Origin of the sequence: Oryzomonas sagensis, from assembly GCF_008802355.1 — a bacterium.
Lineage (GTDB): Bacteria > Desulfobacterota > Desulfuromonadia > Geobacterales > Pseudopelobacteraceae > Oryzomonas > Oryzomonas sagensis.
This window is the reverse complement of the sequence record NZ_VZRA01000004.1, coordinates 112,219-207,780: the sequence shown is the minus strand read 5'-3', so window position 1 is coordinate 207,780 and position 95,562 is coordinate 112,219. Positions and strand designations below refer to the sequence as shown.

The window sequence follows — 95,562 nt, the reverse complement described above, 5'->3', positions numbered from 1 at the left end:
GGCATTGGCCACGACGTGCCGCACATCCGCCCGCAGCGCCAGCCGGTCGTACAGGAAGTATTTCACACCGCCGCCATAGTCGATAAAGCCCATCGTCTTTCTCGAAACAAGGGCCGAGGGGCCCGACATGTTGTACCCCCCGAGCCCGGCGGCCACGAACGGCACGAGCTTCTTGTCCGGCATGAAATGGTACAGCCCTTCGACGCCGTACTTGAAAATGGCGACATCCTTGTCCGTCTTCAGCCGGGAGGAGGTGATGGAGTAATCCAGTCCTGCTTCCACGCCGACGCGGTCCGTAAAGCTATAACCGCCCCTGAGGGAGTACACGGGGGCGGTGTCGAGATGCTGTCCCCCATCATAGGTGTAGCCGCCGATCATGGGGGAAACCGAGAACTGCCCCGCCGATACGGCCCCGAACGCCGCGCCCGAGAATGCCAGTACCAGGGATACGGCGGTATATGCACACACTCTTTTCAAAAGACACCTCCCCTTCCGTTGCCTATCATTGCAAAGTGAGTCCTATGCGAGATTATGTCCATCACGCTGCAAATATAGCCACAAACGCACAAAAAAACAAAATAAAAAGCGACCCTATTCCGGCACGTTCGGTTAGAGCTGTTTGCGCCGGGGCAGACGGCACAAGGGACGGCGACGAAATGTGATTTTAAATGCCATGATTGCCGGGCATTTTCAGAGAAGCCTTGTTGAGGAAAACCGCCGGGACTGCGTCAGGTGTTTGTGTTTTGCGTGAAGATGTGAGAAAAGGAGTGGATGTTTTAAGTTGCCTGCCATAGCGGTTTTGTAGTTGAATAATTGCATCCGCCGGCCCGTCTGCGGCCGGCGGAAATGGGGCACTCCCATGCCGGCACCCAGCACCGCATACCAAAAGATCTATTCTGTTGTGTCGCTCATCCCCGAGGGGCGTGTGGCGACCTACGGGCAAGTCGCCCGTCTGGCAGGTATGCCCGGCCGCGCCAGGCTCGTGGGTTACGCCCTGAGCTCCCTCCACGACCGGCCCTCCGTCCCGTGGCATCGGGTCGTGAATGCCAGGGGGCAGATCAGCCCGCGCTCCGGCGGCAGCCCGGCGGATATGGTGCAACGGCTTCGCCTTGAAAGCGAAGGGGTGAGCTTTGACGGACACGGCCGGATCCCGCTGGGCAGGTTCCAGTGGCAGCCTCACCATGGGGAGCGGGAATACGGGAAACCAGCCGGAGACGCCTCCGACAACGGGCGAGGAAAGGAGCGATGACGGGGATGGCAGAAATAGTACCGCTTGACGGCCAGCCAATGGTGCAGGCGGAGGGGGTCGGCCTGACGCGGGCCGACGGGCAGGGGCGGGAAGCCGTTATCCTGAGCGGAGTAACGTTCTCGGCCGCCAAGGGGCGGATAACCGCCATCGTGGGGCCTTCCGGGGGAGGCAAAAGTTCCCTGATCCGACTGATCAACCGCCTCGACGACCCGACCACAGGTCGCATCCTGCTGGGTGGCGAGGATATTGCCGGCATGGACCCGCTGCTGCTGCGGCGCAGGGTCGCCATGGTGCTGCAACGGCCGTTCATGTTTCCCGGCACGCTGCTTCATAATCTGCAACGCCCCCTGGCCTACCGTAGAGAACCCGTGCCGGACGCCGACAGCGTGGAGGTCAGACGCACCCTGGAACTGGCCCGTCTTGCTCCCGACCTGCTGGAGCGGGATGCCCGGAGCCTCTCCATCGGCCAGCAGCAGCGGGCCAGCCTGGCCCGTGCCGTGATCACCTCCCCCCGGGTCCTGTTGCTGGATGAGCCGACCAGCGCCCTGGACCGGCCGACCGGCGACCAGCTGGCTACGGCCCTTCAGGACATCTGCCGGCATCAGGGAATGGCGGCCATCCTGGTGACCCACGACCTGCGGCTGGCCGGCAAGGTTGCCGACGACCTGATCTACCTGGAGGCCGGGCGGATCAGGGAGGCGGGCCCGGCGGCACAGGTTCTGGCAAAGCCTGCAAGCGCCGAATTGATACGGTTTTTGGCAGAGCCGGTAAGGGAGGGGGAGCATGGATAACCGCGGACTCGTGAACCTGGAGCTTTCCAACCTCCTGCTGGCATTCGCCCTGATCCTGTTCGCCATGGCGCTCTCCCGTTTCCAGCGGTTGGGACAGGCGCGGAAAATCGGCTGGGCCGCCCTACGGATGGTCGTGCAGCTTCTGGCTATCGGCTATATCCTCCACCTGGTATTCTCAGTCAAGACCCCGCTCTTGGTGACGTCCATCCTGATCGTCATGGCCGGTTTTTCCCTGCAGGTGGCCGGTTCCCAGGCCAAACGGAAGATGCCCGGTTTCTACCGGGTGATGGGGAGTTCGATCCTGGCCGGATGCGGGGGGGTGACCTTTTTCTTCTGCGCCCTGGTGGTGGGGTACTCGCCCTGGTATGAGCCTCGCTACCTGATCCCCCTGTTCGGCATGATCCTCGGCAATTCCATGCAGGGAGCCAGCCTGGCGGCCGAGCGGCTGGAGGCCGAAATCGGGGAGCGTCGCGAGGAGATCGAGACGGCGCTCTGCCTGGGAGCAACGCCCCGCCAAGCGGTTGAGACGGCCCTGCGCAACGCCTTTTCCGCCGCCCTTATCCCGACCCTCAACACCATGGCGGCCATGGGGATCGTTTCCCTGCCCGGCATGATGACCGGACAGATCCTGTCCGGTACGGAACCGGCCGTTGCCGTCCGCTACCAGATCGCCATCATGTGCGCCGTATCCGGCGGGGTGGCGGCCACCGCCTTCCTGCTCCTGATGCAGGGGTACCGCCGCTATTTCACCCCGGCGCACCAGTTGCGCCGTTGATTGAACGACTCTGTAACCATATTACGATTGGAGCACCACCTTACACATGAAGATCATCGATACCATACTGCCGGGCAAACCGTTCCTCTCCCTGGAATTCTTCCCCCCAAAAGAGCGCTCGGAATGGCCTGCCTTTTTTCACACCGTCGACCGCCTGAAGGGGGTGAATCCGCTCTTTTGCTCGGTAACCTACGGCGCGGGGGGGAGCACCCATGGGGACAGCCTGGAGATCGTCAGCCGGCTCAAACAGAAGCATGGCATGGAAACCATGGCCCACCTGACCTGTATCGGGGCCCATGAGGACGACGTGCGCACGTTTCTGGACCAACTGACGCAGGCGGGGGTGAACAATGTCCTGGCACTGCGCGGCGACCCGCCCCAGGACAGCACGCCAGACTCATCTCCCAACCGCCTCCTGACGCACGCCTCGGACCTGGTGGCCCTCATCCGCGCCTCTCACCCCCATGTGGGGCTGGGAGTGGCCGCCTACCCGGAGGTGCACCCCGAGGCCGCCAGCGCCGCGGCAGACCTGGCCTACCTCAAGCTCAAGCTGGGCCGTGGCGCCGACTTCGCCATCACCCAACTCTTCTTCGACAACCGGATCTACTTCGATTTTGTCCGCAACGCCCGCGATCACGGCATCACCAAGCCGATCATTCCCGGCATCCTGCCGGTAGTCAGCCTGAAGGTGATCAAACGCATCGTGTCGTTGTGCGGCACCGTTATGCCGCCGGATTTTATGGCGCAGCTTGAAGAGGCGGACCGGCGCGGAGGCGCGGCAGAGGTGCAGAAGCTGGGGGTGGCCCATGCCCGCAGGCAGACGGAGGAGCTGCTGGCCGGCGGTGCTCCGGGTGTGCACCTGTACACCCTCAATCGGGCGGACGCCGTGCTGGAAGTAATATCCGGGCTGTCGCCATGACGCGCTGAAGCGAGGGCAAGGCAAAAGGTGATGGGGACACTAGACAGCTATCCTGAACTCGGCGCCGCCGTCGATGTTCCGTGCGGAGATGCTCCCTCCCATGCTGTTCTCGATGATCACCTTCGACATATATAATCCGATGCCGGTGCCTTTATTGGGCTCCTTGGTGGTGAAATACGGGTCGAATATCCTGGGGATGATCGCTTCGTCGATACCTCCCCCATTGTCGCGCACGGTAACCACACTCCGATCGCTTTCCCGGAAGATCCGTATGGCGATGAGCGGCGTCTCCACCTCCCGCTCCAGTAAGACATCCCTGGCGTTATTGACGATATTCAGCACGGCGCGGGCATATTCGTTCTTGTAGCCCACAAGCGTCACCCCCGTTTCAGCCCGCACATCCACACGGATACGGGCATGCCGGAGCGCGGCGTCCAGAAGCCCTATGGTCTGGGCGATCACCGTATCCACCTGAAATCCCCGCGGTACCGTATCCTTGAGGAAAAAATTGCGCAGGTCGTCTATCTTCTGCGACATGCCTGCAATCGTGGCCATCGCATTGTCCACATCTTCCCGAAACTGTTCCGGGGACAATGTACCGGACAGATAGCCAAGATTGAGGTTCTGGACAATGAGCCCGATATTGTTGAGCGGTTGGCGCCATTGATGGGCGATATTGGTAATCATTTCTCCCATGGCGGCAAAGCGGTTCTGCCGGATGAGCACCTCGTCCTTCCGGCGCAATTCGGCAACCGTAGCGGCAATCCGCTCCTCCTGATTTTTGTTCACACGTTCCAGCTCCGCCCGCTGCCGCCGCAATTCTTCCTGAGCCTGGTTATAACGCAGGAACAGCGGCTTGATGAGGATGATCCCGCAGGTCATCAGGATAGAGATGACAAGTCCCAGCATCTCCACGGTCACGTCCCACCGTGAAGAGCCGGCAAGGATATGGGCAAACATGACCGCACGGCGAACACCCATGATGATCAGCCCGCTCGCGACAAGCATCCAGGCGGCCTTTTCCCCGCTGACCCGTATCAGCCGGAACGCCATGAACGCCGCCAGAAACTGAAACACCACCGAGAGAGTCATGATAGCGACCATCATGACGCGGCTCCTCTGCTTAACGGCATGGAATGACTTGCAATAAAAACTGTAGTTTATATACGCCCAATGTCAATCATCCGTCTCAGACGGCATCGGCGTTATCGGTGCCAAAGCCTCCTTTTCCCTGGCCAGCATGGGACATTTTCCCGTTGTTCAGCTTATACCATCCGCTCTTCGGCGTTCCCCCCGATGATATCGTAATTGACAGCCGACGGCAGGAATGGATACTGTTACGGCATGACCCTATATTTTGTCAGGAGGAAGACCCCGTGACCGAATTGCATAACATGCAGCAAAGCCTCGACGCAGCAGAGACAAAGAATCGGCTCAACACTTGGGTGGCGGTGAGTGTGGCCCTGGTCTCCGTCTTCATGGGCATCACCAAGGTTAAAGACGACAACATCGTTCAGGCCATGCTCCAGGCCAAATCAAATGCCGTGGACACCTGGAACGAATACCAATCGAAGAAGATCAAGCATCACGTGGCCGAGCTGGGGTTGAGCCAGACCATAGCGCTTCAGGCCATGGCGGCGGGGAAGGGAAATGTGGTGCTGGTGGCGCAGCAGAAGCGCTATCAGGAGTCGATTGCACGCTACCAGACTGAGGAAGATGCCCTCATGAAAAAATCGAAGGCGTTCGAGAAGGAGTACGATGACCTGAACTTCAAGGACGACCAGTTCGACCTGTCCGACGCGGCCCTCTCCATCTCGCTGGCCATGCTGGCCATTACCGCTTTGACCGGAAAGCGTAAGTTGCTTTTCCTGTCGCTGCTCTTCGCCGGATTCGGAGGTGTCATGGGGCTGGCCGGGCTCTTGGGGCTTCATCTTCATCCTGATGCACTGACCCGGCTGCTCTCCTGAGGGGGGGGGCGGGGGCTTCGAACCGGTGCCCCCGGCCAGAGCTATTGAAAAAGAATGGCTGATTCTCCCTCGGTGTACACCTGGAGGGATATTCTGTCCTGCTGCATAATCACATCGCTGAACTTCAGGTCCTTTATATCGCCCGTCAAAAACACGTGATCCACCAACGGCACCCGGGCAAGCGCTTTTCCAGCCACTTGGCGCAATTGCTCCAACTGCCGGTTCAGATTCATATTGAGCTTGTCCTGAATCACACTCCTGATGGTCCCGTGCAGGAACCAGTCGGCCGACTGGAGCAGCAGGCTTTGGGTCTGCATGTCAAAGTCCACATCCTCCACGGAGAATACGTTGGTCTTTGGATCGTAGACCGGCTTTGCGGTCAGATAGAACACCCCGTCCAGCGACCCCTGGGTCTCCAGCTTGATGACGAGCTTGTCCCCGTTGCCATACAGGTCGAAATCCTTGATGACGATGCTTTTGCCGTCGGAATCGAATTGTTTGTTGCGCAGCAGCGGCGTGGCGATAGCACGCAGGTCCTTGTAGAAGAGATCGGCATTCAGGGCGATGCGGAACGTCCTGTCGAACGTGTTGACCAGCTTGAGGCTGGGCAGGGGCGACAGGGGCGGCGTCGCCGGTTCGGGGCCCACCACCAGTTCGGCAAACGTGCTGATGCCCACACTCAATCTGACCGTATTGTTCCGGGTGGACAACGGGCAGAAAACAACCTCACGGGGGGTCAGCTTCAGCCAGATACTGCGGCTTTTATCCAGTAGAACCGGCTGCCGGGCGCTGTTCCAGACCTTGGCAACCTGAGCCTTCAAGGGAATCAGCTCATTGATCTTTTTGTTGACCAGGTCGGACAATATCCGCTGCATCGGTTGGGTAATCCCCTCCACGATGCTGCGCGGCTTGAGCGACAGGGGGCCGATGCCGACCTCCTCGGCCATCAGATCGCTCAGCCCCTGGTAGTAGATCTCCGCATGCAGTCGCCAGTCGGGGGTGATGCCGGCAGTGGCCTTGAATTTCAAAGTGAGGGGAATGGCTGGGGTTCCGAACATGCCGTAGTTAAGCGACATGGCGATCGGCAGGGTGACATACAGGTAGTTATTGGCGGCGCTGACAGAGATCGGGCCGTTGCGCCTCACATCTGCAGTCAGCCCTCCCGTCCCGGTCGCCCCCCGGTACAGTTCCTTATGGACCGTCTGGTTCAGAACCCTGGCGAGTTCCTCCGCTGTCGCCGCTACCGATACGTTGAGCGTGGAGACATCCCTTCTCAGCACCGTGCGGAAGGCTTCATCCCGCGGCCGCTCAGCCGTGAGCGTCTTTACGCCGGCGCAGGAACTCAGGGAGAGTGCGAGCAGCAACAGCGCAACCGGTGATACGATCCATTTTTTCGAAATCATGTGTGACCCCGTCCTCTCTGTGGATGTAACTTTAAACCGCGATGTAGCCACACCTATAAATTCCTGCGGCTACAGGAACTCGTTGAAGCGGTTTGTTCTCTTGACTCTACGCCATACCTTTTTACCCGTCACTGACTGTCTCGACGTATCCTCTTAATTCCTTTTTCAATAAAGCCCAGGAATGATGTTGCCCTGTGATTGAGCACAGCTCGTTTGAAATCGGCAAGCGGTTTGCCGGTCTCCACTGTTAATGAATTACTTTTTTGCATGCCGAGCAACTGGCTTGGATAGATACTACGGTAGCCAACCATCAGGAAGCTTACCATACAGGCAACGGCAGCATGGGGGGCGATACCGGCGCCAAACAGCTCCATGGCCATGACGCATGCAGCAATCGGGGTGTTTGCCGCACCCGCCAGTAACGCCACCATACCGATGGAGGAAAACGTTGCGATCAACGGTTCGTGGAAAAGGTTCGCAAACAGATTACCTGCGGCAGTGCCGATGAAGAAGATTGGTGTAACAACCCCGCCGCTGCCACCACTGCCAAGGGTTATGGCCGTGGCAATGGCTTTCATAAATGATGCCGCAGCCGGCAACAGCGCCCCTCTCAGCCCGGCCTCAATTGTGTCGAGTCCAAGCCCTAGGTACCGTGTCGATATCCCCTTACCGATGAGTACCAGTAATCCGCCCCCCAGAAAGGCCTTCGCTGCGAGAGGCCAGTGTAGGCGTTCAAACAGGCGATTGCAGACTTTCATGAATTCGATAAAGACTAGTGCAATCAGCCCGCACCATATCCCCAGCATGACCATTTCAGCAAAACTCCAGCCGGTCACAGGGGGGATGACCCTTGCCGCTACGTGCGGATAGCTGACTCCAAGCAGGGACGCCACATGGAAACCGATAATACCGGCGACAAATGATGGGAACAGGACGTCATACATCATCTGCCCGAGCACCAGCACCTCAACGCCAAAAAGAGCACCCGCTATCGGTGTGCCGAAAACAGTGGCAAACCCTGCGCTGATACCACAGATTACCAGTTTGCGCCGGTCAACATCTTCGAGCCTCAGCAGTCCGCCGAATGCCGAGGCAAGTCCCGCACCAATCTGGGCGCATGGTCCCTCTTTCCCGGCAGAGCCGCCGCCGGCAAGGGTGATAACCGTCGCAATCAACTTCACAGGAACAACCATGAGAGGGATTTTACCCATCCTCTGATGGACAGCTTCGATAACCTTTTCGGTCCCGTGCCCGGCCGCTTCGGGAGCAAGCTTGGAGACCAGCGTACTGCACACGACCAGTGTTACCGGGAGCAGCAGGTAATAATTTGGATATCGGGCAAACTGACCGGATGTCCAAGCGAGTGTTCGCAGAAACACGCCGGTGCCGATTCCTACCAAAACCCCGACTATGGATGCATAACAGGTCCACTTGATGACACTGGCGAGCAGGGTGAGTTGTTCAATAGATTTTCTCAGCATAGAATCTTATGGTAAACATCAGGAATGAGAGAGGCCCCTCCTCCGGTTTACCTTCAAACCGGACAGAGGGGCTTACGTGCGGTTATTTCGACAAGACAGTGAAGTCGTCACGGCGGTTTTTTGCCCAAGCTGCTTCATCATGGCCCGGGTCCGCAGGTTTCTCCTTGCCATAGCTGATGGTTGCCAGACGATCTGCGGGTATCCCCATGGTAACGAGGTATTTCATGGCCGTCTTGGCCCGTTTTTCGCCGAGGGCAATATTATATTCGGCAGAACCGCGCTCGTCGCAATTGCCCTCAATGCGCAGTTTTGCGGCAGTGTTCCTGCGCAGGTAGTCGGCATTATTCGTCAACGCCTTACGCGCCTCACCGGAAAGGGTATAAGAATCGAAATCAAAATAAACCTTCTCGAGCTCTGTTGCCAATTGTTCCTTTGCTCGAGGCTCGGCTTTTGTAACCTCTTTCCCAGCGTTTTCCGAAACCGATTTCACTGGGACAATGGCAGCACTCTTCTCTGCTTTAATATCCGCTTGTTTTTTGGTGGTTGCGGAAGGAGCAATCGCTTCATCCTTTTTGACCACATTTTCCTTGGCGCAGCCACCTACGACCAATGTTCCTAAAGCCCAAACAACACAAAACGCAACAATCCTCTTCATACTTTTCTCCTTTGTTTATGGGATGTTACTACTGTGACACCTTTTGTTCCGCGCACCAAAGCAGCAAGTTTGCAAGACGCCCGTTTCCTTATCGTGGTAATCTTGCCGAGATTGGCTCGGACAAGGGATGCTAATAAATATGATTTTATTGTCCATTTTATTTGTGATACAATTTATTTGCTTGGTAAATTATTTGCATTACAAACTATTTTTGTCAATATTTTTTTTTGGTGAGGAGATAGCATGGGAAGCAAAGCCGATGAAATTTCCGAAGTAATCGACAATTTGAGGCGGTCCATAAAAGCAATAAACGAGTATTCAAAAAACGCGGAAAAGGAAACCGGGTTAACAGGACCTCAACTCTGGGCAATCAAAATAGCCGCCAAGAGCGCACCTATAAAGGTATCTGATCTGGCCCATCAGATGTACCTGCATCCGGCAACGGTTGTGGGAATCCTGGATCGTCTTGAAGCAAAAGGATTGGTACAACGGACGAGGTCACTGAAAGACAGACGAGTGGTAGAGATCAATCTGACTGCACAAGGGCGGATTGTTGTTGGTCAGGCACCTGAGGTTGCACAAGGGATGTTGGTTCAAGGGCTCGAAGCCCTTTCAAGGGAAACACTTTCCCATGTTTCCGAGGGCATGAGGGAAATTGTGAGGATACTTGGAGCCGAGGCTTTCCCGCCCCAGTTGTTATTCTCACAAGAAGTGAACCTGCCGTTGAATCCCACGGCAGAATCTTAGAATAACTTTCACTTTTCAGCCGCCTTGATCAAAACCCTACAAACATGACAGGTTTTCAGGATCGAGGACGTCAGCAGTTTATTGGAAAAATAAAATATATTTTCATGCTGTTTATACAACATCTGCTACACTTGAAAGCATGAAAAAGATATGTGCATGGTGTTATGGCGAGATTGGACTAACGGCCCCTTCCGATGAGCGGCGCCCTACGGTCAGCTATGGCATATGCCCGGAATGCGCCAACCTTTTTTTTGCAGACCAGGGAGTACATCTGACGGCCTTCCTTGACGCACTGAACATCCCCGTTTTGCTGGTCGATAACGATGTCAGGGTGATCGGCGCAAATGCCCTGGCGCTCTCCTTCGTCCAAAAGGAACTGCCCGAAATCGAGAACAGCCACGGTGGAGACGTTTTCGAATGCATCTATGCGGCGACGCCGGAAGGGTGTGGCAAGACGATACATTGCAGCGGGTGCGCCATCAGGATCGCGGTCAGGGACACCTTTCACTCCGGCAGCAGCCACCGGGAGATACCGGCCTACCTCAAGTGCGAGCATTCGGGGCAGCCGACGCGAATCGGGCTATTGATATCAACCGAAAAAATAAATGAAACCGTATTGTTGAAGATCGACAGCGTGACGTAGTCAAAACGATTCACAGAGGTGTTTGCGTGCCCCTTCCGGACAAAGGGCCACGAACATTCCCTGATTACCACCCCTCCCCCAGCACTACCTAATCGCCCCCTTACAGCATGAAATCCGTGGAGAGGAAGTGGGATTTCCGCCCCTTGACGATGTCGGTGATGATCTCCCGGTTGTCCTCGGACTCCCGTGCTGCAACCACGATCCTGATGGAAAAGATGCGCAGGGCGTCGGCCACGGACTGGGTCCCCTCGGCAGAGTTTTTCCGGCCGTTGAAGGGGAAACAGTCGGGACTCCGCTGGCATTGGCTGTTGATGTTGATACGGCAGACCTGGTTGACCAGGGCGTCCACCAGTTGAGCCAGCAGATCGCTATCACGCCCGAAGATACTGGCCTGCTGGCCGTAATTCGAGGCGACCACGTAATCGATCGGTTCCCGGATATCGTCGTAGGGAACGACCGGGATGACCGGGCCGAACTGTTCCTCGTCATAAACCCGCATGGCCGGGCCGACCGGATAGAGCAGCGCAGGGTAGAAGAACGAAGCGTCGTTGGTGCCGCCGTCGCTGTTCACGACCCGTGCGCCGAATCCCTGGGCGTCCCGCACCAGCCCTTCCAGGTAGCCCGGTTTTTCCGGTTCCGGAAGCGGCGTGATCGTTACCCCTTCATCCCACGGCATGCCGCATTTCAGGGCGTCAATCCCTGCGGCCAGACGTTCCACAAAGGCATCGGCAATGGAACGGTGCACAAACATGATCTTCAGCGCGGTACAGCGCTGGCCATTGTAGGTGAGACTCCCCCGCAGGCACTCGGCCACCGTAAGATCCAGATCGGCATCCGGCAGGACGATCGCCGGGTTCTTGGCGTCCAGGCCGAGCACGCAGCGCAGCCGATGGGGGCGGGGATGGATCGCGCGGAGCGCGTCGGCAACCCGGTGGGTGCCGATGAAACCGAGCACATCCACCTTGCCCGAGGCAAGCAGCGGGGGCACGACCACCTCGCCGTCCCCGTAGACCGTGTTGACGACCCCCGGCGGAAACGAGTCGCGAATGGCCTCCAGCAGCGGCTGAAAGAGCAGAATGCCGAAGCGGGGCGGTTTGAGCAGGATGGTATTGCCCATGATCAATGCGGGGATGAGGGTCGTAAAGGTCTCGTAGAGCGGAAAATTGTATGGCCCCATGCAGAGCACGACCCCCAGGGGGGCGCGGCGGATTTGACCGATGATCCCCTGCTGAATGATAAAGCGGGAGGAAACCCTGTCCAACTCCTTCAGGGCCTCGATGGTGTCGTGGATATAGGTAACGGCCCGTTCGAACTCGCGCTTCGCCTCCTGCAGGGACTTTCCGATCTCCCACATGAGGAGTTTGACGATCTCCTCCCGCTTTCCCAGCATGGCGTCCGTAAAACGCTGCACACACTGGATGCGCTCCCCCACCGACATGGTCGGCCAGGTTCCCCTCCCGTTGTCATAGGCCCGCACCGCCACCTGAAGAATCTCCAGGACCGCCCCCTCACTGAGCAGGGGAGACTCCCCTACCCGTTTCGGGACAACCCCTCCCTCTGCGGCAACCCGGACCGGCGAAAGGACCTCCTGCAAGGGGCCATCCCAACGGCGCAATTCGCCGTCGACCAGGTAATAATCCTGCCGGATCGGCGTTTCGATGCGGTAGGGGGCGGGAATGCGCTCTTCAGAGGGGAATAATGATGTAATGGTCTGTTTCATCGGGCTGTTTTCCTGATCATGTCGCTACCTCTTTGCCATGTCATAAGATAAAAAAAAGCCGGGGGCCGCCACCCCTGGCCTCGGTTTTCCGGCCAATACTCGTGCTGACTCCCGTTTTTAACTACTAAGTATATAGATTTTTATCCTCGCTGTTCGCCGCTGTCAAGGAAAAGATCGAAGCGTCAGGGGTGCACCGGCTCTCCAAGGTCCAGCAAGGCGTTGAGCATCCCGACCCGCACCATCGGCACCCCCTGTTGCGCCGCATAACGCAGGGGAATCCGATAAATCGCCTCCAGTTCCAGGGGGCGCCCCTCGAGCCGGTCGACCATCATGCTGGGGCGATAGTCGCTGGTATGCTGGACCGTGCTGGTCAGCATCTCATCCCGGTATTCCCGAGAGATCGGTTCGGACAGCCCCTGGGCGTTGCCTCCGGCGATGACCTCGTCCATGATTTCCGCGACCAGACAACGGGTGGCGGGGTTGGCCAACAACGTGCCGGGGGTCTGGTTGGTCAAGGCGCACAGGCCGTTGAAAGGGATATTCCACACCAGCTTTTCCCAGCGGATCTTCCGGAGGTCGGCTACCGCCTCGCAGGTGACGCCGGCATCGACGAACATGGCAGCCAATCGCTCACTCCGCGACGAACGTCCGCCGCTGAATTCCCCCAGCCGGATGGAGCCGAGCGCCATGTGGTTCACGACCCCCGGTTCGCCACGGGTAACACCGATCATGGCCACCCCGCCCAGCACACGGTCGCCGCCAAAAGCGTCTGCCAGCAGTTCTTCGTTGCCGAGACCGTTCTGAACGGTGAGCAGCGCCGTGGCGCTCCCCAGCAGCGGCCGCACCATCTCCACCAGATGCTGGTTGGCAAAGGCCTTGAGCGCAATCAGGACCAGATCGGCGGTTCCCATGTCGCAGGGATCGCGAAAGCCCTGGACCCCTTCAAGGTGAAAATCGCCGCGCGGGGACGTGACGGTCAGGCCGGACCTGGTAATGGCGTCATAATCCCGCCGCAGTAAAAAGCGCACCTCATGCCCGGCGCGTTGCAAGAGACTTCCGTAATAGAGGCCGACCGCCCCGGCCCCGACAACCGCAATTTTCATGGTTCGACGTTTCCTTTTGACTGTTTTGTTTTCGATGTGGCAGATACGAGCAGACGTTTATGGCTCTACTGCCTTGCTAGGCTTGGCACAAGGTGGTTTAAATGTCAAGACCGTTGTCCGCGTAACGTACGGTGAGGCACTCGTTGCCGATGCTCCATTCCGGGGGGATAACGATGATGCGGGAGGCACGTCATGAAGAGGATTCTGATTTCGCGCAAGAAATGGCGACACATTCCGGGCTCTGCTCAGGGCGGGGTTTGCGTGAAAAAACGCGGGCTACTTGTGGAGCCCGCGTCCACGGCGCCGCAGGAGGGAGATGCCGAAGATAAACCAGGCAATACGACGATCCCATTTATCCGTTTTTACCCATTTCATAGGCCTGTTTCATGGCTTGGCTTTCGGTAATGTCACCAATATTCCAGGCGCCAACGCCGTAAATAATCCCCTTTTCTTTTGCTCCGTTAAGGCACGAGGTAAATCCTCTGAATCCTTCCAGGGTTCTTTTCATTGCCTGCGTGCTGTCGTCGGCAGCTGCGACAATGAAATAAAAATCCTTGTTGTTGATCTCGGTATAACGGGAACAGGTCCTGTCAATCAGGGTTTTCATTTGTGCACACATCGTATAGAAGTAAACAGGGGTTGCCATCACGATCACATCGGCCGCAATCATTTTCTCCAGGAGCTCGGCCATATCATCTTTCTGGGGACAACTCTTCTTCCCATTGAGACAGGTGCCGCATCCCGTGCAGTAATTGATCTTTTTGTCTTTTACAAAAATCTTTTCGGCGTGATGCCCAGCCTCCTGCGCTCCCATCATAAATTGGTCGCACAGCAGATCGGAATTTCCCCCTCTCCGCGGGCTGGAGGAGAAGACTAAAACGTTCTTATTCATTTCGCAGAATCACCTTTCTTGTATCTATCAGTAAAATCAACGTAATTACTTCGTGTTGTCAATTATCCAACACCACTCGGACACGGCGCAGTCCGCGAGCATCAACCATCGTATCCCGAACCGCAGGCGAAGATTGCCCCATTGGGCGCGTTGGCAAAGACCCGCGTGCCATAGACCAGAGCCCGCTTCTCCACCCGCATGGCGGGCCACGGCCCGAAGGTCGCACCGAGGCAGCGGAGCAGGGCCACGGCCGTCGGCGTTATTGTTTCGCCGTCATCCGGGAAGGGACGGACGGGGATGCCCTCGAGGAGTTCCAGTACGGCAGGAGCCGGAACGGGGATGATGCCATGAGCGCAGGCGACGCCTCCATCCGCCAGCGGCAGCGGACTGACCACGAAGCGCGCAGGGGCAAGGCGGGTAAACAGTTCGCACGACATGCAGATGTCCAGAATGCTGTCCAAGGCGCCGACCTCGTGGAAATGGATATCTTCCGTTTTTTTCTCATGCACGGCAGCCTCAGCCGTTGCCAGCAGGGTGAAGGTATCCGTGGCGAGGCGTTTCGCCGCGTCGTCTATGCCACTCGCGGCAATGAGTGCGGCGATGTCTGCAAGTGTCCGGTGTTCGTGCTGATGCGGCAGTGCGACTTCCGCGAACCAGCCGCCGATATGGTTCACCTGCCGTTTGGTCAGCCGCACGGTCCCGGACAGTTCGGGAAGTATGGCGGAGAGCAGCCGGTCCGTTTCCGCCTCGCCGGTTTCCGTCATACGCAATAGTCCGGCGAGCAAGATATCTCCAGACAGGCCCGAATGCGCCCGTATGGTCAGAACCCGATCATTCTGTTTTACGTTTTCCCACGGCACGTGCTCATGGGGGTGTGCGTGACCATGATGATGGTCGTGCCCTTCAGGTATGCTTTCTTCTTTCGTGCCGTTCATAATCCGTTGACCACCCTCGCTGCGGCGCAAGCGGCACCGTAGCCATTGTCGATATTCATGATTGCGACGCCGGGAGCGCAACTGGAGAGCATGCTCGCCAACGCGGCCTTGCCGCCCTGGGCCACGCCGTACCCCGCGGAGGTCGGGACGCCGAAAATCGGCTTGGGCGTGAGCCCCCCCATCACGCTCGTCAGGGCGGCGTCCAGCCCGGCCACCACAATGAGCGCATCAAAGGTATTGATTTCTTCCAAACGCTCCGCAAGCCGCCATAGTCCCGCGACGCCGCAATCCTCGAAAATTTTGTGTTCAATGCCCAGATAGGCCAACGTGCGTGCCGCTTCCCAGGCCACAAAGCTGTCCGACGTTCCTGCGGAGACTACGGCAACCTTCCCCGTGGCCTTTGGCGGAAGCGTGTCCCCAAAAGCCGTGCGGGATAGAGGATGATAGTCATAGCCCGTACGGATCGCTTCGGGCGCTTGAGCGAAGACCTCCGGGGCAAGCCGCGTGAACAGGATCGGATGCCCGGAGCCGTTGCCGAAGCGGGAAAGAAGTTCTACTAACGCCTCAAAAGGCTTTCCTTCGCAGAAAACCGTTTCCGGCAGACCGATTCGCGCGGTGCGGGAATGGTCAAAAAGAATACCGTGGTCCATATCGCCTCTTGTCCTTACAGCGTAATCAACTCGTACCGATCATTGCCCATTTTCATCTCTTTCATGTACGACAGCTGGCGCAGGCCCTTGCGGGATTCAATGCGTTCCTTAAGGTCGTGAAGTTCCGCTTCGGGCAGCTTATACACCATGTCGATGGAAGCCTGGTCTACGGCCAAAAGATCGGTGGAAGCCAGGATGCCCAGATTGCGCGCCTTGACCGGAGCTGCCTTGGTGCCGGCGCAGTCGCAGTCTACGGACATATTGCGCAGCACATTTATGTAGACGATCCTCTTCCCGAAGTGGTCTATGGTGGCTTTGGCCGACTCCACCATATTTTCCTGGAAGGGTTCTCCTTGAAGCCAGGCCGCGTAATTTTCATTATCCGGGGCGGCATGGACCATTTTCTTTCCTATGGGCCCGTCCGCGCAACCTATGGCGATATTCTTCAGCGAACCGCCGAAGCCGCCCATGGCGTGCCCTTTGAAATGGGTCAGCACGACCATCGAGTCGTATGCAAGCATGTGCTTGCCTACCGACATTTCCTTGAAATGCTTCCCGCCTTTAACGGGGATCATCACTGCCCCATCCTCGTCCATGATGTCCACCGGGCAGAAATCCCAGCCATTGATCCTGATGGTTTCGCGATGATCCGCCGTAGTCTGCCTCTTGCCCTTGTACAGGGTGTTGGTTTCAACCAGGTTGCTGTTGGCAATACGCTGCTGCAGGGCCTTCACCATGTCCCGCGGCAGTATGTTGGGGCCGTGCGGCTCGCCGGTGTGTACCTTGATCCCGACTTTGCCGGTTATGCCCTGATTGATCTTGGAATAGATCTGCAGCAGCCCGGCGGCACTGATGTCTTTTGTGAAAAAGACTGGGGACTGTTCCTGCTGCGCGGCAAAAACGCTGCTTATGCCGCCAAATCGGCTTACGGCTACGGTTCCCAGTGCAACGGCGCCTGTCTGCAGGAAATTTCGACGTGAAATGTTGTTTGCCATGTAACGCCTCCTTGGGGATTGAATGCTTTCTTGATACCCGGTTTTCAATTTGCGCTGCCGACATATGTCGGATGTGACCCGACACTAACCGTAGCCGATACTACTCTTGAAAGAGCGAAGGCTGATAGCCTAACTCTCTTGATTTCTTGCCCGATCGTCCGGTTTTGAGGGGAAGGTCGCAGACAACCGGGCATGGGCTTGTCAGCTTGCCGTGTCCGGCCCCCGGTTCAGGCTTCCCCTGCGGTAGCCGGCCAGATCGACGGTCACATGGCGGTATCCCAGAGCTTTCAGCCTGTCGTCGACGCCGTGCTGCCGGGCGGCGGCAATCAGGGCGGTGATTTCTTCCAAGGGCACTTCGATCCGGGCGATCTCGCCATGACTCCGGAGCCGGACCGAAGGAAACCCGATCCGGGCCAGGAACTCTTCCCCCTCTTCGATGCGGCGCAACTCCGCGTCCTCCACCCGTGTGTCAACGGGAATTCTTGACAGAAGGCAAGCCTTGGCCGGTTTGTCCCATACCGAAAGTCCGAGACTTCTGGACAGGCGGCGGATATCGTCCTTGGCCAGGCCCGCCTTCAAAAGCGGGCTCTCGACCCCGAGCTCCCGAAGAGCCCGGAGACCAGGGCGAAAGTCCTGCAGGTCGTCGGAATTGGTCCCCTCCAGGACATGGTCGATCCTCTCCTCGGCCGCCATCGCCAGCAGAGCCGAAAAGAGGTGGTGCTTGCAGAGGTAACAGTGATCCGGCGGATTGTTCCGGATAGCCTCCGGGAAAGGTTCGACGACCACCCGGTGGCGAACCCCGAGGGAGTCCGCCAGGGCCTTGGCTTCTGCAAGCTCGCTCCGGGGGATGTACGGGGTCGCCAGGGTCACGGCCAAAACATTCGTTCCCAAAGCCTCGCGGGCGGCATGAAGCAGGAAGGTGCTGTCAACGCCGCCCGAGAAGGCCACAACGACTTTGCCCATCTGCTGTAGATCCCGGAGAAGGCTCCGGTATTTCTTATCCTCTGGCATGTGCAATCCTTTTTCAGTGTGTTTATATCCGGGAGTGCCGGCACGACTACTTGGTCGGCAGTCCCGGCCCGTTGTCGAATATCTCCGCTACAGCCTTCATGAGTTGTGCAATCTCGATATGCTGCGGACAGGCTTCTTCGCATTTCCGGCAGCCGATGCAGTCACCGGCCTTGCCGTGGTTCGATGCCAGATTCAGGTAATAGACGAACTGGCTTGAAATGTTGTCGGTCACGGCGCGTTTCGAGCTGTTGTAGAGCGCGAAATAATTCGGGATCGGTATGTTTTTCGGGCATTTGTCGACACAGTACTGGCAGGTTGTACAGGGAATGGCCGTGTCTGCGTTGATGATGCCGGTCACCTGGTCAATGATCCGGTACTCCTCTGCGCAAAGCGGCTTGAAGTCCGTCATGTACGACGTATTGTCGAGCAGTTGCTCCATGGTGCCCATGCCGCTGAGCACCATGATCACGCCTTCCAGGCTTGCCGCAAACCGCATGGCCCATGACGGGACGGATGCGTCCGGGTTGTACGATTTCATCAGCTCTTCCGCAGGTGCGGGAACCACGGCGAGGTTCCCGCCCTTGCAGGGCTCCATGACGATGATCGGCATACGGTGCTTGCGGGCGACCTCGTAGCACCTGCGGGACTGGATGCCGGGGTTCTCCCAGTCGATGTAGTTGATCTGCAGTTGGACGAAATCCAGTTCCGGGTGTGCCGTCAGTATTTCATCAAGCAACTCCGGCGTGTCATGGAAGGAGATGCCCACCTTCCCGATGCGCCCCTCCTCTTTTTTTCTCCGGACAAAACCGAAGGAGCCGTAGCGGCAGGCCTGCCGGTAGGCGCTGACGCCGATGTTGTGCAGCAGGTAGTAGTCGAAGAATTCGACGCCGCACTTTGCCAGTTGCTCGCTGAAAATCCGCTCGTGATCCTCCTTTTCCTGCAACATTCTGGGCGGCAGCTTCGTGGCCAGGAGGAACTCATCCCTCCGGTGCCGCTTGACCAGCGCCTCTCTGACGAATGCTTCGCTCTTGAAGCCGTGATAGGACAGCGCCGTATCGAAATAATTGAACCCCTTTTCCAGAAAGGTATCCACGAGCCTGTTGAATGCGTCCCCGTCGACAGCCGTTTGGTCATCCTTGTCCAGGAGCGGCAACCTCATGCAGCCAAAACCAAGTTTCTTCGTCATATGCTCCCACCTTCCCTTCTGCCGTGACCCGGCTGCGGCGCCAGCCGGATGGCGCTCCCGCATCGTCCGGCGGTCATTCCGATTTCAAAGACGCCATGTCGATGGAGAAGCGGTACTTCACATCGGACTTGAGCAGCCTTTCATACGCTTCGTTGATCCTCTGAATGGGAATGACTTCCACATCAGAGGTGATGTTGTGCGAGCCACAGAAGTCGAGCATCTCCTGGGTCTCGGCGATGCCGCCGATGATGGACCCGGAGAGGCTGCGGCGCCCGAACAGCAATGCAAAGGCGGAGACGGCGAGCGGCTTCTCCGGCGCGCCGACGAGGGTGATGTTGCCGTCGCGGCCAAGCATGGTGATATAGGCGTTGATGTCGTGATCGGCGGCGATGGTGTCGAGGATGAAGTTGAACGTGCCCGCGTGTTGCTTCATCTCTTCAGGGTTGGTGGAGATAATGACTTCATCCGCGCCCAAGCGGAGCGCATCCTCTTTCTTGCCGGGTGAGGTGGTGAAGACCACGACGTGGGCTCCGAAGGCATGGGCAAACTTGACACCCATGTGACCCAGCCCGCCCAGGCCGACCACGCCGACCTTCTTGCCTGCGAGGTTGCCCCAGCGGCGCATGGGCGAGTACGTCGTGATCCCGGCGCAGAGCAGCGGTGCGACCCCGGCAAGGTCGAGGTTGGCGGGAACGCGCAGAGCGAAGCGTTCATCGACGACGATGCTGTCGGAGTAGCCGCCATAGGTAACCCCGCCCAGGTGTTTGTCCGGGGAACCGTAGGTGAGGGTCTGGTTCGGGCACAATTGTTCCAGGCCATCCTGGCAATTGGGACAGGTGTGGTCTGAATCGACCAGGCAGCCGACGCCCGCAAGGTCGCCCGGTTTGAACTTCGTGACCGCGGAACCGACCTTGGTGATCCGGCCGACGATCTCGTGCCCCGGCACGCAGGGGTAGACCGTGGGCATGATGCTGTGCCACTCGTCGCGGGCGTGGTGAAGATCGGAGTGGCAGACGCCGCAGAAGAGGATTTCGATCTGCACGTCGCGTTCCGTCGTATCGCGTCGCGGGATTGTGCTGGCGGCCAGCGGCGATGTGGCACTGGCGGCGGAATATGCTTTTGCTTTGAACATGGGTTTTCTCCTTGTTTTGATGTTCGTGTTAAGCAGCCCTGGTCTGATGGCGCCCCCTACAGCCAGATGTTGCCCGGTGATGTGGCGGCCAAAGCCGCTGCTTGCCCGCGTTATCAGCTACAGTCGTTCAGGCACGCCGGATCTCCTGCCTGACTTTGTTCTTTCAAAGTGATCCATACGCCTCTGTTTTGTCTTCTTCATCGCAGATAAGGCGCGCCGGCATGTACCGTACCCCGGAAAGCCCGGGCACCGGGAAGAGCAGCCGCATGGAAAGCAAGCTGCCGATCCCGCAAAGCGCAATCACCCAACCCATCGGCCACGGCGTGCCGTTGGCGAAGATGCCGACCAAACCGGAGCCTATGATGCCGCTGCCGTACTGAATCGCACCGATCAGCGCGGACACGGCGCCGGCACGTTCCGGAAAGTTGTCCAATGCACCGGTGATCGAGTTGGCGACGATGAAACCGGTCGCGGAGACAAACACGAGCAGAGGAACGACCAACCCCCAGAGCCCGCCCCAGCCGGTGCGGGCAAACAGTGCCACCATGATGGCGGAGAACGCGGCGATGATGGTGCCGGCCAGAAGCATCCGGTCATAGACGAACCGTGAAACCAGGTAGGAATTCACAAGGTTGGAGGCCATGATGCCGAGGATGCCGAGACCGAACAGCAGGCCGTAAAGCTGTTCCGGCACATGGTAGCAGGTGATGTAGGCAAACGGCGTACCCGCGATATAAGCGAACATGCCGGCGTAGAAGAAACCACCCGTACCCGCATAGCCCAGCAGGCGGCGGTCACGCAAAAGCTCGCCGTAACGGGCCATGGCGCGGCCAAGCGATTCCTGGTTGCGCCGCGTAGCGGGCAACGTTTCGGGAATCGTGAACAACGCCACGAGTGTCGCGATACCGATGCCGACCAGCGTCCAGAAAATGGCGCGCCATCCGGCAAGAGCGACGACCTGCCCGCCCGCCAGCGGTCCGACGAGAGGAGCAATCCCCATCACCGTTATCAGTATCGACAACATCTGCGCCGCACGGGCCCCCTCATAGAGATCTCTCACCATGGCCCGTGACAATGCCACGCTGGCACAGGCGCCAAGGGCCTGCACAACACGCCAACCGATCATGGCCAGTGCGCTTCCCGAGAGAGCGCAACCGGCCGAGCCGATCACGAACAGAACCAGTCCGATCGCCACCGAGGACCGGCGCCCATATCTGTCGCTGATCGGTCCCCACAGAAGCTGCCCCAAACTGAAACCGATGAGATAGGCGGAGATCGTCAGGTCGACCAACCCCTCATTTGCGTGAAGAGAATGGCTCATCATGGGCATGGCGGGCAGATAAAGATCGGTCGAAATCGACGCAAAGCCCATCAGCATGCTGAGGACCGCCAGCACGCGCCAACCCGGGGTGTCCGGCGCCGAAGCGCCGTCACCCTCTTGTGTTTTTGGATGGTGCGGAGTAGGCATTGAAGCCCCTGATATGCCGGACGTATCAGAATCCCGTTGATGCCCGACATCTTCAGGCTGTTTTTTTGTTATGTTCTCGGTCACAATCTACGGCCCTATTATTTCAATGTGTTGTAATCGTCTTCCGACACCGGCTCCAGCCAGGTTGCCGGACCCTTTTCGGGATGGACTTCGATGGCAAGGTGGACAAACCAGCTATCCTTGGCAGCGCCATGCCAGTGCTTCACATCGGCAGGGATATTGACGACATCGCCGGGGTGGAGCTCCTGCGCCGGCTTGCCCCATTCCTGATAATAGCCCCTGCCGCCCGTCACCAGCAGAATCTGTCCCCCCGCGTGTGTGTGCCAACTGTTGCGGCATCCCGGCTCAAAGGTCACATTCCCGATGGGCAGGGCCGAGCCGAAAGGCGTCAGCATGTTGAGCCAGACCGTTCCGTCAAAATTACTGCTCTCTAGTTTTTCGCCAATGGGAAAAATCACACTCTTGCTCAGATCGTTTGTGCTCATAGTCACTCCTGTTGTTTTTCAGTTCTCTGCCGGTTTCATTTTGCCGTAATGAATGTTCGTTTGCACCGTTCTCCGGCTTCAGCTTCAGCGGCCAACCCGTTTCTGCAGGTTTTCCGGGTAGCGCGCGCCTTGCACCGTGATTTTTGATGCGGCGCTTTCGAGCTCACGCAGGTCTTCCGGCGCAAGTTGAACTGAAGCGCCTCCGATGTTCTCGCGCAAGCGATGCGGCTTCGTGGTGCCGGGAATCGGGACAATCCATGGTTTCTGGGCCAGGAGCCAGGCCAGCGCGACCTGGGCGGGGGTTATTTTTTTCTGTTCCGCAAATCTGCCGATCAGATCGACCAGTACCTGGTTTGCCTTGCGATTCTCCGCGCTAAAACGGGGAACCTGATTGCGGAAATCGGTGCTGTCGAATTTCGTTTCCTCGCTGATCTTTCCCGTGAGAAAGCCTTTACCCAAGGGACTGAAAGGAACGAATCCGATTCCGAGTTCTTCCAGGGTCGGCAACACTTCCGCTTCCGGCTCTCTCCACCAGAGCGAGTATTCGCTTTGGAGCGCAGTGACCGGCTGGACGGCGTGCGCGCGGCGGATGGTTTGCGCCCCGGCTTCGGACAGTCCGAAGTGTTTGACCTTGCCTTGCTGAATCAACTCTTTCACTGTCCCGGCCACGTCTTCAATGGGCACGTTCGGGTCGACGCGATGCTGATAGAGCAAGTCAATCGTGTCCGTCTTGAGCCGTTTAAGTGATGCCTCGACGACCTGTTTGATGTGCTCCGGCCGGCTGTTCAGGTCGCCCGGCTTGCCGCTGCCACAATCAAAGCCGAACTTGGTGGCGATGACGACCTGATCGCGGCACGGTGCGAGGGCTTCGCCCACGAGTTCCTCGTTCGTGAACGGACCATAGATTTCGGCAGTGTCGAAGAACGTGACTCCCTGTTCCACGGCCGAGCGAATCAGCGCGATCATATCCTGCTTATCTCCGGCCGGACCGTAGCCGAAACTCATGCTCATGCACCCCAGCCCGAGGGCCGAGACTTCCAGGCCGCTATTCCCTAATCTGCGTTTTTGCATTGCGTTCTCCTTTCACCTAGCCAAGACTCCCCCTCTTGATGATTCTACCGTACTCCAGGAGCAGCAACGACAGATAGACCAATCCTGTTCAATTATTGCCTAATGGTACGAAACACGGGATAATGATTGTAACGCAATGTGGGGGCAGGTACTATTAAGCAAGGATAAATTCATTCGAAACGAGGCAGTTATGCAGGAGATTGAGGATAACAGCACGGGAGTTGCCCTTGCGGCCCTGGGAACAAGTATTGCCCGATGGACCGAAAAAGGCGAACAGCACACAACCGCAGTCCCGGGCCTGTCGCTTTTCCGGAGGATTGAGCCGACCGAGCCGGTCACCGGCATGTACGAACCGAGCATTTGCCTGGTCACGCAAGGGGCAAAGCGCGTGCTGCTCGGCGACGACGCGTATGTGTATGACGCGCATCATTATTTGATCACGTCCGTACATCTCCCCACGGTCGTGCAGATTATCGAAGCGAGCCCGGAGAAGCCATACCTGGGGCTCAGACTGAAACTCGATCAGCGTGAAATCTCACAGCTGATGGTGGACAGCAATCTTCCCGCGCCCCGTGCGCAGCAATCAAGCCGCGGCATGGCGACCGGCGAGGTGACGCTGCCGCTGCTCACCGCCTTTCAACGGTTGATCGACTTGCTTTCTGAACAGCAGGATATACCGATCCTTGCGCCGATCATCCAGCGGGAAATCATCTACCGCTTGCTTGTGGGCGATCAAGGCGAGCGCCTGCGCCAGATAGCATCGGCGGGGAGCCAGAGCCATCAGATAGCGCGGGCAATCGATTGGTTGAAGGCTAATTTCACACAGCCGCTGAGTATCAATGATCTCGCGGCTCAAGTCCGCATGAGCATTTCGACGTTCCATCACCACTTCAGGTCGATGACCGCCTTAAGCCCTTTACAGTATCAGAAACAGTTACGCTTACAGGAAGCCAGGCGTTTAATGCTGGCAGAACATCTGGATGCCGCGACCGCAGCGTTTCAGGTAGGCTACGAGAGCCCATCCCAGTTCAGCCGTGAATACAACCGGTTGTTTGGCGCCCCGCCGTTACGGGACATCACGAACCTACGGCAATTGGCAGCCGGTTGATCAAGTTCGTTGTGTAATTTTAACCATTCCGGCATCCATCAGCCGATATCTTTCACCTTGCTGAACAGTTCATCCGCAGTGAGATCATTTGCCGAGAGCGTGCCGAGCCCGGCATCGGTACGCCGATAGATGTCGAAGCGCGGCGTGCGCTTGCCATCCTCGTCCTTGCGCAGTGCAGAGCAGACAATACCGACATCGGCCAACTGCGGCTGGCTGCAGGAGTTGGGGCAACCGGAAATGGCCCAACTTTGGGTTCGGCCCTGTTCTCCGATGAGTCCCAGCAGTTCAGTGGCCACGTCACGGGTTGACGCCAGGCCCATACGGCACTCGTGGCTGCCGGGGCAGACTCGCATGGCTGGTGCAGTTGCAGCAAAGTCCAAGCCGGTCGATTGCTGCAATGCATCCAGAATTGGGGCAGCTTCGACCCCGCGTGACAAGAGCAGAGCGATATCCTGGTTGGCGGTAATCATCAGCACACCATCGGCGTACCTGTCGGCGGTATCGGCGATCTGCTCGAGTTGCCCAGCGGTCAGCTTGCCGGCGAACAATTGCAGCTCCAGGCGCTGGCGCCCGTCGGAGGACGGCACCAACTGTTCCGGCAGCCCGCTGGTACGGGGAATTTCCTCTCGGTACACGATTTCTTCCTCAATCAGTCGGCACAATTTCGCTTCGCCGAACTCCCTGGCCAGGAACTTGAGGCGCTTGGGGGGCGGCGCATGGGTGGCGTAGACCTTGACGATTGCCTCTATAACCGGAATGATGCGTTCTTCGGGGAGCCGCTGCTTAAACAGGAAGCCGGGGCGCGGTTCGCGCCCCAGGCCGCCGGCGATCCATACGTCGTAGAGGTTGCGGCCATCTTCGCCCCCCGTCAGCACCAAGCCGACGTCCTGGATCAGGTGCCGGCCGCTGGCCACACTTGCTTCGATGCCGATCTTGAACTTCTTGGGTAAACGTTCGAAGCGGGGGTTACCGGTAAATTGTCGATGGAGACGTCGGGCAATGGATTCCAGTGCCGGAAACTCCTGGGCAGCCTGGCTGCCGCTGGTAATGCCGCGAACGGCACCACCGCAGGCACCGCGCGCGGTCAGGCCGACTTTGGCCAGGTCACGCTTGATAATGGGCAGATCGCTTTCCTTCAGCCAGTGAATCTCCATGCTGCCGCGGGTGGTAAGGTGGATGGTGCCCTGGCCGAAGCGTGAGGAAACGGCGGCGACGGTCCGGGCCTGACTGGAGGAGACGACCCCGGCCGGAAGTTTGACACGCTGCAGGTAAAAGCCTTCCTGGCGCTGTTTATAAATGCCGTCAAGACGATATTCGGAACCGGTTGTAGTCATGCGTTGCATCCCCCCAATGATGAAGTTGATGGGGGCAGCCTCACGAGTAGGCATATCCCCTCTGTGTATGTTTCAATCAGCACCTGATCGTACACGTTAACATCGGCGTTGGACTGCATTTCTGTTCATTGCGATTCCATTACTATTTCCGAACGTATGATGCCGGGAATAACGCTTTCCGCCATATGGCTAAATCAAAAAAGGCCGGGGGCTTAAGGAGGCGAATCACCCCCGGCCAAAGTTTATGCGCCGTAACGGCCCACATCAAAACCGGTAACCGATGCCGCCGAGGAAGATGTCCGTGTCGCGGTCGTATCTGGTAATAATCAGGTCCCGGGTCGCCCTTCCCTGTCCTTCAATCGTAAGCCCCTCGACGGAGCCCTGCTGGGCCTGCGGTTTTACTCAATCAGGCCAGAAAAAATCGCCCCAAATCCGGGCGCGAGACCTGAACATGGTTATTTACGAACAAGTTCTTATTTGAACTCCAGTTTGTAGAAGAGGTCGGCGCCGCTCTCAGTGCCGGTCTGGGTTTCAATCTGCCACTGTTTGAGAATATCGTACCGGAGCAGGAACAGGTTGCTCCCGGTAAACAGCGACTTACCGTAACTGATGTAGAGTTGCGGGGTCAGATACTTGCCCACGGTGAGCATCGTCTCGGTGACGCCGGGCTGCTGCGTCGCCGGTATGGCTCCGGGAGGGGTCACCTGGAGCGGTTTGTACCCCATGGGACTGGCGGTTCCCCCGACACCCCCCTGGATCTCCAGGGTGCTCAAACCGAGGTGATTCTTTATCTGCTCCTGGAGGGTCCCCGCCTGGCCGGACGTGAGCAGGGCGCCGGCAGCCTGGGCCACGAGACCGGCCTGTTGGCTGCTGCTGCCGAGCGGGTGGCCGAGGACGATATACGCCAGGACATCCACATCCGGCATGGCGGGCTCGGAGTAGAGCTTGGTGACCGGTTTCTGGAGGGTGCCGGCAACCGTTACGCCGACCCGCACGTCCCCAATGGTGCGCAGGGCCAGAAAATCAAGGGAGGGGCGATTAATCGGGCCGCCGGCAAAGAACAGACGCCCGCGGACGATTTCCAGGTTCACGCCGTAGGTCCGGTACCGCCCTTTGACCACCTTGATCTCGCCTCTGCTGGTAATGCTGTCGAGGCGGGTCAATGACAGGTCCAGGGCTCCGCCCAACTGGGCGTCGATGCCCGCGACCTTGACGAAGACCTTATCCCCAAGCAGCACCCGGACCTGGACGTCCAAAACCAGGGGTGAGGCCTTGGCGACCGGCACGCCCCTTCCCTCCACGATGACATCGCTGCTCGGCGCAATGGCCGTACGGGACGGCGCCCCGACGATACGCAGTTCAGGCAGGCGCAGTTCGCCACGCAGGGTGATTTTTTGCGGGGTTCCGGTAAAGGTGAGTTTCGGCGTGCTCAGGAGCTGGAGTTCGGGAAAATAGACCGTTTGAAAATTTTCGCCCGTTATGGTGCCCTGATAGCCGACAACCCGCCACCCGGCCAGGGTGAGAAGCACCGTCCCCTCCACGTGGCCGGGTCCGGAGACAGCCCGGAAGGAGTCGATCCGGATGAGATTCTTTTCCAGGCGCGCCGCGAACTGGACGTCCTTGAGGCGAACGCCGGCGGTGGGCAGATACGCACCGGCCTTGGCCAACTTCAACATGCCTCCGATTTGGGGAATTGCCCAGGTTCCGTTAATGGCAAGTTCGGCGGCAAGCTCACCGGAACTTTCCTGGACCAGCCCCGGAAACAGGGCGGTGATAATGCCTTTTTCCTGGAATTGCCCGGTGAGCGATGCCCGGAGAGGCCCTTTAGGATCGACGGCCACCGGGAAACGCGCCGGAACCGGCAGGTGGAAGTCTGCCCGCGCCTGGCCGTGGTCAGCCATGGTGAGGAAAAGGGTGCCGCCAAGTGTTGCCCCTCGCCAGTGCCATGAAGCCTCTGCGGATTTGCATATGAGGTTCAGCTCCCCGTCGGGCCGTGTCTGATGTAACGCCCCCCCGGAAAGCGCGGCAGTGCCGGTCAGCTCAAAGCGTTGTCCCGGCATCAGGCTCCCCTTTGCCCGTCCGGTGATGCGCCCTTCAAGTCCGGTGTCGCGGGGGAGCCATGGTTTGAGCAGCGCCAGGTCGATCCCGCTCAATTCCGCCGTCAGGTCCCCTTTCTCGGGCATGGCCAGACGGAGCGGGGCGGATGACATGAATGTCCCTTGCAACCTGCCACCGCTTGCCGTAGTGAGATCCATGCTACCGCGCATGCCCTGTTCGCTGCCGTCAAAGGTAACCTGGCTTCGCAGGATGGTCGCGCTTGTTCCGCGCCCGGCGAAGGTCCCGTTGCCGGAGGCGCTCCCTGCCAGGGTGAGCCGTTTCCCGGGCAGGAAGCCTAACCGGACCGTGCCGCTGCTGTTTCCCGTGAACTGCATATCCTTCAGATAGGGATTGACCCGGACCAGGTTCAGGCCGGCCCATTTGGCCCGGACGTGACCGTTTAGGGGATGAAAGGCCAGATCGGCGGCGACTTCGAGACGCTCCGCTGTCCCCGCCGTGAGGGACAAGGGAGACAGGGCGAATTTATCTGCGCTGACGGCAAATGCGGTAGGAGCCGTCAGGTTCCACGGGCCGGAGCGGTCCCTGCCCGCGAAGCGGGTGATCTCGCCCTTCCAGGTGCCGGCGCCGTACCCTGCCGCCAGATTAAGCCGCGCCTCGCTGCCGGCCGAGTGCAGTGTCGCGCTCACCGCGTGATGGGGCAACGTCCCGTCCGCCGCCAAGGTCACGTCACCCAGCGCATAGCCGTCATAGACCGCATCCCGCAGAGATGCGGCGACATGCAGGGGAGACCCCGCGCCTTCTTCAAGCCGGGCACTCAGATTGGCGGCTGCTGCCCGCGCTCCATGCCAGGCAAGTTTACTCCCCGTACCGGCGACGGCGCCGCTGAGATGCCTCTCGCGCCAGCGCACCCACCCATCGGCCCGGAGCGTTCCGGCAGCGCCCGGAACCAGCAGGGAAAGGTCGGTGATCCGTGCGGCTACGGCCAAGCGCCGGTTCAGTTCCCCCGAGGCGTGCAGGTCAAACCCTTTGCCCTGCAGCGCCAGCCGGGAGAGGTTAAGATTGTTCTCGGCAAAATCAGCCTGTACCCCGCCGGCCAGGCCCTGCCCGTGCAGGCGGCTTTCCAGGAGGACGCCGCTGACGCTCCCCGAGAGGGGCGCCTTCCAGGGCCAAGCCAGCGTCCCGGTGGCGTTGAAATTCGCCCTCCCCTTCCAGTCGGGGGCAATCCTGGCAGGGTTGAGATTTCTGCCGCTGATCACCCCCTGCATGGCAAAGCCGTCGCGCCAGTTCATATCCAGGTTGCCCGCCAGGGAACCATCGAGAAACCTGCCGTTCAGCGGAGCCAGCTTTATGCCGTCACGCGTGCCGCGATAGGACGCTGAAACAGAGGCCGCCCGCCAGCCTTGCCCCTTGTTGGTCAGGGTAACATCGCCCCGATACCTGTCCAGGGTCCCCGCGAACCTCAGGGTGCCGGAGAGGTTTGTCGGCACGTTCAGCTGTGGGGAGAGATCGAGGCCGGCCGCCATGACCTGCAACGACAGGGCCGATTCCCGGGCAGTGAACGTCAGCGACCCATCGGCGGTGAGCACCCCCTTTTGCCCCGGCTTGGTCAGGCGAAGACGGCGCAGATTGAAGGCATTGGGCGCCATCCCCACATCGCCGGTTAGTTCCAGCAATTTCCGGGCGCCCGCCGTGCCGGTGATGGCGACCGTCCCGGTAAACGGCTCAGGCCCTCTGCCGTTGCCGCGCCCCACCTTCAACCGGAACCGGTCCATCTCCGCCACGGGGTGTGCCGGGGCAATGACCAGGTCTGCCGTGAGAGACGGTTGCCTGAAACCTGCCGAGGCAGCGCCGCTTATCCGCCCGGAAGGTGCCACCGCCGTGAGATCGCTGATGGCCAGGAGGCTGTCGCGCCAGGTGACGGAAGCGGCGATCGACGTTACCCGTACGGGTTGTTCCTGGCGACGGCGATAGCTGAGATCGGTCACCTGCAATCGTGTGATGATCATATCAAGCTGCTGCGCCATCTGGGGCGCCCTTGGCCAGGCCAGAATCGGCGGTTTGCCGGCGGGAGGGGCATTGTCCTGAATCCGCACCCCGCTGGCGGCCAACTCCTGAATAGCGACGGTGCCCGACAGGAGCAGGAGCGGTTTCCAGCCTAGTTCCAGGCTGCCAAATTCCAGTTTTTGCTGTGGCAGAGCGATCCGCACCCCCGTGAGGAGCAGATGGTCGGCAACCCTTCCCTCGACCTTTTGAACGGAGAAGCTGCCCCCGCTCAGGGAGTCGATCGCCCCTAAGAGCCAGCGGGCGCCCTGGGTTGTGGAAACGATCCAGACAAGGGCCGCAAGCGCGGCCCCAGCCAGGGCAATCGCCACCGCCGCCACGAGACTCTTTGGGGGCGGCCGTTTCATAGTTCGAACCCCACGGTGAAGTGGAAATGGAGCGCCAGCTTGTCCACCCCCAGCGGCTGGGCCACGGAAAGGTTCAAGGCCCCGACCGAAGTGTAGTAGTGGAGACCGACGCCCGCTCCTTGGAACAGCTTGATGGCGGAGAAGTTATTAAAGGCGTTGCCGGCGTCGTAAAACAGGGAAACGCCCCAATCCTTGAAGAGCGCCCGTTCCAGCTCCATGCTTGAGGTCAGGAGCTGTTTGCCCCCCACGACCTTGCCCGTGGCGTCGCGCGGGCCGAGGGATTTGTAGGAATAGCCGCGCACGCTCTGGTCGCCGCCGGTAAAGAAGCGCAGCGAAGGTGGAATATCGGTCAAGGGATCGTTCAGCAAGGTTACCCCGGCATTGGCCCGCATATGCAGCGAAAGACGCCAGGGGAGCGGCAGAAGATAACTCCCCGCGGCCAGGATCTGGACCAGTTTCGTATCCGAGCCGAGCAGTTGATGGGTGCCGTGCAGATCAAGGGTGTAGCGAAAACCGCGGCGGGGACGTACGGGATTGTCGTATCGATCATCGGAAAAACGCAGACCGGGCAGCAGGAGTCGCGCGGAGGATTTCTGGGCGCCGACGGTATAGTCTTCGTACTGGGCCTTTATGTAGGCGGTGCCCAGCCTGCCTGGGCCGAAACTCCGGTTGCGGTCCGCCTCCAGCGCCACTATGCGGCTGAAATAGCTCGTGTTGTCCTCCTGCTGCAGGTTCAGCTGCAACGTCGTGGAGCTTCTGACATCCTTCGGGCTGGGCAGGACATAGCCGGTCACCAGCCCCTGAAGCCGCTCGGCAACATACAGTTGCGAATACAGCTCGTGCCCCTGGTGAAACATGTTCAGGTCGCGGTAACGGACGGTGAATCGCGCCCCCGTGTCCGTGCCGTAGCCTATGCCCGGCCGCACGTTTATGCGCGGCCCGGGTGTCAGCTGTATGGCTACCGGCACCCTGTGCGCCTCGGCATCCTGTTTTTCCGGCGTGATGACGACCTCTTTGAAACGCTCCGAGTTGGTGAAGTTACGTTGGGTTTCGCCGAGGCGGGGGTAGGAAAAGACCTCGCCGGGGGCATAGGTCAGATGGCGGCGCAGAAAACGGTCCGGGTAGTCGGGCGCACCCTGGATGCGCGTCGCGCCGAAATAGTATTTCTCGCCCGTATCCAGAACCAGTTCGATAGTGGCGCTTGTGGCGGACGGGGCGACGCGGATCTCGTGCCGGAAAAAATCGGCATCCAGGTAGCCCAGATCCCGGGCCCGTGCGGTGAGCGCCGTCTTGGCCTCCTCGTACTTCTGGTGCAGCAGCACATCTCCCTTGTGCAGGGGGAACGCCGCAACCAGCCTCGCCAAGCGTTTTTCCCCCTTGCCCGGCCCGATCACCGCCACGGCGACATCGGTCAGGCGTACCGGCTCGCCCGGCGCCACCTTGACCAGCAGACGGTAACGCTCTCCGTCCGGTTCGACCGTAACCGCGGCCAGCGCATGGTAATAGCCGAACGGTTCCAGGGCGGTCCTGACCTTATCGCCCGCCTGCCGGGCAAAACGGTCGAGCCAGAGGCGGTCCACCGTTCCTCCGCGTACCAATCCGGCCGGGAGAACGAGCGTTTCCTGCACGTTTTTCAGCGCTGCGCCCTCGACGCCGGCAACAACGATCTCCACCGGTTCGGCGGCATGCAGAGGCAGCGCGAGGCCGAGCCAGAGCAGCAGGAAGGCAAGGACGGTCTGGGCCGCACCGAGATGGGGTTCTGCATGGTCATGTGCGTATCGTGATGAGAAGTCAGGCATACGTTGCGGTCTTCGGAACGAGATGATTGAATTCAAGCCTGGCTCTGCAACGATCCGACACCCATGACATCCCGCCAAACGGTGATGAGGATCGCAAAGAGGACAGGACCCACGATAAGGCCGAGAATCCCCAGGGCAAACACCCCGCAGATCGCTCCGAGCACAACCGCCGGGATAGGTATGGGAACGGTGCTCTTTGCCCCAATGGCGAGGGGGCGTATCGCATTATCGGCAAGGCCCACGAAAAACACGCACCAGAGCGCCAGGAGGCCCGCCTTGAGATAGGCGCCGTTGATGGCGGCAAGGGCAACGAGCGGCACCCAGACAATACCGGTGCCGACAACCGGCACAAGCGCTGCCAGGGCCGTCAGAGCACCGCACAGAACCGGGGCCGGAATCCCGGCGACAACATACCCGAGGCCGGCGGTTACGCCCTGCACCAGGCAGGTAAAGATCGTTCCGACGGTCACGGCGGTAACGGTGGCGCGAATTTCGGAACAATAGCGGCGCATGTTGTCCTGATTCGCGGCCAAACGGGCGATGGCAACCGACACGATCCTGTCGCCGTCGCGGTAGATGAAGAAGAGCATGAACAGCGCCACCGCCAGGGTAAAGAGGAGCTCCCCAAGGTTTTTTGCGGTGTTGGTCGCCACATCAAGGAGATACCCCGAAGCGCCGGCAGCCAGTTTTGCGGCGAGACCGGAGAGATCGATGCCGAACCGCTCTCCCACGGCCCTGATCTCGCTTGCGAACGGAAAATGGCTGAGTGCGCCCGCCCCGGTCGTCGAAAATGCCAGGACGAGCCGCTCGCCTTCCGTGTACCAGTCGGCGGCGTTTTGCACGACCAAGACGATCAGGCCCGCAACCGGCAGGATAAAGCAGACGGTTATTGCCAAAACCATCAAGCCGGCAGAGCGTCCGGGGTGGCCGGGACACCTCCTGACCAGCCGCTCGTGGTGCGGAAGGGTCGCAATGCCGACGATGAGCGCCCACGTCAGCGGTTTGGCGATTGGGGCCGCCAGCTGGGCGAACAGCCAGATTGCTGCAGCCGTGGCAAAGGCGGCCATGATGCTCACGTATATCTTCTTGTCCATTACGTGCCACCTCTCGGGAGTGGGAAAGTATCCAAAATAAGTATCCCGCACAAAACCGGTTAATGCAATGGAGGCGAAGAACTCCTGACGAATGGATTCAGGTTTGCGCCCGGATCTCGACGACGTTGGTTTTGGGTTTCCTCCGCGAATCTCAGTGGTTGACGTTTTTGATTTTGCGTTTACAATCACCCGGTTGCCAGTTCTCTCAGAGGATACACCGTATGGACGCCCAGCCGATCTCGCTCACCTACCGCCGCTACGCCCTGGGGCTCCTTTTGGCGGTGAACCTGCTCAACTACATCGACCGGCAGGTGCTCTTCGCGGTCTTTCCCCTGATCAAGATCGATCTGCGTCTCTCCGATACGGCGCTGGGGTTTCTCGGGAGCGCCTTCATGCTCAGCTACCTGCTCTTCGCCCCGCTCTTCGGCTGGCTCGGCGACCATTGGAGCCGGACCAAACTTGCCGCCGGAGGCTTGGTTGTCTGGAGCATGGCCACGGTTCTGGCCGGTCTTGCCCCCGGCTACCGGACCCTGCTGGGTGCCCGCGCCACCGTCGGGATCGGTGAGGCGAGTTTCGGCACGGTATCACCCGGCCTCATCGCCGACTTCTTCTCCAGGGAACGCCGCGGACGGGTCCTGGCTTGGTTCTATGTCGCCATTCCGGTCGGCAGCGCGCTGGGCTATCTCCTCGGCGGGGTGCTGGGGCAGCGGTACGGCTGGCACACCGCATTTTTGCTGGTTGGTATACCGGGCCTGCTGTTGGCCATTCCCATCGCACGGTTGCGCCCCCCGTCCCGCGGCGGCGACGACGCATCCCTGCGGGCCGCGCACGGAAAAGTCTCCGGAGGCTACGCCGCCCTGTTCAAAAACCGCTCGTTCGTCTGCAACACCCTTGCCATGGCTGCCATGACCTTCGCCATCGGCGGACTCGCCCAGTGGATCCCCTCGTTCCTGTACCGCACCCATTCCCTCGACGTGGCAAGGGGAAATACCCTGTTCGGCGCGACCACGGTGCTGGCCGGAATACTGGGCACCATGGCCGGCGGCTGGCTCGGCGATTTCTGGCAAAAAAGAAGCGGCAAGGGCTATCTGCTCATCTCCGGCTGGGGCTTCCTGATCGGCACCCCGTTCGCCGCCTGGGCCATCCTCGCTCCCGGCCTGACCGGCTGCATGGCCGCGATCTTCATCGCCGAGTTTTTTCTCTTTTTCAATACCGGACCGCTCAATACCGTCATCATCAACGTCACCAACCCGGCTATCCGCGCCATGGCCTTTGCGGTCAATATCTTCTTCATCCACGCCTTGGGCGACGCGGTTTCGCCCTCCGTCCTCGGCTGGCTGTCCGACCAATGGGGGTTGCGCAGCGCCCTCCTGATCACCCCGGGCGTTATGGGCCTGGCCGGCCTCTTCTGTTTCATCTGCGGCAGGTTTGTGGTGCAGGATATGGCTCAAGCCGAGGAATGACGCCTACAGGAGCGGCAACAATCGGCATTCATACTTTAGATTTGCAGATCCGACATTCCGAGGTATGTCTTTAAAGGAGAGGGCAGAACCGCCGCAGCCGGGGTAAAAAGAAAGGAATCCCGAAGGATTCCTTGACGTTAAATGGAGCGTGAGACGGGATCAGAAAATTTCACTGCAATTTCAATAACATTGGGTAAGCTACCGCTAAAAAGGGCCAACTTTCCACGTATGAGGCGAAGAACGACTTCCTACTTGCAATTGGCGCTCCAACGTTTGGCTTCCGGTGCACCGGGACTGACTACATCTTTTTCATTGGCTGTTTCCTTGAACAAGAAATTCACTTCTTACTCTGTCCAAGAAAACCGGGGCCGCTATATCATCAGGGCCAAGGGAGGGATGATTGCCGGGGGCAATTCTGCATTATGATCGATTCAAGGAACAACTGCGCCCGTCGCAGGCATAATGAGCACTGCTACGCCATGGCGTAATGTCGGGTAGTCAGTAACGTGGCAGAGTGCCATTACAGCCGAAACCATCTGGCGGTGTCATTTAGATCAGAGGCTGTGGCGGCGAGATTTTCAGATGACTGCTTGACGTCAACAAAAGTACTTTTAATCTGTCTGGCGGCATCGGATATGGTATTCATCACCCTTGAAATATCATCTGATGTTGCGGACTGCTGTTGGGCAGCAACGGCAATCCTGCCGACCATACCGGTAATCTTATCCATATTTTCAACGATCTCGTCTATGGACTGTACCGATTCATTGACGATACTTACAACCTGGTCCACTGAAGAGCTCTCTTCCCGAATGAGTTTGACAGCCGTGTCGACGCCGGTGTTCATGGATGATACGTTTTCCACAATCTCGTCCGTCGCTTCAGAGGTCCTGGCTGCAAGTTTACGCACTTCGTCGGCAACGACGGCAAAACCGCGGCCTTGATCCCCGGCCCTGGCGGCCTCAATTGCAGCGTTCAGCGCCAGCAGATTGGTCTGGTCCGCAATGTCATTGATAAGCGCGACAATGCCGGTAATCTTCTCCGACCGGGTTCCGAGTGTCTCCACCTCTTTTGCCGAGGATTTGGTTGTCTCGGCAAACCGTTGGAGATGACTGACCGCAGTATGCATCCTGTCTCGGCCACGGTTGGCGGCTTCTCGCATCGATGCAGCAGTGCCTGCCGTTTCATTCGCATTGTTGGACACATCGTTGATGGTCTGGGACATCTGGGTCATGGCAACAGCAGACTGTTCGATACGCTCGGTTTGTTCCCCTGTGCTATTCTCAAGTGTACGCGCCGTGGATGAAAGCTCCTCAGAGCTACCCGCCAGGGCATCTGTCGCCACCCCGATCTTTTTGGCAATATTCTGGAGACTGCCGGCCATGGTGGCCATTTCTTTCTGGACCTGACCGATCTCGTCATCGTTTTCCGCCAATATGGTACAGTTCAGATTACCGGAAGCGATCTCGCGGGTAGTGGCAATAAGCCTGGAAAGAGGATGGGCGATTGCCCGGTACATCCATATTCCGAAAACGATGCCGGAAAAGACCGCAAGCACACCTATGGTAAGAATCAACCCGAGGCTCTTGCGGATCATGGAGTTGACGGCGGCGATCGATTTCTCCTGTTCTCCCTGCGCCACGCTCGATGTTTGTCTACTTTTCAGAGCTTGCTGCATGACAATATTTCGGAGTTTCGCCGATTCCCGGGACGCTACTTCCTGCATTGCCAGCCTGTTTTTCAACTTCGGGACGATACCGTCTTTGGTGGTGAGGCTCGCGTAGACGCCATCCAACGCAGACGTCGTTCTATTCAGAACCGCAAGTTCTTTCGCAGCGTTAAGCTTCTTTAAATGTTTTTGAAGCTCTGCCTCCGCCTTATGGATTTTGGCGTACTGCGCTGTTATGGTCGTTAAAGTCGAATCTATTTCTTTTCCCGTGGCAGCAGTAAACAGCCTTGTAACAAGTCCATCGACCGATGCCCCATATGCCAGCAACTCGGAATTACTGGCAAGTGCACTCACCGTAATGTTAGATTGCACAAACGAATTTCCGTTTTTGCCTGTTATATCTCCTACTTTTTCGCTGATATTGTCTATTTCATTATCAAGGGAACCGATTATTCCATCCATTTTGTCCAAAATGCCGTCAATTAACACGTCAGCTTTATTATTTCCCGCCAATCGCAATACAAAATATTCGTCCAACTTTGTGGACAGGTTTGCCAGTGCGGCCTTAAGTTTTGGATTTCCGCGCACATTGCCATTTTGTAGCAGACGGTCGATATGTCCTTTCACTTCTCCTTTGTAGCCCTTAGCGTTACCTCGTTGAGATTGAAAGCAGAGAACCATGGTATCTTTAAGCTGTGTCTTGGCCATTTCGAGGCTGGTGAGCTTGTCGGCCAAGGAGTTTCTGCCTTCGACGAATGTCACGTACGTGGCTGAACGCGAAACTTGCAACGACTTTACCAGGCCGTCAAGTTCCTTGAGTTTGGCGATGGTTTCATTCAGGTGCTGTGTCGTTGTCTTTGCTGCGTTGTTGGCGTCTTCCTGGGATGTGATGCTAGCCGTTACCGTTTCGACAAGCCGATTGAAAATACCTTCCAACTCCGAATACGTTCCAAACTTCTCACCGGACATCGACTCAATTGTCGTTTGAGAGTTTTTTACGGTTTCAAGTGATTTCGTTGCTTCCGTCCTGGCATCATCAAGTTCTTTTTTGCCCCTTGATGTACTTACTTTTACCAGGTCGGCGGTAGCTGCCTGGATAGATCGTTCATATTCCACTGTCCTGAGTTGGTAAGGTGTGCTTTTTTCCGTAAGATAAGCCAGCTTCCCCTTTATAAAGGTCATACTGACGTAGCAGGCTACCGATATCACAATTGAAATACCGGCAACAATCGCAACATTCAAAAAAAGCTTGGTTTTGATTTTCATGTATCCTCGCCAAAACAGCGTAATCAGGATGCGCCCTTATATACCAGAATGCGTTGCCACGTACCGCTTAATTATACTTAAATCATATTATCCAAATATGTTATTAAACCGTTTTTTAAATATTGTCAAACATTGGAAGTCCTCTATCAAACCATGCCGTCAATTTATATGCTCCGACTTGGTTGCGCGCACAGTACTCTGAATGTACTGTTTGACATTTTCCCCCAGCTGTTGAAATAAAATTTTGGCCGTTATACTCTGACATAATAGTGACTGCCATTATGGCAGCAGCACGTCAATTTTGGCGCTTCTACGTGCCCCGCCAACAAAATCTCCAATAGCCGCATTCGTTTTTTGAGTTCTGAGATAATCTTCGATCTTATCCCTGGCTTCAGACAGGGAGACAGTCTCTGCTTTCTTCAGGTTCAGCAACTTGATTATATGATAGCCAAATCGTGTCTCCACTACGTTGCTCAGACCTCCCCGTTCAAGAGCAAAAGCGGCCCGTTCGAATTGAGGGTCCATCTTGCCTCTACCGAAAAAGCCCAGATCGCCTCCTTGCTTAGCGCTGGGACAGGTTGAATTTGCCTTGGCCAGTGTGGCAAAATCAGCACCGTTTAACAGTTCATTGTGAAGTTTCTCGGCCTTTTCACGAGCCGCCTTCCTCGCTTCAATCCCTGCTTTGCTGTCAACACCTATCAATATATGGCTAGCCCTAATCTGTTCATCCTGACGGAACTTGTCAGGATTCTGGTCATAAAACTTTTTGATCTCTTCGTCGCTGACCGTAATTTTGGAAGAGATGTTCGTTTTGACAAAATTGCTGATGACCAGTTCTCGGCGAGTGTCGTCATAGAGCATCTTCTCATTCATTCCGATATTTTGGAGCGCCCTGTCATAATCCTTGGCATCGGAAAAGCCATTTTTGATTTTAGCCAGCTTTGCATCAGCCTGTTTGTCGAGATCTTTTATATCAAGCTTCTGGCCAGCCTGGAAAAGCAGTTCCGAACTGATCAATTGATTGAGAGCCTGCATTTCAAATTCCTTTTGCAGAGATGGTGGAATTTGTAAACCGGGTCGGTCCGCCATTAAAATTATTTGAGCCCGCTTGAGTTCGGCGACGGTAATATCTTTGTCATTCACTCTTGCTGCTGTTTTTTTGAGATCGGTTGCGGAGATTTCGGTAGTTGATAATGGCGGGGTTACATTCGATGATGTAACCGAACATGCTGAAATCAATAACGGCAACATCCACAATGAAATCATTGATTTTAGAAGCATGGCTGAGTGTTTCATTGATACATTCCTCCATAGTCATTTGTTTTATGCCACAAAACAACAACGTAGCTTATATACTAATCAGCTTCAGTACTTGAGAGAACATTATTGGTTTGTATAGCATGACAAACCAATGAATTTATAAGTTTTTTAGCCTGCAAATCAACAATAGCATAGTGCATTATAGAACTATTACGTTTACCTTCGATAATTCCATTTATTTTCAATAAGGCAACATGTTTGGATACTGTAGTCTGTTTCAGTCCAAGATGTTCCGATATGTTTTTAACTGTTTTTGATTCATTTGCCATACTCGATAAAATTTTAAGGCGTATGGGATTCCCAAGTATTTTTAGAAGATGAGCTATTGATTTGTGCGAGTCCATATTTGCCTCACTGCCACATAAAATATTTTAAACAGAGTATATTAATTTTTTTGTAAAGAGCCATACTACTAGCTATGCATGACTTGCAATTATTTACTTAATAATACATACAACTTGTCTAATACATTGGCAGCAAATACGCAATGCGGTATGGCTAAAACAATGCCCGGAGAGAGGGCCCTCCGGGCGATTGCATTATATGCCATTGTTTCAGGCTGGTTTAGTTCGTGCCGTCAACGGTGATGGTCTTCTTGAAGTATCCCTTTTGGATACCGTTTTTGTAGACGTAAATCTCGACCGTCTTGTTTCCGGCCACACTATAGGTGTGGGCCTTGGAAACGGATAGAGCATCGATGGTGGTGATATAATCGTATTTGCCGTCGCCCCAGATGACCTTGACCTTGTCGTTGGGGGTTGGCAAAGACGTGACGGTAAGCGTACCGCCGAGATTGCCGGGGTTGTCCGCCCAGGCTATGACGTCGGCAACCGGAACAACGGCCTCGACCTGCCGTGTTGCCGATGCGACATTCCCGCTTTCGTCGGTAACCTTCAGGGTGATGGTCTTCAGCCCGATGGTGGCAAAAGTCACGCTGGAGATTTTGCCGGGAGCGATGACGGTGCCGTCGCTGGAGGTCCAGGTGTAGGTAGAGATGCCTGCGTCACCCGGTTTTGCCGCATAGGCTGCCAGCGGTTGGGCGACACCTTTGGCGACCTGTATGCCAGGGGCCGCCGTGTCGATATCGGTGAAGTTGGATGAGAAGTTGGCGAACGGTTTTACGCCGATTCCGAACTTCGCCGCATTGATGGCGTTTTCATTGGCGAGGTAGTTGCTTACCCATGCCGTCCGATTGGCATAGGTGTTCCCTTTGACGTCAGTGAAGGTGCCGTCGATCGGATAAAGAGCTGCAGACCTGTCGAGAGGTTTTACCCTTTTGTAGGTTCCAGAGGCATCTGCGGTGAAAGTACTTCCGCTCCAGGTGCCAAGCTCGTCGAACTTGACTTCAAGGGCGCCGCCGGCCTTGGTCGACAACTCGGCGCCGGTCTCGATATCATCCTGCAAGCCCACAACTTCGAGTTGCGAAGCCGGGGATTGCATGAATTGCTGCCCCGCCACAGCTTTGACGGCTGTGCCGAGCATATCGAAATCACCTGCGAATAAGGAGGTTTTGGGTGCGGAAGAATGGCAGTCGGCGCAACTTGTGCCGAGGACATAGGTCTGTATCGGCCGTACGCCGTGGGTCAATTTGTAAGGGCCACCCAGGAAAGTAAGCTGGGTTTTTGTCCAATCCTTGTTGTCAACCGAGCCCTTGATGGCGTTGCGATACGCCTTGTAGCCCGATATCTCTTCCGGGGTCGAAAACAGGACGTTGCCGCCGTACACGCCGACGTACTTCCATGCCCCGGTGAAGGCGCCGGTTTGGTCATAGGCGCTCTGGTAGGAACCGTTGCCGAATCCGACCGGGATTGGAGCAAAACCGGAAGGACCGAAATTCATGCCGGCTTTCAGGTCACGGGCAATCCAGGGATCATAATTGGCGGTCAGGACGCCACTATAATCGCCGGCGTGGTGCGTCGGCGCGGAACCGGTAACGCCGTCGCCGTTGGCGTCAACGAGGGGATCCACGTTGTTCCAGATGGCAGCGGTGATGATGTTCACGGCGTAGATTTTCCGCCGCCAGTTCGTGTTGGTGCTGGTATTGTCGAAGGTTTTGTAGTAGTTGCCATTCTTCTGCCACGTGAAGAGAGGTTCCCACTTCTTCAGGTTGGTATTCGCCGGAATTCCCATGCCAGGGTCGGAAAACATACCCAACATGCCGCGTTCCGTAGCATATCCGAGCATATTGGGATAGCGGTTGCCGGAGGTGGAGTCCAGTTCGCGGACGACCATCTGCTCGCGAGCGATATGGCAGACCGTACAATCCATGACATCAAGATGGTTGCCGACAAACGGCACTTCGTTGCTGCCGGTTGTCGTCTTGACCGCCTGGGTGATATTGGCCAGCAGGCCTGCATTCTGATGAGCTGTCAACGGATTGGTCGCGCCGAAGGTATCGATGGCGACACCATCGCTGTTTTTGCCGGTAATGTGGCAATTCTCGCATTTCTTGACCGTATTCTGGCTATTGACGGTAGTTCTCTTGGCTGCATTGCCTTCTACACCTGCCGCGCTGTCATACCCCTTACCCGGGTCGCAGAGGCTCTTGCCGTCAAAAATAGTGTTTGGATTGCTGGAATCCAGGGGCGCTGCAAATACATCGACTTTTGTGGTGTTGGTATTCATGTGGCAGCCGGCACATTCAAGGGTAAGGTGTACGTCGTAGCCGGGAGCCCATAGGTCGCCTCGTTTGAACCATTCGGCACGCGGGAAAGGCACAACGCCTTTCTTAAGAGCATTCTGGTTCTGCATGCCATTGGGAAGGCTGGCCTGAAAATAAATCGGACCGCTGCCGGCAGGGTTGCCGCCGCCCAGGAAGTACTGCTTCATGCCGGGCATGGCCGTGGAGAAATTGGCAAATGCGGCCTTGTTGAATTCGGACATCCCCATGGCGGACGGCCATCCGGCCGGAATCGTAGTGACGAAACCGGGGGTCGTGCTGCTGATACCGGTCATGGTCATGTACAGAGTAGGGGATGTCGCGTATGGGCTCAGTGCCCAATCCCACGTGTTGCCAAACGGGGCGTTGAAGTCGAAGGCCGGCATAGAAAGGCCGGTAAACGATTGCGTGAAGCTGCCGGTGTAGGCCATCGGGGCGCTGGAGAGGAAGTCGCGCATCATGTCGGGAAGGTCTTTAAGGCCCGAAGGCATGTGGCAGTTACGGCAATTCTGGCTTGAAGGGTTGGCTTCCAACTTGGCCAACGCCGTCGGGGAGAGGGACACGGTGTTGTCGGCATTCTTTGTCAGTAAGCCGGTGGTGAAGTCGTAGGCCTGGGTAAACATGTTCATAAAGCCCGCACCGAATGAGGGGGTGGCGTTATGGGCGCCGCTGTAGGCCATCACCGACGACATCAGGTTGTTGAAACCGTCGAAATGGCACATCAGGCAGTCCATTTCCTTGACGTTAGGCATCATCACCTGGCCATTTTGAACCTGCATCTGGCTTCCGTCTGGCATGGTCATGGTCATGGCCTGTCCCCAACCGGAACCGGTAATAACGGGCGTACCGTTCATGTAGAGCGGGTAAGACCAAGGGGACGCCATGACCTGATGCTTCGGCAACCCCGTATTGGCGGAGTACTGATCGAAGACCGTCATGGTGTAGGGTGTATAGCCGTCAATTGCGGGGTTCATCATGCTGAAGCGTTTACCGTTTCGGTCCTTCTCCACAAAGCCGCCGCCCGGATGGCAACTGCCGCATGTCGTAGCCAGGTCCCAGGCCGAAAGATCGACCATGGTGTACTGGCTTCCGGTGTTCGGAGTGGTGCCGGGGGTGACAGTATTGGTGCTGCCGGATACGAAATTGCTCAAATTACTGACATAATTCAATGATGAAATATTCGTATTGCCTGGAGTTTGATTCATGAGGTTCGCCACCTGGCGAAGAGAGGGGCTTCACCACTTGCCAACCATGGCGGTCGACTGGGTCCATGGTTTGTTCTTGGTGGCATCAAATTTTCCGGTGGAAGAGTCGACGTACTCACTTCTGCCTTGGTTCGAGTGAAAAGCGTGGTCGGATATCTTGTCATAGGTGTAATCGACGCCGTTCTTCACGTGGCAGCCTGCAGTACCGCACGTCTGCTTCGGGCTGTAGGGCATGCCTTTCCCGTTCGCGTCCACCTGTACCGGGACTTTCGCTCCACCAGCCATTTGCATGCCGATCTCTTCGAATGTGTACAGCGTGACTGACGGATGGGCGGCAAACGAAGTGCCGGCCGTCAAGGCCAGACTGGCGGCAGCTGTTGCCGTCAGTAAGCCTGTCTTTATTCCGAATCGTTTCATGTAATTGGTTTTCCTTTCTGTACCGTTGATTTTGCAACAGAAATTCTCTCAGGCAGTAACTACCTTTGCGAGATGATGCCACCGCATATCTTGGTAACAATGCGGCTGATGCTGTTCAGCCCGTATGGGGGTACGAAGCCGGACGATAAAACGGGAGCCGATATTCTTTTAGCAATACCAGGACCAAATCATTTGTACGGGAGGAATATGCTGTATATATTTATTCAACTTAACGGATTAATTATTCGCACTATTTTACAACTTGCTGTTTTGACATATAATTATAATGATGAATGAACATCTGGATTTCAAATATGCCGCCATGCCTGAAGCCAATTGTTAGGGCGCAAGGCTTGGCATGTGAAAAGATTTGGGGGGGTATGGGGCATTCATTTCATAATGAAGGGTCATATAGCCCGCGCCGGGGGAAATAGCCAAAACGATCCGAATCCAGTTCAGGACCATGACATGCACTGAGGTACCTATCACTGCGATTGTTCTCCAGCGCGCCCCAGCCGCAACAGGGGACAAATCAATAGTATTTCGGATTGGTCGCATGGCAGCTTACCGTGCAGCTTCGTGCCGTGGAGTCGTATGTTCCTGATGTGACAAAACGGATGTCGAAATTGATGAGATGAGAGTTGGCCGCGGTGGTGGCTCCTCGGGCCTGCGGGACTCCATGGGGGGCATGGCAGACCGAGCAAGGTACTTTGTGGGTAACAAGATGCTGCTGGTGGCCCGAGAATGCAGATTTGCCGGGATCAAGCAGAATATTCTGATCATGGCAGCGATAGCAGAGTGCATAATTGGCATCACTGTAGACAAGCGGGTAGATTTCCGTTTCATAACGGGCAACCAAGATATGTTTAAAGTTTGAACCGTGCGGTCCTTTAGCCTGGCTGCTATCGTCGTTGGCGTGGCAGTCGCAGCAGTAAATCATGCTGCTGACACTGTACTGAGTTCGCAGGCTCGGCACGTTGCCCCCCTTACCGATGCCCACTACCGGGTGGAAAGACGGGTTTGAGATGTCAAACACCAGCCGCGTATTAAGCTCTTGTATCTGCCTGACGATCGTCTGTGTGCCGTAAAAACTGTTCTCTGCATGGCAGCGAAAACAGATCTCATACTCATTTGCAGCGTACGAGGGGAGCACCGCCCCGGCGCTCGAAACTCCCCTTACCCCCAGGAGCGGACCAGGCGCAGCCGGCGCCGACGCGGAAGCGCTCTTCGACTGATGAGGGTTGTGGCAATCTTCACATTCAACATGCTTCAGGGCGGTCAGCGGGTTTTCCGTGGGGTCGTGGATGCCGCTGGTGGCCCCCACGGGATGATTGTAGAACTTGGTAATGGCGGTCGCAACGTCTATGCTCCCCCCCGTTGCCGAATGACATTGCAAACAATTGGCGTCATCGATGGCGAATTTGAGCAGACGTGCATTTCTGCCGGCATTATGGCTGGCATGGCAGAGCGTACAGCCCGCGCCCTGGCCTGCGGCGGCATGGGTGGAGGTACGCCAGCCGGTTATGTTGTGACAGGCGGTGCAAAGGGCTGAGCCGGAGTTATCCATAACCAGGAATTTGCCGTAGTTGTTGCTGTGGGGGTTGTGGCAGGCTGTGCACTGCAGCATTCCGCCCTCTTCGAGCCGTATTGCATGGGGAAGAGAGCCGGGGGTGTTGAGCTGCCCGTTCTGCTGGGCCAATTCGTTTGTATAGGCAAGGGATACGGGGTGGTCGTCACGCAGGTCGGTTTTCAGGTTGGTTGGGTAGTTGGCTGGTATGGTAGTTATTCCTCCTGCCATCGCGATTGCTTCCGAAGAGCCGTAAAAGGTCCCCAGAGCAATGGTGCCGTCGTGGCAGCTGAGGCAGAGACGTGCGGAACCGCTCGGTTGCCCCGGCTTTGCCACCAGCGTGGATGACTGGTACAGATCGTAGATGGCCGTGCTTGTCGGGCGGCTCCAGAGCGGTGTGGAGGGATTCGCGTGATGGGGGGTGTGGCAGAAGATACAGACCCGCTCTTCGTTGAGCGCCTTGATGGAACCGGGGCCCGATACGGACAGATTATGCTTGCTGTTCAGTATCCCTGCCGCCCCTGCCGGAGCAGGCGTGGCGATGGTAATGATCAAAGATGCCATCAGCGTCAGTACAGGCCATACTATGTTCAACATCACGGTTCTCCTTTATCGAATGCCTGTTCTTCAACCGCCCCCAAAGCGGCCTCAGCCTGCGAATCTTCCTTTACCTCCCGGATGTACCGGAACACCTGGAGCCTGTTGTTGTACGTGTCGGCGACATATATGAAATCATTGTGGTCGATAAAAAGCCCCGACGGCATCCAGAGTTCTCCTTTGCCGCTCCCCCGGTTGCCATAGCTGAGCAGAAATTGCCCGTCTTCGTCGAATATCTGTACCGTATCGAAGAGGGCATCGCAGATATGCATATGCCCTTCGCTGTCAATGCCGATCCCTTTGGGTTTGGCAAAGAGTCCCGACGCGTCGCCTTGTTTGCCGAATCCTTTCAGATAGACCCCATTGGCGGCAAATATCTGCACCCGGCCATTGAGTGCATCGGTTACGAAGAGACGTCCCCCTCCATCGGTCGCCAGATCCGTGGGACGGTTGAATTGCCCCGGATTTTCACCCGGCATGCCGAAACGGAAGACTTCCCTGCCTTGGGTAGTGAACGCTACCACCTGGCCGGCCAGGGTATCGCTGACATAAAGCAGGTCGTTGTGCGGATTATAAACGATGCCGGTCGGGCGCTGCAGCCCCTGGGATATGAACGCCCCAATCTTTAAATCGTTAAGATTGAACCGATAGATTTTTCCCGCTGCCGAGTCGCTCACGTAGATAATTTCGCGCCTATCCTCCGCAACGCCGATCGGCGACAAGAGCCGGTTGGCTTCATCCCCCCTGACCAGTTCGTAACGTCCCGAAGCCCGATCGATGACATGAATGGCCTGCCCTCCCGTATCCGCGATAAAAATTCTCCTTTTGCCATCTACGTGGAGGCCGTAGGGGCGTGTGATGCGCATCGCCTCCTCACCAAAGACCGTGCCCCATAATCTGCCCCAGAACCCCTTGCGGATTCCGACATCATTGCCAGTGGCGATGGTTTGGACCCAGACGATGCGGGGCGCCATGGGCGGGGGCGGCCAGACGATCTTATCGATCATTGTCGCGGCGTGCGGCGCAGGGGCAATGGCGCACCCCGCCCCTCCCATTACGAGGGCAAGCATCAGAAGCCATGCCAGGGGAATTGCGGCCGATGATCCACCATGCTGTCCCCCTGAATGGCGCGGTGAGCGTTTCATCAAAATATCCTCCGTAATTTCAGGTTAACGGTTTGGCTATGACTATAACTCGAGGGGGAAAAACCCCAGTTTGCCGAAGAGTCGAGCGTGACGACCGTTCTGCCGAAGTTGCCTTCCAGGCCGAGCTCAATGCTGAATCTGTTGCTGACTACCGAACTGGTAATCATGTTGAAGTACCCCAGTGTCGCCTTGCCCCTCAAATTTGGGGTGATCACACGGCTGTAAGCGGTGGAGAGAAGAAAGGTGTTGTCCCATCCCTGCGTAGATGATGTACCGATAGAGGTGTTTTCGTACCAGGAATACCGATCGTTTGCCTTGGTCAGAAGCGACGCCTTCGCAGCTTGCAAGGTATGTATCCAGTTTGTCTCGACTTGTTGGAGCCTCTGAAAAACACTCTTATTGAGCGAATATTCGAGAGACAGGGTATGGCGGCCAAGTAGACCGTCGATGCCGGCATCGATATGGGTATTTGCCCCGATCGTCGAACTGGGGTCGCTTCCGGCGAGAATCCGGCTGTCGCTGTAGCTGTAATTGGCATGGAGAACACACTTTTTGTCGAGCAGGCTGAGCTTTCCACCGACGGTATGGCCCGCGGTTGCAAACGTGATGTTCGGGCTCTGGCGATACGAATAGCTGATGTAGACAAAAGGAACACCGGGGTCCGAGTTGATCAGCAACCTGGTCTGAAATCCGGAAAAGACGGTGCTGAAGTCGCTGAAGCGGATTGTCATTGCGGCGTCCTTGAATATGGCGATGGTGCCGCTGTCGATATTGTGGGCCGCCAAGTCGAGAAACAGGGGAAAGGGGCCGCTGAGAGTGGTTTTCTCGACGTTTGCCAGGTTGACGTCTGAGCGCTTGCGCTCCTGGATTACATATTGGTAGCCGTAGTCGAGCCTGACCGAGCTCTCCCGGGGCAGTTCATTGGTATAGGCTACTCGTCCATTCCACGAGGCGGTGCGGTCTGAACCGTCATTATAGCTCCCTTGCGCAAGAGAACCGCCAACGGTGGTCAGCAGGCACTTGAGATATTTTTGCGAGAGCGAACCGGATATGCTCTGCTGGTCGTTGTTATTGTGCACATCTGTGTTGCGGCTTTTCACATAAGCAAGTTTGCTGTCCAGCGCCTTTCCGATCTGCCAGTTGAGAGTTGAGGCGACACTTGACTGCAATTCGGGATAACTGCCGCTTTGCTCGTTGTAGACATACATTGAATCAATTTGACGTTGCAATCCTTGAATGTTTTTCCAGAACAGGGTGTTGGCAATGTTGACGACAATGGCGTTCCGGTTGTCGGTTCTCTCGCTGCCGAGCAGTGTCTGTCGATCGAAGGACTGAGTGAAGGAAAGTCTCGTCTTGCTTAGATCGTCCACACTATTGCGGAACGAAATAGATGCCGCCTGAGAGGTTTGATCGATGTCGTCGGCAAGCCCGTGGGTTGTCGACGCGTTTCTGCTGTAGGTTACGGTAATCGGTAATTGCCCGTTTGGGATGCTGAAGGAGACGTTCTGGCTCTCCATGTCGAGTGTGTAAGCCCGGCTGAAAGGCGGCCGGACAGTTCCAGTGGATGAAGAGACGGAGAAATTGAAGGGGTAATTCATACGGTCGAGTATGATGCCGTTGACATCGTAAGAGATACGCATGTTGGTGCCCGTAGAACCGCCTTCCGCGGTATTGTTCACCAACGTCTGATTGGAAGAGAGGGAAATATTCGCGTCGCCGCGGAGCAGGCGGGGGTGTAGAATCGAGTACCCGGCGCCAATGGTGTAGGTTTCGCTGAAATCGTTGTTGGTCGACCGGTTCGTTGTAGACTTGGTCTCACTCTGATTGTCGTTGAAGTTATAGCTGAGCTCCGCGGACTGGTGCAAACCGCTCAGGCCGAGCAAGGTGAAACGCGACGCTTGGGCTGAGACGGGAAACAGCACGGTTGCCGCGCCGAGCACCCAAATGCCCTGCGCCAGGAAACGGAGCATATCCCATCGTCCGAGAGGACTCCTCGGCTGAGTGTTGCCTCGTATCGAGGCGGGGTTCATGAAACCTTTGGCTCCGGCAGCAGTCTCCATTGCGGGGGCTATTTCAAGAAGTACATCGAATCCCCGGAATGGGGATCGTGACAGTTATCGCAGGTTATTCCCTTTTCGACGAACAGGTCGTGCATACGGACCGCTTTGCGGCGCTCGGTGTGGCACTTGACGCAGAGAGCCTCTTTCTTCGTGTTGAGCAGCGCCGGGTTGGCGGAGGTATGAGGGAGATGACAGGCCAAGCAATCGCCGACCGCCGCGGGACCGTGCTGAAACCGCTTTGTCAGCAGGTCCTTGTGGCAGGTAACACAAAGGTATTCCCGGGGCTTGATCAACAGTCCATCTTCGCCGCCGCTCCCGCCCCCCTTGTCCGCTTTATGGCAAGAATTGCAGAGTTTCTCCTTATAGGGGTTGTGCTCGGAACCCCGGGCCGCCGTTGGTGAGAGTGGAACAGAGGCTGTTTTCTGTTGTAAACAGACCGCCTTAGCCCGCTCTTCGTGCTCCCGGCAGATCTCCTCGACAGGCGGCAAGGTTGGGTAACCATCCAGGATAGAGGTCAAGGCCTTATGGCGGGTCACGGGATCGCAGCCAGTAACCAGCCAGATTAGGCACACCGACAGGGCGAGACACCTGAAGCGGCGCCCACTCATATGCGTTGTCTTCACAGGGAAATGGCCTCGCCGCTACTTTGCCGGTGGAGCGCTATCGCTACTCCCGGCGTCAGCTGGTTGTTCAGGGGTCTTCTCCTTTTCCTCCTGAGCCTTGCGGGCCTTTTCCAAAGCCTCCGCCGCCCGTTTTTCCTGATCGGCAAGCGCCTTTTTGTACTCGGCGTCGTAGTCGAGCCCCTGTTTCTTGCCCAGTCCGTAAATGCTGATCATATGATCACCGACCTGGCTCACCACGAAGAGCACCTTGTCAAGGATAAAGCCCGGTGCGGCCATCTTCTGGTAATAGTCGAGATTGTCGCCGGTGACGGCAATACCGGCCGGGATATTGAGCGAACCCGGCGTGCCCGGAGCGCCGAAGAACATCAGCAACTGCATCTGCGCATCAAATATCTGCACCTGTTGTGCGGCGGCGTCGACCACATAGACAAGGCCGTCATTATCCACAGCAACCCCGCGCGGACGGCCGAATTCACCGAAGTTGACGCCCAGGCGGCCATACCCCATGAGGAAGTTGCCGTCCCGGTCCAGCTTGATGATCTTACCGGTACCGAAGTTGGAGACGTAAAGCGCTCCTTTGCCGTCAACCGCCATGTTGGTGGGGCCGGAAAGACCTCTACGGGGATCCTCGTCACGGCCGATGGATTTTTGGTAATCGCCACTGATCCGATCGAAGATGTGGATCTGGCTGCTGGACTGATCCAGGAGGTAGACAAAATCCCCCTCTACCGCCACGGCAACCGGTTTCAGATCTTTGCCGCTGCCGAAGCTGCGCAGGAAAGAACCTTCCGGGTCGTACTGCAACACTTCAAGCCGCGACGTATCGGCGACATAGATGTTGCCCTGTTCGTCGACCGCCACGTTTACCGGTTTTTTCAGCCGCCCCGCATTGATATTGCCCGGCAGGCGGGTCATTTTTTTCTTGGGAAGGTCAATGATGAGGACCTCTGCCTGAACCGTATCGCAGATATATATCTTGCCGTGACCGGCGGCGATCCCGTAGGGTTTGACCACCGGTATGAAGTCATCGCCGTTGCTGCTGTTGAGAGCCAGAAGCGATAACGTCTTGCTCTCCATGACGTCGTTTGAGTCCTTTATGGACATCAAAAACTGAACGCGCGGCAAATCGGGAGGAGCGGGCCAGAAAACTCGCTTATTAGTGGATTGGCTGGCGCAGGCGGTCAAAGCGATCGACAAAAGCGTTAACGCGACCCACTTCACGCCCGTGCTCCACGCCTTTTCAGGAATTACACACCTTCTGTTCATGCCATCCCCCTTGTGTTTAACGGTAATAAACTGCTGTGTCGGATTGCGCGCTCCATAAATCCAGTATAAATATATATGCATAACCATATAAAATTCTTAGAAGAAAAGGGCTGCCGGATTCCGGCAGCCCCCAAAGAGCTGCGAATGCCAGACACAAATTCAATTATTTGTTCTTGTCATGGCATGAGAGGCACAACGCGGAGTCTTTCTGTGCCGCGAGCAGGAAGTAACCGCGTCCGGAAGCGGGTGCGGTGTTTTGCACCGCAGTGCCGTTGTGGACGTCGTGACAGGAGGCACAGGTCATGACAGCCCCAACCCCGTCGATGTTTGTGAGGACATCGGCAATTGTCTTGGTCCCGATGGGTGAAGCGGCAGCTTTCAACTCATATTTGGGGTTTGTCTGCATGTCGGCATAGACGAAGCCGACCGGGTGATCATTGGCAAGACCAAACGACTGACCGATGGCAAAGTGATTCTGGCCGAAGTAGTTCATCTGATCGTCTCCCAGTTGGGTTACGGTGCCGGTTTTCCCATAGTAGGAGTCAACGGCGGTGACACCATCGTGGCAGCTCATGCAAAGGCGTGATGGACCGGCCATGTTGTCGTAAAATTTGCCGTCAGCTGCGGGATTGAAGGTGGCGCTGACGTACTGGTCAAAGGTCGAGGTGAGAACGGCACGGCTCCAGAGAGGTACGTAGACGCTATACGTGATATCCGTTGAAAGACCTGTGGTTGGATTGGTCACCGTTTTCGTGACGGTTTGCGTCGGGTCGGCTGCGTGGTGCGGGGTATGGCAGTAGGCGCAGACACGCTGATCAAGGTCTTTCGTGCCGCCGTTGGTGGTGAGAAATACGTTCATATCGTGCTTGGAACCGACAATACCGCCGCCATTGGAACCGGCGGCGCCATAGGCGATGGTTGTACCCGCAACGATGCCTGCGAGGGCGACAAGGGTAATGATCTGTTTATTCATGAATGAAATTTCCTCCTGAAATGGGGCTAAATGGTTAGCTCTTGTGGATGATACGTAGGCTCCCTTTCGATACTCCCTGCAACCTTTCGGAAACAACCTCTTCCCCCAAAGAGACGGCTTCCTTACAAGAACCTTGTTGTTGCAAGTCGATTGATGATTTAGCAAGTTAAATGCCAGTATTTAAATATTTTTATAAATTACAACACATTGATTATATTAGATAAAATAGTTTGAAGTTGGGGATGCGGGATGTGCAGGCAGCGGCCGAGGGGGATATCACTCTGACCGCAAAAACAGGTGGGGCATATGCACCAGGCGGAAACCGTGTTATCGTGATCCTGGATGGAAAACGGCGCCCACAGGCGCCGTTTTTGAATGGCATGATTATGAAAGGATGCTATTTTTGAGTTGTGGCGTTCAGGTCGAACGGTGTTATCCGATCGTAACGAAAGCGGCGGTGACATCCCGGAGCGCAACTCCCGCCGGTCGGAGTAAGTTGAAAACGGCTCTTGATCCGCCATTGGCCAAACCTTGCGCCATCGGCACTGACCAGCTTTGGGCCGTTTGATGCGTGCGGCTCGTGGCAAGCCCGGCAGCTGCGCCCCTTACTGGAGTTAACATGCACATAGTGAAGGTTCCTGCTGCCATTACGGAATTTTGTATAGAGCGTCGTTTCGGCGAAACGGAAGAGATTTTTGTCATGGCACTTTGTGCATAAGCTGTAGCTGTCATCATTATAGGCGACATAAAAATCGCTGGGGTAGTTTCCAGCCAGAATATGAGGGAAGTCGGACCCGTGGGGAGAATGACAACCACTGCACCGCCCCTTCTGGATCGGGCCATGCAGGTGTTTGCTCACATCCAGTTCCTTTTTGATGTTGCTCAGGGCCGGGTCGCCAAGCTTGTCGGTGTTGTGGCAGCCGAGGCAGGCGCTTTTCTCGTCATCGGCCAGAAGCAGCCCCCGGGCCTTGGAGAAGTGGGCCGTATGGCAGTTGGCGCAGAGCTTGCCCTCAATGACAGGTTTGTGGGGGACTTGACTGTTCTTGATCTTTTTCCCGGTTTCCTTGTGGCAGCCTGTACAGAGGTCCGGCATCGCCCGTTTCAGGAGGTTGGGCCATGCCGAACTGTGCGGGTCGTGACAGGATGTGCACGGCTCTTTCTTCACGGGAGGGTGGATGATCGCCGCAGCCTGCATTTTCTTGGCAAAATGGGCATGACACGCCAGGCAGACTTCGCGGGAAGCGCCTTTTAAAAGGGACTTGGCGTCAGATTGATGCGGGTCATGGCACGTCGTGCAACTCCCGCTCGCCACCGGGCCGTGAACGTATTTCCGGCTGAAAGGTGCGCTATCATGGCAGCCCAGACAGAGCACTGTCTGGTCTTCGCTATCGCCGAGAAGAAAGCGGCCGTTTGCGCCGTGGGGTTTGTGACAGGAGAGGCAGTCACCGTCCTTGACCGGGGAATGTACTACTTTCTTTTTTCCCATCGCATCGTGGCACTGAGAGCACAGCGCACTCCCCTTGGCAGTCACGTCGAAGCTTTTACCTCCCTTGAACGGGTGTTCCTTGTTTTTTTGCAGATGACAGGAGAGGCAGTCGCACTCCTTGACCGGCTGATGCATATTTTTTATGGTATTAAAAGGAATATGGCAGGATGACGTTACGCATGTCTCGGCATATGTTACTGCTGTAGCAGGGGCAAGCATAACCGCCAGAAGGAGAAACGCCACCCGCATCTTTGACATGATGCATGGGAGCGTGTGGCTCTTCACAACGTTGCGGCGGTCACTTGTCGTCATTCAGGTAGTCATTCAGAAGTGAACGGAGGATTGTGGTGCCATCCGGCAGATGCTCGCTCTTCATGCACCGCTCGATTTCCCGAGCGTCGTCGGCGAGAAAGAAAAACGGCACTGCCGCCGCATTGACGCACCCACTATTATCTTTGTACGCACGGTACCTGGCACAGGAGCTATTATCTCCTAAACAATATTTGTTTTTTATGTAGTCTGCCGATTTGGGCATTTCCGGAATCACATCATTGAAAAATTTGCAGCATTTGAATATTTCACAAGTCATGACACCTCCCCTTTCCATGCTCCCATATAGTGCGCAACCAATTGCACAATTGCAGAGTCACGATACATTCATTATCAGGAAAGCGCCTGCGCGGCAGGCCGGAATCCGCCAACCAACGTATTATCAGAGGACGGTTCGGAAAAACTGACTGGCAGCCAGAGCCGAGCGGATGGTACCGGGCCGTATTTTGATAACGCTGATCATCTGCACAGGTAGAGACTATTGTTCGTCAACGCCCGAAATCAGGCTGTCCGGCACCTACTTCTGATCAAGTTCTTTCAGGATGTTATTAGCTTCCCGATATCCCTGTTCCGCGGCCATACGGAACCATTTTTCCGCTTCCTCCCGGTCCTCCTTGCCGCCAAGCCCTTGAAGAAGCATCATTCCCAAATCATATTCGGCGTTTGCGAATCCGCTTTCCGCGGACTTGCGGAAAAGTTTGCGTGCTTCAGTGAAGTCGGCTGCGGTCCCCTCTCCTCTCACGTACATGAATGCCAGATTCCACTGACCAACCGGGTAGCCTTGCTCGGCCGATTTCCGATACCATCTAACCGCTTCCTGCTTATCCATTTTTATGCCCACGCCGGAAGCATACAGCACACCAAGTTTCGATTGGGCATCCGCATTGCCTTCTTCCGCCATCTTCTTGATTTTGGGAATATCCATGCCATCGAATCCCCATGCAGGCATCGAGGCCACGATGAAAAAAATGACGTAGAAAAAGATTGCGGCAGGCGGTTTCATCGTTTTTCTACTCCCTTCGCCCTTGTTTTGCGCATTTGTTATCTGCCCTGACGCGCATATATTTTTTCGACATATTGACATGAAGTCCGCGGTACGTAAAAAAACACTCCATTGGGGAGGCCATTATCCTGATATCGCTAGCCCCGCAGGATGAAAGCCGGTGAAAGGTACTTCATGCCGACGTAACGAAATGACGCGGGAGTGGGCTGGTCATCTTCCAAGCACTTACGGTCCTCAGCAGTTGGCCCATTTGGGGTCATTGTATCTTTCACGTTTGAGGTCACTTGGAACATCATCTTTCAATACACTGCAGGAAGTTTGATCTGCATACTCCGAAATACCGAATTTTTTCAAGCGGTAACGCAGAGTATCACGACTCATCTTGAGTGATTTTGCCGCCTTTGATTGGTTGCCGTTGGCATTTTCCAGGGCAAGAGTAATCAACTGTTTTTCGACCTCCTCAAAGGAAATTCCCTCGGGGGGCAGTTGGAATCCTGCAAAACAATGTCTATCATCTACCGGAAATACCGTATAATTGCTCGGTGGCAGCTCAAGGCTCTGTTGATTCCGCGGAGTTTCCTTGCACAAATGAAAGTGCGTTAGTTCTTTGCCTTTCTCAAGCATCATTGCCCGTTCTATGACATTACGCAGTTCGCGTACGTTGCCTGGCCAGGAATAGGAACGTAAATCTTCCAATGCCTCGGATGAGACCAGTTCCACTCTCTTGCTATACTCAGCATTCAGACTCTGTATAAAATATTGTACCAAGGCAGGAATATCCTCGATCCGTTCACGCAGTGGCGGAATACAAATATTCAGCATGTTGAGCCGGTAATACAGGTCCCCTCTGAAACGCCCATCAGCAACCAGTTGTGGCAGGTCTTGGTTTGTCGCTGCAATGATGCGCACGTCCGTTTCCACCTCACCTTCACCTCCAAGACGGCGAAATCGCTTCGTTTCCATGACCTTCAGAAGCTTTGTCTGCATCGTGGTCGGCATGTCACCGATTTCATCCAGGAAAATGGTGCCGCCATTGGCAAGCTCAAAGATACCTTTCTGCATTTTAGATGCGTCGGTATATGCGCCGCGTTCATGGCCGAACAACTCGTTTTCAATAAGATTCTCCGGTATAGCCGCACAATTGACCTCAACGAAGGTTGCACCGGCTCGAGCGCTGTACTGGTGAACCGCCCGAGCTACCAATTCCTTGCCGGTACCGCTTTCCCCGGTGATCAGGACCGTTTTTGCGTCAGTCGAGGCACACACATTGACCAGCCGGAAAACGTCAACCATTTTGGGTGAGTTACCAATCATTTGGTCCGGCGTAGTTTTTTTCCGGCGTTCCATGGCAATTGATTCAACATCTTTTTTCTGTTTTTCCTTTAAGCTCTGGGTGACGCCTTGAACTACCTTCTCCACATTGAACGGCTTACCGAAAAAGTTGACTGCACCAAGCTTGAATGCTTTGACAGCTAAATCCGCAAAAGAGCTGGCAGTAATAACTATGAAGGGAAGATTAACATCATCCTCCCTCATTGTAGCAAGCAGGTCGAGTCCAAAAGCATCAGGAAGATAGAGGTCAAGTATCACGAGTTCCGGCTTGAAATCGTGAAATTTTTGGAGGGCCTCTCCCCCGGAAGCTGCCGTTTCAACAACATATCCGGCCTTTTCAAGCCTGAAACAAAGCATTGAGGAAATAAGGTGTTCATCGTCAGCAACGAGAATTCTATTATTATTCACGGCTGTTCTCCTCAATCAATGATTGCACCGGACTTTTCTGCTCTGGGCATCGCGGTAGGAAAAAATAATTTTTCCTCTGAACTGAAGCCATAAATTATATTAATGATATATATAGAGAATTTTATTTATAAGGTAAAACGATTTGTTTCAATGGTGATATTGAAATTTGCAATAATGGGTGCAGGTAATTCAAACCAATAATATTATTGAATTCAGCTGCTGCTGAATCGCATGGAACGTTACGATATTTCCAGTTGTTTTTATAATTTTAGCGCTTTCGGAAAACCCGTTTGTCCTCTACTCGGATGGTCACCTTCCCGCTGCCAAAATATTCCAGAAGCGGTATCAGGAAGTCACGCGAAAGTCCCGTCGATTCGCGGAATTTTGGTGGAGGTATTTCTCCCCTTCCGGCTTGGGGTATGAAGTGGCTGTGTTATCGAGATAGCTGGGATATGCTCGGTTCCGTTACATGCGATTCTCATTTGCGACCCTGGTTGTTAGAGATTTTCCTCGATGGTGCCCCCAAGAGCAACGCGTTAAACGCCTCGAAACAAAAAAGCATCTGGTAGAATCATTCCTTTGTACACAGTTTAAAATGGCGGAAGCACATGGGAATCGAACCCACCGGGGAGATTTCTCATCTCCCCCACCGGTTTTGAAGACCGGGCCGCCCACCAGCGACGGACGTGCTTCCGAAACAGAATATTACCAAGCATCATCACTGCAACTACACGGCTTCGGTATGTTTAGGCGGTTTAAAAGGTGATGGTAAGGCGAACACGGAATGTACGCACTCAATAAAATTTTTGAAATAATACTCTTTGATCCGTTTCTGATCAGTGACCAACGTACGCGAACGGGTATATAAAAAGCCGGGGATAGCGTGTTCACGGACCTCTCCCCTTTGAATGTGGTCAGCGACAAGATCTCTCGATACAAAGGCAACGCCTTGTCCCAGCAGAACGGATTTTATTGTGAGATGCAGGTCATCATAGACGTCAACCCCCTTGAAATTATCAACACCGAAACCGAAGCGACACAAATTTTTTTTTAGAAGGTAGCGTGAACTGCAACCTTCTCTGCGAGTGATAAGATGATATTTGAATAAATCTTTCAGGGTAACACCCTCGCTTGGTATCTGAAGCAAAGGTGATGAAACCAAAACAAGATTATCTGGAGGCAGAGGAAAGTAGGCAACTTCTTCTGAAATCAATTCTCCACAATGCTCAACAACAACAATATCAAAATCTTTAGCAATCAGAGCCTTAATCGACTGTTCAGGTTGTTGGGCGATAAGCTTCAGGTTGACCTCATCAGATTTTTCCCTCATAAAAAGATTCAGAACTTTCGGCAGGTACACGATACCGAACGTAGGTGTAAACCCAACAGAAAGCTGCACCTTCCTCCCCATATTTTTCATTTCATTTTCTATTTCCTGTTCAGCTATCAATATCAAATTTGTTTTCTCCAGGACTCTCTCTCCCGGGGGGGTGGCCCTAAGAATAGAGCCGGAACGGTCTACGAGTTGACACCCATAGTGATCTTCAAGCAATTTTATGCGCTGGGAAACCGTAGATTGTGACAAGCAAAGCTTTTCTGCAGCTCGGGAAAAGCTGCCTGTCTCCAGTACCATCATGAGTGTCCTCAGGTATTGCGTCTCCATCTGTACCCTCGCGTTGTCCACCAAATCAGATATCTACAGAGCGGCATATCCGTCATTGCGCTTATTTGATAGCACCTGATTCTATCCATGCCCCCCAAAGACAGCGGGCGGCAGAAGCGATTCCTGGATGTACCCTGCCGCAAGCAACGGGATATCTGCAACTTTAATGAATTATGGAATCGCCGCATGCGGCGGGTAATTCGGCCCACAGAAATTTAATATGCATAAGGCTCGACGCATAATAAAGTAATTAAAATATATATATTTTTGCATTAAGCAAAATGCATACCACCTCAACGTCTTCACCGGTGTGTTCAGCCATTAGAGAAATGATACATAAGAGGCATACCGCCATAGCCACAGCATAACACACGTGAATTACAACATATTTAAACATTAACTATTTAAAAATCAATATAATGCAATGCTATGACGCACGTCTTGAGCGAGTTCGTTATCCTGTCTAATGGCGTATTTAAATTTGTTGATTAGGCCAAATCACCCATACAGACATCGTCAGAGAAGCTTACGCAGAAGCGGCATGCCAAGGAGAACACCTTCAGGTGCGCTGTGCAGTGGTTCGTGACCGGGATGGCAAGAACCCCACCTGAAGTTCAAGCTCAAGAACTGGTACCGCAAGCGTGAGATTCTCCTAGCTGCTTCCTGGTGCAGTCGGCAACAGTGCCTGCCAGGGACAGCGAAAGCGGCAGGCGCCGCGGCAAGGGATGCACGTTCGGCCCAAGGTGGCGACAGGTAGTAATTGATGTCGTTCGGTAAACCACCGGCTCTGCCGGTGAAACTTGAAAAAGGCCCAGCCGTTCCCGCGGCACTTCCTCCAGAGGAAAGCCCCGGCGGGCATTCAACAGAAGGAAATACCATGCGAGAGTGGCAACGTTTATCCCATGTTTAAATGGGAGTGCAAATACCATGTTGTGATCGTCCCAACGTACCGTAAAAAGGTGCTTTATGGGCCACTTGATACCAGCCGGGCATTTGTTTCCTGCCAATCCTGCCAATCCTGCTTCATCCGTTCATCGAACGCCAATCAGGCCTGTTCAAGGTGAAAAGTTGTTGAGAATGTGCCGTCAGCATTGAAGGTTGCCGAACCGGTGGCGGCCTGCATCGTTATTGCGGGAATGTCCGTCCCCCTCTCTTCCTGAGTGCCATCGGCAGAGTGGTCTCGCCGAAATCGGCTATCGCGTAATTCATTATTTTATCTCGGCATATTTGATTTCGAAATACTCTCGAACCAGCATTCTATTCTTGACAGTACCCGCCGAATTCGATATACGTAGTCATATGACTACGTATGCTTCAAAATCACCGAACGAGCTGACGCAACGCCAACGCCAGGTGCTCCAGTTCATCGTGGCGTATTCCGACAGCAAAGGTTTTCCGCCCAGCCAGCGGGATATCGCCAAGCACCTGAATGTGTCCGGCACCCTGCCCGTCATGCGTCACCTGGATGCGTTGGAGCGCAAAGGCTATATCAAACGGGAAAACGTGAACCGGGGGATCACCTTGACGGCGCCCCATGGCCGAAACGTGTCCCTGCCTATCGTCGGCACCGTTCGGGCTGGACAACTTTCTACGGCTATCGAGGACATACAGGGATACTTTTCAGTCGACCAGGTGGCGGTCAGGGGAGACGGGTGTTTCTTTTTGAGGGTCAGCGGCGAGTCGATGATTACTGCCGGTATCTTTGACGGCGACCTTGTCCTGGTACGCCCGCAAAAGGATGCCGGCAACCGGGAGATCGTGGTCGCCATGGTCGATGGCGACGCGACCGTCAAGCGGTTCTTTCGGGAGTCCGACCACATCCGGCTGCAACCGGAAAACCCGGACATGGAGCCGATCATACTTCACCCGGAGGATGGCGAAGTCACCATTGTCGGCAGGGTGATTGGCGTCTTTCGGCAACTATAGGCCAAAATTCAGGAGGGATACTATGGAACCCATTACGTTGTGCGGAATCGTGATCGTGGCATTTGGCTTGTGGGTCGAATGTGAATCGCCGGTAAAAAGGCTTGCCGGTTCCTTGTGTCGCAGCAATGTGCTGAAGGGGATAATTGCAACGGCAACAGCCGAGCGAAAGCCTGTCTTCGTGAACCGGTATGTTCCCTACTCCCCTAACTAGGTTTGCAGGTAATTCATTGTATGGCCCGTTTGCTCCGTGGCCGTCGAGAACGTTCAAGTTTATGGCAATGAAGCCAGAACCAACCAGCGCGTCGAACGTCAAGTGGCGCTGGCTGGTTCTATTCAGCGTGCGTTTTCAGCGTGCGTCACTTGTTGTGGCTGCCGTCACAATACGGCGCATGAGCGGACTTCCCGCAGTTGCACAGGTGAACCACCTTTTTTTCCTTGACTTCAAAGGCGATCGGGGAAAAACCGGTCCCATGGTGTGCGCCGCTGCAAAACGGCTGATTAGTTGATTTGCCACAGGCGCAGCGGTAGTAGGTCCCTGGCTCCAGTTCGATGGCAATCGGTTTGTTGGGGGTAATGATGACTTCGCTCATGTTCGGCTCCTTTTGTTTGTTTTTGTTGTCCTGCTGGTGGCTATAAGCCTTGATCGGCTCGAAGCTGTGAACGCGTTGACTGACGTTGCAGATCCTACGGCATACCGGCGTTTTTTGCTCTGTTCGCCACGCATCCACCGTTTTTACACCGGAAGTTCAGATGGTTTGTGACCTGACCGAGAATTTTCCCTTCCCGCCGACGTTCCTACTCACAATAACGCCCCCGGTGTTCCTGATACGAACGGCACTTCATAGCTCTTTTTTTCCGGGAGACCGGCACGTCCCTCGGGGCGACGGCCAAACGCATTCTATCTATATTTGCCGTTGATTTTGTCCAGCGCTTCCTTCGACGGACGCAACTTTTCGTTCGGCAAATTGACCAGTGAGCCGGGGACAAGCCTTTCGTGATCGGCAAATGTTTGCCGCCCTTCGTCCACGTAGAGCAACCCCGTGGTGAACATCCCCCCGCTCCTCTCTTCTTCCAGCAACTTGATGGCAGCCATCCGGTCGGTCGGATCATACTCCCGGTCAGTCTTTTTCAGACGGATCACCGACCCGTCGTGCAGCGCCACTTCCCGGATCGTCCCGGGGTCATAATCGGCCAGGATCTCGTCGTGCTCCATGGGGAGAAAGTCGATCTCGTGCAGCGGCAGATCATGCTCCTTGCCCCACGAATAACTTTTGGTGGAGCCTTCGCCATTATTGAAGGAAACACAAGGGCTGATGACGTTTAGAACTGCCGTGCCACGGTGAGAGAACGCCGCTTTGATCAACTCCTGCAACTGTTTCGGGTCACCTGCGAAAGAGCGGGCTACGAAGCCGCAGCCGGCTATGATCGCTTCCAGACAAAAATCCAGCGGCGGCAGTTCATTCACCCCGGCATGCTTCAGTTTCTGCCCCAGGTCGGCGGTCGCAGAGAGCTGTCCCTTGGTCAAACCGTAGACGCCGTTGTTTTCGATGATGTAGACCATGTCGACGTTGCGGCGCAGCAGATGCTTGAACTGACCGAAACCGATGGAACCGGTGTCCCCGTCGCCGCTGACGCCGATGGCGACGAGTTCCCTGTTGACCGTTGTCGCGCCGGTGGCAAGCGACGGCATGCGCCCGTGCAGGCCATTGATGCTGTGCGACCGGCCGAGGAAGTAGGTCGGGCTTTTGCTGGAACAGCCGATGCCGCTGAACTTGGCGATGCGGGTCGGGTCGAGTGAGAGGTCGTACGCGGCGCCGATGATCACGTTAGCGATGGAGTTGTGGCCGCAGCCGTTGCAGAGCGTCGATTTGGCACCGTTGTAGTCGGTCCTGCTCAAGCCGAGGAGGTTGCAAGCGGTAGAACCCTGTGCAGCGTTGTCAGTCATGCTTTCTCCTTTGCCTCTTGGTCCAGAATCGATGCGCTGATCCAGCGTGCGGTCAGGGGGAGCCCGTCGCATTTGGCTATCGAGACGACGCGCCCTGCACCGGCGGGGTCGTGAAGTTGCACCAACTGATGCATCTGTCCCTCCAGGTTGTTTTCTACGACATACACCCGCTCATGGTTCCCGAGGAAATCCGCCAGTCGCTGCTCCAGCGGCAGCGCGCGCACCCTGAGGTACGATGTCGGCACCCCTGCGGCCTCCAGGGAGACCCGCGCCTCCTGAACTGCAAGGTCGTTGCTGCCGTAGGAGATGATGCCGACCTCCGCTTCTCCGGCCAGTTCGATGACCGGAGCAGGGACGATGCTTCGTGCGTGATCATGCTTCCTGGCCAGTCGGGCCAGGTTCGCCGACCACTCCTCGGGACGCTCGCTGTAGGCGGCTGCTTCGTTGTGGCCTGTCCCCCGCGTGAAATACCCCGCCGCCGGATGGTTGGTGCCGGGAAGGGTGCGGTAGCCGATGCCGTCTCCATCCACATCGGCATACCGTTGCCATTTCCCTTCCAGACGCGTCAGATCTTCAGCGGTGAGGACTTTGCCGCGATCGATCGGTTTGTCGGGATACTCGAACGGCGGGGTCGGCCAGAGGTTGGTTCCCAGGTCAAGGTCGCTCAGGACGATGACCAGCGTCTGCAGGCGTTCCGCAAGATCGAGCGCTGTGCCGCCAAACTCGAAACATTCAGCGACCGACGCTGGGATGAGGCAAACATGCCTGCCGTCGCCGTGGCCGAGTGTGTACGCGGGCAGTACGTCCCCCTGCGCCACGCGCGTCGGCAGACCGGTGGCCGGTCCCATGCGCTGCACGTCCCAAATGACGGCGGGAATTTCCGCGAAGTAGGCGTACCCCGCAAATTCCGCCATCAGCGACAGACCCGGCCCCGATGTCGAAGTCATCGATCGCGCTCCCGCCCATCCCGCGCCGATTACCATGCCGATTGCGGCAAGCTCATCCTCGGTCTGCACAATTGAGTAGGTAGCCTTGCCGTCGGCATCGCAACGAAGTTCCCTGAGATACTCTTTCAGGCTATCCACAAGGGATGTCGCCGGGGTAATGGGGTACCAGCCCACGAACTGAACGCCGCCAAAAACCGCGCCGAGTGCGGCACCGCTGTTGCCGGTGATCAGGAAGGTCCCATCGGTCTTGTCCATCCGCTCGATACGGAAGGGATCGGTCTTGGCCAGATGTTCTCCCGCCCACTCGTAGGCGGCTTTGGCAGCGCCGAGGTTCAGGGCGATCGCCTTCTCCTTGCCGTTCAGGTTGTGCGCCAAGGCGGCCTCGATCTCCTTCAGGTCGATCCCGAGCAGATACGCCAGCGTCCCGACGTACGCCATGTTGGCGACGTACGGCTTGAGTCTGGTCTCGGCACCGGACTGCTGGACCACCTCGTTCACCGGCATCGGGTAGAAGGTCACGTCGTCGCGCCTGTTCGGGAGTTCTTCTTCCCCGGGGTAAAGGCAGATGCCGCCCGGCTGCAGTTTTTGGATGTCCTCCAGGATGGTGGCCTTGTTCATTGCCACCAAGATCTGGGTCTCGTCGCAGCGGGCGAGAAAGCCGTCCCGGTTCACGCGAATGGTGAACCACGTGGGAAGCCCCTGGATGTTGGAGGGGAAAATGTTCTTGCCGCTGACCGGGGCCCCCATCCTGTGGATGGCGCGGAGCAGCGTGTTGTTGGCGGTCTGACTCCCGGAACCATTCACGGTGGCCACAGTTATCGAGAAATCGTTGACGCCCCCGCCTCGACCGGCGCCGGCGACCGCGGGGGAAAGTGCGTTCGAAACGGCAACGCTCATACGGTAAACCTCTCTTTGATGTATGGTGCTGGTGACGCGGGAAGCGGTTACTACCTACCGGCATGCCCCAGCGTCGCCGCGATGGCTACTTGAAGAGCTTCACCCTTCCCGTCAGGGGTTGAATTCCTTTTCGGCAGGCTGGGCAACCGGCTTGCCAAAAGGCATTTGAGCAATAAGTTTCCATGTACCGGGGATTTCCCAGACTTCTTTCACCGCCTCGTCGCTGACCGGGTTATCGTGCTGAAGCGACGCCCCGAATCCCTCCTGCTCCAGCGCGGCCCAGACAGCAAACTGCAGCATGGCCGAGGATTGGTTGGCCCAGACAGGGAAATGCTCTTTGCAGAACCGGGAGACGGTTACTTCAGCTGCTGCAGCATCACCGTGTTATCCTTGTCCTTGATCATCTCGATATCCAGGGCGATGACGATGTCGTCGCCGATCAGCACACCGCCGGTTTCCAGGGTTTTGTTCCAGACCAGCCCGAAATCCTTGCGATTGATCCTGGTGCTGGCAGCGGCTCCGCGGTGGATGTTGCCCCACGGGTCCTTGCTTTCCCTTGTCGGTCCCTCGACGGCGAGAACCACCTCCCGTGTCACGCCATGCAGGGTCAGATCCCCGGTAACTCTCAGTTTTCCTTTGCCGGCTTTAACTACCTTTTTCGACACGAAGGTCATGGTCGGGTATTTGGCAACGTCGAAGAAGTCGGCGCTCCGCAGGTGTTCATCGCGCTTGGCGACGTTGGTGTTGATGGAGGCGGCGTCTATTCTGATTTCGACCTTGGACTTGGCCATGTTCTTATCGTCGATGGTCACGGTACCGGTATGCTTCAGAAAATTCCCGTTCACCGTAGAGACCATGAGATGTTTCACCTTGAAACCTATATTCGTGTGGTCCGGATCGATGGTCCACGTGGACGCAAGGGCCAAAGTCGGCATGAAGAGGGCTACAAGGGAACTTATGATTACGATGGTTGATTTCATGGCACTCTCCTTTGATTCTGTACTCTGTGATGGATTCAGACATTCTCTCATTACCAGGGCCAATCGGCTCCACGAACGTTGCATGGTAAAAACACACCAAACAGGACAAACTTAATCCTGTTGTGATCAAAATTTACCCTATTTTACAAAGAGAGTGGTAATAGATATGGGTAAAATGCTGGTAATTTTATGCAGAGAGATATTTTTGTTTGAAATCGGATGGGGTGGCGCCAGCGACTTTCTTAAAAACTTTTGAAAAATAGGAATGTTCCTCGAATCCGAGGTTAAAGGCGATTTCTTTAATGGTGAGATTGGAGAAGAGGAGCAGGCGTTTTGCCTCTGCAACCAAGCGATCATCGATGGCTGTCGATGCGTGCTTGCCGGCATAGAGTTTCACAACCTCGCCCAGTTTGCGTGGGGATATCCCCAATTCCGAGGCATAGAAGCTGACGGCGTGCTCAACCGTGAATTTTTGTTCGAGGATGGTATTGAATCGGTTCCAGATGCACAGGGTCGAGTTAACGTCTCGAGGCTGCAACTGCGCAGACATGAGGCGGATTTCTTCCAATTTGGCGATTAGCGCACTCAACAGGTATCTGGCGGCATGGAGGTTAAAGGGGTCCGCATGGTGGTATTCGCAGGCCAATAGGGAGCAATATGCCGAAATCCCGGCCGCCTGTTGGTTATTCAATTGCAGGGCGGTGTGACCGATAAATTGGGAAAACAGGAGATGAGAAGGGGTCGCCAGGAACTCTTCGGTAAACCTAATGGCAGCCCCCCGACAGTCGGGTGTCGGTATCAGGCTATGAATGCGTCCTTTGGGGATGATGAGTATGGTCTGCGCTGAGTGCTCGACAATATTATCATCGAGCAAATGCTTCACTGCCCCTACCCTGATCCAAATTATTTCTTGGTACGAGTGGCGGTGAGGAACCTCCTGCTGGCTATTGAGCCTGTTCGCCAATGCATCGCCGAGCTCAAAATAGGTGAACTGTGCGGAGCCTCCGGCAAAGGGAATGCCCTCATCGATATTGGCTTCGATAATTTGTTTTTTTAAACCGTCCATTCTCACAAGATTCTCTGTCGATTTTTCAAGATTCGCCCGCTTTTTTTTTGGCGCTTGCACATAGTTGGCAGGCAACGGCGAACCGGCTTCCGGCTTTGACCCGGATTAGGCACCGATTTTGACCCACCCCATTCATAATTACAATAGTTTATTATTGGACAATGGTTTAATTTTCAAAGCCGCTTACCATCATACGACGAGCCAAGGCCAAAGGTCCTGACGCGCATCAGATACATTCAATGACAACCCCAGCGTATGTGGGGAACACTCTTTCCTCGACTATCGTAAACCGGATTTCAGATCCACCACATATCGGTATCGAGGTTGACCATCGACTAATCGTAACCTACCGATATCACGTTAATGGGTGAGTCAAAACGGACGCCGATGTGGGTTGAACTCCGGAGCCGATCTACAGCATTGAATCAGTTCGGTATGATGCTTGAGGAAAGACTGCCGGGCTTCTGAAACCAGAAAAGCCATGTACATAAAATTCTGGACACATCCGTTACAGTTTTGCTAGTAAACAATGACCATGATCCGAATATCGTGCAAGCCGGGATGTATCGAATGTAATCCCAAAGAGGTAACGCACTACCCCATCCCCCTGTAACCGAGTAATCCTTTATGAACTACATTGTCGGCATGTTCATCCTGATCGCCGGGTTCGTCCTTGCTCCGCCGGCCGTTGCGAGTGATCTGATCATTTCGCGGGCCGCGCTGGAAGACCCGGCCGGCGCCCTGACGATCGCCGATGTGGCCGGGCGCGAGTTTGCCCCGATCGGGCCGACGCTTTCCCGGGGTTTGACCGACTCCGTGCACTGGTTGCGCCTGCGGGTTCGGGCGCCCGCCAAGGGGGATGAGGTGGTGCTGTTCATTCGCCAGCCTTTTCTCAACGAGGTTCGTCTTTACGAGGCGGATGCGGGGGCTCCGTCGGGCTGGAAGACACGGGTGACCGGCAATCACTACGCTTTCGGCACACGCGACCGCGCCAGGAGTTCCCTGGGGTTTGTCGTCAGCGTGGCGCCCTCCGGGGCGACCTACTATCTTCGCCTCAAGACCAGGAGCTCATCGCAGTTGACGGTGGAAGCCCTGGAGCCGGGCGAGGCCGAGCGCGTGGACGACCGGTTTGATCTGATGGCGGTGTTTTTCGTGACCGCCATGTTGCTGCTGTTGTTCTGGGCCCTCCAGAGCTATCTGCTGGACCGGCTGCCGGTAGTCGGCCTGTTTGCCCTGCATCAAGCCATGTACACCCTGTATGGTGTAGCCATTACCGGCTATTTGGCGCCCTTTCTCCCTGCCGGCCTTCCTCCGGGCGCGATAGACTGGATTACCGTCGTTGCCTACTGCGGATCGAATTTCGCAACCGTGCTGTTCTGCCGCGAGCTGTTCAAGCCCTATCAGCCCCCGCCGCTGATGATGCGCGGGCTCGATCTTCTGCTGTGCGTCTTTCCCCTCCAGGTTGCGGCGATCGCCTCCGGTCATATCTTTTTTGCCATGGTTTCCAATGTGGTGCTGGTCAGGGTGACCTGGTGGTGTTTTGTCGCCACGGCCTTTACCTTGCAGAGAGAAAGCACCCCGAGCCGCCGTTCGCTGCGACTCTTCTTCGTGGCCGTCGCCATTATCTTCACCCTGTTCTGGATCGCCAACCGCAGCACCCCCGCCAGCTTGCGGGGAAACAACAGCTACGGCAGGCAGGTGCTGATCATCAACGGCCTGATCATCGGCAGCATATTCGCCATGATCCTGAACACGCGCTCCCGCAGGCTGCAACAGGAGGCGCAGCGCTCCGCCCTGGAGTCGCAGGCGAAATCCGAGTTTCTCGCCCTGATCAGCCACGAGATCCGCACCCCGCTCAACGCGCTGGTCGGATTCAGCGGCATGGCCCGCACGGCAACCGACCCCGCCCGGATCGACCAGTACCTCGCCATCCTCGAGCAGTCGTCCCATTCCCTGATGGAGCTCGTGAACGACATCCTGGACATGAGCAAGATCGAGGCGGGGCGGATGGAGTTCGAGACCGTGCCGTTCGATCTGCGGCAGCTCGTCGCCGGTCTGGAGGAGCAGTATCACCCCCTGGCGGACCGGAAAATGCTGGTCTTCCAGGTCGGCGTGGCCGACAATGTGCCTACCTGGGTCCTCGGCGACCCGCTCCGCCTGAGACAGATCCTCGCCAACCTGCTGGCCAATGCCGTCAAGTTCACCGAAAGCGGCGCGGTGTCCTGTACGGTCTGCATGGCCGGACGGTCGGCGGACGGGGGGCATCCGCTGGTCCGCTTCGAGGTGCGGGACACCGGCATCGGCATCCCCGAGAACAGCCGTGCCCTGCTCTTCCAGCCTTTTCGCCAGCTCGATCCGACGATTTCCCGCAAATTCGGCGGCACCGGCCTCGGCCTGGCCATCGTCCGCAACCTGACGGAGTTGATGAAAGGAAGCCTCACCGTCGACAGCCGGGTCGGAGAGGGAAGCTGCTTTGCCGTCGAACTGCCGCTCCGGGAAACGGAACCGGTGCCGGACGGCCTTCTCGCATCGACCGCGGCCCCGGCGCCCCGTGCGGTCCTGGTGGTGGAGGATAATGGATTCAACCGCAGACTGTTGGGGGACATCCTGGACTCCTGGGGCCAGCAGGTTACGCTGGCGGAAGACGGCTTGCAGGCGCTGCAGTTCATGGAGCAGCGGCGTTTCGACCTGGTCCTGCTGGATATCCGCATGCCCGATATCGACGGCATCGAGGTTGCCCGCCGGATTAGACGTCGGGAATCCGAGCGGTCCGAAACGCCCGTACCGATCATCGCCATCACCGCCGATACCGATGCAGCCACCCGCGGCGCCTGTCATGCCGCGGGGATCGATGGGGTACTGGCAAAACCGGTGGTCCCCGAACAACTGGCCCGGGCCATGGCCGCGTTCGGCGGAGAAACCGCCGCAATACCGCCCGACGGGGAACCGCAGTTGGACGCGCAGACACGGAGCGACCTGGCCGACGTCCCAGAGCGCGCCCGGCAGTATCGGGAGCTGCTGCTGCAGGATATCGACGGCGAGCTGCGGAGCCTGCAAACCGCTCTGGAACGCGACGACCGCAGTGAACTCGTCCGGGCCGCCCACACCCTGAAAGGTCTGTGCGGACACCTGGCAGACCGGGAGCCGGCCGAACTTGCGGCCTGGCTGCAGCAACACGCCCCGGCCGCCCGCCCCGAACAACTGCAGCCGGTGATCGAGAAACTCATGAAACGGATGAAGGGTGGCTATCCATGAACAGTGGCGCGCGGATACTGGTGGTTGACGACAAGCAGAGCTTTCGCTTCATGGTCAGGGGATACCTGGACGATGCCGGATACCGGACGGCCTGCGCCGCCGACGGGGCCGAGGCCCTGGCGAAACTGGAAGAGGGGCGCTTCGACCTGATGCTGTCCGACATGGTCATGCCGGGGATGGATGGGGTGGCGTTGTTGCGGCGGGTACGCGCGGTCAGCCCGGACCTGCCTTTCGTGCTGGTCACCGCCCACGGCAGTGTCGACGGCGCCGTGGCGGCCATGAAAGAGGGGGCCGGCGACTACCTGCTGAAGCCGCTTAACCGGGAAGAACTGCTGGTGGTGGTGGAACGGCTGCTCGAAAACGCCAGGGTGCGCCACAGTTACGACCGGATGCTGGATTTCGAGCGGGAAAAGTTCAGCTTCCAGAGCATGACCAGCCATTCGCCGGTCATGGGCAGAGCGCTCGCCGCGGCCCGGCAGGTGGCCGCCTCCCCCCGCACCACCGTCGCCATCTACGGCGAGAGCGGGGCGGGAAAGGAGGTCATGGCCCGGGCCATCCACGTGGCATCCGGGCAGAACATGGCCAGCTTCATAGCCGTCAACTGCGCCGCCATCCCGGAAACCCTGCTGGAAAGCGAGCTGTTCGGCCACGTCAAGGGGGCCTTCACCGGCGCCGACCGTGAACGCGAGGGGAAATGCAGCCGGGCGCACGGCGGCACCCTGTTCCTGGACGAGATCGGCGACATGCCGCTGTCGCTCCAGCCGAAACTGCTGCGCCTGCTGGAAGAACGGACCTACGAGAAGGTCGGCTCCGACCGCCAGATCAACGCCGACTTCCGGGTCATCGTCGCTACCCACCGCAACCTGGAGGAATGCTGCGGCCGGGGGACCTTCCGCCAGGACCTCTTCCACCGGCTCAACATCTTCCCGATCACTATCCCTCCCCTGCGGGAGAGACGCGAGGATATCCCGCACCTGGCGGAACATTACCTCAAAAAATTCCGGCAGCATCAGGGCAAACAGCTTCCCGGCCTTTCCCGGATGGCCCTCGACCTGATGATGACCTACGACTGGCCCGGCAACGTGCGCGAACTGCGCAACCAACTGGAATATGCCACCATCGTCACCGGCGGGGACCTGATCCGGCCCGAGCACCTGCGCCTGCAGGAGCATTTTCAGGAGCAAACCGGGGAGGCGTCCGGCGACCGGATCTCCCTCAACCTCACCTTCTCCCCCGCCGAATTCTCTCTCGACGCCGTCACGCGCCGGGTTATCGAGTGGGCCCTGGCCAGGAGCAACAACAACAAATCCTCCGCCGCACGCCTGTTAAAAACCTCCCGCAAGCTGTTTTACTGACCCCTGGAAACGCCCGTCCGCCGACCGTTCGGCCGCCCCATCCCACCGATTGTCCCAAACGGGACAACATGTCCCCTGCCGGACAGAAGCATCCCAACTCGTTTCGCTAACATCCCGGATTACAACGGATAATAGATTCGGCATGGATTTCGCCACTTACCTGGGCAGCAGTTCTGCTCCGGGGCGCAATTGTCCCGCAGGGGACAGATGTGCGACGGGAGGCGGCAATGTCACAGGAAGCGGTCGAAAAGGTGCTGGGGCGGTTGATCACAGACGGGCAGTTCCGCCGTCTGGCGACCGAGTCCCTGGAGGCGGCCAGCATTCAGGCGGGGTATCGCCTGTCTCCGGGAGAGCTGCGGTTGTTGTCCGGCAGCCTGGAATTCCAGCGCATCTCCGAACTCGCCGAGCGGCTGAACCCGGGGCTGTGCCGGACCGGCGGCGCCCCATGAGTGCGTCATATATGTGAAACGGCCTGTCGTTGACAGCGTAAATCCATCTCAGGAGGCTTGGAACATGAAACACATGCTGGTGCTGGCTCTTATGTTATTGGCAGGAATATCGCTCTCCGGCTGCAGCGGAGACACCCCCTCGCAGGCGCAATCGCAACAGGCGCAAATAGCGACCCTGCAAACCCAGTTATCCGCCGTACAGACGCAATTGTCCAGCGCAAAGGCGGACGGTTCGGTGTACAACGCCGGGATCACTACCGCGATCGCCTCGCTGAGGCAAACGGAAAGCGCGTTGGCCACGCTTGCCGGGCAGCCCGCCAACGCCAACGCCACGCCCCTGACGACCGCCGCCAATCAGGTCCTTGTGCTCCAGTCCCTGGCCGCCAGCCTCTCGTCGGACACCTCCGCCCTGTCAGCCGCATACGCCACCGCACAAGCGAGCATCACCAACCTGACGACACAACTGAACGCCGCCAACGCCCAGGTAACCAGCCTGACGGCACAACTGGCGGCAAGTCAGAGCAGTAACAGCGTCCTGTCCGGCCAACTGGCCGACGCCAACTTGCAGGTAACAACTCTGACCAATCAGATAGCCACGTTGCAGACGCAACTCGCCAACGCCAACGACACCATCGCAACGCGGGACGCGACCATCGTTTCCCTCAACAGCACCATATCGACCCTCCAGGCGCAGATCAGCGCCATGGTCGCCACCCCGGTAGCCATGAGCGCAAGCGCCCTGACCGCAGCCGTCTCCACCGCCATTACCGTTACCGCCACGTTCCCCAGTACGGAAAACGGTAAAACCGCCATCTTCACGGCAACGGGCGGCAACCTGCTGACGACCCCGGCTAACGTGACTATTGCCGGCAACACCGCCTCGACGACCTTCAACTCCGCATCCCCCGGCACGTTCAATATCTACGTGGTGGAGGGCCTGCACGCGGGCGGCGCGATAGTCACCATCACGGCAGCGCCCGCGCCCACCTACACCGTATCCGGCACCATCTCCCTGAACGGCACGGGGCTGCCAAACGTGATCGTCGCCCTGACCGGAGCCGCCACAGGGGCCGCTACGACCGACGCCAGCGGCAATTACAGCTTTGCCGGGCTGCAGAACGGCAGCTACACCGTCACCCCGTTACGGTCCGGGTACAGCTTCAAGCCGTCTTCCCTTGCCGTGACGGTCAGCGGCGCCAATGTCACCGGCCAAAACTTCACCGACATCGTCACGAAGACCTACAGTTGCAGCGGCGCCCTGAGTCCGCTCGGCCGCTGGTGCGACAACGGAGACGGCACGGTCCGGGACATGACCACCGGCCTGCTCTGGCTGAAAAACGCCAACTGCGCGACCACCCTCGGCGGCGTGACGTCCGGGGGGGGGAATACATGGTTTGACGCCTTGACCTGGAGCAGTTATCTCGCGAGCGGCAGTTGCGGCCTGAGCGACGGTTCCCACGCCATGGACTGGCGATTGCCGACGATAGGCGATTTTTCGGCATTGGTCACCGGCACGGAGCCGGTATTGGCCGGCACGCCGAGACTTTTTACCAACATCCAGAGCAATTTCTACTGGTCGTCCTACAGCATCGGCGACGGCAATATCTGGCAGGCCGATATAGGCACCGGCTACGGGGGCAACTTCCCCTCGACCGACTTATACTACATCTGGGCCGTCCGTTGATACCCCGCTCTTCGAACCTTTGATGCGGCGGTNCAGAGCAATTTCTACTGGTCGTCCTACAGCATCGGCGACGGCAATATCTGGCAGGCCGATATAGGCACCGGCTACGGGGGCAACTTCCCCTCGACCGACTTATACTACATCTGGGCCGTCCGTTGATACCCCGCTCTTCGAACCTTTGATGCGGCGGTCCGTTCGATGGGGGCACCGGCCCCCGTCGAACGGACCGCTTTCCGGATCAGCACAGCCATCTTCGAATACTTCGGCCAAGACATCATCATCCCCCGGAAAACGAAAAACCCGGCACTTTTTAGTCACAGTACCGGGCACAGTTTCGGAGTTTCAGCCATAACATGCTGAAATTATGTTGTTTAATTGGAGCGGAAAACGGGATTCGAAAATATCAGAAGAATTGATTCAGTTCAAAATATAATAGTAATTTCAGACAATTAAACCCACTCTCTATCAGTTGCCAGTCCGGTTTAGTCCAATCAATTTCAACCCATTCAGACCTGCTCAGGGGCATAGCGGGGACAGCAAACAGGTCAACAGTGTTAGTGGGCTTACAACATTGACCCGGATGGGCGTCTCAACACGACCATTACCACGTTGTAATTTCAACAAGTTAAGGAAACAACAGGGGGCAAGCACGGTGCCCACACCGGGTCAATTTGTTATGCCCATCAACAGCAGTGGCAGGAAATCTGGCTTACCTCACCGCCCCCAGGTTCACCTTGATGTTACCGGTCAACGTTACCGTGCTCTTGCTCACCGGATCGTACCCCACGGCCTTTACCACCGTTACCGGCGACCCGGTCTTCAGGCCGCCCAGGGTGATGCCCGTGTTGGCGGCAACGGTGCAGGTCAGGCGGAGAAACTCGCCCGAACGGTAGCTGTTGCTCGTGGTCGCCATGCCCAGGATAACCTTGCGCGTCGTTGCCGAGTACGTGCCGAAGGCCAGGTTTGTTCCGGTCAGAGCCGAGCCGGGGGTGACCGAGTCGGTCGCGATCGGGCCGGAGGCGCCGGACGCGGTGGTTACGCTCATTCCCTGGGGCAGAGTAAGACTCAGGTCGATGCCGCTGAGGGGAGCGGCCAGTTTTGCCGTGCTCATGGCGGTGAAGGTAATGGTCGCCTTGCCCGCCGGGAACAGGTAGCTGTCCGTGATCGGGGCCGGGCCGCCGTCACCATCTCCGCCGCAGCCGTACAGGGCCAGCAGCGCAAGCCCCACGCATATCGGTTTCAGGTACTTCTTCATGGAATTATCCTCCTTGATAGTTTCAGGTTAGTTTCAGGTTTCATTGTATCAGCCCCACGGCCATGCGCAGGATCACGATTGCGTCTTCGATATCGACCTTGCTGTCGCCCACCGATACGCCGTTCACCATGGGTGCCACATCCAGGCGCAGGGTCTGGTCGGCGGTGGGGGCGATGATACCCACGGACATCTGCAACGCCTGCAAGGCGTCCACGATGGTGAAATTCGGGACCGCCCGGATGATGTTGCGCTGTACCGTCAGACTGTTGTTGTTCTGATCGGCGCCGGTAACCGACACTTGGTAGACCTTGTCGCTGCTCAAGGCCAGCGGTTGCCGGAAGACTCCGTTCGTCACCGTGGGTGTGTAGCTCTGGCCGTCCATGGTGATGGTGATGCCGACCGCCGTGGTGTTGTCCCTGACACTGCCGACCAGGGTGTACGAACCCAGGGTAGTACGGATGTCCGTGGCCGGGTCGGTGACGGCCAGAGAGAAGGCGGGCTGGAAGCTGACGGTCCGCTTGGCCTCCACCGTCTGCCCGGCGCTGGTGGTGGCGAATACCTTGATGGTGTTCATGCCGGTACCCAGGGTTGCGGCAAAGGAGTAGGCGGTATCGGTCTGGCTGGCCATTTGCGGGGTGGAACCGTTGACCGAGTAGGTGACCGTCGGCGTTGTGGTGTCCAGGGCGACCTCTTTGGCCGTTGTCTTGGTCGCACTGCTGAGCAGTTCCGCAATGGTGCCGGTCACGGTAATGGTCTGTTGGATGACGATGCCGTTGTCCGGCGGATAGGTGACCGTCAGTTTCAGTGCCGTGCTGTCCAGGGTGATGGTGCGGCTGTCGGTGATCGTATTCCCGGAGATGCTGGTGGCGATGACCGTGACGGTATTGACCCCGGCCTTCAGTTGTACCGGGTAGCTGAAGCTGCCGTCGGAGTTGACGGTGACGGTGGTGCCGTTGACCGTAAGTGTCTTGAGGTTGGCCGGATTGGTGATCATGCCGCTGATATTCTGGGTGGCTTCGGTGGTGGTGGCGCCATTGGAGAGAGCCGACACGGTCAGGGCCAGCGGTATGGCGTAGGTAAATTTATCCGCTACGCCGGCAGCGCTGGTTCCCTCCGGTGTCGTTACAATGATGTCAACCGTGCTCACCGATGAAGCTGGTGCGGTGGCGGTGATCTGCGTATTTGAGTCCACCGTGAACGATGTCGCTGCAGTACCGCCAAAGGTAACGGCCGTAGCCCCGGTGAAACCGGTGCCGGTAATGACAACACTTGTGCCGCCTGTTGTAAAACCGCCGGAAGGAGCTATGCCGGTAACGACTGGTCCCAAGAAGATAGAGCCGGTGGTTGTGAGAGTATTGTAGGTACCGCCATAGTTAAATATCGGTGCTGATGAGGCGGTCCCGTCATAACCTCTGACGGCGGTACCAGATGATGTGCCGCCAGCGCCACCGGTTGCGGTGTGCCCGCTGCAAGTCACTGTCGCCAAATCTACAGCCACTGTTCCCAAATTAATGAAAATCACCGGACCGGCGGCAGCGCCGCCGCCACCACCACTGGGCCCATTACCGTAACCACTTCCGCCGCCGCTTATGCCGGAACCGAGGGAACCGCCTGGAGTACTCGTATTAACCCCACCGCTTCCGCCACCGCCACCGCCAGGACCGCCTGCTCCGCCAACTGTACCGGTACCGGTCCCGCCACCGCCGCCACCAAAACCACCTGCGCCGCCAATTCCTAAAGGTGCACCGCCGCCGCCACCACCAAAGCCTCCTGCGCCGCCAGACGTGCTTGCAGGGCTGCCCCCGGCAGTATTGCCAGCATAGGCTGCACCACCGGTGCCGGCTGTTCCCGCACCAAGAAATCCACCACCGCCGCCGCCACCCAGACCACCATTGGCACCATTGATGCCACTGGTAGTATTTGTTCCAGCGCCCAGCACGCCGCCACCACCAGGCGCGCCAAAGTTGCCAGTGCTGCTTCCGCCGTCCCCACCGAGGCCACCGCCGCCACCACCAGGCGGGGTCGAGCTCAAATAGTTTCCACCGTTACCGCCAACTGCGCTCATATTGATGAAATCGACATTGGCAATCGTGACGTTGGCCGTTGCTTTGTTGACGAACACCCCTGCGCCAAGACCTGCGCCACCACCGCCGCCGCCGTCACCGGTACCGCCGTTGCCTCCCTTGGCCTTGGCGTTTTGGAGCGTCAGATATTTCAGCACCACGGTGCCTGAATCTACAAAAAAGACGCGGTAAAGGTTATTGCCATCGATGGTAATAGTGCCTGCTGTGCCACCATCGATAGTCAGATCGCTCGTTATTGCAGGCAAAGGACCATTCAAAAGGATGGTCGCAGGTCCGCCGCTAAAGGTAATGGTATTGCTACCACCAGCTGTGTTGGCAGAATTAATGGCATAACGCAAATCTCCTGCGGTCCCCCCGCCGCTTCCTGCCGGAGTGCCGGCGTTTGTGTCGTCAAACACAGTAACGACATAGTTGCCTGCGTATGCAGTAGCACAAACATTAGCCAGCATGAACATCATGATAATTAAACGGACACAAAATTTCATCTATAGCCCCCCCGTTCTGTCATGGGAAAATTATCTCAGACGTAAACATGTCAAGTCACAACAACTATTAGAAGTCACTAGCGGCCCAACATTTAATTTAATAAAATAAGCTTTTGCCAAGCGGCGGTTGTGTTGACCCGCTTGGTTTGGATGTGTAGTAAATGCTTGTGCCGGATGTTCGTAAAATAGTAATCTCTGTCCGGCTTTGGTTCCAACCGGTTGCGCCTTTTTCAACAGTATCTTGGTATAACCAAGTGTCGCCATGCTTATATAATTGGCGGATCAATTGACTCTGCAAAACTTGCCGATGCAATGAGAGAAAAAGCTAAGGTCAGTAGTACGTTATTCACGCGTTATCTTTTCTTTGAAAAGTGCGGTTCGGGCCCCTAAGGGGACGTAGTTGTTTTATTGTCTTATGGACCGAATTCCAAGGATATGATACGTAATTATTCCGCCCTTCAATCTCGGCCCCGTCTTGTGCAAACATAACGAACACCAAAACACACCCTCCCCCTCTCCTACATCACAAAAACGCACTTTTCAATGTAATTTCGTAGTGTTAAAAAAGCAACACCCAGCGAGCATTTTCCATCCTACTGTTTTTACACAATAAAGTGCATAAATTGAGCATATCATTTCGATACGTTTTTTTGATTGTGACGCAGACATTGGCATGGCAACGGCTTTGAAAAGAATGACAACGGAATGCAGGGAGGAGTTCGGCGCAAGACGCAAAAAAGCCAGGCTTTTGGCCTGGCCTGTGCGCTCTAATTGGAGCGGGAAACGGGATTCGAACCCGCGACCTTCAGCTTGGGAAGCTGACACTCTACCACTGAGTTATTCCCGCTTATTTTTTCAACTTCCTGTTACTGCTAGCCTTTATGTATATCTTTATATCAGCTTGTATCTGCTGATATATCATGCTATCGTTGCCAAAGTCAACCAAAAGTCAACCAAACTTAATTCCGAATCCTACTCAATGAAGCCATTCACAGTCAAACAAATCGAGGCTCTCAAGCCTAAAGACAAACCCTACAGAATCAGCAGCGGTAAGGGATTTTATATCAGGGTGATGCCTTCAGGCCAAAAACGCTGGGAGCTTGTCTATAAAATAAAAGGGCGCACTCGCGTCCTTCACTTGGGCAACTATCCCACAATTTCCCTGTCCGATGCAAGTACAAAATTCTGGGAAGCGAGGCGCCTGCTGGATCAAGGGGAAGACCCGGGCAGTTCACTCTCCCCTCCACTTCCCCCCACGGATGCCTCTGAAGTATCAGAATCAACTACTGTTGAAGCCAAAACCATCAGCGATTTGGTTGACTTATGGATCAATTGGTCGTCAGAAAACCATGATGACAAATGGCATAACACTCTGAAATTAACTTTAAATAAGGATTTCCTCCCGATATATGGCAAGTGGTTGATTAAAGATTTTAGCCGCAAGCACGCCATGGCTGTAATCGAAAAAAAAGCTACTGACGCACCTGGCCAGGCACGCAATCTCCTTAAAGCTCTTAGGGGAACTTGGGATTATGCTGTCATTCATGAACTCGCAGAGTACAACCCGTTTAAAGATCTAAAAGCGGCCAAACAAATTCCGTCTATGGCGCAGGAATCCGGGGAGCGTCATCTATCCGACGACGAAATTAGACATGTTTGGCATTCAATTCTATCCATCGGCGGAAGCGAGTCAACGAAACGAGCATTACTGTTGACCTTGATAACTGGCCAACGCTGCGGCGAGGTCTGCGGAATGAAAGTAAATGAGTTGATGATTGACTATGATACTGAGACTGGCTGGTGGACGATTCCAAAGGCCCGCCGCATGGGAAAAAAGGGAGGCACTCACAGAGTTTTCCTCACTCGGCTTGCTGTCTCCGTGATAATGGGGAATCAAGACCGATCATCAGTTGGCAACAAATATGGTTTAATATGTCCCGGCAAGGACCAAAAGTACCCAATCCAGGAAAATTCGGTCGCAAATTATGTGCGAAGTATAGCGCCCAAAAACGGTAAAACTAAATATTATGGACTTCCTGAATGGAGTCCTCACGACCTGCGTCGCACTGCTGGCACAGGGGTACGTCGACTGGGGGCGTCCAGGGACGACATGGATTTGATTCTCGGTCACAAAGTAGGCGGGGTTACTGGTGTTTATGATCTCTGGGCGGGAGATCCCGAAAAAGAGAAGTGGTTGACACGGTGGTCAGAGCACCTGCAGGAGGTTGTCAAATCGATCATTACATCGGCGACTGGGCAAGATGGTCTTCTGAGTACGTTAAAATGGGATTATAATGCAAAAAGAAGTAACACCCCGGTTTGAGCGTCTCGGCAGCAAAATATTCTTGACACCCCATCTGCCCAAAATCCCGTCAAACCGTCCATGTACACTATAACTCAATAATTTACACTTGCCCGTAACATGGGTTATAAACAGGTAATGTGGATAACGCGTATCCCACACGAGCCCAATCATCAGAGATAAATCGAGGAATAACATGGCTGGTAGGCACGCCATTTATAAACCACTGACTATACAGAGGGCGGGGATCGCGCTGTGTGGTAAGCTGTATCGCCTGGAAACATCAGCCACTGACGATCCGGCCGAAGTGAAATGCAAAGTTTGTCTGAGCCGAATGGCGACAGGCCTCCCGGTGCCGCCAAAAAGGAGTTACCAGCCGAAGGAAGCGACCGAGTTGGACCGTTACATCGGCGGCCGGATCCGGATGTATCGCAGCGAACTTCGAATGAGCCAGACAGAATTTGGTAAAAGGACTGGCATGTCACAAACCTGGGTTTCCCAGTTGGAACTTGGCAGGATGTCTGTCGATTTGTTAAAACTGATCACCTATGCAGACATGCTGGGGAAAAAGATCGATGATTTTTTGCCTCCGCGGCGAAAGGGCAAAATGATATTCTGATCGTAAATTCTTATTTCCTTCTTTTCATAACAACTTTTTTTGCGAACATATAGAGGGATATATGGGAAGCTACGCACAAATCATGATAGACGGGTATCCGATTTTTTCCTCGAAGAACTATTACCACCAGTGGTACTTCCGGAAGAAGGATCGGTGCATTCGCAATCGTTCCAAATCCCAGCGAAACACCCTCATTTGGACTGCCGCCGATGCCAACGATCAGGATGAAGAAGAAACTGACTACCTTTATGTATGCTCTGGCACCACGCTTCGCCGTAGGCTTGAGCTTGCAGGCTTCAACCGAGAGACCCTTGAGCAAGAATTTAAGGAGTGCATCGCTCAACGCATTGCCAGCTGTGAGGAAATGGTCCAGCAAGACTACGAATGGGCCAAGGACTATGCGCAGCTAATTCCAATTTTGAAGGCATCCTGCCTGGCCGACTGGCTCAAGGCTTTGAAAACCGCTGTTGAAGAGCGCATAAATTGTTGGTGTTGGGAAGAAGAGAAGAACAAATTCAGTGACCCACTGCTACATCTTCTTTTCGCTACCGATGAGTTTTTGGAAGAGTTCTCCATTCATGAGACTGGCTTTCCATGCAAAACTCTAGAGAGCATGGCAGTGGCAATGCTGGAGATCATGCCATCAGATGTTGAATGCGTTCTCGACATCACAGATCTTGTTGGTGGAGGCTGGACTGACTCCTTTGAAGACCTCATTGAATACCATCAAGATCACACGATCTTCTACGAGGTTTTTGCCACCGCTATTGCGGACACCCGATCCCTCATCGCATTGGCGCCCTTGAGCAAGACGTTGGCAAGGCTTCTCTACGCCAATGTCATTTCGGCGATGGAGACCTACCTATCCGACACAATAAAGAAGCAGGTCCTCACACGAGAATCGATCCGCCGACGCTTTGTTCAGACCAACGAAGCCTTCAAGGAGAAGATTGTTGTTCAAGATATTTTTCGTAAATTGGAAGGCTTGAACGAAGAGATTGTGCAGGTCATCGACATGATGAGTTTTCATAACTTGGACAAGACCACTGGCCTCTATAAGTCCGTTCTGGATACGCACTTCCCGAACACCAGTATGGTGGACCTCAAGAAAGCCGTTGAGGCTCGCCATGACATAGTACACCGCAACGGCAAGACCACCCAAGGTAAGGTCGTTGAAATGAACATGCAAGACGTTGAGAGACTCGTAGAGTTGGTGGACGCCACCATTCAGCACATCGACAAGCAGATCAAAGATGGCTTACTGGACGACGATGAAGGCGAGGGAGAATGACTATTATTTCACATCCACCTTCTTGATCCCGTCCGGCCGCCAGCTGGGCGGGATGACATGACTCCCCCTCTTTTCTTTCCCCGGCAGTAGTGACCCAAGCGTCACCACCATATTCCCATATTTCTGGTTGACGCTATCCATGGCCTTCGTGGCTTCCAGCTTCTTCCGGTCATCCTCGAATAGGGGCAACTGCTCAACCTCATGTTGCAGATTGCTCAGGCTGATCCCCAGGAGCCGCACTGGCTGTTCCAGATCGACGGTCTCCAAAATCCCTACAGCCGTCCGGTAGATTTCATCGCTTTGGTTGGTGTGCCTCTTGATCGTCGTCTGCTTGCCCCAAGATGAGAAGAAGTCCGCATACCGCACGTACAAGCTGATCGTCTTGCCGGCGACGTTGTACCGCCTTGCCCGACTGCCTACCATCTCGGACAGCTGCAAGAGGAATCTCCGAATCTCCACCGGGTCGTCAATGTCCCGCTCCAGCGTGCTGCTGTGGCCAACGCTTTTGACCTCATCCTCTTCCCCGAAGGGGATCACCGGGGAGTCATCGATGCCTTGCCCCATTTGCTTGAGGCGCCGACCGATGATTCCGAACTTTCGCGTCAGCCTAGCTTCGTCACAGCGACCCAACTCGCCGCAAGTATAGATGCTCATCAGGTTGAGGTGTCTCTGCATTTTCTTGCCGATGCCGCACAGGTCCTGGATCGGCAGCCGCTCCATGACGCCGGCAACGTCCTCAGGTTTGATGATGGTGAGACCGTCGGGTTTCTGCATGTCGCTAGCCAGCTTCGCCAGGAGCTTGTTGGGGGCAATGCCGATGGAACAGGTGATGTCGAAAAGGTGCCTGATGCGGGCCTTGATCTGGTAGGCGATGGTCTCGGCTGAACCGAACATTTTGAGGGAATAGGTGACATCCAGCCATGACTCATCGATGGAGAATGCCTCCACCTCGGGGGTGAAGTCCTGGAAGATCTTGTTGATCTCAGTCGAGGTGTGCTGGTACTTCTTGTTGTCTCCTACGACGATTTCCAGTTCCGGGCAGAGCCGTTTCCCCTCCCAAATCGCCATGCCTGTCTTCACGCCCCGGGCCCGGGCCTCGTAGGAGGAGGTAGTGATGACGGTGCGGTGGCCGGAGCCAACAACCGCGATCGGCTTGCCGCGCAGCTCGGGTTTTGCCGATTGCTCCACGGAAGCAAAAAAAGCATTCATATCGATATGGAGGATGGTTCGATATTCCATTTAAGTAATAATCAATGAGAAGTCTTTTGTGACCACAATGCACCATTGTTAGCTAAATGTTGGTTTGTTTTTGCCTAAGAGTGCGCATGTACAATAGTAGGTGGCCAGTAGCTTAGATTCATCCGTTGGGGAGGGGGCAAACCAAGATATTGGAGCCCTGAATGCCGACACGAAACACAAAAAATCGATAGCTGCTATGGCCTTATAAAAATTGAGCGGTCTTCCATAGTCATGATCTGAATAGGCTCCATGAAGAATGCCATGCCTATTGGTTTTATCGGCGAGTGGATAATTCTCCGAGTGGACGTACAGGTGCTTTTCCGCAAATTCAGCAAATGAATCCATCATGCACACTACCCCGTCCACAGCACCTATTTTGTTTTCAATAGCGTCGCGCTTGCAGTCGCCAGCCAAATTATTGAAGAGGCTTCGGATCGAAACAAACGAAACAGACCTGTCATCAGCTAATTTCTTGCCAGCTCCCTCAATTACTGGAATCAATCCTGATACCGCTATATGATCAAGACCCGTAAAGTGCGCTTGAACGGCTTCCGAAATAATTTTTTTGTAGTCCTGTATATAAGGAGTCACAGGATAGCGCTCCGTGACCATCGCAGCGACGTTGTCAGCAGAATATATTAAAGCCAGAAATGCCTCTAGCTCTTGCTGATCCAAAGAGTGTCCATTGTCAGCAATCCTCTTGGATAGAATACTGAGGAATCCTACTGTAACATACGGAGGTATAAACCATCCGACGCTACCAAATGCCTGTTTGTAATGGTCTAGATTGCTCATGTTATCCTAACTACGAATCTGTGGTGTCACAGTCATTCCGCCTGGAGTGCATTGAGTGACCATATCTGGTCATGGGTATTGTAGACCAGTTCGAACAATGTTTCACCATCGCTGACAGCATAATGCATTAACAGGGTCTCGCCCACCCTATCCCGCCAGGCGTATGTTGTGAGCTTCACCTCATGTTTGCGGTTGTTCAGCTCAAACCACTTGGGGGCAATCTTCCCGCCCGGGCCGAAGATGACGGCCACTCGTATGGGCTTCCTGATCGGCTGCATAACCTACTCCGTGCTGCGAAACAAGCCGATCATCTTGCCGACGATGGAAACTTCGCCCTCCCCGGGGCGGATAACGATGGGGTCGTAATTCGGATTGGCCGGCTGGAGCAGGATGCGGTCCGGCTCCTTGAAAAACTGCTTGAGGGTGGCGTCCCCGTCCACCATGACCGCCACGACCTCGCCGTTGGTTGCTACTTGCTGTGGGCGGATCATGGCTATGTCACCGTGGAGAATCCCCTTGTTGATCATCGAATCGCCTTCGACCTTCAGGAAATAGCAGCCCTCCCCCTTGACTAGGTTCCGGTCGACAGCCAGGTGTCCGGTGATATCCTCGATGGCCGGTTGCAGCATGCCGGCACGTATCCGGCCGACGATCGGCAAGGAGATTGTCGCCGGCGGCGCCTGGGAGAGGACGATCCCCCGGGAGCTCCCCTTTCGAAGCTGGATGTAGCCTTTCTTTTCCAGGGCTCCCAGGTGGTGCATCGCCGCGGCAGTCCCGGCCGTCCCGATACAGGCAGAGATTTCCCGCAAAGTTGGCGAACTGCCGTGTTCGGCCTGATAATTGGTGATGTAGTCTAAAACTTCCTGCTGTCGATCAGTGAGTTCAATCATGTCCCTATCCGGCATTGGTAGTCATTTGATATGGTATTCAAATGATACTGATCCAGACAAAGGTGTCAAGAGGGAAGTTGGGCGGGAATCTGACTGACGTGCCATACCACCTAAATTATTGATGAATAAGTTACTCAACAGGTTTTGATGGCCTCATTGCCGGTTATTTGTAAAGCGGCTCGCCATTCTTGCAGCGGAAGCCGCCGGTCAGGATGTAGACCAGGTCGATCACTGTCCCGATGCCAAGCAGCCCGCAGGTGAGGATCCAGAGGATACCGGTACCCACCTTGCCGACATAGAAGCGATGCAGGCCACCGAAACCGATGAAGCCAAGGACGCAGAGGACCAGGGCGGTGATCCAGGTCTTTTTTGTTGATCCTGTGAACGGTTTCATTTCGCTGCCGTCCATACGGCGCGGGATGTCGTCACTTTCTGGTATCATAATAGCTCCCTCCCTACTGTTTCGCCGAAGTCAGTGGTAGCCTGCAAACTGTAGTGTCTTATCTGATAGTCCTTGTCATCCGCCGAAGTTGTTAAGTAGTGCTTAATAACTGCCGACGAAAGGTTTCCACATTGACTGTTTATAACCCATGTTACGGCTATGTGCAAATTATTGAGATTTCATTGAGAAGGTCAATTTGACGGGATTTTAGGCAAGGTGACTGTCAAGAGTTTTCTTGCAATGCAAGCCGATATATAACAAACTGCATTTACAAAACTCTCCCAAGCCTATCCGACAGCTTACTTTCGAGATGCCCAAATTTGCAAGGATTGACTACAATGTATGAAATTGATTGGACTGAATTAGTTAAGATCATCATAAGTGCTTGGGTTGCGACAGTGGCCACTATTGCACTTTCAACATGGAGACGCCAATCAAAGGCACAAAGACAAATTGACTTTATGGATGAACTTACTAATTCAGTTCATGAATTTGTTGATCTTATGTCAACACCTATACATGTCGTTCGTCACATAAAGATAAAAATTGAATGTCACAAAGACATGATTGGCCAAAGGACCGATGTCACATATCCAGAAGCTATCGTCTACATTGAGAAGTATGGAATCGAAGATAGCAGCAGATTATTTGAGTGTCTCAAAGTTTCGTCTCCCGCTCTGGCTAAAATTTGTTCTCTTGCCACAAAGGGACAGGTCTTAGGCTTCAGGAGCTACGAACAATGCATAAAAACATGCCAAATGCTTTCATGGCAGCACGGCAAGTTACAAGCAGTCGCTACAATCATTGGTGATGCTTCAATGAATTGGCAAAACCCTGAAGTCCAAAAGAGCCTTAACATGCTTATGCAGATTGATCCGGAAGAAATATTTACCCAGCTACAAACTCAAAATATAGAATTTTTGGAATTTGTAAAAACGAATTACGAAAAAATCTTTAAGTAAGGCTCAAGCTGACGCGCAGAGACTATACGACCGAAGCTGTGGAAGCGGCCAAGTCGGTGTTGTGGAAAGGAATTGATCTTGAGTGGTCAAGACGGTAACCGTGGATATCTAATCCAGTCCGTTATAGCATTGCTAGAGTCTCTCAATCGCTCGGATTGGGACCAGCTTACGCTAGAGCCTACACATGTCTCTGATAAAATCGATATCTCGTGGTCTGGAGCATCCTCGACGAAGGCATGCCAGGTCAAATCCTCTATCAACCAGATAAGCATATCCGACGTGCAAAAATGGGCAAATGAGTTGGAGCAGCAATCGACAGCAGATGAGCTTACGCTCATTCTTGTAGGCCCTTGTTCAGCGTCAGTCGCCAAAGTGGGACGCCATGGGAAGGTCAATGTTCCTTGTCCAAAGAATCTTGATTTTGATGGGTTATTGGGACTTGCTGCCCACTTGCTCGACAGATTTTTGGTTCAAGAGCAGATCAATGCACGTTCCCCAAGTCATCGCGAACTCATGGTTCGTGCTTTGGTTACTGAGCTTTCTATTTTTGCGAGTAGTGGTTCCCCGTTTGGGCGTCGTGATTTTGTTGATTTGCTGAAAGCGTGGCTTAAAAACGTTGAAACTCCGTCTGATTTAAGATGGGAGTTGGTCGATTTCTCCTACCAGCGTGGAATCGAAAATGCGATTGCCGGAAAACGGCTCGGCCCAGCTGATGTAAATCAATGCCCATCATTCAGCATTTGTGGTCAGGTCATTATTGAACTTGAGCGCTCTCACTGGTTTTCTATAGCTGGGCAGCAAGGGTGTGGTAAGTCGATTACAGCGTGGCAGGCCGCAAAGAAATTCCATGACAGAGGCTATTCGGTCTGGCGACCACACTACAATGCCAAAGGGGATGAATTGTTGAAGCACCTGCCCATGGCTTCGCCTTCTGTCCTAGTCATAGATGATGCCCAACAGTTCGGGGCGGGCTTCGCAGATCGATTATCGGAACGTTCTTGCGAAAAGCTGAAGGTTATCTTAACCAACACTCTTGCAGATATTGTAACTCCCAATCCCTCATGCATCTCGCCTACGTCATGCGTTGATGAACTCAAAAATAAAATTCTTACGCGACGAGATGAAATCTTGCCGATCGTCCAGAGGTTTGATGACGAGATCAGCGACAGGTATATGGGTACCTCATTCGAGCGGCGCATCGATGACTGTGCGCGTCAAAAAACTCCATGGGAGTTTTTCTGGGTTTTGCGGGGTGGATGGCGGACAGCACGTGAAGAATACGAGAGTCTGAAGCAGGTACCGAATGCGAACGCGCTTGTAACAGCGATTGCTATTCGGCAGATCAGTAGTTGCGACGCTGGGATCTCGGGAAAAATCATTTCCCGCATTTCTGGAGAATTGGGCTTAACTGGTGACGAGGCTGATAAAGCAATCTCGCACCTTGCTTCTCTCGGGCTGATCCTGATTTCAGATGACATCTTTCGCACGAAACACATCAGCTACGCCCACAGGATCATTGAAACAAGTTTAAACACCGAAAACCAGGAGACTTGGCCTAGCGTAATCGACATGCTCGTCGCCACAGTGCTGGACGACAATACATCTTTGCAAGGTGTTTGCTGGGTGCTGAATGCAATTCAACTGATTGATGCAGTGCGATTCAGCCAGCGAAAGAAACTACGGCCGGTACTCGAGCCACTCATGAATAGATGTCGGCACGAGTGGCGTCAGACTGAATGGGCCGTAGGCTGCGTATCGCTTCTTTTTAAACTCTTCGAATTCTCGCTTGAGGAAATGCTCACTGACAAAGAATTATTGTTGGAATGGTTTACAGCTAGCACCGGGCGGATTGCACGATTCAGCAGTGAAATTGCTAACCACCTTATTTGTGCCTCTGACAAAAAGGGCTGCCCTGAAACATCCGATGTCGCTAAAACCTTATTTGAACAGATTGATTTGATACGCCTCACCGGTCTAGCAAATAATGTTACTCTGGATGACTTCTACAGTTTCGGTGAGATCCTCAACCGACTAGCATATTATCACCCACCATGGTCCGAGGCTTTTCTTGCTCAATTCGATTGGTCCAGGGCCTTGAAGATTATTCTTACTGCTAATGCGAGCCGCGCCTACGCTGTGGATAAACTTGTCGGGAGCTTGACTCTTTTGAGCCGAAGGGAACGCTGCCAATGCAACCTTCAATACATTGAAGATATTGTCCCATTTATTGTCCGCGCTATTGGTACGGATCCAATTCATACAATTAATTCGATGGATAACATCTTTTGGTACTGCCTCGGTTTCATCCCACATTTTCTTCGAGGTGGTGAATATCCAGACGAAAGACAAACCCGAATTGCTCAAAGTATCGTCGCACAACTCGATCCTTTAGACTTTGCCTTGGCGATGAAAAACATCATTTCGCGGGATATGGAAAATTTGGCCCGTTGTCTATCGATCATTCACGAAGTGGATGCAGAATTCATTTCTCGAGTTGCGTCGCACGTTCCAGAAGAGGAGTTCGATGTTGCGGCCAGATCTGATTGGAGTGCACAATCTGACGAACTTAGACATCTTCTTGGGTTCTTTTGTATTGGCAAGGATCGTCAACCCGCGCGCAACTGGGTTGTTCGAAACGAACAGGTTATTGCCGGACCGCTTGAACCAATGCTCGCAGCAGTTGCTCCCGAAACGGCGATCAATTTTTTTAAGTCCGGAAAAGGTGTGAAACTGATTGGAGTTGAGCGACGGTGGAATGAAACTGTCTTGGCAATTGCTGCAATTGCAGAAGTAGATAGGGATGTCTGCATCGACGTTGTTCGCGATCAGCTTCAGAAGCTGGAAGAATCTCTGTATGATCTTACGCTCGATTCACCGAAGTATATCGCAACTTTCTTTCACCTCATCCACGAGCTGTCTGTTGAGTTATTCTCTAGCTTTGTCGGCAGGTTGAACTTGGATGATCCAAGAGCAGTCAAGACGATCGGCCAACTGGTCAAGTCTCAACCCAAAGAACTCGCACACTATAAGAAACTGGCGAGGCTAGCACATCGGATGGGGGGCGAGGTTGGAGTTCTCGGTGAAAGACTATTGATGCGTTTGAAAGAGGCAACGGCAACAGCGAGGTAATCAGAGCAGAATTGACCGAAAAAAAACGAGATCGAGCAATTCTTTTCTACAAATGCGAAAAGGGGCGGTAAGTCACCGCCCCTTTTCGTGATTCTTCAACATTTGTTGGCCGATGCCCAACCGAACGATACTTAGCCCTTACGGCTTGACCTCGTTCCAGGGTGCATCTCGGACCCGCAGGGTTGTAACTCCTGCATCATCTTTATAGACCGTAGGGCACATGTACGGTCTAATTGCCTAAAGTTTATCTCTGGCTGGCTTTATTGTCAATTGTTTAAAGCCGTTCCATATTCCCCCTCCGCAGCGTAGGCCCGCAGTATCCTGTAATTGACGAGTGTAACAAAACCACGAAAACAAACGTCATACACTCAAAGTATCGACAAATCCCCGAGGAGGCAGCCCATGAAACGCCTATTTTCGCCGTACGTTCTTGTTGTTGCTCTTACCGGCATCCTTGCTGCCCAGACAGCCTTCGCCTTTCGCGACGGCTACAGAAACGAAAGCCCTTACAACCCCTACGGCGGGGTAGCCCCCTATCTCTCCATTGCCGGTGGGGCCTGGCTGCCAACGCACACAACATCAGATAATACCACGCTTACTCCCACAGAGACCCGCTACGACGGCGGAGTTGGGGTAGCCGGTGCATTCGGCGCCGAGCTTGGCCCTTTCTTCCGGTTGGAGAATGAACTGTCTTATCGTTATGCGCCGGGTCACAACGGCGGGGGAGATACCTGGGCACTGGCTTGGATGATCAATGGCTGGCTCCAGGCGCGGAATAGAACTCCGGTGACCCCCTACTTCGGGGCAGGACTGGGCCTCGGCCGGGGTCATGTGGCCTCGGCCGGACCGTGGGATGGCGACATGACGGGCCTCGCCTATCAAGCCGGCTTCGGCCTGGATATTATGCTTGATCGGGTAACGTCTCTGGATATTGGCTACCGCTACTTCGGGATTACTGAAAGCGACAACAACAACGCAGGCGGTGGAGACTTGGCTGGATCGTCGATAATGGCAGGAGTGAGATTCAGGTTTTAGGGGGCAGGTAAATAAAATGACCCCCCATGGTGCGCAGATCTCACGAGATGCGTGGGGGGTGCTGTTAAGGATATAATCCAACATCTTGCTACCAGATGCAAGAAAAATGACCATGACGTTTGGTTTGGATACGGCCTCATGCAGCAAAGCGTGAAGCCGTAATATTGTCATCATCGTTTTTCTTGCATTAAACGATGAGCTATTGTAAAAAAGAGCTACTGCCCCCGGAACGTTCCTCTCCCAGCCTTGAGCTGGTGCATGACGCCGGGGTTTTTTATTACAATCAGGAGTGAATAGGTGAAAACTATCAATGCCCTTATAATCATACTACTCATGGCCGTATCCGTCTCAGCAGCACCGCTACCGTCAACCGGCACGGTGGAGGCCTTCTTCTCGCCACAAGGTGGCACCACCGAGGCTGTTGTCAGTGAAATCCGCGGCGCCCGGCAGGAGGTTCTGGTCCAGGCCTATTCATTCACCAGCAAGCCGATTGCCAAAGCCCTCCTTGACGCCCGGAAGCGGGGCGTTAAGATTGAGGCAGTCCTAGACAAGAGCAACGCCACGGCGAAGTATTCCGCGGCCACTTTTTTGGCCAACGCCGGCATACCGGTCCTGATCGACTCGGCCCACGCCATTGCCCATAACAAGATCATAATCATCGACCGCGCCACCCTGATCACCGGTAGTTTCAACTTCACCAAAGCGGCCGAAGAGAAGAACGCCGAAAACCTCCTGGTCATCAAAGGGAATAAGCCTCTGATGGAGAAGTACCTGCGGAACTACGAGATCCACAAAGCCCACTCAACCCCCTACACGAGGTAACTATGGCAGAGAAACTTGACCAACAGGACACCGTGTCCCTGGAGGAGTTGGTTATTTCCAACAGCTTCGAGATCACGGCCATGTTCAACATCCTGGAACGGAGGGGGCTGATCACCAGGGGAGAGTTTCTGGAAGAGGTCAAACGCATGAAGGTGGCGCATTAACTATGTGTGGCCGCTTTGTCACCGACATACCCATTCAAGAGCTGAAGAAGATCATCGACCGGATTGAGAAAGACCTCGGTAACCAACCGGCACGTTATAATGTTGCCCCAACCCAGAATGTGGCCGTGGTCCGCAACGAGGGCGACCACAACCGCGTCGATTTTATGAAATGGGGACTCGTGCCCTTCTGGGCAAAAGATCCCAAAATTGGCAACCAGATGATAAACGCTAGGTGTGAGACCGTCGCCGAGAAGCCAGCCTTTCGCCAAGCAATAAAATACAGACGCTGCATCGTGCCGGCAGGAGGCTTTTTTGAGTGGATGCCGCCGGCTCTCGAGGGTGGGAAGAAACAGCCGCACTACATCCACATGGCCGACGGCTCGCCGATGTGCTTCGCTGGACTATGGGAACAATGGAAGCGGCTTGAGGACGAGAACTTCCTGGAGACCTTCACCATTCTCACGACCAGGGCCAATGAGCTCGTGGCGCCGTTACACGACCGTATGCCGGTGATCCTCCGGCCAGAAGATTACGGACTCTGGCTGAGTCACAGCATGCACGATCCAGAGCAACTGAGGAGCATGTTCGAGCCTATTCCCTCAGAGGTCCTGGAGGCCTACAAGGTGCCGGATCTGGTGAATAATGTTAAATATGATGGTGTGGGGTGTATTGCGAGGGTGTAAATGAAGATCAAGGGCGCAGCACGAGGAGTATGAGTATGTATCCCATGGTGGAACCAGAGAAAATATTCGACGAAAAATGGCCCGTTGTTTTTAAGTCGCCTTATAAAGAGGAATGGGCACCGCCCTTATCAACATGCTTAAAAAATATAATCAAAGATGTGGAAGAGCTTTTTGGCCCGAGGGATAAGGATTTCGTACTACTCGGTGTCGATTTTTTGTTCGAAGGAGGACCGCATCTTTCCGTACGAGATAAAACAGCCGTCATTCAATTAGAAAAGGCGGCTTTTCTAGATTTTGAATTGGCGTGTCTCCAGTGTGCGCACGAATGCGTTCATCTCTTGTCACCAAGTCTTCGACGAGAAACTACATATCTTGAGGAAGGCGTCGCAACCTATTTTGCAAATTGGCTAGACTCGAAAGCTGACTTTAACAGGGGTCAGTTATTATTAGAAGAGTATCAGGTTGCCTTAGTCCACGTAGAGAAACTCTTAAACATTGACCCTAACGCAATCCGAGTTTTGAGACAACACGATCCGAAACTTTCAAAAATTAGCAAATATCTACTCTTGGCACTCTACCCTTCCCTTGGAGAAGCGGCAGCCGATGTGCTAACACGAAGATTTTACAATGATGATGGAGAACCTAGCGATAGTAATGAATTTTAGTCACTCAGCCAATTTTTACGCAGGGCTATTTTTTCAGTTCCGTTGTTGTCATGGCTTTATTCGTTGGCAGTAAATTTTTCACAAAACCAGCGAAATGTAATCCTTTCCCTCAACCCCTGCCTCATTTCTTGGATTCCCATCCATGGTGACCAAATCCGTCCGCCTGCTCTAAATGTATTGGGTTATCAAAAATCCCCGGCAATTTCCCATCAACACGGCACTCATAAACATCGGACACCACGTCCGTGGTCTCCATATAACCCGCATCCTGCAATTTGCTTAATAATGCATTAATTGCCTCGTCGCCACAGAGTCCAGCCTTCTTGATCTCTCCAACAATCCGCCGAATATCGGACCGCCACTCTGGAGTTGTTTTGTGCGGATGCATGTATATAAGCTGATTAATGGGACCTGAACCATAGGACAACATATACATGCGGATACCCAGATTTGCCAGGCGGTCATGCAGAGCCTTTTCGGCCGGGACATGTCCAGGTCCGCCCGCAAAAGCGGTCTCCCGGTCTGGGCGGGCCTTCCTGAATTTCCCAACAATCTGAATTACGATAGATGCCAGCCCAACGGCAGATAAGAATATCATCATCTGCATCACAGGATCATGCGCCACTTCCAACATTATAATATCCCACCCAGCAGCTCCACCTGGTTATAGTGGCACACAAACTTATCCACCCGCTTCTCCTCGTGGAAGTGCCCAAAGTGCCACTCCCCGAACTCCAACCCCCGGTCCCACAGCTCCTGCAGCATGCTCTCCGTCGGATCAGCCAGGTGCTTCCGGCCGCCAAACATAATCCTCTCGCTCACCGGACAGGTGTGACTGATCACATAATCCACCTTCCACCCTACTCTCTCCAGGTTGCGGCAGGCGTTCTCGAAATCCTCGCGGCTCGGAATCTCCTCCGGCCACCAGTCGATCCCCTCTGTTCGTCCCTTGTTCCACTCACGGCCATCGCCGAAGCCACCAAGCCCATAAGAGAGAGGAGGTCGGACCCACCCAGGGGCCTTGTCATGGCTCATGGCCCCGCCAAAGGCCAGGAACGTTTTCCCCTCGATCTCGAACACCTCGCCACGTTTCAGGTAGTAGACGTTCTTCCGGACCTGGTAGGCCTTCCCGCCGTACAAATCCACCAACGGAAACTCTCCGCCGAACAGCCTGGCGAAGTTTTCGTGGTTTCCATCCACGGCCAACCAGGTCACACGCTGTCGAAGAGTCTGCTCCAGGAAATAGCCCTCTTCTCTCCGATGCTTCTCATTCATGTGGTAGTCGTGGTACCAGACCCCGCCGAGGTCACCGCAGCAGAGGCAAATATCGCCATTCTTCGCCGGTTTGAACTTAGCGGAGGATATGTGCCAGGCCGTCACGCCGCCGTGGAGGTCTCCGGTGATCCAAATCATTTCTTTGTCGCCTCTTTGTTATAACCATCCTCAACCATGCGCTTGAATAGCTTCGGATTTGCTAAACACCACTTATCAAATTGTTCCATTTTTTCTTTGTTTATAATCCCAACTCGAAAGAGATCACTCGCGGTTTCATGAATCGCTGCAAACAGGTCACTTCTGTATTTAGACTTCGTTTTTTGGCTACTCACGGCCCCAGCCTCACAAACCCCTCAGTTTCAGTGTCGAAAACCCACCAGCCGTCCTCGATGTGGATGTTGACGTGGTTACCCTTCCGCATAGGGCCCGCAACCTTTGTGTGGCCGAATATCTGTTTAAATCGCGGATCAGGAGGGTGTGAAGGCTCCCATTGGGGGTCATACCAGAAGATGCCGCCGAAGGAATCTTCACCACCACGAGTCCAGTCTCTGCAAAACAGCGGGCCCTTGCCGTAGTGTGCCAATGACTCGTGCCAGGGCCGGGCTTTTGTCGCAAACTCCCGCTCAAACTCCTCACAGATCCACGAGGCGATAGCCGATGGATCCGCGGAGCCCCAAGGGGCGGAGGGTAAGGCAGCCGTCAGGGCGGTGGATACCCCGGCGTGAGTGCAGAGCCAGCCGCCGGCGGCGTGGGCGGCCTTAACCTGGTCTTTCTGGCGGGCAAGGTGGTAGCGGGACTCGAAGATGTCTCGGCAATAGAGCTCCCTATTTTTCTCGAAGATACTGGCCAGGTACTGGTTATCGTCGATCCACGCCTGGACTTCCGGATCGTTGATACGGCCGTGGCGGGTGAAGTCTCCCCAAGGCCGCTCTGGAGTGTAGGCTAGATCATGGTTGCCCCACACGAGTACACAATCAGAATCCAGCAAAAGGTCGAGGCAGGCCAGTTCCTCGTCGAAAGGGGTCAGAGGATCCCGTGAATCGACGATATCGCCCAGGGATACATGCTCCGCCTCGGGCTTGTAGGAAAGAAAGGCCCGGGTCATGGCGAGATCGCCGTGTATGTCGCCGACTACAATTGCCATTGCTGCTCCCGATTGACACTAATCAACTCAATCCCAGCATCCTCTCGCCACTGGAAAATTGCTACACTCCCCGCATCATCTTTGATGTGGCCAAACGCATAAACCTGAGATCCGTTGATTATACCCCTGGCAAACTGGTGGATGTGACCGCACAGAACCAGTTTGGGCGCCATGCGCTCTACCAGTTCCCGAACAATTAAATTCCCTCGTAAAGGAACATCTCTGCCGAAAACGTCAACCGGGCAGTCGTGCAACAGCAGGATATCGGGCCGGGGCATATTAAGCATTGTCTGAAGGTCCTCATCTGAGAAATAGCCGCGGCGCTTCCAGTTCTGGTCTTTCAGTCTGGTCGGAGTACGTTTTTCGTGAAAGTGTTTTTCACTGTATATTCCCGAGAGACCGGCAACGACAAGACCTTCAACGGTCGCCCGGCCTGCCCGGCCAAGATAATGACAATTCGGCACGAGGGTGAACCCCTCCAGGTGCTGGTCAAGGTAATAGAAGGGTTCGTGGTTGCCGGCAATGAACCATAGTGGCCAGGGGAAGGTCGCCGAGCCGGCGGCGAAGTCCGGGAAATCACCGATGCTACGGTGCCGCTCTGGAGCATTCATCGAGGTAAGGTCATCCTGATTCCTGATAGGCTGGAAATCACCAACTTGGAGGACGAATGACGGTGTAACCCCGGTCTGCTCTGACATCTGCTTGAGCCTTTCGACCATTAGATGCATATGGCCGTGAGTGTCGCCGGCTACAGCAAAGTTGACGGTCGATATCATGACTCTCCCCTCAACTAACCGTCAAAATCCGCTCAATCCGCGGCTTCCCGTACTCTGCCCCGGCGGCACCCCGTTTCGAAGCAGCTCAGCTTCCACATCCTTTACCAGCCCCCGAATCCCCGCCAGCGCCTCTACTGGCGTTTTTGCCAAATGGCGAAGGTTTGTGAACTCAACGCAAAGCCCTGCATATTCACCGTCCTCTTCCGACCAGGTGACCTGATATGTGTGTTTGTCAGGGGTTGCAATTGCTTCAGCTCTTTCAGACTCACGCTTCGATCTCTCTTCAACAGCTTTTACCCGTGCGACAAGTTCATAGACCTGCGGAGGTGTTACCGCGTTTTTCATAAACTCCAGAGTCTTCTTCGGGAGCTTATCCGGGAGTCTCATCCCGACTCTATACGGAGCATTCTTTTTTCTCCGGGTCATTTATTCCTTCCAATCAATTAGCGGCTGCGAGCGCGGAGTGTTGTGCCAAATGTCGTATCGCGGTACGACTTTTACCACCCAATGGTCCCCAACAATCTCTGCTTCAACGGTATCTTGATCGCCTTTAACCTTTTTCGCCGCAGCCTTTATTTTCCTATGCAGTTCCACCATTCTGTATATCGAAATCACATAATTTGGGCACGCGGGGCACCGAAGCACTCTGATATCTCTGAGCACGATAGAGATCAAAAACCCGCTCTCGGCATAGTCCGTGTCTTCTCGGGTTTCAATCAGTTCGCTGTTACAGGTCGGGCATCTCATCACCCCCATTCTGTCTCAACCCGGCCTACCGGTCAACCGGAATTCGGAGTTGCAACATCAGTAACTATTCGGTTTATATCAACTTATTGTTGATGAAACAGGCAGGCAGGTGAGATTTTATGCGGATTTTTTTGCGTGAGTATTAACTAATGTTAGTTGGGGGAGACGATGATTTTGTTTGAAATAAAAAAAGCCCACCGACGTCCCGAAGGAGGTGGCAGGCGTTGTCAAGAACTTCTATACCTTCTTTAAGGTGCAGAGTCAAGTTCCCACGGGGTTTTCGTGTGGTTTTTGTGGAGATTTTGCGGGGGAGGTGCCGGACGATGGGGAGTCTCTCTGAGGTTTACGGGGGATGGTGGGCTAGACGATAATTTCCTTTGCAATTCCTAGAAAAAATAGTATATTTTTCTAGATTTTTGAAAGGAGCAATACCTTGCAAGGTATCAATGATAAGATACTTTTTAGGATATATGGACACGGTAGGGGTTGGGCTTTCTTCCCAAATGAATTTATAGACGAATTTGAACGCAAGCAGATCGATAACGCCCTATCGGATCTGGCAGGCGAAGGCAAAATCCGCCGTATCTATCGTGGACTGTATGACTACCCCAAATACAGTGATCTGTTGAAACAACAATTGAGCCCTGATTTTGACCAGGTTGCCAGGTCTTTTGCGCGCAAATTTAACTGGCGCATTCAGCC

84 protein-coding genes, 2 tRNA genes and 1 pseudogene (1 of these 87 only partly in view) are annotated in these 95,562 nt (G+C 55.4%); 26 read left to right on the top strand and 61 right to left on the bottom strand.

Translation table 11 applies throughout. The features are described from left to right. Positions 1-468: porin family protein (locus tag F6V30_RS14895; protein WP_246163549.1), on the bottom strand; the 468-nt coding region annotated here is incomplete at its 3' end. A 391-nt stretch (positions 469-859) separates the two neighbouring features. Here F6V30_RS14895 and F6V30_RS14890 point away from each other — a divergent pair. From F6V30_RS14890 to F6V30_RS14875, 4 genes are read left to right on the top strand one after another with little or no spacing between them, the layout of a single operon-like run. Next, positions 860-1,249, top strand: a complete 390-nt coding sequence (locus F6V30_RS14890; protein WP_151157738.1) for an MGMT family protein — start codon at positions 860-862, stop codon at positions 1,247-1,249. Between the two features lie 5 nt (positions 1,250-1,254). Continuing rightward, complete coding sequence (locus F6V30_RS14885; protein WP_151157737.1) at positions 1,255-2,040, top strand: ABC transporter ATP-binding protein; 786 nt, start codon at positions 1,255-1,257, stop codon at positions 2,038-2,040. Next, positions 2,033-2,815: an ABC transporter permease gene (locus F6V30_RS14880; RefSeq protein ID WP_151157736.1), complete on the top strand. Its 783-nt coding sequence runs from the start codon at positions 2,033-2,035 to the stop codon at positions 2,813-2,815. The genes F6V30_RS14885 and F6V30_RS14880 overlap by 8 nt, the downstream gene beginning before the upstream one ends. A gap of 46 nt (positions 2,816-2,861) precedes the next feature. Further along, entirely contained in the window at positions 2,862-3,734 is an 873-nt protein-coding gene (locus tag F6V30_RS14875; RefSeq protein WP_151157735.1) for a methylenetetrahydrofolate reductase, read from the top strand. 39 nt (positions 3,735-3,773) lie between these two features. On the opposite strand, the gene F6V30_RS14870 is transcribed toward F6V30_RS14875, so the two are convergent. Then, positions 3,774-4,841, bottom strand: a complete 1,068-nt coding sequence (locus F6V30_RS14870) for a sensor histidine kinase (protein ID WP_151157734.1) — start codon at positions 4,839-4,841, stop codon at positions 3,774-3,776. Between the two features lie 269 nt (positions 4,842-5,110). On the opposite strand from F6V30_RS14870, the gene F6V30_RS14865 reads away from it, so the two are divergent. Next, the gene (locus tag F6V30_RS14865) at positions 5,111-5,701 is read left to right on the top strand and encodes a DUF4337 domain-containing protein (RefSeq protein WP_218043336.1); all 591 of its coding nucleotides are present in this window, start codon (positions 5,111-5,113) and stop codon (positions 5,699-5,701) included. A gap of 41 nt (positions 5,702-5,742) precedes the next feature. Here the strand turns inward: F6V30_RS14865 and F6V30_RS14860 are convergent, their stop codons facing one another. The 3 genes from F6V30_RS14860 to pal all read right to left on the bottom strand — a co-directional run bounded on the left by F6V30_RS14860 (position 5,743) and on the right by pal (position 9,240). Continuing rightward, positions 5,743-7,104 carry a DUF4403 family protein gene (locus F6V30_RS14860; RefSeq protein ID WP_151157733.1) on the bottom strand — a complete coding sequence of 454 codons (1,362 nt, stop codon included), beginning with the start codon at positions 7,102-7,104 and terminating at the stop codon, positions 5,743-5,745. A gap of 128 nt (positions 7,105-7,232) precedes the next feature. After that, a complete protein-coding gene (locus tag F6V30_RS14855) occupies positions 7,233-8,585 on the bottom strand; it encodes a chloride channel protein (RefSeq protein WP_151157732.1) in 1,353 nt (450 codons plus the stop codon). A gap of 82 nt (positions 8,586-8,667) precedes the next feature. Continuing rightward, positions 8,668-9,240: a peptidoglycan-associated lipoprotein Pal gene (gene pal / locus F6V30_RS14850; RefSeq protein ID WP_151157731.1), complete on the bottom strand. Its 573-nt coding sequence runs from the start codon at positions 9,238-9,240 to the stop codon at positions 8,668-8,670. A gap of 243 nt (positions 9,241-9,483) precedes the next feature. On the opposite strand from pal, the gene F6V30_RS14840 reads away from it, so the two are divergent. Both F6V30_RS14840 and F6V30_RS14835 read left to right on the top strand, forming a co-directional pair. After that, on the top strand, positions 9,484-9,987 hold the full coding sequence (locus tag F6V30_RS14840; RefSeq protein WP_151157729.1) for a MarR family winged helix-turn-helix transcriptional regulator: 504 nt from the start codon (positions 9,484-9,486) through the stop codon (positions 9,985-9,987). Positions 9,988-10,126: 139 nt separating this feature from the next. Then, positions 10,127-10,630, top strand: coding sequence for a hypothetical protein (locus F6V30_RS14835; RefSeq protein WP_191965726.1), 504 nt, complete (start codon positions 10,127-10,129; stop codon positions 10,628-10,630). Between the two features lie 100 nt (positions 10,631-10,730). Here the strand turns inward: F6V30_RS14835 and F6V30_RS14830 are convergent, their stop codons facing one another. The 12 genes from F6V30_RS14830 to F6V30_RS14775 all read right to left on the bottom strand — a co-directional run bounded on the left by F6V30_RS14830 (position 10,731) and on the right by F6V30_RS14775 (position 23,299). Further along, positions 10,731-12,350 carry an NADP-dependent glyceraldehyde-3-phosphate dehydrogenase gene (locus F6V30_RS14830; RefSeq protein WP_151157727.1) on the bottom strand — a complete coding sequence of 540 codons (1,620 nt, stop codon included), beginning with the start codon at positions 12,348-12,350 and terminating at the stop codon, positions 10,731-10,733. 182 nt (positions 12,351-12,532) lie between these two features. Then, entirely contained in the window at positions 12,533-13,453 is a 921-nt protein-coding gene (locus F6V30_RS14825) for a 2-dehydropantoate 2-reductase (RefSeq protein WP_151157726.1), read from the bottom strand. A 352-nt stretch (positions 13,454-13,805) separates the two neighbouring features. After that, a complete protein-coding gene (locus tag F6V30_RS14820; protein WP_151157725.1) occupies positions 13,806-14,345 on the bottom strand; it encodes a flavodoxin family protein in 540 nt (179 codons plus the stop codon). Positions 14,346-14,446: 101 nt separating this feature from the next. Further along, positions 14,447-15,280 carry a nickel pincer cofactor biosynthesis protein LarC gene (larC, locus tag F6V30_RS14815; protein WP_151157724.1) on the bottom strand — a complete coding sequence of 278 codons (834 nt, stop codon included), beginning with the start codon at positions 15,278-15,280 and terminating at the stop codon, positions 14,447-14,449. Next, positions 15,277-15,930 (bottom strand): nickel pincer cofactor biosynthesis protein LarB, encoded by a 654-nt coding sequence (gene larB / locus F6V30_RS14810; RefSeq protein ID WP_151157723.1) that lies wholly within the window; start codon positions 15,928-15,930, stop codon positions 15,277-15,279. The genes larC and larB overlap by 4 nt, the downstream gene beginning before the upstream one ends. A gap of 14 nt (positions 15,931-15,944) precedes the next feature. Beyond that, positions 15,945-16,925: a DUF362 domain-containing protein gene (locus F6V30_RS14805; protein WP_151157722.1), complete on the bottom strand. Its 981-nt coding sequence runs from the start codon at positions 16,923-16,925 to the stop codon at positions 15,945-15,947. 201 nt (positions 16,926-17,126) lie between these two features. Beyond that, positions 17,127-17,936 (bottom strand): ATP-dependent sacrificial sulfur transferase LarE, encoded by an 810-nt coding sequence (gene larE / locus F6V30_RS14800; protein WP_151157721.1) that lies wholly within the window; start codon positions 17,934-17,936, stop codon positions 17,127-17,129. Between the two features lie 46 nt (positions 17,937-17,982). Then, positions 17,983-19,122 (bottom strand): aldo/keto reductase, encoded by a 1,140-nt coding sequence (locus tag F6V30_RS14795; protein WP_151157720.1) that lies wholly within the window; start codon positions 19,120-19,122, stop codon positions 17,983-17,985. Between the two features lie 73 nt (positions 19,123-19,195). Continuing rightward, positions 19,196-20,254: an NAD(P)-dependent alcohol dehydrogenase gene (locus F6V30_RS14790; protein WP_151157719.1), complete on the bottom strand. Its 1,059-nt coding sequence runs from the start codon at positions 20,252-20,254 to the stop codon at positions 19,196-19,198. A gap of 163 nt (positions 20,255-20,417) precedes the next feature. Beyond that, a complete protein-coding gene (locus F6V30_RS14785; protein ID WP_151157745.1) occupies positions 20,418-21,722 on the bottom strand; it encodes a multidrug effflux MFS transporter in 1,305 nt (434 codons plus the stop codon). A gap of 98 nt (positions 21,723-21,820) precedes the next feature. Continuing rightward, entirely contained in the window at positions 21,821-22,228 is a 408-nt protein-coding gene (locus F6V30_RS14780; RefSeq protein WP_151129464.1) for a cupin domain-containing protein, read from the bottom strand. Positions 22,229-22,312: 84 nt separating this feature from the next. Then, the gene (locus F6V30_RS14775; protein ID WP_151157718.1) at positions 22,313-23,299 is read right to left on the bottom strand and encodes an aldo/keto reductase; all 987 of its coding nucleotides are present in this window, start codon (positions 23,297-23,299) and stop codon (positions 22,313-22,315) included. 190 nt (positions 23,300-23,489) lie between these two features. Between F6V30_RS14775 and F6V30_RS14770 the strand changes: the two genes are divergently transcribed. After that, positions 23,490-24,407: an AraC family transcriptional regulator gene (locus tag F6V30_RS14770; RefSeq protein WP_151157717.1), complete on the top strand. Its 918-nt coding sequence runs from the start codon at positions 23,490-23,492 to the stop codon at positions 24,405-24,407. 38 nt (positions 24,408-24,445) lie between these two features. Here the strand turns inward: F6V30_RS14770 and F6V30_RS14765 are convergent, their stop codons facing one another. The 4 genes from F6V30_RS14765 to F6V30_RS14750 form a co-directional block, all read right to left on the bottom strand. Further along, entirely contained in the window at positions 24,446-25,741 is a 1,296-nt protein-coding gene (locus F6V30_RS14765; RefSeq protein WP_191965725.1) for a nitrite/sulfite reductase, read from the bottom strand. 473 nt (positions 25,742-26,214) lie between these two features. After that, positions 26,215-30,207: a translocation/assembly module TamB domain-containing protein gene (locus F6V30_RS14760; protein WP_151157715.1), complete on the bottom strand. Its 3,993-nt coding sequence runs from the start codon at positions 30,205-30,207 to the stop codon at positions 26,215-26,217. Beyond that, the gene (locus F6V30_RS14755; RefSeq protein WP_151157714.1) at positions 30,204-32,006 is read right to left on the bottom strand and encodes an autotransporter assembly complex protein TamA; all 1,803 of its coding nucleotides are present in this window, start codon (positions 32,004-32,006) and stop codon (positions 30,204-30,206) included. The genes F6V30_RS14760 and F6V30_RS14755 overlap by 4 nt, the downstream gene beginning before the upstream one ends. Positions 32,007-32,038: 32 nt before the next feature. Then, entirely contained in the window at positions 32,039-33,100 is a 1,062-nt protein-coding gene (locus F6V30_RS14750; protein ID WP_151157713.1) for an AI-2E family transporter, read from the bottom strand. Between the two features lie 221 nt (positions 33,101-33,321). Here F6V30_RS14750 and F6V30_RS14745 point away from each other — a divergent pair, with 221 nt between their 5' ends. Further along, positions 33,322-34,563, top strand: a complete 1,242-nt coding sequence (locus F6V30_RS14745; protein WP_151157712.1) for a spinster family MFS transporter — start codon at positions 33,322-33,324, stop codon at positions 34,561-34,563. A 520-nt stretch (positions 34,564-35,083) separates the two neighbouring features. Here the strand turns inward: F6V30_RS14745 and F6V30_RS14740 are convergent. From F6V30_RS14740 to F6V30_RS14655, 19 genes and pseudogenes are all read right to left on the bottom strand, one after another. Next, positions 35,084-37,498 carry a methyl-accepting chemotaxis protein gene (locus F6V30_RS14740; RefSeq protein ID WP_151157711.1) on the bottom strand — a complete coding sequence of 805 codons (2,415 nt, stop codon included), beginning with the start codon at positions 37,496-37,498 and terminating at the stop codon, positions 35,084-35,086. Between the two features lie 279 nt (positions 37,499-37,777). Then, positions 37,778-38,794, bottom strand: coding sequence for a peptidylprolyl isomerase (locus tag F6V30_RS14735; protein WP_151157710.1), 1,017 nt, complete (start codon positions 38,792-38,794; stop codon positions 37,778-37,780). A 59-nt stretch (positions 38,795-38,853) separates the two neighbouring features. Beyond that, a complete protein-coding gene (locus F6V30_RS14730) occupies positions 38,854-39,162 on the bottom strand; it encodes an ArsR/SmtB family transcription factor (RefSeq protein WP_151157709.1) in 309 nt (102 codons plus the stop codon). A gap of 220 nt (positions 39,163-39,382) precedes the next feature. Beyond that, positions 39,383-42,694 (bottom strand): PKD domain-containing protein, encoded by a 3,312-nt coding sequence (locus tag F6V30_RS14725; protein ID WP_151157708.1) that lies wholly within the window; start codon positions 42,692-42,694, stop codon positions 39,383-39,385. An 18-nt stretch (positions 42,695-42,712) separates the two neighbouring features. Then, positions 42,713-43,099: a cytochrome C gene (locus tag F6V30_RS14720; protein ID WP_149307825.1), complete on the bottom strand. Its 387-nt coding sequence runs from the start codon at positions 43,097-43,099 to the stop codon at positions 42,713-42,715. Between the two features lie 532 nt (positions 43,100-43,631). Further along, the gene (locus F6V30_RS14715) at positions 43,632-45,263 is read right to left on the bottom strand and encodes a cytochrome c3 family protein (RefSeq protein WP_151157707.1); all 1,632 of its coding nucleotides are present in this window, start codon (positions 45,261-45,263) and stop codon (positions 43,632-43,634) included. Further along, positions 45,263-46,408, bottom strand: coding sequence for a 6-bladed beta-propeller (locus tag F6V30_RS14710; protein ID WP_151157706.1), 1,146 nt, complete (start codon positions 46,406-46,408; stop codon positions 45,263-45,265). The genes F6V30_RS14715 and F6V30_RS14710 overlap by 1 nt, the downstream gene beginning before the upstream one ends. Further along, positions 46,408-48,378: a hypothetical protein gene (locus tag F6V30_RS14705; protein ID WP_151157705.1), complete on the bottom strand. Its 1,971-nt coding sequence runs from the start codon at positions 48,376-48,378 to the stop codon at positions 46,408-46,410. The genes F6V30_RS14710 and F6V30_RS14705 overlap by 1 nt, the downstream gene beginning before the upstream one ends. Positions 48,379-48,476: 98 nt before the next feature. Next, the gene (locus tag F6V30_RS14700; protein ID WP_191965724.1) at positions 48,477-49,004 is read right to left on the bottom strand and encodes a cytochrome c3 family protein; all 528 of its coding nucleotides are present in this window, start codon (positions 49,002-49,004) and stop codon (positions 48,477-48,479) included. 105 nt (positions 49,005-49,109) lie between these two features. Continuing rightward, positions 49,110-50,168 (bottom strand): NHL repeat-containing protein, encoded by a 1,059-nt coding sequence (locus F6V30_RS14695; RefSeq protein ID WP_191965723.1) that lies wholly within the window; start codon positions 50,166-50,168, stop codon positions 49,110-49,112. Between the two features lie 352 nt (positions 50,169-50,520). Further along, on the bottom strand, positions 50,521-51,330 hold the full coding sequence (locus F6V30_RS14690; RefSeq protein ID WP_151157702.1) for a cytochrome c3 family protein: 810 nt from the start codon (positions 51,328-51,330) through the stop codon (positions 50,521-50,523). Positions 51,331-51,727: 397 nt separating this feature from the next. Further along, positions 51,728-52,702, bottom strand: coding sequence for a cytochrome c3 family protein (locus F6V30_RS14685; RefSeq protein ID WP_246163547.1), 975 nt, complete (start codon positions 52,700-52,702; stop codon positions 51,728-51,730). A gap of 24 nt (positions 52,703-52,726) precedes the next feature. Then, positions 52,727-52,951 (bottom strand): annotated as a pseudogene (locus tag F6V30_RS17400) (cytochrome c3 family protein); the annotation flags it as partial. Between the two features lie 163 nt (positions 52,952-53,114). Then, complete coding sequence (locus tag F6V30_RS14680; protein WP_151157701.1) at positions 53,115-53,405, bottom strand: hypothetical protein; 291 nt, start codon at positions 53,403-53,405, stop codon at positions 53,115-53,117. Positions 53,406-53,663: 258 nt separating this feature from the next. Continuing rightward, on the bottom strand, positions 53,664-54,149 hold the full coding sequence (locus tag F6V30_RS14675; RefSeq protein ID WP_151157700.1) for a tetratricopeptide repeat protein: 486 nt from the start codon (positions 54,147-54,149) through the stop codon (positions 53,664-53,666). 234 nt (positions 54,150-54,383) lie between these two features. Further along, a complete protein-coding gene (locus F6V30_RS14670) occupies positions 54,384-55,889 on the bottom strand; it encodes a sigma-54-dependent transcriptional regulator (RefSeq protein WP_151157699.1) in 1,506 nt (501 codons plus the stop codon). Positions 55,890-56,157: 268 nt separating this feature from the next. Beyond that, a complete protein-coding gene (locus F6V30_RS14665) occupies positions 56,158-56,286 on the bottom strand; it encodes a SelB domain-containing protein (RefSeq protein WP_275938148.1) in 129 nt (42 codons plus the stop codon). 199 nt (positions 56,287-56,485) lie between these two features. After that, a tRNA-Sec gene (locus F6V30_RS14660) sits at positions 56,486-56,583 on the bottom strand. A 33-nt stretch (positions 56,584-56,616) separates the two neighbouring features. Further along, on the bottom strand, positions 56,617-57,552 hold the full coding sequence (locus F6V30_RS14655) for a LysR family transcriptional regulator (RefSeq protein ID WP_151157698.1): 936 nt from the start codon (positions 57,550-57,552) through the stop codon (positions 56,617-56,619). A gap of 1,299 nt (positions 57,553-58,851) precedes the next feature. Here F6V30_RS14655 and lexA (F6V30_RS14645) point away from each other — a divergent pair. Then, positions 58,852-59,478, top strand: a complete 627-nt coding sequence (gene lexA / locus F6V30_RS14645) for a transcriptional repressor LexA (protein ID WP_151157697.1) — start codon at positions 58,852-58,854, stop codon at positions 59,476-59,478. A gap of 356 nt (positions 59,479-59,834) precedes the next feature. On the opposite strand, the gene F6V30_RS14635 is transcribed toward lexA (F6V30_RS14645), so the two are convergent. From F6V30_RS14635 to F6V30_RS14610, 6 genes are all read right to left on the bottom strand, one after another. Then, positions 59,835-60,068 (bottom strand): CDGSH iron-sulfur domain-containing protein, encoded by a 234-nt coding sequence (locus F6V30_RS14635; protein ID WP_151157695.1) that lies wholly within the window; start codon positions 60,066-60,068, stop codon positions 59,835-59,837. 308 nt (positions 60,069-60,376) lie between these two features. After that, positions 60,377-61,423 carry a 2-oxoacid:ferredoxin oxidoreductase subunit beta gene (locus tag F6V30_RS14630; protein WP_151157694.1) on the bottom strand — a complete coding sequence of 349 codons (1,047 nt, stop codon included), beginning with the start codon at positions 61,421-61,423 and terminating at the stop codon, positions 60,377-60,379. After that, on the bottom strand, positions 61,420-63,267 hold the full coding sequence (locus tag F6V30_RS14625) for a 2-oxoacid:acceptor oxidoreductase subunit alpha (protein WP_151157693.1): 1,848 nt from the start codon (positions 63,265-63,267) through the stop codon (positions 61,420-61,422). Before F6V30_RS14625 ends, F6V30_RS14630 begins: the two co-directional genes overlap by 4 nt. Positions 63,268-63,378: 111 nt before the next feature. Continuing rightward, positions 63,379-63,567, bottom strand: coding sequence for a nitroreductase family protein (locus F6V30_RS14620; protein WP_151157692.1), 189 nt, complete (start codon positions 63,565-63,567; stop codon positions 63,379-63,381). 56 nt (positions 63,568-63,623) lie between these two features. Next, the gene (locus F6V30_RS14615; protein WP_151157691.1) at positions 63,624-64,247 is read right to left on the bottom strand and encodes a YceI family protein; all 624 of its coding nucleotides are present in this window, start codon (positions 64,245-64,247) and stop codon (positions 63,624-63,626) included. A 187-nt stretch (positions 64,248-64,434) separates the two neighbouring features. Next, complete coding sequence (locus F6V30_RS14610; protein WP_151157690.1) at positions 64,435-65,388, bottom strand: helix-turn-helix domain-containing protein; 954 nt, start codon at positions 65,386-65,388, stop codon at positions 64,435-64,437. 552 nt (positions 65,389-65,940) lie between these two features. On the opposite strand from F6V30_RS14610, the gene F6V30_RS14605 reads away from it, so the two are divergent. The 4 genes from F6V30_RS14605 to F6V30_RS14590 all read left to right on the top strand — a co-directional run bounded on the left by F6V30_RS14605 (position 65,941) and on the right by F6V30_RS14590 (position 72,056). Continuing rightward, positions 65,941-68,568: an ATP-binding protein gene (locus F6V30_RS14605; RefSeq protein WP_151157689.1), complete on the top strand. Its 2,628-nt coding sequence runs from the start codon at positions 65,941-65,943 to the stop codon at positions 68,566-68,568. Further along, positions 68,565-69,923 (top strand): sigma-54-dependent transcriptional regulator, encoded by a 1,359-nt coding sequence (locus F6V30_RS14600; protein ID WP_151157688.1) that lies wholly within the window; start codon positions 68,565-68,567, stop codon positions 69,921-69,923. The genes F6V30_RS14605 and F6V30_RS14600 overlap by 4 nt, the downstream gene beginning before the upstream one ends. A 227-nt stretch (positions 69,924-70,150) precedes the next feature. Further along, a complete protein-coding gene (locus tag F6V30_RS14595; RefSeq protein ID WP_151157687.1) occupies positions 70,151-70,372 on the top strand; it encodes an Os1348 family NHLP clan protein in 222 nt (73 codons plus the stop codon). Between the two features lie 64 nt (positions 70,373-70,436). Continuing rightward, a complete protein-coding gene (locus F6V30_RS14590; protein WP_151157686.1) occupies positions 70,437-72,056 on the top strand; it encodes an Lcl domain-containing protein in 1,620 nt (539 codons plus the stop codon). A gap of 709 nt (positions 72,057-72,765) precedes the next feature. On the opposite strand, the gene F6V30_RS14585 is transcribed toward F6V30_RS14590, so the two are convergent. Together F6V30_RS14585 and F6V30_RS14580 are read right to left on the bottom strand one after the other, a co-directional pair. Next, positions 72,766-73,311 carry a hypothetical protein gene (locus F6V30_RS14585; protein ID WP_151157685.1) on the bottom strand — a complete coding sequence of 182 codons (546 nt, stop codon included), beginning with the start codon at positions 73,309-73,311 and terminating at the stop codon, positions 72,766-72,768. Between the two features lie 40 nt (positions 73,312-73,351). Further along, positions 73,352-74,638, bottom strand: coding sequence for an IPT/TIG domain-containing protein (locus F6V30_RS14580; RefSeq protein WP_191965721.1), 1,287 nt, complete (start codon positions 74,636-74,638; stop codon positions 73,352-73,354). A gap of 132 nt (positions 74,639-74,770) precedes the next feature. On the opposite strand from F6V30_RS14580, the gene F6V30_RS17195 reads away from it, so the two are divergent. Beyond that, positions 74,771-75,049: a hypothetical protein gene (locus F6V30_RS17195; RefSeq protein WP_191965720.1), complete on the top strand. Its 279-nt coding sequence runs from the start codon at positions 74,771-74,773 to the stop codon at positions 75,047-75,049. Here F6V30_RS17195 and F6V30_RS17190 read toward each other — a convergent pair. Further along, positions 75,046-75,303 (bottom strand): hypothetical protein, encoded by a 258-nt coding sequence (locus F6V30_RS17190; RefSeq protein WP_191965719.1) that lies wholly within the window; start codon positions 75,301-75,303, stop codon positions 75,046-75,048. The two genes, F6V30_RS17195 and F6V30_RS17190, sit on opposite strands and share 4 nt — an antisense overlap. A 1,349-nt stretch (positions 75,304-76,652) precedes the next feature. After that, positions 76,653-76,727, bottom strand: a tRNA-Gly gene (locus tag F6V30_RS14575). Between the two features lie 132 nt (positions 76,728-76,859). On the opposite strand from F6V30_RS14575, the gene F6V30_RS14570 reads away from it, so the two are divergent. From F6V30_RS14570 to F6V30_RS14560, 3 genes are all read left to right on the top strand, one after another. Continuing rightward, positions 76,860-78,203: a tyrosine-type recombinase/integrase gene (locus F6V30_RS14570; protein WP_151157683.1), complete on the top strand. Its 1,344-nt coding sequence runs from the start codon at positions 76,860-76,862 to the stop codon at positions 78,201-78,203. Between the two features lie 175 nt (positions 78,204-78,378). After that, positions 78,379-78,801, top strand: coding sequence for a helix-turn-helix domain-containing protein (locus tag F6V30_RS14565; RefSeq protein WP_151157682.1), 423 nt, complete (start codon positions 78,379-78,381; stop codon positions 78,799-78,801). A gap of 61 nt (positions 78,802-78,862) precedes the next feature. Next, the gene (locus tag F6V30_RS14560; protein ID WP_151157681.1) at positions 78,863-80,092 is read left to right on the top strand and encodes a HEPN/Toprim-associated domain-containing protein; all 1,230 of its coding nucleotides are present in this window, start codon (positions 78,863-78,865) and stop codon (positions 80,090-80,092) included. 3 nt (positions 80,093-80,095) lie between these two features. Here F6V30_RS14560 and dinB read toward each other — a convergent pair whose 3' ends face one another. The 5 genes from dinB to F6V30_RS14535 form a co-directional block, all read right to left on the bottom strand. Then, the gene (dinB, locus tag F6V30_RS14555; RefSeq protein WP_151157680.1) at positions 80,096-81,331 is read right to left on the bottom strand and encodes a DNA polymerase IV; all 1,236 of its coding nucleotides are present in this window, start codon (positions 81,329-81,331) and stop codon (positions 80,096-80,098) included. Between the two features lie 48 nt (positions 81,332-81,379). Further along, positions 81,380-82,126, bottom strand: a complete 747-nt coding sequence (locus tag F6V30_RS14550; protein ID WP_151157679.1) for a hypothetical protein — start codon at positions 82,124-82,126, stop codon at positions 81,380-81,382. A 32-nt stretch (positions 82,127-82,158) separates the two neighbouring features. Beyond that, the gene (locus F6V30_RS14545) at positions 82,159-82,404 is read right to left on the bottom strand and encodes a hypothetical protein (protein WP_151157678.1); all 246 of its coding nucleotides are present in this window, start codon (positions 82,402-82,404) and stop codon (positions 82,159-82,161) included. 3 nt (positions 82,405-82,407) lie between these two features. Next, on the bottom strand, positions 82,408-83,016 hold the full coding sequence (gene lexA, locus F6V30_RS14540) for a transcriptional repressor LexA (protein ID WP_151157677.1): 609 nt from the start codon (positions 83,014-83,016) through the stop codon (positions 82,408-82,410). A gap of 163 nt (positions 83,017-83,179) precedes the next feature. After that, positions 83,180-83,458, bottom strand: a complete 279-nt coding sequence (locus F6V30_RS14535; protein ID WP_218043334.1) for a TM2 domain-containing protein — start codon at positions 83,456-83,458, stop codon at positions 83,180-83,182. A 338-nt stretch (positions 83,459-83,796) separates the two neighbouring features. Between F6V30_RS14535 and F6V30_RS14530 the strand changes: the two genes are divergently transcribed. The 7 genes from F6V30_RS14530 (at position 83,797) to F6V30_RS14505 (ending at position 90,918) form a co-directional block, all read left to right on the top strand. After that, positions 83,797-84,420, top strand: a complete 624-nt coding sequence (locus F6V30_RS14530) for a hypothetical protein (protein WP_151157676.1) — start codon at positions 83,797-83,799, stop codon at positions 84,418-84,420. A gap of 78 nt (positions 84,421-84,498) precedes the next feature. Further along, positions 84,499-87,549, top strand: coding sequence for a hypothetical protein (locus F6V30_RS14525; RefSeq protein ID WP_151157675.1), 3,051 nt, complete (start codon positions 84,499-84,501; stop codon positions 87,547-87,549). A 402-nt stretch (positions 87,550-87,951) separates the two neighbouring features. Beyond that, positions 87,952-88,584, top strand: coding sequence for an outer membrane protein (locus F6V30_RS14520; RefSeq protein WP_151157674.1), 633 nt, complete (start codon positions 87,952-87,954; stop codon positions 88,582-88,584). 297 nt (positions 88,585-88,881) lie between these two features. Beyond that, on the top strand, positions 88,882-89,406 hold the full coding sequence (locus F6V30_RS14515) for a phospholipase D family nuclease (protein WP_246163541.1): 525 nt from the start codon (positions 88,882-88,884) through the stop codon (positions 89,404-89,406). A gap of 2 nt (positions 89,407-89,408) precedes the next feature. After that, complete coding sequence (locus tag F6V30_RS17185) at positions 89,409-89,570, top strand: hypothetical protein (RefSeq protein ID WP_191965718.1); 162 nt, start codon at positions 89,409-89,411, stop codon at positions 89,568-89,570. A 2-nt stretch (positions 89,571-89,572) separates the two neighbouring features. Further along, entirely contained in the window at positions 89,573-90,253 is a 681-nt protein-coding gene (locus F6V30_RS14510) for an SOS response-associated peptidase (protein ID WP_151157673.1), read from the top strand. 35 nt (positions 90,254-90,288) lie between these two features. Continuing rightward, a complete protein-coding gene (locus F6V30_RS14505) occupies positions 90,289-90,918 on the top strand; it encodes a hypothetical protein (RefSeq protein ID WP_151157672.1) in 630 nt (209 codons plus the stop codon). Positions 90,919-91,039: 121 nt separating this feature from the next. Here the strand turns inward: F6V30_RS14505 and F6V30_RS14500 are convergent, their stop codons facing one another. The 6 genes from F6V30_RS14500 to F6V30_RS17180 are packed head-to-tail and all read right to left on the bottom strand — an operon-like array spanning position 91,040 to position 94,539. Continuing rightward, on the bottom strand, positions 91,040-91,552 hold the full coding sequence (locus F6V30_RS14500) for a hypothetical protein (protein WP_151157671.1): 513 nt from the start codon (positions 91,550-91,552) through the stop codon (positions 91,040-91,042). After that, positions 91,552-92,331 carry a metallophosphoesterase gene (locus F6V30_RS14495; RefSeq protein ID WP_151157670.1) on the bottom strand — a complete coding sequence of 260 codons (780 nt, stop codon included), beginning with the start codon at positions 92,329-92,331 and terminating at the stop codon, positions 91,552-91,554. The genes F6V30_RS14500 and F6V30_RS14495 overlap by 1 nt, the downstream gene beginning before the upstream one ends. Continuing rightward, positions 92,328-92,525 carry a hypothetical protein gene (locus tag F6V30_RS14490; RefSeq protein WP_151157669.1) on the bottom strand — a complete coding sequence of 66 codons (198 nt, stop codon included), beginning with the start codon at positions 92,523-92,525 and terminating at the stop codon, positions 92,328-92,330. Before F6V30_RS14490 ends, F6V30_RS14495 begins: the two co-directional genes overlap by 4 nt. Beyond that, positions 92,522-93,337, bottom strand: a complete 816-nt coding sequence (locus F6V30_RS14485) for a metallophosphoesterase family protein (protein ID WP_151157668.1) — start codon at positions 93,335-93,337, stop codon at positions 92,522-92,524. The genes F6V30_RS14490 and F6V30_RS14485 overlap by 4 nt, the downstream gene beginning before the upstream one ends. Beyond that, positions 93,325-94,113: a metallophosphoesterase gene (locus F6V30_RS14480; RefSeq protein ID WP_151157667.1), complete on the bottom strand. Its 789-nt coding sequence runs from the start codon at positions 94,111-94,113 to the stop codon at positions 93,325-93,327. The genes F6V30_RS14485 and F6V30_RS14480 overlap by 13 nt, the downstream gene beginning before the upstream one ends. A gap of 21 nt (positions 94,114-94,134) precedes the next feature. Next, positions 94,135-94,539, bottom strand: coding sequence for a hypothetical protein (locus F6V30_RS17180; protein WP_191965717.1), 405 nt, complete (start codon positions 94,537-94,539; stop codon positions 94,135-94,137). A gap of 754 nt (positions 94,540-95,293) precedes the next feature. Between F6V30_RS17180 and F6V30_RS14470 the strand changes: the two genes are divergently transcribed. Continuing rightward, positions 95,294-95,562, top strand: partial view of a DUF6088 family protein gene (locus F6V30_RS14470; RefSeq protein WP_151157666.1) — the beginning only. Its footprint extends 346 nt past the window's final position; the window shows 269 of its 615 coding nt (coding positions 1-269); its start codon is at positions 95,294-95,296; its stop codon lies beyond the right edge, outside the window.

Coding starts and splice junctions, on each gene's coding strand:
- F6V30_RS14890 (WP_151157738.1), top strand. CDS start 860: ATGCCGGCACCCAGCACCGCATACCAAAAGATCTATTCTGTTGTGTCG.
- F6V30_RS14885 (WP_151157737.1), top strand. CDS start 1,255: ATGGCAGAAATAGTACCGCTTGACGGCCAGCCAATGGTGCAGGCGGAG.
- F6V30_RS14880 (WP_151157736.1), top strand. CDS start 2,033: ATGGATAACCGCGGACTCGTGAACCTGGAGCTTTCCAACCTCCTGCTG.
- F6V30_RS14875 (WP_151157735.1), top strand. CDS start 2,862: ATGAAGATCATCGATACCATACTGCCGGGCAAACCGTTCCTCTCCCTG.
- F6V30_RS14870 (WP_151157734.1), bottom strand. CDS start 4,841: ATGATGGTCGCTATCATGACTCTCTCGGTGGTGTTTCAGTTTCTGGCG.
- F6V30_RS14860 (WP_151157733.1), bottom strand. CDS start 7,104: ATGATTTCGAAAAAATGGATCGTATCACCGGTTGCGCTGTTGCTGCTC.
- F6V30_RS14855 (WP_151157732.1), bottom strand. CDS start 8,585: ATGCTGAGAAAATCTATTGAACAACTCACCCTGCTCGCCAGTGTCATC.
- pal (WP_151157731.1), bottom strand. CDS start 9,240: ATGAAGAGGATTGTTGCGTTTTGTGTTGTTTGGGCTTTAGGAACATTG.
- F6V30_RS14840 (WP_151157729.1), top strand. CDS start 9,484: ATGGGAAGCAAAGCCGATGAAATTTCCGAAGTAATCGACAATTTGAGG.
- F6V30_RS14835 (WP_191965726.1), top strand. CDS start 10,127: ATGAAAAAGATATGTGCATGGTGTTATGGCGAGATTGGACTAACGGCC.
- F6V30_RS14830 (WP_151157727.1), bottom strand. CDS start 12,350: ATGAAACAGACCATTACATCATTATTCCCCTCTGAAGAGCGCATTCCC.
- F6V30_RS14825 (WP_151157726.1), bottom strand. CDS start 13,453: ATGAAAATTGCGGTTGTCGGGGCCGGGGCGGTCGGCCTCTATTACGGA.
- F6V30_RS14820 (WP_151157725.1), bottom strand. CDS start 14,345: ATGAATAAGAACGTTTTAGTCTTCTCCTCCAGCCCGCGGAGAGGGGGA.
- larC (WP_151157724.1), bottom strand. CDS start 15,280: ATGAACGGCACGAAAGAAGAAAGCATACCTGAAGGGCACGACCATCAT.
- larB (WP_151157723.1), bottom strand. CDS start 15,930: ATGGACCACGGTATTCTTTTTGACCATTCCCGCACCGCGCGAATCGGT.
- F6V30_RS14805 (WP_151157722.1), bottom strand. CDS start 16,925: ATGGCAAACAACATTTCACGTCGAAATTTCCTGCAGACAGGCGCCGTT.
- larE (WP_151157721.1), bottom strand. CDS start 17,936: ATGCCAGAGGATAAGAAATACCGGAGCCTTCTCCGGGATCTACAGCAG.
- F6V30_RS14795 (WP_151157720.1), bottom strand. CDS start 19,122: ATGACGAAGAAACTTGGTTTTGGCTGCATGAGGTTGCCGCTCCTGGAC.
- F6V30_RS14790 (WP_151157719.1), bottom strand. CDS start 20,254: ATGTTCAAAGCAAAAGCATATTCCGCCGCCAGTGCCACATCGCCGCTG.
- F6V30_RS14785 (WP_151157745.1), bottom strand. CDS start 21,722: ATGCCTACTCCGCACCATCCAAAAACACAAGAGGGTGACGGCGCTTCG.
- F6V30_RS14780 (WP_151129464.1), bottom strand. CDS start 22,228: ATGAGCACAAACGATCTGAGCAAGAGTGTGATTTTTCCCATTGGCGAA.
- F6V30_RS14775 (WP_151157718.1), bottom strand. CDS start 23,299: ATGCAAAAACGCAGATTAGGGAATAGCGGCCTGGAAGTCTCGGCCCTC.
- F6V30_RS14770 (WP_151157717.1), top strand. CDS start 23,490: ATGCAGGAGATTGAGGATAACAGCACGGGAGTTGCCCTTGCGGCCCTG.
- F6V30_RS14765 (WP_191965725.1), bottom strand. CDS start 25,741: ATGACTACAACCGGTTCCGAATATCGTCTTGACGGCATTTATAAACAG.
- F6V30_RS14760 (WP_151157715.1), bottom strand. CDS start 30,207: ATGAAACGGCCGCCCCCAAAGAGTCTCGTGGCGGCGGTGGCGATTGCC.
- F6V30_RS14755 (WP_151157714.1), bottom strand. CDS start 32,006: ATGCCTGACTTCTCATCACGATACGCACATGACCATGCAGAACCCCAT.
- F6V30_RS14750 (WP_151157713.1), bottom strand. CDS start 33,100: ATGGACAAGAAGATATACGTGAGCATCATGGCCGCCTTTGCCACGGCT.
- F6V30_RS14745 (WP_151157712.1), top strand. CDS start 33,322: ATGGACGCCCAGCCGATCTCGCTCACCTACCGCCGCTACGCCCTGGGG.
- F6V30_RS14740 (WP_151157711.1), bottom strand. CDS start 37,498: ATGAAAATCAAAACCAAGCTTTTTTTGAATGTTGCGATTGTTGCCGGT.
- F6V30_RS14735 (WP_151157710.1), bottom strand. CDS start 38,794: ATGAAACACTCAGCCATGCTTCTAAAATCAATGATTTCATTGTGGATG.
- F6V30_RS14730 (WP_151157709.1), bottom strand. CDS start 39,162: ATGGACTCGCACAAATCAATAGCTCATCTTCTAAAAATACTTGGGAAT.
- F6V30_RS14720 (WP_149307825.1), bottom strand. CDS start 43,099: ATGAAACGATTCGGAATAAAGACAGGCTTACTGACGGCAACAGCTGCC.
- F6V30_RS14715 (WP_151157707.1), bottom strand. CDS start 45,263: ATGTTGAACATAGTATGGCCTGTACTGACGCTGATGGCATCTTTGATC.
- F6V30_RS14710 (WP_151157706.1), bottom strand. CDS start 46,408: ATGAAACGCTCACCGCGCCATTCAGGGGGACAGCATGGTGGATCATCG.
- F6V30_RS14705 (WP_151157705.1), bottom strand. CDS start 48,378: ATGCTCCGTTTCCTGGCGCAGGGCATTTGGGTGCTCGGCGCGGCAACC.
- F6V30_RS14695 (WP_191965723.1), bottom strand. CDS start 50,168: ATGGAGAGCAAGACGTTATCGCTTCTGGCTCTCAACAGCAGCAACGGC.
- F6V30_RS14690 (WP_151157702.1), bottom strand. CDS start 51,330: ATGAATAAACAGATCATTACCCTTGTCGCCCTCGCAGGCATCGTTGCG.
- F6V30_RS14680 (WP_151157701.1), bottom strand. CDS start 53,405: ATGACTTGTGAAATATTCAAATGCTGCAAATTTTTCAATGATGTGATT.
- F6V30_RS14675 (WP_151157700.1), bottom strand. CDS start 54,149: ATGAAACCGCCTGCCGCAATCTTTTTCTACGTCATTTTTTTCATCGTG.
- F6V30_RS14655 (WP_151157698.1), bottom strand. CDS start 57,552: ATGGAGACGCAATACCTGAGGACACTCATGATGGTACTGGAGACAGGC.
- lexA (WP_151157697.1), top strand. CDS start 58,852: ATGACTACGTATGCTTCAAAATCACCGAACGAGCTGACGCAACGCCAA.
- F6V30_RS14635 (WP_151157695.1), bottom strand. CDS start 60,068: ATGAGCGAAGTCATCATTACCCCCAACAAACCGATTGCCATCGAACTG.
- F6V30_RS14630 (WP_151157694.1), bottom strand. CDS start 61,423: ATGACTGACAACGCTGCACAGGGTTCTACCGCTTGCAACCTCCTCGGC.
- F6V30_RS14625 (WP_151157693.1), bottom strand. CDS start 63,267: ATGAGCGTTGCCGTTTCGAACGCACTTTCCCCCGCGGTCGCCGGCGCC.
- F6V30_RS14620 (WP_151157692.1), bottom strand. CDS start 63,567: ATGCTGCAGTTTGCTGTCTGGGCCGCGCTGGAGCAGGAGGGATTCGGG.
- F6V30_RS14615 (WP_151157691.1), bottom strand. CDS start 64,247: ATGAAATCAACCATCGTAATCATAAGTTCCCTTGTAGCCCTCTTCATG.
- F6V30_RS14605 (WP_151157689.1), top strand. CDS start 65,941: ATGAACTACATTGTCGGCATGTTCATCCTGATCGCCGGGTTCGTCCTT.
- F6V30_RS14600 (WP_151157688.1), top strand. CDS start 68,565: ATGAACAGTGGCGCGCGGATACTGGTGGTTGACGACAAGCAGAGCTTT.
- F6V30_RS14595 (WP_151157687.1), top strand. CDS start 70,151: ATGTCACAGGAAGCGGTCGAAAAGGTGCTGGGGCGGTTGATCACAGAC.
- F6V30_RS14590 (WP_151157686.1), top strand. CDS start 70,437: ATGAAACACATGCTGGTGCTGGCTCTTATGTTATTGGCAGGAATATCG.
- F6V30_RS14585 (WP_151157685.1), bottom strand. CDS start 73,311: ATGAAGAAGTACCTGAAACCGATATGCGTGGGGCTTGCGCTGCTGGCC.
- F6V30_RS14570 (WP_151157683.1), top strand. CDS start 76,860: ATGAAGCCATTCACAGTCAAACAAATCGAGGCTCTCAAGCCTAAAGAC.
- F6V30_RS14565 (WP_151157682.1), top strand. CDS start 78,379: ATGGCTGGTAGGCACGCCATTTATAAACCACTGACTATACAGAGGGCG.
- F6V30_RS14560 (WP_151157681.1), top strand. CDS start 78,863: ATGGGAAGCTACGCACAAATCATGATAGACGGGTATCCGATTTTTTCC.
- dinB (WP_151157680.1), bottom strand. CDS start 81,331: ATGGAATATCGAACCATCCTCCATATCGATATGAATGCTTTTTTTGCT.
- F6V30_RS14550 (WP_151157679.1), bottom strand. CDS start 82,126: ATGAGCAATCTAGACCATTACAAACAGGCATTTGGTAGCGTCGGATGG.
- F6V30_RS14545 (WP_151157678.1), bottom strand. CDS start 82,404: ATGCAGCCGATCAGGAAGCCCATACGAGTGGCCGTCATCTTCGGCCCG.
- lexA (WP_151157677.1), bottom strand. CDS start 83,016: ATGATTGAACTCACTGATCGACAGCAGGAAGTTTTAGACTACATCACC.
- F6V30_RS14535 (WP_218043334.1), bottom strand. CDS start 83,458: ATGATACCAGAAAGTGACGACATCCCGCGCCGTATGGACGGCAGCGAA.
- F6V30_RS14530 (WP_151157676.1), top strand. CDS start 83,797: ATGTATGAAATTGATTGGACTGAATTAGTTAAGATCATCATAAGTGCT.
- F6V30_RS14520 (WP_151157674.1), top strand. CDS start 87,952: ATGAAACGCCTATTTTCGCCGTACGTTCTTGTTGTTGCTCTTACCGGC.
- F6V30_RS17185 (WP_191965718.1), top strand. CDS start 89,409: ATGGCAGAGAAACTTGACCAACAGGACACCGTGTCCCTGGAGGAGTTG.
- F6V30_RS14510 (WP_151157673.1), top strand. CDS start 89,573: ATGTGTGGCCGCTTTGTCACCGACATACCCATTCAAGAGCTGAAGAAG.
- F6V30_RS14505 (WP_151157672.1), top strand. CDS start 90,289: ATGTATCCCATGGTGGAACCAGAGAAAATATTCGACGAAAAATGGCCC.
- F6V30_RS14500 (WP_151157671.1), bottom strand. CDS start 91,552: ATGTTGGAAGTGGCGCATGATCCTGTGATGCAGATGATGATATTCTTA.
- F6V30_RS14495 (WP_151157670.1), bottom strand. CDS start 92,331: ATGATTTGGATCACCGGAGACCTCCACGGCGGCGTGACGGCCTGGCAC.
- F6V30_RS14485 (WP_151157668.1), bottom strand. CDS start 93,337: ATGGCAATTGTAGTCGGCGACATACACGGCGATCTCGCCATGACCCGG.
- F6V30_RS14480 (WP_151157667.1), bottom strand. CDS start 94,113: ATGATATCGACCGTCAACTTTGCTGTAGCCGGCGACACTCACGGCCAT.
- F6V30_RS17180 (WP_191965717.1), bottom strand. CDS start 94,539: ATGACCCGGAGAAAAAAGAATGCTCCGTATAGAGTCGGGATGAGACTC.